Origin of the sequence: Cellulophaga sp. BC115SP (assembly GCF_009905545.1) — a bacterium.
GTDB lineage: Bacteria > Bacteroidota > Bacteroidia > Cytophagales > Spirosomataceae > Flectobacillus > Flectobacillus rivi.
In genome coordinates, this window is the sequence record NZ_JAAALB010000001.1 from 1 (window position 1) to 115,343 (window position 115,343).

The following is a 115,343-nucleotide window of genomic DNA, read 5'->3' on the forward strand; positions in this document are numbered from 1 at the left end:
TGGAGCTTGGTAACTACAAAACTCTTGCTTCCCTTTCTTTTTACCTAATTTGTCCCATTTTTTAGTAGGGTAGAGTAAATTTAAGCTTTTTTGCCTAATGCCTACGGCTTAAAGCCTAAAAATCCTAAAGCATATTAATGCAATTTTATTTTGCATTAATGTCTATAAACTCAATTGAGTAAGCTTTTCTAAATGGTGATAATCGATACCAAAATAGGCTTTGGTCTGTGCAATTTCTTGCAAAATTTCTTCTTGACGTTTTGGCTTAATTCCAGATTTAATACCTACAACCAAAACGTTTTTGGGCGTGTGTGCATCTGAGATAAATTCAAAAACTTTGGTTTTGTAACCAAAATATTCCAAAATCAATGCACGAATTCCATCTGTTACCATTTCGGCCTGTCGTTCGAGAAAGATGCCGTATTTAGTCAAAAACTTCAATTCATTTTGTGCTTTGTTTTTTTCTATTTCTCTTCTGATTTGTTTGTGGCAACAAGGTGCTACAACAATCAACTCGGCACTAGATTGTAATCCTTTATAAATGGCATCATCAGTAGCGGTATCACAAGCGTGTAAGGCTATCAACATACTGATGTCTTTTTGCTCATAGTCCAAAATGGTTCCTTGTGTAAAACTCAATCCTTCAAAACCTGCATTATGAGCAAATTGATTGCATAAATCAACCATATCCTGACGATATTCCACTCCCTGAACTTGAGTTTTTAAGCCTAAAGTACCGTGTAAATAATCGTACAAAGCAAAGGTCAAATACCCTTTTCCTGAACCCATATCTACCACTTTGTGTAAGTTTTCAATAGCTGAATCTTTAATCAAAGAGCTTAAAATCTCTACATAGTGATTGATTTGACGGTATTTATCTTGAGCATTTTTGAAAACATTACCTTGCTCATCCGTAATTTTCAAATCTACCAGATAGGCTTTTTCTTTTGGCTTTATCAATCTTTTCTTTTCTTTGTCATGCTCCAAAGATGGTTTTGCTATCACACTTGCCGTTTTTTGCTTGAGGATAACTTTTCCATTTTTCAGTGCCTCATATTGCCAATCAGACTCAGTACTCATGAGTGTTGCTACTTTAAACCCTTCTTCCAACCATTCGGCAATGGATTTATAGCCCTCCGCCAAATCGAAGTTTTTAACAATATTCTTGGTTTTATATCGAAAAGTAAACGCTAGTTTTTCAATGTTTTTAATTAAAACTAAACGTATATAAATGTTCTTCAAAGCAGGCTCATTGCCCTGATAATTGCCCAAAGAGACTTTTACCAAAGACTTTTGCTCAACTGCCTGTTGAGTTTGTTCACAAAATTGTGCTATCTGATTTTTCACTAGAATCGTCTTTAAACTTTCAAAGTGCAAAGATACAAAAATAGCCTCGGATTGAGGCTATTTTTGTACTTATCAAAGAAGCTGTTTGGTAAATGGTTATTTCTTCAACCATCCATTTGAATCCATCCAACTTTTCAAACGTTCAAACCATTTATCTGGAGTAGTTTTATTATTCAGACCAAATCCATGACCGCCTTTCGGATAAATATGCAGTTCAGCAGGGACTTTCTTTTCTACCAAAGCATCATAAAATCTCAAAGAGTTCTGCACAGGAACACCGCCATCGTCTTGCGCATGAACCAAAAAACACGGAGGTGTTTGTGGGGTCACTTGCAATTCATTGGAATACAAAGTAACCAAACTTTCTGATGGATTTTTGCCAATCAGTTGTTCCTGTGAACCTCTATGTCCAAAAGGTTTCATCGTGATTACAGGATATAATAATACAGCAAAATCAGGTCGTACATTGCTTTTATCTGCTAATTCGCCTACAGGTTGGGCAAAATGTGTTGCTGTTGTTGCTGCCAAATGTCCACCTGCCGAGAAGCCTAAAATACCCACACGATTGGGGTTAACACCAAAAGATTCAGCCTTCGAACGCACGAATCTCAATGCTTGCTGCGCATCCTGTAAAGGAGCAATTGTTCTGTCCACCTGTTTGGTTGAATCAGGAATACGGTATTTTAAAACAAAGGCGGTCACGCCGATTTTGTTTAACTCCTTTGCCACATCTGAACCTTCATGTGAGGCAGCCAAAATACGATATCCTCCGCCTGGAAATACAATAACAGCTGTTCCATTAGCCGTTTCTTTTGGCGCAGGATAGACAGTGATAGAAGGTATTGAAACCTCTGAAATCCTCAAAATACCGTTTGCATCAGTTGCTGAGCTTTCTGTGTTTTTGTGGGGTTTGGTATTAGGAACCTTTCCTTCATACAAAGGAAACTCCTGAGTTTGTGCTTGTGCCACTTGCATCATGGTCGCTAAACAAATAGAAAATAAAACTTTTTTGATCATAGGTAAATGGAAGTTATTGGTTAACGGATTATCAGCTATCTGAATAGACTCATAATCAAAACGATTCAATAAATAGAAGTGCAGGATGATTATTAATTAAATCTACCCTTACACTTCGGTTAAATAAATGTTTGAGGAAATAGCGGTAAGGTTAGTGAGTGCCTATACTCTGGCTTTCTTTCTATCTTTACCAGTATTTTAAACTAAATTTCATATAAAATCTACTCGTACTTTTTGCCCTCAGAAAAGAGAAGCTATTTTCTTTTTGAAGTAGTAATCAATGCAACTGCCGTTACGATAATTCCACCTGCGACAATCATTAAAGGATGTAACTCCTCTCCTGCCAATAACCATCCCAACAACATTGCTACCAACGGATTGACATAAGTATAGGTTGACACTAAAGTTGGCGGAGCCACCTTGATAAGCCAATTAAATACGTTAAAAGCTACAATTGAGCCAATGACAATCAAATATAATAAGGCAAAAATGGCCGTTGAGGTTACTTCTATTTGAGCAAAATGTTGAAAATCACCTAAAAAGAAGCTTATTATTAACGACAAACCTCCTCCAATCATCATTTGGATACCAGATACTTGCGGTGTTGAATAAGGCAATTTAGCTTTTTTGAGAATGACCATACTGGCATTAAAAGCGATCGTTGCGATTAACATCAATACTACTCCATATATATAGTATTGCTCGTAGCCTTTGAGAGCCAGCTTTTTTAAACTAATCAAAATACCCACCCCAACGATACCTAGTAGCGAACCCAGAATGACTTTGGGTTGTGGCTTTTCAATATTAGAAAACCATAGCATTAACACCAACACCACTGGGCCTAATGCTGAAAACAACGCCGCATAACTCGACGGAATCCATTTGCCTGCAATCGTAAAAAATCCATTTCCCACGGTAATCATTAGTGTACCTGTGAGTGTCATGGTGAGTAAGTGTTTTTTACTAGGCTTAGTATATTTTTTAGCGACTATCGCCCAAATAAATAGTATTGTTCCCGCACATACATTTCTGATTCCAGAGCCCATGACAGGCGGAAAACTTTGCACCATAAAACGAATTGCCAAGTAGGTAGAGCCCCAAACAAAATAAAGGATACCTAAACCTCCCCAAATTTTTAGCTGTTGATTTTGTTCTTTCATCTTGCGAAGTTGGTGATTTTTCTGGAAAGTTTGTGAATTCTTATGCTGGCTGTTTATATTTACTCAAATGAATTTTTTCAAGAACGCCAATTCACTAAAACATTCATTTGGTCATTACCTGCTAAATTGTATTTTTCAACAAACTACCTTTCGCATGAAAAAAATTTCACTATTGAGTATTTTATTGTTTCTAGTAAGTTTTACTTATTCGTCTCTTGCTCAAAAACTTCCGAGTATCTCCGAAAAAACCAAAGGTCTTAAGAAATATGAAGGCTTTTTACCTTTTTATTGGGATGAAGATGCAGGAAAAATCTGGTTACAAATCGACAAGTTCGATAAAGAATTTTTGTATTATTCTTCGTTGCCTGCTGGATTAGGTTCTAATGATATTGGCTTAGACCGTGGATTATTGGGCGATGAAAAAGTAGTATTTTTCCAAAAAATAGGTCGTAAAATTCTGCTTACGCAACCCAACTACAAGTATCGTGCGCTAACTAATGATGCTAACGAAAAACGTGCCGTGCAGCAATCATTTGCTTCATCAACAATTTGGGGATTCGTGGCAGAAGCAGAAGAAGATGGAAAAATTTTGGTTGACGCTACAGACTTTCTCATGAGCGATGTTACGGGTATTGCCGACCGTATAAAAGGAATGAAGCAAGGGAGTTATTCTCTTGACAAATCTCGTTCTGCGATGTATTTGACCAATACAAAAAACTTCCCTCTCAACTCTGAATTTGAAGTTACCATGACTTTTGTAGGTGGAGAAGATGCAGGAGAGTTTGTTCGCTCAGTTGCTCCAAGCCAAGAAGCATTGACATTGCGTGTGCACCATAGTTTTTTGCAATTGCCTGACTCAGACTACAAGCCAAGAGTATTTGATCCTCGCTCAAGCTTCAATGCTATTTCTTATTTCGATTATTCGACGCCTGTATCTGAGCCTATCGACAAGTATTATATCGTTCGTCATAGATTAAAGAAAAAAGACCCGAAAGCTAAAGTTTCAGAAGCGGTTGAACCAATCATTTATTATCTCGACAACGGTACTCCAGAACCCATTCGTTCTGCCTTGATGGAAGGTGCACAATGGTGGAATCAAGCGTATGAGGCGGCTGGTTACAAAAATGCCTTCCAAGTTAAATTATTACCAGACGATGCCGACCCAATGGATGCACGTTATAATGTCATCAACTGGGTTCACCGTAGCACTCGTGGCTGGTCTTATGGTGCTTCTATTATCGACCCACGTACAGGTGAAATTATCAAAGGTCACGTAACATTAGGCTCATTGCGTGTTCGTCAGGATTATTTGATTGCACAAGGTTTGTTATCTCCTTTTGAAAAGGGTGAAAAACTCGACCCTGAAAAAGACCCAATGCTCAAAATGGCATTGACTCGTTTGAAGCAATTAGCTGCGCATGAAGTAGGACATACCTTAGGTTTGATGCACAACTACTCGGCAAGTATCAACAACAGAGCTTCGGTAATGGATTATCCTCACCCAACAGTCAAACTCAATAGCAAAGGAGAAGTAGACCTTTCTGATGCTTATGCTTTGGGTATCGGTGATTGGGATAAATATTCTATTACGTTTGGGTACCAAGATTTTCCTCAAGGTACAGACGAAAAGACGGCTTTGAACAAAATTATTGATGAGGCAAATACGAAAGGATTATTGTTCTTGACAGATATTGACGCTCGTCCAGCAGGAAGCCATAGCCCTACGGCTCACCTTTGGGATAATGGTAAAAACCCAGTTGATGAATTAAACAATACCTTGGCTGTTCGTCAAAAAGCCTTGAGTTCTTTCGGAGAAAATACCATTCGTAAAGGCATGCCAATGTCTCATTTAGAAGATGTTTTGGTGCCAATTTACAATTACCACCGTTATCAAGTAGAGGCAGCTGCCAAAATTATTGGTTCAGTAGATTATCGCTATGCTTTGCGTGGTGACGGACAAAAGCCTAATACTTTGGTTAGTAAAGAAACACAACAAAAAGCGTTGGATGCCGTATTACAGACTCTTTCATCCGAAACCTTGACAATTCCTGAATCGATTATCCAATTGATTCCTGCACGTCCTGCTGGTTATTGGCCAAACCGTGAATTGTTCAAAAAACGTACTGGTCGTGCTTTTGATCCATTGGCAGCGGCAGAATCAGCAGCAGATTTTCCACTTCAATTCTTACTACAACCAGAACGTGCGAGTCGTATGGTCGAATACGAAGCAAGATATAGTAGTTTGGGATTGGAAGAAATGCTGACTCAATTAGTTGAAAAAACTTGGAAAGCGCCTAAAACCACAGGCTTGGCTCGTAAAGTACAGTTTCAAACCGAACAAATCGTATTAACGCATTTGTTGGCATTGAGTGTCAACGAAGCAGCTAATTATCAAGTTCGTGCGGTTTGTGGCAAAGCTATCAAAGATTTGAAAGCCTATATCGAGTCTCAGAAGAATACCAAAGAAAGTGACTATGCTGCGCATTTGGACTATGCTGTTGAAAGAATGAAAAATCCTTCGGCAGCAAAAGTAGCTACTCATAAAGAAATGGCTCCTGGCGCTCCAATTGGTTGTGATGAAGAATAAGGTTAATAAATACTGAGTATTAAACTAAAGTGCTGAATCAGTAATACTAATTCAGCACTTTTATATAAATTTTAGCTTAGTCTAGTAAAACGCATTTTAGATTATTAACTAGGCTATTTCCCTATAATTACCCAAGCCCTGACCGAAATGTTAGGGCTTTTTCTTTACCCAAATAATCATATTCAAAACTTATATTTTACCCATTGGCTCCGCTGAGTGCAGAAAATTCTCTTTTTGTTAATGATTGTTAATGCTGAGCCTTTCACTAAACCCTCAGACTTTTGACATATCAAAGAGACAAAATACAGCGTTAGAGAGCTAAATATCTCAAAATTAAAACAAGTAATAATCCATAATTTTTATAAAGCCATGACTCCAAACTTTGTTAACATTGCTAAACCTACAGTAGGTAAGCAGTCTTTCTTAAAACCTATTCTTACTTTCGTTTTAACTGGTGCATTAATAAGCACCTTGACTTCAGCTCAAGCACAACGTGGTCATGAAGATCGTCGTGATTCTGATTATCGCTACGACAAAAAAGATCGTGACAATCGTGGAAATGATAGACGTGACGATAACCGCCGAAACGACAATCGTCGCGATGAATATCGTAGAGATGAGTATCGTCGTGATGACCGTCGTGGACCAGACCGTGTAGTGGTAGTTGATCGTGCCCGTCCAAACTGGCAATATGCTAATATTCCTAGTCGCAATGCTCATTACAACGCATTGCCTACAGGTCATTTGAGTATTAACTTCGGTGGTATCCGATTTGCTTATCATCAAGGGGTATTTTACAAACCTTACAATTCAGAATACGTTGTTTGTCAAGCGCCAGTAGGGATTCGTGTCAATGTATTACCAAGAGATTACCGTAGAGTCGTAATCAGAAATGTTGACTATTACTACTATAATGGAACTTACTATCGTCCTTATGGCAATGAATACGCTACTGTGGCCCCTCCGATTGGTGCGTTGGTGGAGAGTATTCCTGGTGGATACGAAAAACTCATGATTAACGGTGAAACCTATTATGTAGTAGATGGCATTCAGTACAGAGCCGTTTTAAACCGTGGCGAAATCTGGTACGAAGTAATCAAAATCATGTAAGAATGATGCTGTAGGCTGTAAGCTTTAGGCAGTAGGCAAAAAGTTCTAAAGAACCGCAAACCTATTTTTGCAGAAAGCCCAAACACTCAAGTAATCGTGCAAAATACAATTAAGTGATGGTGAAATCAAAGTGTTGAAAATTGGAATCCTATATTTCATAATTCATCATTAATACTTTATATAACGAGGCAGTCTTTTAAGGCTGCCTTTTTTATTTATCTAAACCTTATTTTTTCAACAATCCAATAAGTAGTAAAATATTATGAAAAAATTTAACTATTCGATAAATTAGCGTTTATTCACTAAACATCGTTCATCAACTCCCTAAATAGTATTGATTATGGAAAGGTATGGTCAGATTCTAAATTTTGCGATGCCAATTTTTTTATTGTTGGTATTACTGGAAAAAACCTACGGTTGGTTCAAATACAAGGATACCTTCAAGCCCATGGATATGCTTTCGAGTTTGAGTTCGGGCTATACTAACATTATCAAAGATGTTCTGGGAATCAGTATTTCCATTATTACCTACGAATGGATGGTAAAACATTGGGCGATTTACCATTTAGAATCTACGTGGGCGATTTATATAACAGCTTTTATTGCCCTAGATTTTACAGGGTATTGGGGACATCGCCTGAGTCATCAGATCAATTTTCTGTGGAATCAACACCTGATTCATCATAGTAGCGAGGAGTTTAATTTGGCTTGTGCTCTACGTCAAAGTATCTCGACTTTTATCAATTTCTTTACTATTTTTTTACTACCTGCTGCGCTTTTGGGTGTGCCAAGTATTGTGATTGCCACAGTAGCGCCTTTGCATTTGTTTGCTCAATTTTGGTATCATACGACCTATATTAATCGCATGGGTTGGTTAGAATATATCTTGGTAACGCCTTCTCACCACCGAGTTCATCATTCTATTAATCCTGAATACATTGATAAAAACCATTCACAGATTTTTATTTTTTGGGACAAAATGTTTGGTACTTTTCAGGAAGAATTACCCTCTGTTCCATGCGTTTATGGCATTACTGTTCCTGTTCGGACTTGGAATCCCATCAAAATCAATTTTCATCATATCTGGATTTTGATACAAGATGCTTGGCATACCAAAAACTGGGTAGACAGAGCCAGAATTTGGTTTATGCCAACGGGCTGGCGTCCTGATGACGTAAAGGATAAATTTCCTTTGTCCAAAATTGAGGATGTTTATCATTTTCAAAAATACACCCCAGAGACCTCTCGTAAGTTGGTTACTTGGTCGTTTATCCAATTCTTTTTCACCTTTGCTTTAATTGTATATTTCTTTGGACATTTGGCACATATAGGCTCACCTTTGATTTTTGTGTACGGAGGTTTTATTTTTTTGAGCATATATTCTTACACCGAAATGATGGATTTGAATCCACATTCTTTTTGGTATGAATTGTTCAAAAATATTATCGGATTAGGGCTTATAGCCTATTTGGGAGATTGGTTTGGGATGAACCAATATTGGGTCGGAGTTGGATATTTTGTAGGTATTTATTTCGTATTATCTACCGTAATTACAGCTTACTTAGTATATTCAGAGAAAAAGGTTTTTCAGCAAAAAATCTACGCTAACTAGCTTTCAGATTTTGTCTATCAGCTTTCAGATAAAGAGACTTTACTCGAAAGCTGATAGACAATAACCTACTAAACATACATATATACTCCTTGAGAATATTGATGTTTAAAACGTTCAAAAGCCTCTTGCTCCAAACGTTCCTGATGGTCGGGATGAGCCACTTTAATTAACTCTTTAGCTCTTTCCACCAAATTCTTTCCGTATAAATAAGCAATACCAAATTCGGTAATAACATAATGTACGTGTGCACGGGTAGTCACTACGCCTGCACCCTCTTTCAAATGTGAGACAATTTTGGATTCTCCGTCCTTTGTACCTGCTGCCATAGCAATAATAGGTTTTCCTCCTTCTGATAAACCTGCTCCACGCATAAAATCCATCTGTCCACCCACGCCAGAATACATTCTGTAACCAATACTATCCGCGCAGATTTGTCCTGTAATATCAATTTCGATAGCGCTATTGATAGCCGTAACTTTAGGATTTTGACGAATAATGGCAGTATCATTTACATAATCAACTGGTAACATATTAATCAAAGGATTATCATCCACAAAATCATAGAGCTTTTGAGTACCACAAAGGAAAGTCGACACAATTTTTCCTTGATGTTTTTTCTTGAAACGACCTGTTATTACCCCTTTTTCAACTAAAGGAATAATGCCGTCTGAAAACATTTCGGTATGGATTCCTAAATCTTTATGATTTTCTAAAGCTGCCAATACAGCATTAGGAATACTCCCAATACCCATTTGAAGAGTTGCGCCATCCTCCACTAAAGACGCCACATTATTTCCAATTCTTTGCTCTATTTCCGACGGTGTTCCCCAAGTTACTTGATGTAGTGGTTGGTCAAATGGTACCAAATAATCAATTTTACTCACATGAATTTGACTATCGCCTAAGGTTCTAGGCATAAAGCGATTGACTTGCGCAATGACCACTTTAGCCGATTCGAGAGCAGCTAAAGTTGCGTCAAGAGATGTACCTAATGAACAAAATCCATTTTTATCAGGTGTTGAAACCGTGATAAGAGCTACATCTAAATTGATAATTTTTTGACGGAATAAACGAGGTATTTCAGACAAAAAAACGGGTATATAACTACCACGTCCTTCGGCAATAGCTTTACGAACATTTTTACCAATAAAGAAAGCGTTTGTATGAAAAATCCCTTCAAATTCTGGTCTCGTATAGGGTGCATCGCCTTCGGTATGTAAATGATATATTTCAACATTTTGGAGGTGATTGGCCAACTTCACCATTTCTTGAAGCAGATGTTGTGGCGCTCCTGCCACACTATGCACATAGACTTTATCACCAGATTTAATAACTTTGAGAGCATGTTCAGCAGATGTAATCGACATAAGTATGTAATTTTGAGGTTGGGATAGAAATTAATTTTGTGACGGCAAGTTGGAGGAATAGTTTGGTCTTCAGAATGACTTTAGTCATTTAAAATACCTTTTTCTATCAGCTAATTTTTGTACAATTCCGATATTTATTTTACCTAACAGCTTAATTTTGAACCTATTCGCTAATTTATTATCAATAAATAACCAAGAAACCGTAAATTTAACATGGAAACCAACTTCATGCCCCTACACATCACTCGTCTTTGGAAGAATATTGCTGGTCAAGGTTCAAGAAGAAAAAGGAATCGTTTTAGGGAAATGTATAAACTTCATTTGGGAGTCACTTCTGATGAATACTTCTACCAAATCATGCGTGGAGAAGTAAAAATTCCAGAACCCGATATTCAATATTGTGAAACTTTAATTCGAAATATTAAACAACAGCGATAGCCTATGAGATTCATTCTACTTCTATGTTTACTATTGGCTCAAAATGTGTTGGGGCAATCGTTAAAAAAAAGTTTGGATTCAACGATTTCTCATCATTTTGCAGGAAAAGAGGCGGGCGGTGCATTCATGATTATTGAAAACACTAAACTTCTTTATGAAAAAGGTTTTGGCTTCGCTGATATATCTCAAAAACTTGCCAATACTCCCTTCACGAATTTTAGATTAGCCTCAATGTCAAAACAGTTTACGGCTGCTGCCATTGTTTTATTAGAAAAAAAAGGATTGATAAGTTATGAGGATAAGCTCAGTAAATTTTTCCCTCAATTCGACGGAGTAGTTTCCAATCGCATCAAAATCAAACACTTACTTACTCATAGTTCGGGGGTATTAGATTACGAGAGCTTAATACCGCCTAATCGTCAGATACAAATTAAGGATGCGGATGTAGTAAGTTTAATAGCGACAGAAAATAAGCTCTACTTTGAGCCAGGTACAGAGTTTAGATATAGTAATTCTGGTTATTGTCTATTGGCACAAATTATCGAAGTGACCACTGGAATCCCTTTTGATTTATTTGTTACCGAAAATATTTTCAAACCTCTCAAGCTCAAAAATACCTATTACTATAATGTTCATTCCAAAATGCCTCTTCGTGCTTTAGGATATGCTCTCAACCCCAGCAATCAAGTAATTTTGGCAGACCAAAGTGTTACAAGCGCCACCAAGGGCGATGGCTGCATTTATACCAACTTAAAAGATTTTCAAGTTTGGAATGAATCTTTGGTTAATAATACTTTATTTAATTTGTTCGAAGAACTTCAAAAAGTTCAAGCAAACGCTCTACCCAATAGTCCTTTAAAGTATGGCTTGGGATGGTTTTTTACCCAGCAAGATAAAACTTGGGAGCTGTATCATTCAGGCAGTACCTCGGGTTTCAGTAATGGTGTACTATGGTTACCACAGAAAAAAATCTTAATGATATATCTAACCAATCTTGCTGATAATCATGTCATTGAGGAAAAAATCATACAAGTTCTTAAAACACATAAGATTTTAAACAACACTTTCGATTTTCGCAAAGCCCTGTCTCTTACCCGATAGAGCACTATTTCTGCAAAGCAAACTGGGAAGGTTGTACTTGCTTTAGTTTTTTAAATACCCGTCCAAAATAGGATACATTATTAAATCCGCTTTCAAAACAAGCATCGGCTACCGTACGCCCTTCATTGAGTAACTTACAAGCATAATTGACACGATATTCATTCACAAAATCAGTAAATGTCTGATTAAGGTTTTTCTTAAAATAATTACAAAAAGCAGGCACAGTCAAGTTGGCTAATTCAGCCACTTTTTGAATCTCGATTTCTGTAGTAAAATTTTCTTCTACAAACTGATAGATTTTGCGCAAACGAAGTTGATCACGCATACCAAAGTCATAGCGCGTTTCTCTTTTATTTAATAGCTCAAACTCTTTTGAATTAGACAAAAATTCCAACAGATTCAACAAATAAACCATCCGTTGAAAGGGCGGTATCTCTTTTATTTTAAGTAGTTCCTCTGAAACTATTTGCTTAGTTGCGCCATCAAATTTGATACCCTGTAAGCCTCGTTCTAATAGTTTCTTGATGCTTTTCATCTCGGGTTTATGTAAAAATCCATCTCCCAAAAAATCAGGCATAAACTGTATTACCACTTCTTCATGCTCACCAATAGCCCCAAATCCAAAGCCTCCATGGGGGACATTTGACCCAATTAACACCAAATCTCCTTCCTGATAATAACTTAAATGATTGCCCACATGGCGCCGACCGTTACCACCATATACACAAACAATCTCAATTTCGGGATGATAATGATAGTCCCATGCAAAATCTTCTGCTTTGACTCTTTGGTGTAATAATCTAAATGAGCTGCCTTCATCTGCTTGTATTCTTTCGTAGCCTGTCTTCATTGGTTTAGTATTAATTTTTACAGAAGTTCCATCTTTTATCTTTAAAACACTCATTACCAAAGCATAACGAAATAATTTTCTAGCAATGAAAGAATAATGAAAACTTCTAATAAAACCTGATTATTCATCATTTCTCAAAATTATATAGAAAAATATTAATACAGTACTAATAATGAGTAATAAAAGAGTAGTTATCCGCTAAAAATACAAGCTAAATTTGTACGTCATTAACCATTTATATAATTTATCTAAGAAAGCGGACTCACAGTCCGCTTTTATTTCTCAATCTAATAACACCCAATGGCTCACTGGCGACTCAAACTCTCCCTTTTTATTAATTACTTCTTATTTGCCATGCTACTCAACAGTGTGGGTACGGTGATATTGCAGGTACAATCTACCTACCATATTTCCGAATCCTCTGCTGGTATTTTAGAGGCCTTTAAGGATTTGAGTATCGCCATCATGTCATTTGTTATGGCTTCATTTATTGGTCGTTTAGGGTATAAAAAAGCCATGTTACTAGCATTGGGATTAGTCGCAGGAGCAAGTATTGCCATGCCCTTGATGAATACCTTTTGGATGACCAAGTTACTATTTGCCACTGTTGGTATTTCATTCGCTTTAATCAAGGTTTCAGTATATGCCACCATCGGTTTAGTAACCAAAGACGAAGGAGAGCATATTAGTTTTATGAACTTCATCGAATCATTTTTTATGATTGGAATCTTACTAGGCAACTTCATCTTTAGTCTTTTTATTGATGACACCAATCCTAGTTCAAGTTCATGGACCCAAGTATATTATTGGTTAGCAGGCTTAGCCATTATTGCTTTTTTGCTATTATACACCACTCCAGTTTCAGAAACTACCAATAATGATTCTCAAAGCGAAAGTAGTTCTTTTGGCGAAATGTTTCGTTTGGCAATTGTGCCAGTGGTGCTAGTATTCGTGGCAAGTGCATTTATCTATGTACTTATCGAGCAAAGTATTATGAGTTGGTTGCCAACTTTCAACAATAAAGTACTTCATTTACCTGCAACACTGAGTGTACAAATGGCAAGTATTCTCACAGCTTCAGCAGCCTTAGGTCGCTTTTTCGCAGGAATTTTATTACGAAAATTCCCTTGGTTATTCGTCTTAACTATATGTATAATCGCAGCTGGTAGTCTTGTTATTTTAGCATTACCGCTTGCACAAAATTTAGGAAATGAAGCCATTACGGGCTGGGGAAATGCCCCTTTAGTGGCATTTGTATTTCCACTCATTGGATTTTTAATAGCGCCTATCTATCCCGCAATCAACTCTATTATTCTAAGTACCTTACCACAAAAACAACATGGGCTTATGTCTGGCCTTATTGTTATTTTCTCAGCGCTTGGCGGTACAACTGGTTCATTTATTACTGGTCATATCTTCGAAGCTTTTGGAGGTCAGACAGCCTTTTATTTCTCATTGATTCCAATGGGAATTTTAGTAACACTTTTGTTTTTTTTCAAAAAAATACAATCTCGCTACCAAAGCAATCCCATTGACTTTGGCAAAGGTGGCGGTAGCCATTAACCATTTTTTATAAACAATACCTTTTAAAATGAATACGCACGCTGAGTATCTGGAGTTAAGTGCGTTCGAAGAGTTATTCGAAGACGTACAGCTGAGTGGGATTTTTCCCGATTCCAAAACATTTAACGATTGTGTGCCTCGGTTTGAAAAAGACCACATTCTGAATGCCTATCGAGAGCAAAAACTATTTTTACGATTTGATTTAAAAGAATTTATTGAGCATAATTTTATACTAACCACTCAAAAAGCAACTGAGTACACCAGTGATTCCGCAAAGCCTATCGAGCAACACATAGATGGGCTTTGGGCGGTTCTTACACGACAACCCGACCAAGTGGGCGGTTCTTTAATTCCATTACCTTATCCTTACATAGTCCCAGGTGGACGCTTTCAAGAAATTTACTACTGGGATTCCTATTTTACCATGTTAGGACTTTCAGTAAGTGGGCGATTTGACTTGATTGAGAATATGGTTGATAATTTCTCTTTTCTCATCAAGACATTAGGTCATATTCCAAACGGCAATCGAGCTTATTATATCAGTCGTTCGCAACCACCATTTTTCACCTTAATGGTTGAACTTCTTCAAGAAGATTCTAATCATGATTTGTACTTGAAATATCTATCGTCTATTGAAAAGGAATATAACTTCTGGATGAGTGGGTTTGACTCCTTGGAAAATGAGTGGCAAGCACATCGACGAGTTGTAAAAGGACCTAAAGGCGCTCTATTAAATCGTTATTATGATGATAGAGATACTCCACGACCTGAAGCATACAAGGAAGACATCGAAATTGCCCATGCTTCACTTAGAAAATCGTCCGAAGTGTACAGAGATCTCCGTGCCGCTGCCGAATCTGGATGGGATTTTAGTAGTCGTTGGTTAGCCGATGGAAAGCACTTGGAACAAATTATTACAACTCAAATTATTCCTATTGACTTAAATTGTTTGCTTTATCATATAGAAACGATTTTGGAACAATCCTATCAGAAGTTAGGAGATGTAGAGCAACAAGAAAAATATGCAATTCGAGCACAAAAGCGTAAAAATGCTATTTTGGAGTTATGCTGGAACCAAGAAAAACAACTCTTTTTTGATTACAATTTCTATCAACAAACACAAACACAAGTAGAATCTTTGGCAAGTGCATTTCCACTTTTCTTTAAAATAGCTACCAAAGATCAAGCCTCCGCCATGGCATTGAGTCTAGAAATAAAGTTCTTAAAAGATGGAGGGCTTGTTACAACGACACTACACACTGGACAACAATGGGATTCGCCAAATGGTTGGGCTCCGCTTCAGTGGATAGTCTACAAAGGACTTAAGTTGTACAAACACGATGCTCTGGCCTTAAAGATTCGAGAGTCTTGGCTAGAAACCAACCAAAAAGTATATACTCAAACAGGTAAAATGACCGAAAAGTATAATGTCGTCAATACTACTTTACACGGTGGTGGTGGCGAATATCCAAATCAGGATGGTTTTGGTTGGACCAACGGAGTATTCTTAAAACTTCTCAGTGACATTTAATACTCAAAAGCCTCGTTCTAATCACGAGGCTTTTGCTTTTTACCGTTTACAAAATTTTCAATAATAGAAAAGTTTATACTACGTTGGTTTAAGAGAAAGATAAATCTTTATAGCCAAAGATTTTTGAATCAACATTCTTGTAGTTGTAATCTGAAACCCTTTACAAAATCAAATACTTTTTGCTTGCTTCTTTGTGAAGAAAGTCACTATTTGCAAATTGGAAAAACTTTAAAACTTTAAAAATGAAAAAAGTACTATTTATTGGTGGCATTTTATTGCTATCTATAACCACATTCGCTCAAAAAAAGAAAGCTCCTAAAAAAGGTAATTCCAAAACCACTGTTGCAGTAGATTCAACCAATTTATTAAATGTTAATCCACTTAAGCCTAACCAATCACAGTCAGAGGATTATGTTACAGCAAGCTTAATTTCGAAGGATTTATCCTCGAATAAAAATGGGCAAAAGCAATATTACGACTCATATAAAATTACGTTACATGCTGGTGAAGAAATGATCATCGAGCACCAGTCTAGCGATTTTAGAGTTATGCTAGGGCTCAAAAGTCCTAGTAAATCGGTAAATACCGAGTTTAGTTATGATGCCAATCCTTTTAGTGGCAATAGTTTTAATAAATTTCATTTTACAGCTCCTACAACAGGCACCTATACCTTACTGGCAACATCGATGGACGCAGGTCAGGTAGGACGTTATTCGATTCGAAAAACTATTTATGCTCCAAATGCACTAGAATCGAAGGTAGATGCTACACTTTCTAAAAACTTTAAAGCTTTACTTGCTTCCAAAAAAGGGAAATTTAAAGATATTTTAGGAGAAAAAATCAAGGTAGCTCGTAAAGAGAAAGCAATGGATAAAGCTACAGGTCAAGATAAATATAATACCAAAGCTGAGCTTCTTTCGGGCAAAGCGGGAATCATCGTACTAGAGAATGAAGGTCAAAGCGTTAGCTATAAATCAGTGCTTCTGGAATCTGAAAATGAAGAAGATGTAAAAAATCAGTTTCAGCAATTGGTCAAGCAATTCCAGATTTTAACTAGAAGTTGGCTTGAACAACCTTCTACTGAACTAAGTTATAGTGCTTCTACTGACCAAGATATGGTTTCTTTAAACATTAGCTCAACAGAGGATAAAAAGAAAAAAAAGAAATTATATCAGCTAAATTTTAGCCTAAATTAGACTGTATCATACTTACTGATAAATAAAAAAGGTAGAAATTCTACCTTTTTTTTATTTATGGTAAATCCAAAATACATAAACAATCGTATATCTTTTAAACAAGAACTAATAATGATAAATACCATTTTGTTTTGGGCTTGGATTGCATGGAGTTTACCAATGAGTATATATAGAAGTCAATTTAGAAAGATAGTTTACCAAGACAATCATTGGAGTATCAATATTAAACCATACTTCCTGAAAGAACTAAAAGGGTTATTGGGTAATATATATCCTCATAATCCTGAGTATATTCAGAAAAGAAACTTTTACAGGTTCTACTTAATGATATATATCACTTTAGGAATATGCTATTTTTTGAGCAAAACCTAATAAATATAAACAAAAAAGCCCGACACTACGAGCATCGAGCTTTCTGAATTATAATCCTTACTTTGTTTATTTTTAGTACCTTATATAAAAAAAATTATATTCCTTGATAAATCAGTGATAGGGCTCATGAAAATGCTAGCTTTATCACTAGTTGCTATTATTTACGATGCAATATACTAAATAACTATGAAATAAAAATAATTCCCTATAAAATTTCTAGATACACTCTCCTTTATGATTTTTTTAATTATCATAGAAAAATCATGCTACATGCAGAATTATTAGTGAATTATGACAGATACCACTAACTTATACGACTAGTCTTACTCTTCAACACTCCATATCCTAAAGTTATAGTCAAAAAAGTATATTTATCGTTAATATTTATTTAATAGACATTAACAAGAAGCCTTGCGGATAAGTATAATTATCTATCTTCAATGAAGCTAGGCAATTGTATTTCTTCTAGGTAGTAATCACCATAGTTTGTATAGCAATAGTCGTGCTAAACTTTTTAGGGTCATTAAAAAACCGAGTCATCCAATAAATCAGGGCGACGTTGTTTGGTTCGTTCAATAGCCTGCTCAAAACGCCATTCAATAATTTTTGCTTCATGACCTGATAATAATATCTCAGGAATCTGATGTCCTTCAAATTCTGCCGGTCGAGTATATACAGGAGGAGCTAATAAGTTATCTTGAAATGAATCTGTAAGCGCCGAAGTTTCATCATTTAACACCCCAGGAATCAAACGAATAATGGCATCAGCACAAACGGCAGCAGCTAATTCGCCACCTGAAAGCACAAAATCTCCTATCGATATTTCTTTTGTCACAAACAAATCTCTAACACGTTGGTCAACACCCTTGTAATGCCCACATAGGAAAATTAAGTTACCTTTCAACGAAAGAGTATTGGCAATACGCTGATTAAAAGGCTCACCATCAGGAGTCATATAAATTACCTCATCGTAAGTTCTTTGGCTTTGTAAATGACGAATACATCTAGCTATTGGTTCGATACTTAACACCATACCTGCCCCACCCCCAAAAGCGTAATCATCTACTTGACGATGCTTACTTAATGAATAATCACGAAGGTCGTGCAATACCACTTCCACGTGCCCAGCCTCAGCACCTCTCTTGATGATGGAATGAGCAAAAAAGCTTTCCATTAATTTAGGTACAACCGAAATAATATCAATACGCATACTTAGTAAGAGTTTGGGTTAGTCATTCAAATACACATCCAACAAGCCTTCTGGCAGATTCACTTGCAATGTTTGTGCTTCTTTATCTGCGCCTAAAACGATTTCTGGATCCACAGGGATTAGCACTTCTTTATTTTGGTATGACATTACTAACAAATCTTGTGCTTGCATCGCATAAACTGTTTGCACAAGACCAAGAGGGCCAAGTTTCTCATCTATTACTTGAAAACCTATCACTTCATGATAATAGAATTGCTCACCATCTAGTTCTGGCAATACTTCCAAAGGCAAAAATGCTTGAAGATTCAACAACTCTTCTGCTTTTTCGAAAGTGTCACAATCTTCAAATTTTACAATAGCGCGGTTTCCTCTTAGCTGATAAGAGTCCATAAAGAAGGGTACTAATTCACCTCTTACTTCAAGAAATACGCTATCCATTTCCTCATAATCTTCAGGAAAGTCAACGTCTAACCACAGAATAACTTCTCCTTTTACCCCGTGAGTTTTGGTAATTTTACCTAATTCAAAACAATCTTCTTTAGTCATTGTAGTATTTTATAGTATGGCTAACTTATGCAAATTATGAGTTTGTATAAGGCCTTAAAATCAGTATAAACAAAAAAATGATACAAATCTAGAATAATAATAGATTTGTATCATTTAATATAGGTAATGTCTTTTGAGAATTACTCTGCAGACTCTTCAGCAGCTTCTTGAGATGCTTCTTCAGCAGCAGGAGCTTCTTCAACTACAGCGTTTTTCTTTGCAATAGCTTCAGCACGAGCAGCATTTACTTTAGCTTCATCAGCTAAACGAGCAGCTTTCTCAGCTTCTTTCTTAGAAAGTAATGAATCAGCTTTTCCAGAGATTTTAGAATCTTTAACATTCTTCCACTCACTGAATTTAGCGTCAGCAGTTTCTTGAGAAATAGCGCCTTTGTTAACACCTACTTGCAAATGTTTTTTCAACAATACGCCTTTGTATGACAAAATCGCACGAGCAGTATCAGTCGGCTGAGCACCGTTCAATACCCATTGCAAAGCTTTATCATCATTAAGATTGATGCTTGCAGGGTTTGTGTTTGGGTTGTATGTACCGATTTTTTCGATGAAACGACCATCACGAGGAGCTCTAGCATCTGCTACTACGATATCGAAAATCGCTAATTTTTTACGTCCACGACGTGCTAATCTAATTTTAACAGCCATTTTTTATTTACTTTTTAGTGAAGGAACCCGTCCCTCGGTTATGGTATTTGTAAATTGGAGTGCAAAGATAATCAAAATTACGCAGTTAGCAAGGTTCTTTGGGAAAAATCTCAAAAAAGTATTCAAAATTATATAAGATAATTCTATCAATAAAAAATTACCTCAAACAAAGACCTTTTTTGCCAAAACGTAGCAAAAAAACTACTCGAAGCAAGCTCCGAGTAGCCATAAGACCTAAAGTAAATCTATAAGCCGGATTCTGTCAGTCACAAAATGTCCAATTTTGCGCTGTCTTATCATTTATCTCGACGAATCGTCACCGATACGCTCTATCAACCTACCCACTGACATCGGGCGAGCAGCCCTTTTTCCAAACCCGAAAGTTTTTCTCGCCAGCCTATTTGGTCTTTCAACTCATGAGGTTTACCTCTGCCCCGTTTGTCACCAAACGGGCGGTAGGCTCTTACTCTACCTTTTCACCCTTACCCTTACAGGCGGTAATTTTCTGTGGCACTAGCTGTCACGTTTTCGTCGCCAAAACCGTGCCTTCCCGTTAGGAAGCATGACGCTCTTTGTTGTCCAGACTTTCCTCCCCTACATGAAGCAGAGGCGATAAGACGACTTACTTCGCCACAAAGGTAGCGAAATTTATGGATTGTTTGCAAAAAGCTTAAATCCATAAGCTCTTTGTCATACGAAATACTATAATCCGTCGACCTTTAAGTTTAACTTACCTTTAGCAAAAATTACTGCTACAATAGAGTTGGGTGTCAAATAAACCTTATCTGGATTCAAGTCGGTGATATTTCCATTTAAGCTGATTCCTTTGCTAACTTGTTTATTCAAATTTGCCTGAATCTGCTTCTTCATATCGTCCACTTGCCCACCTATCTGAAACGTCATGGCATTTTTCATTACTGAAGTAAACTTTCCTTGAAAAATCCAACTTGCGGTACGGTGCAATAGGTTTTTGGTTTCTAAATCATAGTCAAAATGATCTAGATATACCGACTTTGTCTCAGGACTGTAGGTGGGGATACCTTTGTAATATATATTGCCATTTACACTACCCTTTAGTCCCGCTTTGATTACTACTTTTTCATTGCTTCCATAAATATCCAAAGCAGTTACTCCCACGTTATATTTACCTTCCTTAAATGAAAAATTTTGTCCAACCAAGGTGTCAGCAGTAAGTCTTGCTGCTTCACTAAATGGAATTTCGGCAATGATTCCTACTTGGAAGTCTTCTGGGATTTGTTGTACAACCTTCAAGTCAGGAACTGAGGTTACTGGTTGAACTGTTGGTTTTGCTCCAGTTACAGTTTCTGTATACGCCTTAATCGCAATCGTTGATTTGATGCTATTCCCTGTAGTAACCAGTGGAGTCATTTGCAATTCTACTGGATTAATTTTCAACCATGTACGATACTTGTCTGAGAGCAAATATGGTTGCATAGAAGTATTCCAAGCTTGTACAACGTACTTCTTTATATCTACATTTTTGCGTACAGCATCGTCCAAAGCTTTTAGGATAGTTCCTTGTTTAGATGTCAACGCTTTTTCAACCAAAGAGGTAACATTGATGTCATATCCAGCAATTCTAATGGTTGGCTTTTTGACCCAATCATAACCCATCGGAAAACTCTGCACATTGGCTTCCCAATTAGGATTGATTGAGAATTTTGAACCAAATTTTACATTAAAGTCAAACTGTAACTCTTGTGCTGGCAGTTGCATACCCATCACTTTATATCCTACTTTTACCCAAACTTTGAGTGGCACCGTAAAATTAAAAGTCTCATTTTGAGCAGTTACGGTAATATCTTCTCGCTTCCAGACTTTACACATGAAATTATCATAATTGTTGTCGTCCATGCTATTGTCCTCAAACACCAAATCTTTTACATTGGTATTAATCTGACGAGATACATCTGCCATTGTAATCTCGAAAGGTATTCCTAAGGTAGATAGATAGCGTTCCACTTGTTTCCCTTTTACATTATAAGATTCAGTTGGTGCCGTTGGGTTTGCGGTACTAGCACCTGTATTATTTGAACTTGCGCAGCCTTGTAAAATTAGGGTTCCTAAAGCAAAGGCAGCAATCAATTTTTTCATTGTGAAATTAGGGTTAAATGAAAAATGTTTTTAATTATTACTTGATTTTCACTTTGGTTGCACCATAACCAAACTTTTCTTTTTGTGAATCTTCGAAATATTTGACGTTTTTGTGTCCAGAAAGTTTTTTATGTAATTCGTTTCTCAAAACGCCATTTCCTACACCATGAATAAAAATAATTTCGTCCATGCCATTAGCTATCGCAGCCTCAAATTGCTTTTCAAAAGTACTTAACTGCAATTCTAACATTTGTCTGTTTGACATAAATAAATAGTCATCCGTCAGCTCTTCGATATGCAAATCTACTACTTTAGCTGGCTTTGGAGGTATGACTAGCGTTGGTGTAGATGATGATTTTTCAAACATTTTCTCTACAATCTTTTCTGGTTCAATCTTTACTGGATTTACAGAATCCTCTATATCCAATTGAAACAAATGTGCTTCTTGATTTAGAATTGGAGCCTTTTGTTTATTCTTAAAAAATGTATTAATTCTAAACTTAATCGACTTTATGAGAGGCTGTTTCAACTGCATAAACGCAGGGCGATAATAAAACGCTTGGAAAGTAAATGTTCCCCAATTTTCGAATTCAGGTACTAAAACATGTTGTACTTTTTGCTGCGTTTTTGGTTTCAAAATACCTGAAGCCAAACCTCTATGATGAGGGTCAGTGCCTACCGATAGCATAAACGGCAAATCCCAATCGGTATTGTTGATGATGTACTGAGAAAGTTCACGGTCGTTGACAGGGACAAAGGCCATATAAACACCTTTGTTTGACAAGACGTCAGAAGTAGTTGGACCTACACGGTCATAAATAGAGCGTTGAGGCTCAAAAGTCGGTGTTGAAGCAACTGGTGCTTTGAATACCTTTTGCTCTAATTCCGAAATCACAACAGCTTCATTCCTTTTTACAGGAATACGAAAACCGTCTTCAATCTCTACTTCTACAATATTATTGGGTAAGACTTTAGTTATTATTCCTTCTTCACGTCCGTGTACAAGACGAACTCTATCACCTATATTCATTTTTAAATTGTTTTCGTTGGTTGAATGATAGCGCTGCTATCTATTTTTTATACAATATTACAGACAATTTGGGTAACGAAATGTTATTTTCTCTTAAATCCTATTTCTAAGATGTTGGTTCATTTTAAAAATAGATCGGATGAAAAATTACTCCTTTCTTCGTGCTAAACTCAAGTGTTGGCGCAGGAATTTTGATTTGGTCTACAAGAAATAAAAGGCTATTCAAAAATTTCGATTTTGTTTTAATATGACTCAAATTAAAGTCTAAAGCCAAGTAGTATTGACGGTAAGGGAAAAATCCATTTTGCTGACTCTTAGCTACCTCAGCATTGACCATATCTTGTATCCCATAACCTACAGCCAGATTGAGCCACTTGGGAAACTTGCTTGGTTTCGGCAAAAAACTACTGATATTTCCAGAAAACCAATAGGTTTGCCCATTGTAATCTTTGAGCCATTGTTCACTCATTGATTTGCCCAAAAGTTTAGGATTTTGACTTGCGAGACTGGTATTATGAAATGACCATTTGGGCTGTATTCGGGTTTCACCCCACAAATATTGTTGTCCAACATAAAGACTCGGACCAAGAATATTAGCAGTCATATCGCCCCATGAAAATCCATAGTCAGGCTGAGTGCCATCAAGTATTTCGATGGTTGTCATAAAAGTTAAACTAGAAATCCCAGCCCATAACGCTGCTTTTTGCGGAGATAAACCTGCCCACTTAAATGCTTGCGCATTAACTCTAGTCAAATGGTAATTGGTATAAAAATGTCCTAATTTATCAATCTGAAGCCATTCAGAATTATCATCAAAAAAGCGAAAACCCTGCGCTTTTTCTCCATACCAAGCCGAACTTAACCCTGCAATTGCTCCTGTATAAGCTATAGATTCAGCCAAAATTAAATTTCGTAATCTTTGATGATGCAGTGTATCCGACTGGGCGAAAAGTGGATAATATCCTATAAAGAAGGTTAAGAAAAAATATTTGAGAGAGCGAAAAACCATAGCTTCAACATTAATAATGCGCAAAGCTACAGGGATTTTTAGTTTTCTCCCAAATCGTAACACTTTATGTGTGGTAAACTTATATAAAAAGAAAAGGGGCTGAATCTTCAGCCCCTTTATATAAAAAGATGTTAATGACTAAGAATTAGATTCTGTTCAAAATCTCTTCGCCAATTGCATTTGTTCCTAAAATCATATCTTTAGGAGTATCTTTTGTAGCGATGTCACCTGTACGGAAACCAGCTTTCAACACTTGGTCTACAGCATTGATGATAACATTAGCTTCATCTTTCAAGCCAAAAGAAATATCCAACAACAAAGCTGCTGACAATACAGAAGCCATTGGATTAGCAATACCTTTACCAGCGATGTCGTGCGCAGAACCGTGGATTGGCTCATATACACCTGTACTGTCACCTACTGAAGCAGATGCCAACATACCCATCGAACCAGCGATTTGAGAAGCTTCGTCAGTCAAAATGTCACCAAACAAGTTACCTGTTACTACTACGTCAAACTGCTTTGGATCTTTGATTAACATCATTGCACATGAATCCACAAACTGGTGTGTTACTTCTACCTCTGGATATTCTGGCGCAATTGCTTGTACGGTTTCTCTCCACAAACGGCTAGATTCTAATACGTTTGCTTTATCAACTGACATCAATTTTTTACCACGAGTCATCGCAGCTTCAAATGCTTTACGAGCAATACGTTCTACTTCGTATTTGCTGTAAATCATCGTATCATAAGCTGAATTTCCGTCTTCGATACGCTCTCTTTTACCGAAATACACATCACCTGTTAACTCACGGAAGAACAAAATATCTGCTCCTTTTAAGATTTCAGGCTTGATGCTTGATGCTTCTAATAACTCATCAAACAATTTGATAGGGCGTAAGTTTGCGTACAAACCTAACTCTTTACGCATTTTCAACAATCCTTGCTCAGGACGAACTTTTGCATGTGGGTCGTTATCATATTTGATGTGTCCTACAGCACCAAAAAGGATAGCATCTGAAGCACGCATTTTCTCCAAAGTCTCAGCTGGAAGAGGTTCACCAGTAGCTTCGATAGCTACGTGACCGATAAGTGCTTCATCATAAGTAAATTCATGACCGAATTTCTCAGCGATTTTCTCTAAAACTTTTTTACCTACAGCGGTAACTTCTTGTCCGATGCCATCACCGGGAACGACTAAGATATGCTTTTTCATTTTATTTCTAAGGCAAGGAGTTGTTAGGCACTAGGCAAAAAGTCTAACCTAAACAAATCCTTTCAATTTATTTTTTTTATAAGCGAATACAACATTTTATCTAACTCTATACTCATGCTATCTATCTCAAAAAAAGCATTTTCTGTCAGATAGTTTAACCTTTTTGCAATTTCTATTTGGGTTTGTAGTTCATACAATGATCCTAAAGCCATGTGTAAAAACCTTTTATAATCAGCAGATGAAGATCGACCATAGCCCTCAGCAATATTACTTGGAATTGATACAGCGCATCGACGCATTTGGTTAGTCAACCCATACTGTTCTTCTTTTGGGAAAAAAGAAGTATGAGAGTAACATAGAGTAACGAGGTCAACCCCTTTTTGCCAGACTTTTAAGTCTCTATAGCTTTTTATAAATCCCATAATTTTAATTGTAGAACCTTGAGTTTGATACTGCTAATAACCTAATGCCTCTTTGCCTAAACCCTCTCCCCTAACTAAATAATATTCAACATCTTCTGAGTAGCTTTGATAGCTGATACCGTCTGATCTGAATCTAGTCCTCTGGTTTTAAAGTCTTTACCTTTATGATCCCAAGTAATAATGGTTTCGCAAAGGGCGTCGGTTTTACCACCAGGAGGAATACGTACTGCATAGTCGGTTAGATTAGGCAATGAAATCCCCTTAACACAGTAGATTTTCTTCAAGGCATTCATGAATGCATCGTATTGACCATCTCCTTGAGCACTTTCCTCATAAATTCTCTCACCTACTTGTACTTGTACAGTAGCAGAAGGTTTGAGGTTTTTAGAATGTGTCAAAACATAATTCACGACGACAACTTTTTCTTCAATGGTATTACTATCGAGTACGTCAGAAATAATGTATGGTAAATCTTCACGTGTTACCACTTCTTTTCTATCGCCTAATTCGATAATACGTTGAGTAATCAGCTTGAGGTCGGCATCCGCTAATTTGATTCCTAATTCTTGCAAATTTTTCTCAATATTAGCTTTACCTGACGTTTTCCCCAAAGCATATTTACGCTCACGACCAAAACGCTCTGGCATTAGGTCGTTGAAGTAAAGATTCTTCTTGTTATCACCGTCGGCATGAATACCCGCAGTTTGAGTAAACACGTTTTCACCTGTAATAGGCTTGTTGACAGGAATACGGAATCCAGAGAAAGTTTCGACTAATTTACTAATTGTATATAATGAACTTTCGTTGACAGAGGTTGTAGCCTCTTCTTTCATAAAGTCATTAATTACTGCAATGGCACTCGACAAAGGTGCATTTCCAGCACGTTCGCCCATCCCATTGACAGTCAAATGCAAGCCATGAGCTCCCGCTTTGATAGCTTCCATCACATTGGCGATACTCAAATCGTAGTCGTTATGTGCATGAAAGTCAAAATGCGTAGTTGAATAGCGTTTCACCAACAAATCGATATACTCGAAAGTTTCTCTTGGAGTTAGGACTCCTAAAGTGTCTGGCAAAAGAACTCTTTTGATGGGTTGTTTTGTCAAGAAATCAAGGTATTGTAAGACGTAGTCCTGAGAGTTACGCATACCATTACTCCAATCTTCGAGATAAACATTACAAGCAATACCTTTTGAACCAGCGAGTTCGATAACCTTTGCAATATCAGCAAAATGTTGCTCAGGTGTTTTTTTGAGTTGGTGGGTTAGGTGGTTAAGAGAGCCTTTAGTAAGTAAGTTCATTACCTTAGCTCCCGCTTCCAACATCCAATTGACTGATGTTTCGCCATCGACAAATGTCAATACTTCTACTTTATCGATAAATCCATTTTCGGAAGCCCATTCTGTAACTTTTTTTACAGCTTGAAATTCACCTTCGGACACTCTCGCAGAAGCAATCTCGATTCTATCAACTTTAACTTCTTGTAAAAGTAGTTGAGCGATTGTTAGTTTTTCGGGAGCGGAAAAAGATACACCACTGGTTTGTTCTCCGTCACGGAGAGTGGTGTCCATAATTTCGATATGTCTCATATTTTGCCATAGGCAATAGGCTGTAAGCTATAAGCTCAGGGTACATAAATAAACCCTTAGAGCTTACAGCCTACAGCCTACAGCATCTCTTAGTACAAACTCTTCTCTGCGAATGTTTTGATTTCTTCTTTCATTGATTGTAAATAATCGATGTCATCAAAACCATTCAACATATTATGTTTCTTGTATCCGTTGATAGCAAAGCTTTCGCTTTCTCCAGTTGCAGCAATAGAGATTGTTTGCGCTGGAAGATCCACTATGATTTCCGCCTTAGGATCAGCTTCGATAGCTTGGAAGATTTTGTCCAAAAATTCTGGGCTAACTTGTACTGGAAGGATACCGATATTTAAAGCATTACCTTTGAAAATATCTGCAAAAAAGCTAGAAACAACACAACGGAAACCATAGTCATAGATAGCCCAAGCAGCGTGTTCACGGCTAGAGCCTGACCCGAAGTTACGACCACCAACCAAGATTTTACCTGAGTAAGTTGGGTTGTTTAGTACAAAATCTTGCTTTGGAGTATCGTCTCCATTGTAGCGCCAGTCACGGAAAAGGTTATCTCCGAATCCTTCACGTTTTGTCGCCTTCAAAAAGCGAGCAGGAATAATTTGGTCCGTATCCACGTTCTCTAATGGCAATGGAACCGCTGTTGAAGTTAATATTTGAAATTTATCGTAAGCCATTTCTGATTGGCTTTGGGCTTTAAGCAATAGGCACTAAGCTATTATTTAAAACAAACACCAAAGCATTAAATATTTATACTAATTTTCGACTTAAATGGAATAACTTTTTCTTTATTACATTTATTTTTTGTGCAAGCTCATCAGCATAGTCTGGACTGATATACATTAAGTCTTTAGAAAGTTGAATAAGGTACTCAACCTCGTGAGAAGATCCTTGTGCAATTTGAAGAAATCGTCTAAAATCTGCATCAGTATCTCGCCCACATCCTTCACAAATATTAGTAGGAATAGAAAGTACTGCTCGTCGTATTTGTCCTGTTAATCCAAAAGACTCCTCTCTTGGAAAAGTTTTGGTTACATTATAAATTTCCAAAACTAAACCATGGGCTAACTGCCAAACATCGTATTTTCTAAAGTCTCTCATAATATTAAAGTGAAGGTGTAAACTAAAATGCTTATTGCCTATAGCTTAGAGCTTAAAGCTACAATTACATTAGCTCTCTAGGGTCAGTAACAACACCTGTAACTGCGGCAGCTGCTGCAACTAATGGCGAAGCCAATAGTGTGCGTGAACCTGGACCTTGACGACCTTCGAAGTTACGGTTTGAAGTACTTACCGCATATTTGCCAGCTGGGATTTTGTCATCGTTCATAGCCAAACATGCTGAACATCCTGGTTGACGCAACAAGAAACCTGCCTCTGTCAAGATGTCTAAGATACCTTCTTCTTTGATTTGTGCTTCTACAATGTGAGAACCTGGCACCAACCATGCAGTAATATTATCAGCTTTCTTACGTCCTTTTACGATTGAAGCAAATGCACGGAAGTCTTCGATACGACCGTTTGTACAGCTTCCTAAGAATACGTAGTCTACTTGTTTACCAATAATTTCCTCATTTTCAGCAAATCCCATATAGTTCAAAGACTTCTTGTAAGAAGCTTCTCCATCTTTTACTGCTGATGCAGTAGGGATTTTTTGTGTGATACCTGTACCCAAGCCAGGGTTTGTACCATACGTGATTTGAGGCTCGATTTGAGAAGCGTCGTATGTCAATTCATAATCGAATGTAGCACCTTCGTCTGTCTTCAATGTTTTCCAATAAGCCAAAGCATTTTCCCAAGCTTCGCCTTTTGGTGCCAACTCACGACCTTCTAAGTAATCGAATGTTGTTTGGTCAGGAGCAATCATACCACCACGAGCACCCATTTCGATAGAAAGGTTACACACAGTCATACGACCTTCCATTGACATATTTTCGAATACCTCACCAGCATACTCTACAAAATAACCTGTAGCACCTGATGCTGTAATTTGTGAGATAATGAATAAAGCAACGTCTTTTGGCGTAACACCTTTACCTAATGTACCGTTGATTGTAACGCGCATTTTCTTAGGCTTAGGCTGCATGATACATTGCGAAGAAAGTACCATCTCAACTTCAGATGTACCAATACCAAATGCAATAGCACCAAATGCACCGTGTGTTGAAGTGTGCGAGTCACCACAAACAATAGTCATACCTGGTAGAGTAATACCATTTTCTGGTCCTACTACGTGTACGATACCATTTTTAGGGTTTCCTAATCCCCAGTGAGAGATACCATATTTTGCAGAGTTTGTTTCCAATGCTTTCAACTGATTAGCAGAAAGTGGATCTTCAACTGGCAAATGTTGGTTGATCGTTGGAGTGTTATGGTCAGCAGTAGCGAATGTTCTTTCTGGATAAAGCACACCAATGCCTCTTGTCTCAAGACCCAAAAACGCTACAGGGCTAGTTACTTCGTGAATGAAGTGGCGGTCAATCAAAAATACGTCTGGACCATCTTCAATTTTGCGAACAACGTGTGCATCCCACACTTTGTCGAACAAGGTACTTGCTGAATTACTCATAAACTTTATTGTAAAAAAATAATATGTAACTAATAGAGAATAATCGGTAGGTCTTAGGTAGAAAAACGCATGATTTAGTCTATTTTCAAAATATAAATCAGGATAATTTTCTTCGAAAACTAAGAACCAATGGCAATTTAAAGAAAAAACCAAATAAGATTTGGGTATTCCTCTGAATCACACAACAAATTACCACAAAATAATCCAATAACTCATAACGCCATGAGTTCAAACTATAGCGATTTTAGACCAAATGTATCTATTTGACTAAAATTATTTATTTTAAGTGAAAATACTTACTGTGTTTTGTGTTGAGCTAAACACAGCTTCATCTCCATAAACTACTAATATTCAAACCAATGGATAAAAAAAATAGAAGCTCCTTGGGAGGAGCTTCTATCTTGAAATAAGATTAAAAACTGTATTTTAATTAATTTTACCAGTTATATATTTGTCAACCCAATTCGGATATTCTTCACATTCATCACTAAAAATAAAATCTCTCCCATTTATAACTTTAGCAAAAAAAGCAGCTTTTTCTCCGTCGCCTGAGTTATCAAATAAGTACGCTTCATCCGAAATTTTAATAGCTTCATGTAACAAGTTCATACATCGACTATATCGATCAATTATTTTCTCTCTAGTTACTGGATGTCCGCCTTTTTCTAAGTCCTCTCCCTCTGCTACACCTAATTTAGTGGAATAGTTTATTGCTAAGGCTTGTAAGTCCAATTTCTTTTAACTGCAATATCTCTCAGTTTACCAGCTTTCTTAATCTTTTGATTTTTACTTGTAACCGAAGAAAAATCAACATAGCAGTGACCGTCAAAAGGAATATTATCCTCAGTTGACGACAGTGGATGAATAGATTCCACTTCTTCAACGGTTAACGACAAAACTCCATGGGATTTAAAATTAGTAGTATAATGTTCATACGCGTCTTTGGCGCTAAACTTTTCGCCGTTATAAACAGATAATTTATCCTCATCTTTTTCTGTAGGATTAAAGGCGCCAGACGAAATAGTAAGAGTATTTTCAATAAAAGCCTGATTAGAAACGATATCATTCACTACAAATGATGGGTTAATTTGTCTATGTAATAAAGAATTATCTTTCATTCAAAGTAGAGTAAATTAGAGTATTTAGAGAATCCCATCCAGCTTTATCCTGAAGGGACATTTTCGCTTCTTTTTCATCAGAGTCATCTGAATCATTATAATAGAAAAACTCAATTGATAAAGAAGATAGATTTACGTCGACTACAATATTCCTAATATCTTTTTTCCATTCTAGCTGAATATTCCCATCAATCTTAGGGAAAATTGCAGGTAGTGATAATTTGTTATCAAAATAAGAATTAAACAGATTTTCAAACTTAGCCAATTGCTCTTTGTTTAATGCTTTTCCTCGTCCCTCAAACCAATTATTCTCTAATTTTGAAAGATTGTAGATACGGAGAGAAACATCAAGTGGATCTAATACATCTATCGATTCCACCTCAGTAATCATCTGAATTTTGTCGTCATTCGAATTGAATAGAGCTGTTGCTTTTAAAGAAATGTAAGTATTATTTTTATATTCGTTGAAGGCAATAAAAACATTATCTTTTATATGCTCTTTTAGAGGACATTTAATACTTCCAAAATCAGTTTCAATTTGGAATGTGCCATTTTTCTGATCAATTTCTGGAACTAAAGCATAAAGTTTCTGGCTGCCTAAGTATTCCGTCTTTTGTTCACTGAACAATAACAGCTTTTTTCTAGTAGCTTTATTTAGTATAGCTTTAGAACTTGATTTTGACTCATAATCATACCCAAAGTCTATAGACTCATCATCTAATAGATTTTTACCAATTTTATTAAAATAAGAAAGGAGTTTATAATCTTGCTCTTGAGATAATTCATTTTTATTTACAGATTCAACTATTGAAACAATTTTGTCTTTTGCCTTTTCAAAGTATGTAAAATTGTTTAAAGTTTCCAACGGTAAACTTGATGTCAATGAAAAAGCACTCGCAATAGCAAACTTCGCAATTGAACTACCCTCTTCAATTTCTACAAGCTTCAGATATACTCCATCAGAAAAACCTTTTGGCACGCGCTTCCTGTTAAGGTTTTCACTTAAATAAATTTCTTTTGCAACTTCAATAATTAAATCTTCAAGTGCAGAGAAGTCTTCAAGTATATTTACAGGTAAAGAATGGTCTTCAAATCGAGAACCAACCAGCCTAGGTGCTATAAATATTTTATCGTTCATTTTACTATTATAGTTAGCAAAGGTATTACTCACTTTTGATTTTTCTTATAGGGCGAGTTTATGTTTAGAGTTCTCGTTATTGCAGAAATATAAGAATTGATATTTAGTTCTGCATCCAAAAATAATACATTGTCTTTCACATATATATATTTTCTAGCCACTCGTGATTAGATACTTTTACGTTTAAACCATGACCCCTACAAAAATCTTTAAAGGAAGCTTCTTCTATTTCCCAATTAATCAAAGAGTTGAAGCCGAAACATTTATTCTCTCTTAGGGATTTTTCAATATCATCAGCATTCAAATAAACGCCTATATCAAATTCACTTCTAATACTTTCAGTAATAGTGCTTTTACCAGAACCATTTGGCCCTGCAAATACATATAATGTAGCCAATTATTTAAGTGTAAAGGTTCTAGATACTATTTTTTTTCTTGGACTAATTTCTTTAAGAATATTGGTAGTGCCATCAGGAAACTCTTCTACAATTTCATTACCTCTCAATACACAGACGGTCAATCCTTTGTCCTTTGATTCTTGGTAAGCATTAGCGAGACTCTTATTTGCTATTTCAAGAATTCCTTGAGTTGAATTTTGAAGTGCGCTTTCAACCTCTTCTAAACTCTTTGCATGGTGTGAAGGACGCTCACTATTATACTCTAGAATCTCAATAGTTGAGTTCGGACTTTCTTCATAAACTTTTTCAACAATTAATATCAAGTCACTCTTACCTCTTACAGGAAAAGAAATAACACCTCCTTCAGAAAAGTAAGGTTTTGTATAATACTTTCGGTAAGCCTCTATTTTTTGAGAAGTACTTTTTAATATATTGTGTAAACTCCTGCCTCGATTAACCCTTTTGTGTTGAATATTTCTATTACTTAGTTGTATGTTTTGTTTGGTGAGATGTTCCATACTCCTAGGTAAACGAACTATCCAGTTACCATCAGAGCGTCTCTTTATTATTTTTATATTTTCCATATCAATCCGCTTGTTTACAAATCATTATAAATATACAATTATCATACAGAAAACGAACAAATATCATTACAATTGTGAAACGAATCATCCTCATTATTAACCTAATACCCTCCCATATACTTTCTCAATACCCATTCAGTAGTAAACAATGCTATGATTAGGAAAAATACCCATTTAAGATTGATAAACTCCTTGAGATCTTCATTTGATTCAATTTTCTCTGGAGCTTTATGTGCTAAAATTTGTTTTTCGAGCTGTGCAAGCTGACTGGCTGGTAAAAACTTCCCTCCTGTTTGCGCTGATAATTGTCGTAACAAATCAAAATCCGCAGTAGTATTACTTAATTCTATTTGTAAATCCTTTACGATAAATTCACCTGTACTTTGCTCGTTTTTACCCAGCACACTTGCATTGGCTTTGTACTGGTACACGCCCGCAGGCAAGGCACTAATTTCAAACTTCGAGTTATCAGCAGATGGTGTATAGTTATATTTTCTGACACGACCCTTTTCATCTTTTAATTCGAGTGCTACAGGGATATTATACATTTTTTCATAAATACCATTGTATATCTCTGTTTCAAAAACAACTTTATCGCTTAACAAAAACTCGTTTGAAATGGGATAAACTCTCAATTTACGTTTATCGTCTTTAGCAGATAGAAATTGTACTACTTTCAAGAATATATCATCTATTAATTCTTGCTTTTCGGTCAAATCAAATTCCTCTAAACGCCAAGTCCAAATACCCTCTCCTGCAAAAATAGCAGATTTCTTCGGTCCTGTATTAATAGCGAATAATGGCTTCTGTGTTTGTAATGAACCTATTTTCTGATAAAGAATTACTTCCGAATTTGGCAATAAAGTAATGTCTCCAAAAGGTACCGAAACCTGTGGAAATTGTTTGATTAAGTCCAAAGACTCAGCTTCAAAATTGAGTGATTTAAAATTCCCGTTATAATATCCAGTCACTTTGTCGGTTTGACCTGCTTGAGAATTGATACGCATTACTTGATTCAACTGATTGAGATAAGTTGTTCCCGTTTGGTTTCCCAACACAAACAACGTTGGTATTCCTTTATCAAGTAATGGTTTATAGATATTTGAATATGAATTGAAATAATCAGGCAACTGATGTAAAATCAACACGTCATAATTTTTATTGGACAAATCTGGAAATGGATTTTCGGTCAAAATTTTGACATCTATTTCAAAATTTTCATTCTTATCCAACATACTTTTAATGGCCTTGATATCTGGATGTGGCGAAAGTGCCATCAACAAAACTTTCTCTTTTCCGTCAATCACCTCCACATAGACATCTTGTTGATTATTTTTGCTACTAAACTCGCCACCAAGTACATCTACCTGAACCACAAAGTGTTGTACTCCTTTTTGCGAAGCTAAAGTATTAAACGAAACAGTTTTAAGGTCATCCTTTTGCTGAAAATTAATGACTTGTTTCTCTAACGTTTTTCCACCTTGTTTTAGATAAACACTTACTGTTTTTCCCTGAAAACCATACGAGCTAATATCTGCCTGAATAGGAAATTTGTTTCCTAAATAGGCAATTTTATTGGCATAGATGGACTTTACAGCAATATCTTTTTTAGGAATAGTATCGCCTAGTCCAACAGTATGCACTGCAAACGTAAACTTTTCGCTACTAGGATTTATACCTTCATTGACAATACCATCTGTCAACAGCACTACATCTGAAAGATTATTTCCTTCTTGGGCATTTTTGATTCCAGAGAGTAAACTTGAAAGATTCGTACTTTTTTGATTAAACTGAATATCAGTTGCCTTTTCTGGATTTTGTCCATCCAACGTTGTCCATGAAATCTCAAAATCTTCTTCTTGCAATTTTTCTTTCAATGATTCCAATTGAGAAAGTACTCCACTCAAAATTTGCTTATTGGCAATTCCCATTGATTGCGAATTATCAATCGCTAGTACTAAAGTACGTTTTTGAACAGATTGGGTTATTTGGCGAATCAAGAAATTGAGTAGCAGCAAGCAAATTAAACTTACTCCAATAAAGCGAAAAGCCGCCAATAAACGATTGGTAGATTTGTTCCAAGGAGTTGGAGAAATTTGGTATAAAACAAATGCATAAATCGCCCCTGCTAGCAAGCAGAGCAAAATAAACCAAGGAGATGATTGAAATAAAAAGTCGAATTTCATAGAAACAAAGTACTAGGCAAAACTCACAATGTCCGTTAGCAAACAACGAGCCTCAGTCATTTGACCACATTTTTAAGAATAGGAAAAGTAACACGTCTATCAAGCAAACGACGTTCCACAATTGATATTTTACTCAAAATAACCTAAAAAGGAAGATTTTGCAAAGTTACAGCCCGACAAATGGTGATTTAGGGTAAGAATACTTTTAAAAAGTGTTAAAAACAAAAAAGCAATAGATATTCGAATTTGAAAACCTATTGCTTTTTATAGTAGGATTTGTGTATTTCCTACGTCAACATACCACCGTCAACTTGTAATACTTGACCAGTGATATAGCGAGACATATCTGAACCTAAGAATACGCAAGCGTCAGCCACTTCTTCAGCTTGACCTCCACGTTTCAAAGGAATTGATTTTTTCCATTCTTCGGTAGCCGCAGCATTCAATTCGCCAGTCATTTCGGTTTCGATGAAACCAGGAGCCACAGCATTTGAACGAATATTACGAGAACCTAATTCTAAAGCAACTGATTTTGTAAAGCCGATTATACCAGCTTTAGAGGCAGCATAGTTAGCCTGACCAGCATTACCACGCAAACCAACCACAGAAGTAAGGTTGATAATAGAACCAGACTTAGCTTTCATCATTGGTTTTGTAGCTGCTTTTGACAGGTTAAATACCGACTTCAAGTTTACTTGAATTACAGTATCCCACTGTTCTTCAGTCATACGCATCAACAAACCGTCCTTTGTGATACCAGCGTTGTTTACCAAAACATCGATTTTACCGAAGTCGGCAACAACTTGATTCATCAAGTCTTCTGCTTGTTGATAATCAGAAGCATCAGAACGATAACCTTTCGCTTTGATACCCAAAGCGGCCAATTCAGCTTCCAAAGCTTGTCCTTTTTCTACTGATGACAAATACGTAAAAGCTACTTGAGCTCCTTCTTGAGCAAAACGAGTAGCAATTGCTCGTCCGATACCTCTAGAAGCCCCAGTTACTAAAGCTACTTTATTTTCTAGTAAACCCATTGTTGTTGAATAATTTAATGAAAATGAATGCTTACCGACAAATGTCAGACTGCCAGACACATCCAAGTTTTTTGAATCCCAAAAATAGCAGAACCAAATAAGATGACAAAATAAATCAGGAGAATAAGGTGACTTTACCTATAGTAATTCGTTTACTTTTGAAGAGGTTTTTATTGTAAAATCTGTTAAAACATTTTATTTTTGAAGCTTCTGATACCGCCGTTCACTTCACTTAGCTATTGCATTCAACAATTCTCTTTTAAAACCGCACCAACATTTATTAAATATTTGCGGCATTTTCTTCGATGCACATAAAGTACCTTACATAAATCTTGTTATTAGGGATAATGGCATGAAATGTGTGCGATTTTATATTCATTAATCTAACAAACTCTTAATTTATACCTTGCTTTTGTATAAGACATTATTATGAAAACTTATTTTGTAACACAAAATTCACGATTTGATACTTACCCACTATCCAGATTTCTCTCAGCGATTATGGTCTTTTTTACCATGTCTACTGTGGCACAAAATAAAGATGGAGTCAAAAATGCTAACGCCCAAATGTGCTTCAGTAACAAATCTGGAGTTCCTCTCGTAAATTCAAAAGATTTGGATGGTAAAGACATTTTGGCATTTCCACTCGATAGGCTAAGAAGTAATGTCAGATATGGTTTTGTTGAAAACTATCGTCAAGGAATGGCGCGTATTAAAAAAGACCAAGTATGGGGTTTCTTAAATCTTTGTGGCGAAGAGGTTATTCCTTCTCAATACGAAGATGCTGAGCCTTTCAATGGTGGTAAGGCGCTTGTCAAAAAATTTAATTGGTTCTTTGTAGATAATAATGGTGTGGAGAGTGATGTTTTTGAAAATGTAGTTTCCGCAAAGGCATTATCCAATGGATTTAGCTTAGTTAAAATAGCAAGTGGTAAATATTCAATTATTGATAACTCTTTTGACAAAACGGGCACTTATCTTTCTCCATTTTATGACGATATGACGGTTATCAGTCCAACAAGTTTGGCGGTTAAATTGAACAACAAATGGGGTATCATGAAATTAGGAGATAAACAAGCTCCTATTCCTTCATTTGATTTGATTGCTCCTATTGGCAAAGAAGGATTGATGAAAGTGAAAATTGGAGATAAATTCGGAGTAGCCACAATTAATGGAGATATTATTCTAAAACCAGAATATGGTATTCTCACTGATGCAGATACACAGGGTTTTATCAAAGGTATTGAAGAAAATAAGCAACAGATTTTCAATACGCAAAATTTACAGGTGAGTAAACCTTTCAAAGCTATAAGTGATTTTGATTCGAGAGGATTGGCAATCGTTCAAGACGAGAATAATTTGTTAGGACTTATCAATAAGGATTTTGTACCTATTATTACTCCTCAATTTAACTCCATCGGAAGTTTAGGCGAATTTGACCTTATTCCTGTTAGCAAAATAGTGGAAGGCAAAGGAGTAAAATTTGGTTTTATCAATCTACAAGGCAAGGAAGTAATCCCGATGATGTACGAGTCCGTTGGAAAGATCAACAAGAAAGGTCTTTTGGTTGTAAAAGAAATTGTGAGTTGTAATCTAGATGCGAAAGGCAGTAAGATTGGCACTTGCAAGGCAGATAAAGTCATCGATATTAATGGAGGTATTATTGTACAACCTGTAACAAAATACCCTGATGCTGGAAAAATCAGTTATGCAGTTACAGATTCTATTATGCAAAATATGAATGTCATCAAGACATTTAGAACAGAGGATAAAGGCAAAAATGCAAAGGTTATCTTAGTAAGAGAAGACGATTTTAAGGTAATCACACCAGAGCCTTTTGAGAGTATTCAAACGACTGCCCAAGGACAAATTCTCTTCGTAAAACTAGATGGTTTATGGGGAACTTTAGACATTTCAGGTAAGTATATCACCAAATGTCAGTTCAAATCATTTGCACCCTCTAAAGAAGATTATTTCTTAGTGCAAAATGCAGAAGGAAAATTCGGATATGTAGACGCAAAAGGAAAAATCCAAGTAAATCCTGAATACCAGTCACTTGAACCATTTAGTAATGGACTAGCTGTAGCTTCAAAAGGCGTTAATCAAGTAGGTTTAATCAATAAGTTTAATGCAAAAGTAGCTCCTTGTATCTTCAGCACAGTAAGTTTAGATTCTGGAGGAAATTATGACCTAACAGATAGTAGTCAAAATAAATTTAAGCTCAATAAACAAGGCGACTGTTTGAGTAATTGCGCTAAGTTTGATGAGGTAAGAAGCAAAGTAAATAAAGAATAAATACTCTCTAAAAGGATTTGTATTTTCTTGGTTGTTTTACAAAATCGTGTTCCAGTAGTAGAGACGCAATGTTTTGCGTTTAAAGAAGTTGAGTGTTGAAAGATAATATCAAAAAAGGCGTTCGAAAAAATTATTTCGAACGCCTTTTTTGAGTACCTATAAAAATGCTACTATTGTTTAATTGCCAAACTTTAGGTGCAAAGCATTGTGTCTCCAGCTGCAAAGTGCAATAGTCACTCCATTGAAAACACTCATATCAATATCCATAAAAAAAGAGCTTGGTTTTCACCAAGCTCTTTTAACTATTTCGTTTATACTACTCTTCTGTAGCAGGAGCTGCGGCAGAAGTACGAGTCAGTGTTAATGAGTCTCCTTCTCCTGAGTAATCAGCCAAAATAACATCACCTTCAGCTAAATCACCTTTCAGAATTTCTTCAGCTACTGGATCCTCCAAATAACGTTGGATAGCACGATTCAATGGACGAGCACCATATTGTTGGTCATATCCCTTCTCAGCTAAGAAATCTTTCGCTTTTTCAGTCAACTCTACTGTATAACCCAATGCTGAAATTCTTGTAAACAATTTTTTCAACATCAAGTCGATAATCGAGTGGATATGTTCACGTTCAAGCGAGTTGAACACAATCACATCGTCCAAACGGTTTAAGAACTCTGGAGAGAACGCTTTTCTCAAAGCATTTTGGATAGTTCCTTTTACTGTTTCGTCTAAGCTATCAGCTTTAGATTTTGTTGAGAAACCAATACCTGTTCCAAAGTCTTTTAAATCACGAGCACCAATATTTGACGTCATGATGATGATTGTATTACGGAAGTCTACTCTGCGACCCAAACCATCTGTTAAGATACCATCATCCAATACTTGCAACAACAAGTTGAACACATCTGGATGAGCTTTTTCGATTTCATCTAATAATACAACTGCGTATGGCTTACGACGGATTTTCTCAGTCAATTGACCACCTTCTTCATAACCAACGTATCCTGGAGGCGCTCCGATTAGGCGCGATACACTGAATTTCTCCATGTACTCACTCATATCAATACGGATAAGAGCGTCTTCTTTGTCGAAAAGGTATCCAGCCAATACTTTAGCCAACTCAGTTTTACCAACACCTGTAGGGCCTAAGAAAATGAATGAACCAATTGGTTTTTTCGGATCTTTCAAACCTACACGAGTACGTTGAATCGCTTTCACCAACTTCACAATAGCTTGGTCTTGACCAATCACTTTACCCTTCAACTCCTCGTTCATATTCAACAATTTCTGACCTTCAGTAGCGGCAACACGACTTACTGGAATACCAGTCATTTGTGCAATTACCTCTGCTACACTCTCTTCAGCAACTGTGTAACGACGACGTTTTGTATCTTCTTCCCAGTCACGTTTAGCTTTATCCAATTGCTCTAACAAACGTTTTTCACGGTCGCGCAATTGAGCAGCCTCCTCGTATTTCTGAGATTTAACTACAGCGTTTTTCTCCTTCTTGATATTTTCGATAGCACCTTCCAATTGCACGATATCATCAGGAACTGTGATATTAGAGATATGTACGCGAGCACCTACTTCGTCTAATACATCGATTGCTTTGTCTGGCAAGAAACGGTCAGAAATATATCGTTCTGACAGCTTAACCGCTTGTTCAATAGCTTCTGGAGTATAAGTTACGTGGTGGTGATCCTCGTATTTATCCTTGATATTGTTCAAAATCTCGATAGTTTCTTCTACAGTTGTAGCATCTACCATTACTGTTTGGAAACGACGAGCCAAAGCACCGTCTTTCTCGATATATTGACGATATTCATCTAAAGTGGTTGCCCCGATAACTTGGATATCGCCACGAGCTAAAGCTGGCTTGAACATATTCGAAGCATCCAAAGAACCCGACGCACCACCAGCTCCTACAATCGTATGAAGCTCATCGATGAATAAGATTACATCTGGAGACTTTTCTAGTTCGTTCATTACCGCTTTCATACGTTCTTCGAACTGACCACGGTATTTTGTACCAGCCACTAAAGAAGCCAAATCGAGGGTTACCACACGCTTGCCAAAAAGTACACGAGATACTTTTTTCTGCACAATACGTAGTGCCAAACCTTCAGCGATAGCGGTTTTTCCTACCCCTGGCTCACCAATCAAAATTGGATTATTTTTCTTACGGCGAGACAAGATTTGAGCTACACGTTCAATTTCTTTTTCACGACCTACAATTGGGTCTAATTTTCCTGCTTCAGCAATTTTGGTAAGGTCACGACCGAAGTTGTCCAACACTGGAGTTTTAGATTTCTCTGCTCCTTTATTAGCCGTTGCACCACTACCCATGCCCGAGCCACTCGCAAAAGATCTTGCGTCATCATCGTTATCGTCTGTATCAGACGGTCCCGATTTGATATTTGGGTTAGATTGATATTCGACCATGTCCTTAATCATATCATAGTTAATTTGGAACTTCTCCAAAATTTGGCGAGCCAAGTTGTCCTCATCTCTGAGAATCGCCATCAACAGGTGCTCAGTTCCAACGAGATTCGTTTTAAATATACGTGCTTCTAGGTAAGTCACACGAAGGACTTTCTCTGCTTGACGAGACAAAGGGATATCCTGTTTGTTTTTAATGGTGTAATTAGAGCGAGCCACTCCTTGAGTAGCTTTTTCGATGGTAATACGTAGGTCTTCGAGATTTACCCCACACTTCTTGATTAATTCGAGTGCAATTCCTTCGCCTTCACGAATCATACCCAAAACGAGGTGTTCCGTGCCTATGTAATCATGTCCTAACCTGATCGCTTCTTCGCGGGCTAGAGAGATTACCTCCTTAACTCTGTTTGAAAATTTTGCCTCCATGCGAAAGAGTTTCTGTTTTTCTGGTTCATAGTTTAAAAGCAACGACAACTGAGACTTTCAAACTACCTAAATAACACTAAATTCGCCAAGTTTGTTCATTTGAGAGTTGATTGCTCAAGTATCTTTCTGGCTTGATTTCCCTGACAAAACAATAAGTCGAGGATTGATAAGTTTGGCTCAAAATCACTGCCAAAATTCTGCCGATACTCTACTGGCTCATAAATATTATTTTGGCTGTAAGACCTTTTCGGATGTATTTGCCCTCTGTAATCGTTTTGAGCTACTTTTTCGTATTCATTCGTAAATATAATATTTTTTTCGACTTTTAAAAGTTTAAGACAAATTGTCAGCAACTCCATATTTAAATCGAACAAAAAGTCAGGTTTCTTTTCAAATATTTTTGCAAAATAGTCTGCATAGTATTCAAAAAATGGTGCTTTTCCGTAAGCCGAATAAATAGCTCCCCAATGACGACGTACCCAGTCTTGATGATATTCTACTTTAATGTCTTTCACCAGAATTTTTGAGTTTCCATTCTGTACTGGAACAGAAAGTACATCAATTTTATTTGAAGCAAGTATTTTACAACGATTTCGGTAACTTTGCTTTTCGTAATGTTCGTAAGCCTCAATCTGAATAGTGTCGTGTTGCAATATGCAAGCAAAATACTCTAGGCTTGGCAGATAATGTAAATCAATAATCATTTATCTAAAATAATGAATTTGGGGTAATTTTTCAAATATTAAGCAACTTTTTGCCGATTTTTTAAGTTAAAAAATCTTTTTTCGCAGAATTTACCAATGTTTATTTGGAATTTGTTATTCTAAAATATTGAGTGTTTCGAATATTATTAAAATAAATACACTACCATAATTCAGTAGTAATCTGATTTTTATCAACTCTCTTATATGTTATTTTTTAGAATGCTTTCTAGGCTTCCTATGCCGCTTTTGTATGGTTTTTCGGATTTCCTATTTTTTGTAACCTACTACTTAATTAAGTATCGTAGAAAGGTAGTTCTAATAAATTTACAAAATTCTTTTCCAGAAAAAACAGCGAAAGAATACGATCTACTCGCCAAAGCTTTTTATCATAACTTGTGCGATGTGATTGTTGAGTCCCTAAAATTACTCACAATTTCGGTAAAAGACTTAGAGAAAATGGTAGAGATCAATGGACAAGAAGTGATTGATGAATGCTTGCGTAATAATGAGGTGATGCTAATTATGTCGAGCCATATCAATTGCTGGGAACTTGTACCGCCAAGAACAACGCAAACAGGCGTACTTATCGATGTGATTTACAAACCACTTTCAAGTCCGTTTTTTGACAAACTGATGTACACCATCCGTTCTCGTTTTAATATTACGCCCATTCCGATGAAGCAAACTTTTCGTGAAATGGTAAAAAAGAAAGGCCAACCTCGTATTGTAGGGATTATCTCAGACCAAGCTGCTGAAACACCTGATTTGGCTTATTGGACTACCTTTTTACACCAAGAAACTGATTTCTTTTTAGGTACCGAGAAAATGGCTCGTAGTTTCAACTATCCGATTCTTTATGGAGAAATGGTTCGTAAGCGTCGTGGAAGATATGTAATCAATTATTCGCTATTGGTAGAACGACCTTATGAGCAATATCAAATGGGTGAAATCACGGAAATATATGCAAGAACTTTGGAAAAATCTATTCAAGAAAACCCATCCGACTGGCTCTGGTCACATAGAAGGTTTAAGCATAAGAGAAGTAAATGAGGGGTAAGGCACTAGGCAAAGAGGGGATTGAACAATAACCTTGTTGCCTATCCCCTTTTTGCCTGATGCCTTTTTTTAATGATCCTCCACCTGCAATGAATCTGTAGTATCGATTCTTAATGAATCAGCTTTTACACCTTTTATATCCTGTGCATAGATTTTGGGCATTGGTGCTAGGTTGAGTTTTTGTAAGGCTACATTTAGATTCGAACAATCTATATTCTTCTTACTTTTTTCTAGCTGACAAGTTCTAGCGTATTCTTGGTAAAAGATTTTACTTAATTCAGCATCCTTTAGATGCTTTTCATAAAGTTCTGCTAGTTTAAAAATGGCTTTAGGGCGTTGGTAGGTATCTATGATATGTTTATACTCTTTTGCTGCCCAGTTATATTCTTTCAATCGAACGTTAGCGTCGGCAATGGCCATCCGATAATCTGAAATCTTTTCTGAAGTTCCAAGCTTAATTGCGGTAAACATACTTTGTGTTCCTTTGATAATCATATTTTGATCTGTTGTAGCGAGTAAAGCATATCCTAAGCCCGCACGAACCAATTCATTATCATCTCCCCTTTCTATCAGACGATTGAAGAGAAATATGGACTGAGCCAAACTATCCAAATAAAAATAGGAAGTTGCCAATAATCGCTGATACAAAACAGTAGAATCCCCTTTTGAAAGGGTGTACTTCAAATCCTTTCGTACTTGTTCATAATCGAAGTTCCGATAGGCATATCTAGCACGCAATTGTCGTAACTTGATTGAATTGCTATCTAGCCTCATCCCTTTTTTAATATATATAATTGCTTGCTCCTCGTGCATCTCATTGAGCAGAAGATTGGAAACATCTGCCAATGCATCGATATCAGAAGAATCTAATTTTACAGCTTTTTCAAGTAAAGAAATTCCTTCTTCAATTTTTCTTTGCTTTACCATATTTCTTGCCACTTCCTTCAAATAAAAATGATTCGTTGTATCAAGTGATGCCAATTTTTGGTAATACACTAAGGATTGAGAAGCATTTAATTCTCTGTCTGAAATGCCAGCCAAGCTCATCAAGAGTTCTTGAGATTCAGGATTTTTTTCCAATAGCTGTAAATAATACTTTTTGGCCTGAGGAAGATGTCCTAACTTTTGATGACAAAAAGCTAAAGTCATTAAATTATTTTGAGAAAGGGTATCTTCTTTAGCAGATAAAAACTGAATTGCTTTAGCATATTGACCTTTAGCAATCAAATCTTGCCAAGAATTGTATCCACTTTGACCAATAGTCAAGGTATGAAATAGAAGAATAAAAAGAGGGAGTAATAGGAGTCTCTTCATAGTAATTCGAAGGGTAATAAGGTTTATGATATTTACCCTTCGAATTTATAACTAAATTTTTAATTACAAAACTAAATAAATAGTTTTTTGTTCTTTTAGGGAAAAGGCAACAGGCACAAGGCAAAGAGTGTTTTTTTTTGTAACGGTAGATAACTATTTGACGAATACTCAGGTCTGAAAGCCGAAAGCTCAAAATTTAAGATTGTGCTTAGGCTTTCTGGTAACGGCTTTCGGCGGTGGGCTTTGGAAAAAAGTATGTTTGTGATTATTAAAAATATTTTAACACTCTTTGCCTTGTGCCTTTTGCTTAGTGCCTAAAACAGAAAAATTAGATTTTATTTTGCCCACTAACTTACCTCGCATTTACAGCTTTAATCAAACTAATGGTCTCTATTGCCTCTTTTACGTCGTGAACTCTTAGGATATTGGCTCCTTTCATCAAAGCGACAGCATTGAGCGCCGTTGTTCCGTTGAGCGCCTCAGAAGCCAAAATATCTAATTTTCGCCAAATCATAGATTTTCTTGAAACACCAACTAACATTGGCAAATTCATCACCTCGAAATCTGGTAAGTGATTGAGCAATTCATAATTTTGATCAAGGTTTTTGGCAAAACCAAAACCCAAATCTAAGATAATATCACGTTGGTTGAATGCTCTTAATTTGGCAACTTTTTGTTGTAAGTCATCCAAAACATCCAACACTAGATTATTATAATGCGTCAACTGCGTCATAGTTTCGATGGTTCCACGCATGTGCATAAGGATGTAGGGCACATCGCCAAAACTGGCTACGGTTTCGTACATTTTATCGTCCAACAAACCACCTGATACGTCGTTGACGATCACTGCTCCTGCTTCGACACAAGCTTTGGCGACATTCGACCGAAAAGTATCAATAGAAATTAATGCCTCTGGAAAATGTTTTAGGATAACTTCGGTGGCAGGTAAAACTCTTTTGATTTCTTCCTCCTCTGACACAGGCATTGCTCCTGGACGAGTAGAATGCCCTCCCAAATCCAGAAAAGTTGCTCCTGACGAGAGCATTTTTTCTGCCTGTTTTAGTATTTCCTCCACGGTATGCACACGGCTTCTTTCAAAAAAAGAGTCAGGAGTAATATTCAAAATCCCCATGACACGAGGTTGAGCAAGATCTATAAGTTTGCCACGGCAATTAATTAAAGTAGTCATACGCACATATAAAAGTTAATGGTGCAAAGATAAAAGCAAATCTAAACTTGGCACACAATGATATCCTTAAACTAGATTCTAGAACTGATTCAAAGAATATTATTAGAATTTTGAACTGAATGCGGTATTTTTGCAAAAACATTTCACATAGATAACCCATCTGTATCCAGCTAAGATTCAATAAATGGCAGATATTTAGCAACAGATTTTCCCAAAATGACAAAAACAGAATTTGAGTATCGTCAAATAATTACAATTTGTAGAGAGCTTTTCCAGAAAAAAAATAAAGATTATGGCACCTCTTGGCGTATTCTGCGTTTGCCTAGTCTGACAGACCAGATTTTTATTAAAGCACAACGTATTCGTTCTATTCAAGAAAAAGGTGTTCAGAAAATTGATGATGGTATTGAAGGTGAATTCATCGGCATCATCAACTATTGTATTATCGCGATGATTCAAAAGCAGTTGGATAATTCATCACAAATGGAGTTCTCTGAGCAAGAATTAGGTGATTTGTACGATGAACAAGTAACTAAAACCTTGAATTTGTTATTAAACAAAAATCACGATTATGGTGAGGCGTGGCGCGATATGCGTGTAAGCTCAATGACAGATTTAATTTTGATGAAAATCTTCAGAACGAAACAAATTGAAGATAATCAAGGTCAAACTTTAGTTTCAGAAGGCGTTGAAGCCAACTATCAAGATATGTTGAATTATGCTGTTTTTTGTCTTATTCAAATGGGTATGGCGCAACAGCAACAACAGCAACAGTAGTTTCTTTGAATTTGAAAATGTGAAGATTTGATAATTTGAAAGTGATTTTAATATTTCTACAAAACAAGACTATTAACGATCATCTATTTAAAACTCTATAATCTTCTCATTTTCATTTCCATTTTAACAGTTCATTAACAGTTTTATGTAATGAGCTGTCTTAATTTTGTTCTTTCATCTAGAAAATAATTGAAATGTATTTTGGTTGAATACTTGTATATTTAGCTATACTTTCAAAAATGGCATATTTTTGGTTGTTTTAAAGTTTTCTATCCAATCTAACATTTCACATTTTAGCCCTAATACATACAAGAATCCCCTTTTTATCTATCATGAAATTTCTCGCGCATTTTTCCCGAATCTTTGTTGGTATAATATTTATTTTCTCAGGACTCATCAAGCTCAACGACCCTATTGGTACCGAAATCAAGCTCGAAGAATACTTCGATGTATTCGCGACTGATTTTCCTTGGATGGCTGGCTTTTGGCATTTCTGGGTACCTTTTGCATTATATGTATCTATTTTCTTGTGTACACTAGAGTTGGTATTAGGCGTATGCTTACTGGTTCAGTACAAACTCAAAAGTGCCTCTTGGATATTGTTGGCCACAGTTGTTTTCTTTGGGTTTTTGACTTTTTATTCTGCTTATTTCAACAAAGTAACCGATTGTGGTTGTTTCGGAGAAGCCATCAAGTTAAAGCCTTGGACTTCATTTATCAAGGACATGGTTTTGATGTTTTTTATCCTAATTATATTGTGGCAACGTCATATTTTTGCTGACAAAAAAACAGGTTGGGTAGTAGCAGCCTCTTTAGTATTTTGTTTGGCACTAGGCACATACGCTGTCAATTATTTGCCTGTAAATGATGGACTTCCTTATGCTATTGGTGAGAATATCCAGAACAACATGAAGCCTGCCGAAGCTCCTAAATTTAAGTATATCATGGAGAAAGATGGCAAAGAGCAAGAATTTATGGAGTATCCAACAGATACAACTTGGAAATTCAAACAGATGATTCAGTTGAATGAGGATGCTGCCAAAGCCCGTATTACAGATTATAACCTTTACAGAACAGGTGATTCTATTGATTACAAAGCAGAAAGTTTTGTTGGAAAGAAGTTAATGATTGTGAGTCCATTTGTTGAAAAAGCGAATTTAGGACATATTGATAATATTAAGCAGTTGATTCAAGGACTCAAAGGATCTGATGTAACAGTTTGGTTTGTAACCGCTTCGACAGATGATGCTGCTCAAAATTTTATCAAGCAAAATCAGTTAAATGTTACAGTATTAAATGCTGATGTTAAAGTTTTAAAAACCATTGCTCGTGCCAACCCTGTAATCTGGTTGTTGCAGGATGGTACTGTAAAAGGCAAGTGGTCTAATAAGGCAACGCCTGATAAAGAAGAAGTTTTATCAAAATTGCAATAGCTTTTGCCAAAAGGCCATTCGATGTTAACCAATATGAAAAATATATTTTTAGTAGGAATGCCCTCTTCAGGGAAAAGCACCCTTGGAAGACAATTAGCCAAAGCCATAGGATATAAATTTGTAGATATGGATGAGTTGATTGAACGCCATGAAAATCAAACTATTCCTGAAATTTTTAAATGGAATGGTGAAAACCATTTTAGAGAAGTAGAAAGTAAAATCTTAAAACAGTTTTCTCCTAATCAAAAATTGGTCATTGCTACTGGCGGTGGAGTTCCATGTTTTTTTGATAATATGGATTTTATCAAAGCAAATGGTATCAGTGTTTTTCTCAATGTACAGCCTGAAGATTTATTCAAACGCATCAAACTATCTGATGCCAATAATCGACCTCTCATTAATAAGAGTAGTAATAATCAAGCTTTACTAGATGACATTAAAAAGCGTCATGAAACTCGCCTTCCCTTTTATATGAGAGCCGACATTAAAATAGACGGAAGCATAGAAGTACAGCAATTACTTTGGTTGTTGGATGAAATAAAGGAAAAACAATCATAAACGAAAAAAGGGTCTCCAGATTTACTGGAGCCCCTTTTTTAATGATTTTATTTCTTAGAAATACACCCCAAATGTCAACACGCCTCTGGTCCAGCTTTGGTTCATAATGGCTGTTGCATATAAAGACGAATCGTTCAACACATAAGGGTTATATGCTTGTTGTGTTTTACCATACAAGCCTGTCAAATCTACGTAGAATGTTCCTGTTTTGATACCAACACCTGCTGAATACACCATCATTGCACGGTTGACTGCATCGTTGTCAAAGTTTGAATTGTAAGGGTTTTGATAATAAGCAAAGCCTCCACGTGCTGCAAATAAGCCCATACGATATTCTCCACCCACTTTTATATTCAAGACATTTTTATACGTATTCTGAATCGACTTAGTGTAATAATCTAAATCTCCTTTGAAATAAGCATCGTTCATATTCGTACTTAATTTCATGCCTTTATAAGCTACATATTCAACATCTGCCGATAAAAAGCCCTTTTTACCAAAGAAATAGGCAACTCCTCCACTAGCTTTGAACGGAGTTCTCAACTCATAATTTGAACTCACTGGCTGAGTAGATAATTTAGGAATACGTGTGATATATGAAGTTCCTCCAGTGGTATTAATGCCATATCCCAGAGAAACTAATTTACTTCCTATCGTATTTCCTCCCGATAGTACATCTGAAGAAAGCTGAATACCTCCTGTTTTACTAGGATCTACATCTACATTTAAGGTCGATGAAGTAGTTTCATCTATCGAATACCAAGTTGGCGTAGTAATAGTAGCTCCAATACGGAAATTATTGGTAGGTTTAATAATCGTTCCAACCGTTAAGTTAATACCTTGTCCTGTTGTAGTTAGATACTTAGAAAACGCAAACGAACGAATGGCGTCATAGTTTACGATATTCTCACTAAAATCAGTTTGAGTTTCGTATCTAAAACTAGGTAATCCCAAAGAGAAACCAATATAGAACTTCTCATTGGCAGTTCCTCCATACCCAATCGTCCACTGGCTTGTTCGACCAGATGCTTGAAAATCATATCGCTGGTCGACTGACTTTCCTCCTTCTGCGCCAACAAATGGGTCAGAGCTAGTCCCATTTGGATTAATCAAAAATGACCAATAATACATATCTGATTGGTAATAAAAGTTAGGCGCATCATTAGTCAAACCATCTTTAAAGTCTTGTAAGCTTAAACCATTGTCTTTAATATCTCGGTTTGTAATCTCTCCAAAACTATCCATTAGTGAACTCTGAAGATTACGTCCTGCAAAACTCACCTTGTTGTATAATGAGCTTTGTCTATTATAAGAAATCGACCAACTACCTCTCCAGCTATCTTTATATCTTGGCTCTTGTCCACCAAATACAATCCCAATGTTGGCTATATTAAAATTATCGGTATTAGCGTTAGTTTTCTTGGTGTCGATATAACTACTAGCGTTTGAATTGATTTGGAAGGATGGTGAAATAGAAAATTCAGAGCGAGTATAAAAACCCAGACCAGCAGGGTTACTTGAATTGGAAGAGATATCTGCTCCCAAAGCCGAATGGTTACCACCTAATGCTTGAAATCGAGCAGAACCGCTTGGTGCTGTTTGTGAAAAGAGTCTCGACAGTGCATCATAATTATTATCTTGTGCAAAACTAGCGCTTATCGAACTCATAAGTAGAGACGCAAGTAATACTTTACGAATATCTTTCATGTTATTCTTACGGTTTAAAATCATATTCTTTACAATAAGGACAGTTCTAGAAGAATTACCCCTCATCATTCAGAGGTAGTCTAACGGACTTTGTTGCTAATTTAACGTAAAAAAGCCTCACAAAGTACAACTCTGCGAGGCTTCGAGTGTTAATCATTTGTTAATATTATCTTGGACCACGTGAACGACCTCCGCCGCCTCCGCCACCTGAGCTACCGCTTGATGAACTTCCACTTGAAGAATTGTTCCAAGTTGAATTGGTATTCGTATTGGTTGTTCTGCTATTATTGTTGTTGGAAGACCAATCCCAAGAATTGTTGCGACCGTTAGAATAGCTACTGTTAGCACTTCTTGAAGAGTTCGTAGTAGTACCCGAGTTGTAGTTAGCACTGCTACCATCTCTTCTCGGACGTGAATAATAGTCTGAGTTGGTATTTGAATAATCTGCATTGGTACGACTACCACGATTATAGGCTGCTCCTCTATTATTGTTGAAGTCCGAGTTATATGCCGAAGCTGCATAAGCTGGTCTTGAACGATACTTAGCTGGAGTCTCAGCGCCAATAACAGAACCTACATAGCTATTGTAGTTGTTATAATAGCCGCCGTAGTAACCTCCATAATAGCCACCGTAAGCTAACGATGAATATCCATAACCATAAGGATCATAAAAACCTCCATAGCCATAAGGACTGTATCCATAACCAAATGAGTTACCGTACATCCAACGACTACTTGACCAGCCCCAGTATGGATCATAGAAATTAGAATACAATGGGTCGTAGTATCCCATTGTTGAATAACCAAAAGGAGACCAACGACTATATCCAAGTCCGAATGAAATAGCTGGATTTGAATACCAGTTATTTAGACCATAATTGCCATATCCGTTGTTTAAACCATTAGCAAAACCATTGCTGTAGCCATTATTATAGCCAGCAGAATAATCGTCTTGGTTTTGATAAACAGAACGAGAGTTTAACCAATTCTGAGAATAATATTCATTGGTTCCCTGTGCCGAATTGTTAGTAGAACTACCATTGCGATATACTGGAGCTTGATAGGTTGATTCGTCATAACCTTGCTCATTGTATATGCGCCCACCCAAAGTAGTGGGTCTTACGTCACTTGTCGATGCGTACAAGTCGTCGTAAACTTCACCACTTGAGCTTTTTGAAACAATTGCTTGTTTGGAGGTATTACAACCCCAAACTAAACCTATCAACGCTATAGCTGAAAGGTGCTTTATTGAATGCTGAAGGCTCATAGCTGTTTGAATTTTAGATTGTAGGAGTATTGTCAATAAAACAAATAATTTATTAATATTTATCAGCAATCAGTGAATTTTGCTAGGTTTTCAAATTGTTGCCAGTATGCTATTAATAATGCATTGAATTGTCTTTTTCTAAGACAAACTGGACAGATTAACAACTTAGCAAAAATTTCTTGTAACAAACTTACTACAAAAACTTATCTTTGCAAGATAATTAACACAACATTAACAAAATTAAATCTTTAAATGTTCCAATTATCCAATACTTTGAAAATGAACTAAATAAGGCTTAGTTGAGGTTAGAGTTTTGTTATTTAGTAATAGTTATGGTACTACTTTTCAGCATACCATTACCATAGTCTCAAACCTAACCGAATGGATAACAAATACTTATTTTATATTCATTTTTGGTATTTAGACTATTAAAAGAACGTTTTCCCCCATTAGTTTTGTACATTTTTCGCCGATTTAGCGTTATTCTAATTTTATTTTAAGCTAATAGGCATTAACCAACCATAAAACAACCCATGAGCAAAGGCTTACCAAAACGTAGCGAAAATTATTCTGAGTGGTACAACGAACTTGTTAAGCGTGCCGATTTAGCCGAAAATTCTGCCGTTAGAGGCTGTATGGTAATCAAACCTTACGGTTATTCTATTTGGGAAAAAATGCAACGTGCTTTGGACGATATGTTCAAAGAAACAGGACATACAAATGCTTATTTCCCACTTTTTGTACCGAAAAGTTTATTTGAAGCTGAAGAAAAAAATGCAGAGGGTTTTGCTAAAGAATGTGCTGTAGTTACACACTATCGTTTGAAAAACGACCCTGAAAATAAAGGAAAATTAATTGTTGACCCCAATGCTCGCCTTGAAGAAGAGTTAGTGGTTCGCCCAACGTCTGAGGCTATTATTTGGAGTACCTATAAAAACTGGATTCAGTCATATCGTGACCTTCCACTTTTGATTAACCAATGGGCTAACGTTGTGCGTTGGGAAATGCGTACGCGTTTGTTTTTGCGTACTGCTGAGTTCTTGTGGCAAGAAGGTCACACTGCGCACGCTACTAAAGAGGAAGCAATTGCTGAAACTGAGCAAATGTTGGAAGTATATGCCACATTCGCCGAGGAATTTATGGCTGTACCAGTTATTCGTGGTAAAAAGACTGCCAACGAGCGTTTTGCAGGTGCGGATGATACTTACTGTATCGAAGCAATGATGCAAGATGGAAAAGCTCTTCAGGCAGGTACTTCTCACTTCTTGGGTCAAAACTTTGCAAAAGCTTTTGATGTAAAGTTCTCTAACAAAGAAAACCAACAAGATTATGTTTGGGGTACTTCGTGGGGGGTATCTACACGTTTGATGGGAGCATTGATTATGGCTCACTCTGATGATGAAGGCTTGGTATTGCCTCCAAAATTGGCACCAATTCAAGTGGTAATTGTTCCGATTTTTAAAGGTGCTGAACAATTAGAAGCTATTTCTGAAAAAGTATTACCTATCGTTAAAGCTTTGAAGAAATTAGGCATCTCAGTTAAATTTGACAATTCAGATAAACAATCTCCAGGCTTCAAATTTGCTGAATACGAATTGAAAGGTGTTCCAGTACGTTTGGCAATTGGTGCTCGTGACCTTGCCAACGGCACTGTTGAAATTGCTCGTCGTGATACAAAAGAGAAAAAGACGTATGAAATCGAAGGCGTAGTAGAGGTTATTCAAAATCTATTGGAAGAAATCCAAGAAAATATTTATAACCGTGCTCTGTCTTTCAGAACAGAAAATACCCTTGAAGTTGACTCATGGGATGAATTTGTAAAAACGTTGGATGAAAAACCAGGGTTTATATCTGCTCACTGGGATGGTTCTTCAGAAACAGAAGAAAAAATTAAAGAATTAACCAAAGCAACCATTCGTTGTATTCCTTTGGATGCGAAAGAAGAAGAAGGCAAATGTATTTACACAGGAAATCCTTCATCTCGTCGTGTAATCTTTGCAAGAGCTTACTAGGATTTAGTAAAATGCGATTATGCAACCAGTAATTATCTTCAGTTAAATTTTACTTGTAGAAACCCATTGATTTGCATCTAAAGCATTGATATTGAAGCTGTTTTAACTTTTAAAAAATATATTTTATTGATTAATTCTTCGTCTTACTTTTTGTCTTAATACAAAAAGTAACAAAAAAATCAAGAATTTATAAACTCGCTGCGCTCAAACAGTATAAATTCATTGCTGACGCAAGCAATTTTACGAAAGTTTAAACAGCTTCATTACCAAAAACATGAGTCATCCCTGATTTTTAGGATTGAGATTATTCTCCACGTTTTTATCAAAAAAGGCGTTCGAAAAACAATTTTCGAACGCCTTTTTTGATACTTCTATACTATGTTTAGCCTTAAGATGCAAAGCATTGCGTCTCTACGGCTAGAATACTAATTTAAACATAATTACTCATCCGCTCAATGAGAAATGATATCGTGCTATTGAATCTTCCTTTTACTGGTAAACTCTGATATAGTCAACTTCCATAGTTGCAGAAGTAAAGGCTGGATCAATCGTTCCACCTAGGTTCCCTCCCATGGCAATATTCATGATAAAGAAGAAGTCTTTATTAAATGGCAATGAACTATTATTGGCAAAAGTGTAAAATAATTTATCATCAACATAAAACTTAATGCTGCTTGCCGACCAATCCAAAGAATAGGTATGAAACTCTGTGGAAGCATTTGTAATAGTTGTACTTCCGCCATCAGCATTGCCACCTGAGTGATTTGGATGATGAACAGTTCCTAAGATAACATTAGGTTTGTTACCAACCATTTCCATGATATCTATTTCACCACAAGCAGGCCAACCTACTGTTTGAATATTTGACCCAAGCATCCAAAGAGCTGGCCAAGTACCACCACCAGCAGGCAGTTTGGCACGAATATCGACACGACCGTAGGTAAATGAATACTTATTGAGGGAAAGTAAACGAGCAGAGGTATAGTTTGAGCCTTGATAACTCTCTTTTTTAGCAGTAATTTTCAAAACACCACCTTGTACTACCGCATTATCTGCACGATTTGTGTAATATTGAACTTCATTGTTTCCCCAGCCATTATTATTGCCCAAATCATATCCCCATACTGCTGGGTTTGGAGCACCATCAGTATTAAATTCGTCAGACCAAACTAGTTTCTTTTCAGTGACTGGCGTCGTAGCTGACTTAGGTTTCAGTTTCATATACCACGCATTACCATCAGAGCCGATACTTCTGAGCGTCATGTTGTTTTCTGAAAGTGCTAAAATTTCATAACTGGTACCACCTGTTCCAAAATTTACGATTCCATTTCCTGGTACTTTAAACTGTACTCTTGTTGAGTTTGATGTGGTAGAAGCCGTAGTTGCTGGTGAAAAAGTTAGCGCTTTTGTTCCTCCTGTACTAATATCATAGCAACCATCTGGTCCTGAAACACCGTAGAATGAAGTAGCAGCTCCTATCAAAGATGATTGACCTTTATTATCAACATTCAAAGTAATTTGATTATTGGCAGTCTTGGCAAAAGTAATTTCATCATCATACAAACAAGCTGGTCTTTGGTTTGGATCGGCAGCATACCAACTTGGAGTAAAACCATCCGAAGGACCTACACCCACATGACCTATTGCCTCATTATCTGTAATCCAAACTTTCGAGCCTGAACCTGTCATTGCCGTTAGGATATTACTCGGTATTTCGAATGCTACGAACACTTTTACCTTTTTACTAAGTGTTGTCATTGCACCACCAGTCCCAATCGCATTTACTGAAACCACATATTCGTTAGTTCCAGGATTGGCATATTTGTAAGCGACCTTTCCCGAAGGAACCATCTGTGAATTACCATCGCCAAAGTCAATCTTGTAAGAAAGTGCTTGCCCTGCTTGTGCAGCGATATTAACACTTCCTGTTCCATTACCATTTGGATTATTAGCATCTACTCCAATCACATCAGCGACTACAGTCAAGTTGCTTGGAGTAATAATATCACCAAAACCAAATTCTGTTTGCTTACAGGCTGTTAGACCAAGTGCGCTTGCAAACAAAAGCGTTGTGATTGATTTTATTGTATATTTCATAAGAGTCAAAATCTAAACATGAATAAATAATTCTAGAAAATTAGTCTAATGAGTAATAGTGGAAATGATGTATTGCTCATGTCGCACTATTACTCAGACATATTCCTTTTTTACTCCATTTTATTGAAGAATAATATCATCAAACCAATAAGTAAAATTGGCTGACCCATCTCCCATTGTTCCCAAATCAAAAATCAGCACTATTTTTTGATATGACTGACTTGCATTGATGCCACTATAGTCGAAGGTTAGTTCTTCCCACGCATTAGCTTTGGTGGTGGTTACTTCTTTTTCAAAACTGACTGCTCCATTGGTTAGATTTTCCACTTTTAAAAGGACTTTAGCTCCTACTCGTGGAGAATACACCTTCATTTTAAAGGTTTTTTTAGCAGAAAAATCAATTGGCGATTCTAAAGTGATAAATGAACCTCCCCAAGTTTGTCCAGCGGATTTAACCATTTTACCTACCTTCAAGGAAGTATTAATACCTGTCTTTTGTGGATTGTCAACAACACTCGCATTTCCTCCATCAAAATTGACGAAATCGTATTTTAAGCTAGAAGATTCAAATGTCAACGGCACGGTCAGACTTTCAGCAGTGACTGGCTTGTACAAACGAATATCATCAAATAAGAAAGTGTAATTGGCTGAGCCATCACCCATTGTCCCTAAATCAAAAATAAGTACAACTTTATGGTATGACTTCGTGGTATTGATAGCACTAAAATCAAAACTTAGGTCTTCCCAAGCATTGGCTTTTGTGGTAGCTACTTCTTTTTCATAGCTAACACTTCCATCGGTAGCATTTTCAACCTTTAATAACACCTTCGCGCCCACTCTTGGAGAGAACACTTTCATAGCAAAGAATTTATTCACAGAAAAATCTATCGCGCTGCCTAAAGTAATCAAACTTCCACCCCAAGGCTGACCTGCAAATTTGATCATTCTACCCACTCTTGAAGAAGTATTGATACCACTTTTCTGAGGGTTATTGATAATGCTTACAGAACCTCCATCGAAGTTTGAGAAAGTATATTCTTGTCCAGCAGTTTCGAAATCCAACGGCAGCATCACAGGACTCACAATTGTTACATTTTGGGTAACCGTTGTGCTAGCAGCACCGCCACTCAACGCTACGACTTTGATAGTGAATGTACCAACAGAGTTGTAAGTATAGCTGATGGTTTGCCCTTCATTGAATGAAACAGGCACCTCATTTGCAGTTTCACCGAAATAGGCTTTGAAATTAGTTTCGTACAAACCTTTAGCTGTAACATTGACCTTTTTAGGATTAGTCGGATCAATGGTGGCAGTCATTTCGACGTTTTCTGGAGCTTTGAAAGATACCGTTAATGGTAAAGTCGTTTCGGTGCTTTTTCCTCCTACATTAAAGCCTTTCACTACAACACTATGATTGCCTTCAGGATATTTCCACTGAACTTTTCCACCAGGGTTGACTGTAGCTGGTGTAGCACCTGCTAAACCCGAAGCAACCGAAAAGTAGGCAACCCCTTCGCCGTTAGGTGTTATGGTTACCATACCCGTATTATCTTGGGTGATTTCAAATAAAGCCGAAAGCTTACTTGGGGCACTTGCTTTATCCACAAATGCAATATCATTATAGAGTTGGTCTTGACAAGATGGCAATACGAATACTGCCAATGCCAATCCAATGCTGGATGCTATATTTTTAAGATTCATGTTTTTCAAAGAAAAAATGGAGATTGAGATTAATAACCAGGGTTTTGTACAAGTCCAGAAACTTCTATTTCGACTTGAGGAATTGGGAAGATTTCATTTTTACCCACTTTAAAACCCGTCAATTTTGTAGCTGCCTGACCTGTTCTTACGAGGTCAAAAAAGCGGTCGCCCTCCATACCAAGTTCGAGACGGCGCTCTTTCCAGATAGCATCACGAAGACTTGTGCCAGTAGCAGACAAATTGTGGTTATTATCGCCAAATGCTCTTTGACGAACCTTATTTAGATATACCAAAGCCGTTGCATCATCTGGAGAAGCTTTGCGGTTTAATGCCTCTGCGTACATCAAATACACATCCGACAAGCGAATGATACGCTGATTATTCAAATAGTTCAATTCAATTTGTCCGCTCGACTCTCCTTTACGAGGAAGATATTTCTGATTATAAAGACCCGTATTTTTGTATGGTGCTACCTGATACGTAATATTCATACTTGGATTAGCAGTCTTATATGCCTCGATATCTAAACAAGTAACAGCCTTACGGGTATCGCCTGCTTCATAGGCATTCGCCAAATCTTGAGTAGGCAAATTAGTACTCCAACCAGCAGCATAAGGGCTATTGCCCGTCAATCCACGAATACCACATTGTTGCACAGCATAGTTACCTTGTCCACGAGTAGTACCACCCCAGTTGTAATAAGGTGAAGCATTAGAATATTGAATTTCAAATACAGCTTCAGAACCATTTTCGCCAGATTGCAAGAAGATATTTCCGAAATTATTGACCAAAGTATAAGGACCATCAACCACACTTTTGAGTACTGGTGCAGCGGCGTCAAACTTATTTTGATAGAGATATACCTTACCAAGAAGTGCTTGAGCTGCATATTTGGTAATGCGTCCATTCTTTGGGTCATTAGTTGGTAATACCGCAATAGCATTTGTCAAATCCTTTTCAATCTGAGCATAAATCTCGGCAGGTTTAGCTTGCTTGAGTGTTCTAGAATCAGCAATACCCAATTTTTTATCTACAAACAATGGAACATTACCAAACACTTTAACCAAAGTGAAGTAGTGATAGGCTCTCAAAAATGCCACCTCACCATACAATGCGTCTTTTCCAGTAAAGTTGACAGCTTCGCCTGATGGATTGGTATCTTTATATTGATAGAGATAATTAGCACGGTTTATTCCTTCATAAGCAGCCTTCCAGATTTCGGTTAAAGTTCCGTTTTGACTGTTTACCAAAAAGTCATCAATTTGTTGTAAGCTCAGTACGTCAGAGGCATTCTCACCTCCCGCAACCGCATTATCAGAGGCGATATCTCCAATAGGAACCACCTGATTTAGCCATTGAATTGGTGTGTAAACACTTACTCCCATACTTCTATAGTCGGTTTCAGATTTAAGGTAATCAGCATCTGTTACCTTGTAATCGTCCTTTGGACTGTAGTCAACCCATTGGGTACATCCTCCACAAAGTGCCCCAATGACCAAGAATGTATATATGTATTTTTTCGTATTCATAATCCAGTACCGAGTTATTGTTCTCAGTGTTTTTTAATAAGATTAAATTAAAATTTCAAGTCAAGTCCCACTGACCAAGTACGTGCCTGTGGATATACCCCACGGTCAACACCTGTATCCAAAATTCCTCCTGGGATTTCTGGGTCAAATCCTGAATATCGAGTAAATGTGTAAGCATTTTTCACTTGCGCATAAACACGAATCTTACTAAATACTTTGTTAGATACCCAACTTGTTGGCAAGGTGTATCCTACCTGAATGTTTTTGATTTTTACAAAAGAACCATCCTCCACGTATCTGTCTGACACACGGATATTGCTATTGGCATCTACAAAAGAAAAACGAGGGAATTTGGCATCATTTGTTGAGCCTTCACCTGTCCAACGACCCAAAATACTTCTATCCTTATTCGAGTAAATAGCATTTCTCTCGTAGGCACGATATACATCATTTCCAACAGAAGCGTAGGTAAACATGGTAAAATCAAAGTTTTTCAAACTTAAACTAAGGTTCCAACCCATCGTAAAATCAGGAAATGGATTACCAATTTCTGTTTTATCTAAGTCTGTAATCTTACCATCTTTGTTTACATCCACAAAACGGATATCTCCAGGCACTGCTCCTGTTTGAGTAGGTGCTTCACTGATTTGAGCAGCATTTTGGAATAAACCTGCTGTTTTATATCCATAGAAATACCCTGGCGCATAGCCTTGTTGGAAACGAGTAACGCTTTGAGATTGACCATTGAAATAATTTCCTCCTGGAATAATCGCAGTACCGTCTGAGTTAGTAGCAGTTACTAAGTTTTTAGCTGTGGTAAAAGTAATATTCGTGCTAAACTGCCCTTGTTTCGAGATGGGATAGGTAAAACCTAAGTTCAAATCAATACCATTACTTTTCGTAGAACCGATATTGGCTGTTGGAGGTGCGGCTGTTCCCAGATATAACGAAACAGATGGGGTAAACAAAAGACCATCCACAGATTTATCGAAATAATCAGCAGAAAGTGACCAATATTTGCCAAAACGAGTATCAAAACCTATGTTACTTTGAATCTGTTTTTCCCAGCGCAAAGTAGTATTGGCATAAGAACCAACCGTTGATCCACTCACAAAAGAATTTCCGAAGGTATATCCATTACTGTTGGCATCGCCAGCGTAGCTTGGTCCACCCGAAATAATTCCAACGTACTGAGGACTAACGTTTTCGTTACCAATTGTACCATAACTTCCTCTGATTTTGAGATAGTTAATAAAATCTACATTGAAAAAGTCTTCGCTAGAAACAACCCAACCCAATGAACCAGCATAGAAGTTGGCAAACTTATTATCGACACCAAATGCGTAAGAACCATCACGACGAGCAGAGAATGACACCAAATATTTGTCTTTCCAATCGTAGTTGACGCGTCCAAAATAGGAAAGGTTTTTACGGAAATATTGACTATTTCCCATCGTAATAGCATTTACATTATCGGCTGTATTGACACCAGTTGCGGCAGTAATATCAGCAAACTCCCATGAGTTAAATGGCACATCTTGACGAGAACCATTGGTTTCATCACCAGAAACTTTCGCTAAGGAAATACCTGCGACAGTTTCAAAATGGTGCTCATTTGGTAAGGTAAAATTATAGGTCCCGAAAGTTTCGAAAGTGTAAGTATTATCGGTACGTTTTGATTCATAGACGCTATTATGACGACCCGTTACGGTTGAACCATCGGCATTCATGGTGTTTTCAACGTTGAGTGGACCGTAGAAAGCCAAAGGAGTAAATGATTTGTAAGTATTATTCCAATTAGTATAGCCAAATCTAGAAGCGAGCGTTAGGTTTTTGATTACCTCATATTGCAACTCTAATTTTCCATACCATTTGTTACCATTGCTTTGGTTGTAGTTATTGTCAAGTTTTGTCAATGGGTTAAAAATCTCCGATAACAACAAATTACTAAATCCATATTTACCCACAGTGTTTGGAGCTGTATTCAACACAGGAACCGTTGGGTCAAAATTGAGTGCACTACCAATAATCGAGTTAAACGAGTTTTCCTGCACGCCAACACTTTGGATGTTTACAAAGCTGGTATTTGATAATAATTTAACTTTTTTACTAAGTTGAAAAGTCAAATTAGAAGTCAAATTTAAACGGTTGAAATTGGAGTTTTTTCCACCTCCTACAATACCATCTTGACCTGTATAACCTCCAGAAACAAAATACTGAACTTGCTCACTACCTCCACGAACCGTTACATTGTGCGACTGTAAAGCGGCTTCTTTAAAAATTTGCTTTTGCCAGTTTGTTCCAACACCTACACTTGATAAGTCTTTGAAAATCAAACCTCCACCTGCCAATGTACTCCCTTCGTTGAGGATAGCTGCATATTCTGTAGCATTAAGCACGCCAATGGTTTTCATCACTTGTTGAACACCATAGTTTGAACTTACCGAAACTTCAGCTTTCTGATTTTTCGCTCCGTTTTTGGTTGTAACTACAATTACCCCATTACCTCCTTTTACCCCATAAATTGCGGTAGTTGCAGCATCTTTCAATACGTTCATTGACTCAATATCTGCCGCATTAATAGCATTCAAATCATTTAATGTTTGCGGAACACCATCGATAATTACTACAGGGTCGGTACCCGAGAATGAAGGAATACCACGAATCAACACCGTTGGCTTTGAACCTGGAGAACCATTGGAAATAATCGTTACACCAGATGCACGACCTTGCAAAGCATCTTCAGGACGGACAGGACGAAGGCGCTCAATATCAGCACCTTTCACTGTGGCAATAGCCCCAGAAACATTTGTAACCTTTTGGGTACCATATCCAACCACCACTACTTCACCCAAATTTTGAGTATCGGGATTTAGGCTAATATTCACGGTAAATCTATTACCCACTACTACTTCAGCTTTGATATACCCTACTGAAGAAACCACCAAAACGGCCTTTTCATCAGGAACAGTCAAAGTGTAATTACCTTGTTCGTCAGATACAGTCCCTTGATTAGTTCCCTTTATAGCAATACTCACCCCAGGAATTCCATCACCTTTTTCGGCGTCGGTAATTTTTCCTTTGATGGTTTGAGCTACTGTTGTGGTTACTTTGTTTTCTAAAAAACCTCCTAACTCTGTACGTTTTAGCAGAATTTTTCGATCAACAACTTCGTATGATATTTTAAGAGGTTTCAAAAGACTTTCTAGCAACGTAGAAAGCTTTTCTTTCTTAGCTGAAATAGAGACTTTTCGCCCAGAAGCAATAAGCTGAGGGCTATACATGAATTTCACATGAGCTTCTTGCTCAAGTGTTTCCAACACTTTTTCAAAAGCCTGATTAGTAGAGACAATGCTCACTTTTTGGTCTAGTAAATCTTGAGCTTTTACATTCCCAGCATTGGCAATTGACATGCACAAAACTGAGACAATCATCTGCACGAAGGAGATTCGCATAATCTTGATTGGAATCTTAGTGAATTGTCGTTTTTTTGACATAATTTTGATTGGTTGGTTGAAAAACTGACATAAAGCATCCTGTCCATCAAAAATCTTGATGAAAAGCCTGAGAAACTTTCGGATGTACATGAATAAGTCGATGGTGTTGGTAGCACCGTCGGCTTTTTTATTTGAGCGAGATTTCAATTATCTCTCCACTCATAGGAGGTGATTTTGATTTATAGAAAAAAGGCATTTAGAGTAAATTTGAAATTGTAGATTGTTTTTTATTTTGTTGAAAAATGCTCCGAAAAATGTAAATAAAATGTTTAAATCATATTTCTTTGAGCTTAATGCTTATAGCCTAAAGCATCTTAATTACAAGCCTTTCCGTGAATGACTACTTTTCCATCTTGAACTTCGTAAGTAGCCTCAATTACAGAGCAAATCAATTTTAGCTTTTCAGGTAAAGGCTCGTCTCCCAAAGATGCTGTAAGTTCACACGCCGACATCAGTTGTTGATCATAGTCAATTTCTACATGGTAAGTTGATTCTAACATTTCGAATACTTCTGACAATGGTGTATGCTTAAACTCAAAGCTTTGGGTTTGGATACTTGGTAAGTCATGAATCATTTGTGCTGAAACATTTGCCTTTTGTAGAGCTAATTTTTCTCTGAGTAAAGTAATTTGTTGATTAGGTATTAAGGTAGCTTGGGCAGTTATCGCCTCTATTGCTTGAGGTTGCTGAGCGTCCTTTGCAGTATATACCCACACTTTACCTGTCTTTACAATTACCTTTACTTGTGTATCATTGGCAAATGCTTTAATAGTAAAACTCGTTCCGAGCACTTTGGTTATTAATTCGTTGGCATATACTAAAAAAGGTTGTTGAGGATTTTTAGCTACCTCAAAAAAAGCTTCTCCAGACAACACCACCGCACGCACAGAATCATCAAATTGAGAAGGGTAACTCAGTCTACTTTTGGGTTGCAAAATTACTGAACTGCCATCAGGTAACGTAATCACCATTGGTTCGGATGATTTATTGAACGTTTCAACCATATTGGATTTATTCACTATCGTTGCAACCGTTTTGGTATATAGCTCTGATGGTCTATTGCCCCAGTAATCATAGGCATACCAAGTAAGTCCCACAACGGCAATAATACTGGCAGCCCAACGGATTAACTTTGTGGTAGACCAAATTGGGCGAATGACAGGCTTGCTTTGCGCTTCTCGCTGATTGGCAGCGGCTACTATTTGCGCTACAGCATGATCTATCTCATCTTCAGAAATTTCCTCTTGAGCATTTTTTAGTGTGATTACAATTTTTTGAGCCTTCTCAATTACTTCTGATTTTTCTGGATTTTGCAATAACCAGTTTTTCCAGAACGCTGAAGAATCTGGCGTAGGCTTCAATACCCATTCCCGAAAGAATGCGTCCATTGCAAAATCATTGGCTGAAAAGTTTTTGTAATCGAACATAGAATATCTTGTATTTTTCGCACTTTGCTAGTAATAGCCTTTGCTCATACTCAGATACTCACTTTGAAAGTTATTTTTTTGAAATATTTTTTCTAAAAAATAAAAAACTATTGAAGTCTGACGTTAAAGTACAGATAATAAAGAAGATAGACTGCCAATTGCCAATTTTGTTTTAGATTATGAATCGCTCTTTGTAATAAATTAGAAACAGATTGCTTATTCATATCCATAATTTCAGCAATTTCTTCGATGCTTAGTGTTTCGTAGAATTTGAGAAAAATCACTTCTTGTTGTCTCTTAGGAAGGTTATTTAAGACACTTCTTACTTTTTGCTCATTTTCTGCAAAAAGCTCCAACGCAATAATGGTAGACTCTACATTGGTATTTTCCGAAAAGGGCGACTCTGTATCAAAATCATCTAAGACCCATTTCTTTTCTTGATTGAGCTTTTTGAATAGATTATGCTTTAGTGATTTTAATAAATAGATGGTCACAAAAGGTGAAGATTGTAGATTTTCACGCTGATCCCAGAGGTATAAAAATAAGTCCTGAATACAATCTTTGATGAGCTCTCTATCCTTTGTAAACTTCGTCGCATAGTTGTAAAGTACACGGTAATGCTCACTAGCTAACTGCCCTAGTGCTTCACTATCGCCACTTTTAAATGCCAGCCAAAGTTGTGTATTCCTTAGATTACTATCCATAGATTCCTCTTTACATCCCAGCGCAAAACTACCAGTAAATTGTATAATAACTGCAATTAGTGTTACTTTTTTAAAGAGCTTATCCTGCTTATAGAATTGAGTGATTTGTGATTTAGTGATTGAGCGATTATACTAAATTTTGTATTATTGTTGTAGAAACGCAACACTTTACTCCTTTAGAAGATTCATATTCAGCATTATACCATCAAAACATGAGTTATTCTTAATTGAGTGAGTTGAGATAGAGTGAATTATAAAAATTTGTATTCTAGCAGTAGAGACGCAATGATTGCGTCTTAAGCCAAGTCAGATATAGCGTAGTAGTACCAAAAAAGCGGTCAGAAAAATAATTTCTGACCGCTTTTTTGATGATATTAAGAGAATTATCTATTTCGGATTTCTGATGTTGGCTTTATCTCCTAGTTAGGATTTTTCGATAATACGTCTAAGAACTTACTTCACTGCCAAAACTCCTGTTTTATATATTTTTTCAAGAATATCTTCTCTAAAACTTCTTCCAATAGGCAATGAGCGATTGTTGACAATCAGGTCATTAGCCTCAATAGAAGTAACTTTATGAATAGCCACAATAAAAGATTTATGAATACGGGCAAAGTCATCTTCTGGTAGTATCTCCCCTATCCCATTCATGGTTTGATAAGTCACATAAGATTCGGTGGTCGTGTGAACGCGTATATAATCTTTCAAGCTTTCGATAAACAAAATTTCATTGAAATATACTTTTACAATACGTTTATCAACCTTAATAAACATCGCTTCGGGCTTACCCGCAGGCGCTTGTGGTTTAAAGGCATTTGCCTCGGTAACTAAGTCGATCTCTTCCGATTTTTGTTGAACTTTATTTACAGCTTTCACAAATCGCTGAAAAGGAATCGGCTTTACCAGATAATCAATCACATCTAATTCATAACTTTCTACTGCGTAATCGCGGTAAGCAGTTGTAATAATAACCTTTGGAGGGTTATGTAAGCTTCTTAGTAGTTCTAATCCATCCAAGGTTGGCATTTCTATATCCAAAAACAAAAGGTCAATGCCTCCTTTTTGGAGTAGATTAAATGCCTGAATGCCATTTTCACAACGCCCTACAAGCTCCAATCCCTCTACTCGCTGGATAAAAGTCTCAAGCACGTCAAGGGCTAATGGCTCATCATCTACAATTAGCGTTTTTAATTTCATATAAATCTAGTTTTGGGAAATATCTTCAAAACATCTACGGTACTGCATTAAGCTAAATGACCTAAAATTGCGTTTAAATCCAATTTCAAACTCATTACTTCTCTATTTAACAGACCGCGATTCATTTAATATAGTCGGCTCAAATGGCAACTCTAAACTGATAGAATATTCCTTGGCTGTTGGTAATATTTCTAACTTATAGTTGTTACCGTACAAAAGATCAAGACGGCGTTTTACATTTTTCAGTCCTAAGCCTTTATGTTTTTTTCGAGAAGACTGATTTTCAAAACGTGGATTTGTAACCCCAAAAACCAGCTTATCAGCATCTATATTCAGTAAGATTTTCAAATGAATTTCACCAGTCTCGTGTGAAGTGCCATGTTTAAACGCATTTTCAATAAATGGTAATAGCAACAAAGGAGGTATCTTCTTTTTATCTACCTCACCCACAATGTCAAATGCTAAGTGTAGGCGCTTTCCAAATCGCAGTCCTTCCAAATCCAAATAGTTTTTGATATGTTCCACTTCCTTCCGAAGTGTTGTTTCCAAACTATCAGACTCATACAACATATAGCTCATCAAGTCAGAAAGCTTCACAACAACCTCAGGCGCAAGATCTGATTTTTTCAAGGTCAATGAATATAAATTATTCAGGGTATTGAAAAAAAAGTGTGGTTGAATCTGCGATTTTAGGAACTCTAATTCGTTCTTAAGATTCTGTTTTTCAAGGTCTTTAATCCTTTCTTGATGCCCAATCCAATCTTTGGTCAACTTAATACCAGTAGTCATCCCAAATACCGAAATCATATCAAACATTCTTTTTACGGTTGGTTTTGGGTCAAACAAAATATCTGAACGGTAACCAACAGGGCAATAGTTGATATAAATCAAATGGTTAATCAATGTTTGAAAGCAGGCTACCGCCAACAAAGTAGAGCCTGTCAACAAGACCACATATTGAAGATATTTACCCTTCAATAAAAATTTTGGAATGAAATAATAGATATTACCGTATACAAGGGTCAGGTAAAAAGGAAATTTGACAGCAAACTCAAAAAAAGCTTCTGAATAGTCGTCCTTCAAAAAACCTAGATAAAGCGTATTGTACAAGCTAATTACTATCCAGAAAAGCGTATGATAAACAGCTCGTCTGGCCAGAACTTTCTTTAGCGGGATATCCTGTAAAATAACAGTGCGTGTATGATTGAGAGCGGCTGATGTTTCCAAAGTAATGTTTTAATATGTGTAAACAAGAATTTCTGATAAAATCCTGTATTTCAACTTCGTATAAAAATCCAATTCTATTTTGTCTGTATCCAAAATCTTACCTAAGGCTATTTCTTGGTAATCTTGTTTATCAAAATTAAGAATAATCCTTTGTGTAAAAAACGCCCTAGGTCAAAAAATAAAAGCTTTTTCGACAAACAACTCCGAAGGAATGATAAGTGCCTTGTGCGCTCAAAACGTCATTGGTCGAGTACTTATTCAAGCTTGGCGAATAAATTTAGCGGTTAGTCCTAATAATATGATTTTTGCAAGAAGTTTTTTGGTTACACTTCGTTTAACAAACTTGTTGAGGTTCTTCTGAACGTAGCGAATGGACTGGTGAGACATCCATTTTGTGAATCTCAACTTTGGTTAAAAGATTAAAATTAATTTGGTTAGGGGTTAGGGACTTAGCTTTGCTTTGTCCCTAATTTTATGCGCAATTTGCTTGTAGCATTCAGGTATTAGCTTGTGGGCGACGGTCATAATTTTCCTTAAAAACTTGCCGCTTTACGCATGCTAATTTCAAATCAAAAAATGAGTTAGTACGTTAGTTAACAATCGATTACTCCTCTACTCCAATTGCCATTCAACACAAATTTGAAACGTCTTTTAATAAGTTTTTAGAACTTTGCTTTTCCAAAAAATTAACCTCTTTCTTCCATCAACAAGAAAATTTTATCAGTATGTTAAAGCTTTTACAGCTAGGAAGCCTTTTGCTTTTTTCATCATGGGCATTGGCTCAAAATACCTTCACGCCACAACAACCTCGACAAAAAACCATCGCAAAGAGTATTGCTAAACCCTTAAAAATAGATGGTAAGCTCGATGAATCAGAATGGAGTGAAGCTCCCACCGTAAATCTTGAATTTGAAGTAGAGCCACATCAAGGACAAAAAGCCAAACAAAACACTTCTGTCAAGTTACTTTACAACAAGGATTTCTTGTATATCGCTGGTATTTGTCATGATTCTTTAGGAAAAAAGCTATTACGGGCACCTGATTTTCGTCGAGATTTTGAACCTCGCAATCACGATTCTTTTGGTATTACAATTGACGGTTTCAACGACAAGCGTAATGCCATGACCATGATTACTAACCCTTATGGTACGCAGCGTGACTTGCTTGCCTTCGACGACCGTCTTTATGATGTAGACTGGGATGGACTTTGGCGTGTACGTACCTCTCGCTCCGACTCTGGTTGGGTGGCCGAAATGGCCATTCCTTGGCAAACACTTCGTTATCCTAAAAATCAACAAACGCATTCGTGGGGAATTAACTTTTTCAGAAATCGTCGTTCGAGCAACTCCACGTATTCTTGGTCGCCATATCCGCGCTCTTTTTCGGTCAATCGCATGGAATACGCTGGGGTTTTGGATAGCCTATTGGCGCCTCCACCCTCTGTAACAAATATCCGAGCTATTCCCTATATGCTATATGCTTACGATAATTACAAAGGAACGGACTATGAAAAACAAGGTGGTTCTGGGACTTTTAAACCTGGTGGAGAAATCAAATGGGCGATTAATCCCAACACCGTTTTGGATTTAACTTTTAATACTGATTTTGCCCAAGCAGATGCCGATCGACAGGTTAATAATGTCACACGTTTCTCTGTTTTTTTCCCAGAAAGAAGACAGTTTTTTCTTGAAAATGCTTCTTTATTTGGCGTAGGCTTGTCACCCATTGAAGATTTGGCGGGTGGCGCTATGCGTATTCAACCATTTTTTAGTAGAAGAATAGGCTTAGATGCCAACGCACGTCCTGTCCCAATTGAAGTAGGTGCTAGAATGGTGTATCGCTCTGAAAAAAGGAATTTTGGTGCCATCGCCATTCGTCAGAACGATGGAGGAAGTATTGGTAATACCGATTTTTTTGTTGGAAGATTTTCTGAAAATATTGGCTCTCAAAACCGTATTGGAGCACTTTTTACCCTCAAAAATACCAACGATTATAACAACCTGACAGGTGCATTAGATGGCTTTTTCCGTCTGTCCAACGTACTTTCTTTGAGTTCGATGGCAATGTTTTCTAAAAACTCTAATGAATCAAATACTGGTTTAGCAGCGTATAATCAGTTGCATTATCGTAATAATCAGGTGGTGGCGTGGTACACGCAATCATACGTCAGCAAGGACTATAATCCTGAAATGGGCTTTGTGTCTAGAAACGATGTACTGAGCAATACCCCAGGATTTTATTTGACCGTTCGTAAACCGTGGTTGCCAAAATGGGTACGTAGCTTCGAGCCTGGCGTATTTATCGAATATTATCACAAAGCCTCCACAGGGCATTTGCAGGAGCGTCAACTTAATTTCAATCCTATTTGGGTCAATCTTCAATCTGGAGGGTTTGCGGGGATTTTTTATGCCAACTATTATCAGCGACTTGACGAATCTTTTGCTCCTTTGGACATCGAAATCAAACCTGCTGAATACAATTACAATCGCTACACACTTTATTTGGGTAGCGACCAATCGAAAAAGATTTCTTATTTCCTAAACCACGAACGAGGAGGATATTATGATGGAAGGTTGAACTATACCTCTTTTAGTTTGAGATTGGCGCCTTCGCCTCATTCGTCCTTTAATTTAGGTTTTGAAAACAATGATTTTAAAGAAGTGGGTATTCTCAAAGAATCTAAAAGCGTGCAGCTTTATAGCATAGAAGGACGTTTGGCGCTGAATCCACGTTTGCAATTGATTGGTTTTTATCAAAAAAATACCCAAAACAATCGAGATACTTTCAATGTTAGATTTTCGTGGGAATATCGCCCACTATCATACATTTATTTAGTATTCAACCAAAGAGGATTTACAGGCACCGATTTTACCAAACAGCAGGAACAACATTTGATTAGTAAAATATCTTATTTGAAGCAGTTTTAGGTAAAATTTTAGGGAGAAAAAGCTAATTTTTCTCCCTAAATATTAACTAGCAGTAAAGACTCTTTGGAAGTATAAAAAAGTTCTTATGCGTCCAGAAATCATCACACAACCCAGCGAGTCTGTTGTAGAAAACTTTCAAAATCAAACGCTCAGACCCATTCTCAAACAACAGAATGAGCTATTATTAGCCGTTTTTCGACAATATGTTTCGGTTAGAAAAGGTACTTTTTTCAAACTGTCAGAAACAGAACAACTAGAATATATTAGTCATGCAGTAAAAAGAGATATGAAATTCAAGCATTACCTTGAAGGTATTATTGCAGGTCATTTTACACTTGAAGAATATCGACTTTTTCTAGAAAATGAAGAAGAATTAACCAAGCGTCTTATCAATCTTTTGGTACAAAGATTACAATCTCAACTACGTTTGTTAACTAAGTAAATACCGAGCATTACGATCAAACCACCCACAATTTGTTCAGTTCTTAAAACCTCATCGAGTAAAAAATACGAAATAATAGCAGTTAATACAGGTTGAAGTAATAAGGTAGGCGACACTACTGCCGCAGGAATGTGCCCTAAAGCGTAGTTGATTGATAACCAGCCAATCAAGTGACATATCACTCCCATTCCGACAAAAGCCCACCATGTCTGGGTATCAAAATGGAGTAATTGCCAATCGCCAAACCAGCAGATTCCCCAAGAAAGTATCAAACAAGGAATGAGTGACCAAGCCATAAAATTGACGGTATCTATGCCTCCTCTGACTTTCTGCGTCACCAACATATATCCAGCATAAAATACAGCCGCCGTTATCGCCATTAAATGTCCAATGCCCACGCTTTGATTTTGTGCTAAATCCTTACCTGCTACAATAAAAATACCTAGCAAAGAAACTCCTAATCCAAACCAATAACGTCTTGAAAGGGATTGTTTGAAGAAAAACATAGCCCCCAAGCCCACAAAAACAGAGGCATTATTGGCTAATAAAGTAGACACTGAGGCAGATGTTTTGAGAATAGAGATATTCCAAAAAGACATATCGAGCACAAACAAAAGACCGCCCAGACCAATCCAACTCAGCGTTTTGGTAGAAGGTACTTTCACCCCCTTGATAAACCAAATAGGAAGCAGTCCTACAAAACAAAAAAAGTAGCGGTAAAAACCCGAAGTTAACGCTGGCGCATGAGCCACTTTGACAAATATTGCCGACCAGGCAATACAAAATACGCCCAATAATAGGCATAGATAAGCTTTAGTAAGTTGATTCAAGGTATTGATTAGTTTGTAAACAGAAGTTGTAATTTTTTCACTTCTCCAAAATTAAGTAAATTGCCGAAAATCCAATTAGCAATTTTTGTAAACAATTCATTATCATCAACTACTTTCCCCATGAGTCAATTAAGACCTTTAGAATTACGAAGCGATACTTTTACCAAGCCAACTCCAGCCATGCTCGAAGCCATGTTTAGCGCGGAAGTTGGCGATGATGTTTTTGAGGAAGATTATACCGTCAAAAAACTAGAATCCAAAGCTGCTGAAATGTTTGGTTATGAAGCTGGTTTGTTTTGTACATCGGGCACTATGACCAACCAAATTGCCATCAATGTCCACGTCAACCAAGGTGACGAGGTGATTTGTGATGCGCTCTCACACGTGTATCTGTACGAAGGCGGTGGTATTGCCTCCAACTCATCAGCATCTGTGAATTTGCTTCATGGCAATAGAGGACGAATCACGGCTGAGCAAATCATAGATGTGATTCAGCCTGACAATTTACATCACCCTATTTCTAGGTTAGTATCTTTAGAAAATACGGTAAACAAAGGTGGTGGTGCCTATTACGATATTCAAGAGATTGTTAAAATTAAGGAAGTTTGTAATGCCCACAATATGGCTCTTCACTTAGATGGGGCACGTATTTTTAATGCCTTGGTCGAAACGAAGGAATCTCCCAAGCAATATGGTGAACTGTTTGACTCTATGTCGATTTGCCTTTCAAAAGGGCTTGGTATTCCTGTAGGTTCTGTTTTATTGGGTACTAAAGACTTTATCAAGAAGGCTCGTCGTGTGCGTAAACGTTGGGGAGGCGGTTGGCGTCAAGCTGGTTATTTGGCGGCAGCTGGGATTTATGCTTTGGATAATCATGTCGACAGACTCACTGAAGACCATCAGCGTGCAAGAGGTATTGGTGCATTAATGTCTCAAAAAGCGGAAGTTCTTGAAGTGTTACCAGTAGATACTAATATTGTGATTTTCACTTTAGACAATGGTATTCTATCTTCTGACTATGTCAAAAAATTGGCTGATGTAGGTATCAAGGCAGCGACTTTTGGCAAGCATCAAGTCCGCTTTGTCACGCATTTAGATTTTACAGACCAAGATTTAGAAGAATTTTCGGTAAGAATAAAAAAGGATATTTTGTAGAAATTAATTTTCCACGCAATAGGCTTTAAGCTATACGCCTTAAGCTAAATAAAATTCAATAAGCAAAATCACCTTGTTTCCCTTTGTAAAAGCGCCGTAGGTGCGACAGACTTCAAAATAGTTTGATTGCTGTCGCACCTACGGCGCTAATGAATTGAACTGCCTTTGTTCCTTTTTTTAACAATAAGAATCCGTCATACAACAACACAATCCACTCATTTACAAACAGATACCATTCAATAAGATTCAAATAGTTTGGTTGGATATTTATACTTTTTTTAGGTATTTAAGACAATGTCTCTCATAAACCCTACAAAGTATAACCCCAAAAACTATGAAGAAACTAGCAAAAATTCTTGTATTACTTTTAACAGTAGTCCTGATTGGCATCGTCGGAATCCTCTCTTATGTATCCTTTGCTTTACCCGATGTAGGACCTCCCCCTGAAATAAGTATTAAACCCAACGCCGCTTCCATCGAAAATGGTCGATATTTGGCAAATCACGTGGCAGTTTGCATTGATTGTCATAGTACTAGGGATTATACCCTATTCGCTGCCCCTCCTATTGCAGGTACAGAAGGTAAAGGCGGAGAGACCTTCGATCATCGATTGGGCTTTCCTGGAAGTTATACTGCCAAAAATATCACCCCCTCAGGTATAGGAAATTGGACTGATGGTGAAATTTACAGAGCTATGACCACTGGTGTGAGTAAAGATGGGCATGCACTTTTTCCTATCATGCCATATCCATACTATGCTTCAATGGATCCACAAGATGCCAATGATATTATTGCCTATATCAGAACCTTAAAACCTCTGGACAATACTCCTCCTTCTTCTACTTCGGACTTTCCAATGAATTTTATCATTAATACTATTCCTCAAAAAGCAAAAGCTATGTCCAAACCTAGTGAAAATGATATTTTAAAATATGGCGAGTACTTGATTACAGTGGCTTCTTGCAGAGAATGTCATACAAAACCTGATGGTAAAGGAGGAAAAGTTCCAGAAATGGACTATGCTGGAGGTTTTGAGTTTCCAATGCCAGGATTTGGCAAGTTGGTTTCACCAAATATTACCCCAGACAACGAAACGGGTATAGGAAAATGGACCAAAGAAGCTTTTGTTGCAAGATTTAAAGCATACTCTGATAGCACCTATCAATCACAGAAAGTAGAGAAAGGACAATTTCAGACTATGATGCCTTGGACGATGTACAGTGGTATGAAGGTAAAAGATTTAGAGGCAATTTATACCTATCTTAAAAGTATAAAACCTGTAAAAAATAAGGTAGTAAAATTTACTTCAGAAATATAATGATACTGAGCGTTTTGTGATTGAGTGATGGGATATTATTCAAACAATTAATATTCAAGCACTCAATCACAATGCACTAACTCACTCAGTTTTTATAATGCACTTCTGGTAAATCTCTTAAAATTGATGCACTTTTTTCTGCTGAAATATCTCTTTGTGGGTTGGCTAACATTTCATAACCTACCATAAATTTCTTCACAGTTGCCGAGCGCAGCAAAGGTGGATAAAACACAAAATGCCAGTGCCACTCGTCGTGAGGCAAACCATCGGTTGGTGCTTGGTGAATACCCGCCGAATATGGAAATGATGTTTCGAAAAGATTATCATATTTCACGGTCAAACGCTTGTAAGCATTTGCCAAGGCATCACGCTCCTCAGAAGTCATATCGCTGATACGTGCCATTTTACGCTTTGGAATCAACATAGCTTCGAAAGGCCACACCGCCCAGAAAGGTACCAAAGCAACAAAATGCTCGTTTTCGAACAATACACGCTCTTTTTTCTCTAATTCTTTTTCCAAATAATCCGCCAAAAGCGAACGGTTGTGTTTTGCCCAATATTTAGCTTGTGCATTTTGTTTCTTTAACGGTTCGTCAGGAATACCACTTTGCGCCCAGATTTGTCCGTGTGGATGTGGATTTGAACATCCCATCACAAAGCCTTTATTTTCAAAGATTTGAACGTAATTGATAAAATCCTTTGCACCTAAAGTATTGTACTCGTCAACCCAAGCATCAACTACCGCACGAATTCCCTCTTCTGACATTTCTGGAACTGTAAGGTTGTGAGCAGGTGAAAAACAAATCACACGACCTACACCTCTTTCAGTTTTTGCCAAAAACAATTCGCCATCTTCGTACTTTTCGTCTGGCGTATCTTTTAGCAAAGCTGCAAAATCGTTGTCGAAAACGTACACTTGCTCATAATTTGGGTTTACTTCGCCATTGGCACGGGTATTTCCTGCACACAAATAGCAATCTGGATCATGTGCTGGACGTTCGTCATTCGCTAATTTTTCTACCTGACCCTGCCAAGGACGTTTGGCACGGTGTGGTGACACTAATACCCAACTTTCGGTAAGTGGGTTATATCTACGATGTGGATTTTCGTCGAAATTCATAAAGGATATAAGCTGTTAGCAAAAAGCTTTGAGCTTTTTTATTTTTTATCAAGTCGAAATTTTACTAATCGACAAGACTGATTTTAAACTAATTCTGTTCCGTTAGTGAGTGCTACTACATAATACACCAACTCACGGTTATACTCTTTTTGATAAGCCTCTGTCAATTGTGCAATAAGAACGTCTAATTGAGCTTTTTCGACAATATTAACAGTACAACCGCCAAAACCACCTCCCATCATTCGAGAGCCAATGACAGCAGGGTTATCTTTGGTTTGGTCTACCAAAAAGTCTAATTCTGGGCAACTTACTTCATAATCATGTTGTAAACCATGGTGGGTTTCATACATTTTCTGTCCAAAAGTTGCCAAATCATATTGCGATAACGCCTCACAAGCAACCTCCACACGCTCAATTTCTCCAATTACATATTTGGCACGACGATACACAACATCAGTCATTGAAGCCTGCACTTGAGCCAACATATCGAATGATACATCTCTCCAAGATTTAACCTCAGGAAAATGAGTTGCAATCAAACCTAAACCCTCTTCACACTCCAAACGACGAGTATTATATTCAGAATCTCCCAAAGAATGTTTTACACCTGTATTACACAAAACAACAGCATGTTCAGGCAAAGCAATAGGGAAATATTGGTAAGAAAGGTCACGACAATCCAAACGAATTACTGAGTCTTTTTTACCAAACATTGAAGCAAACTGGTCCATAATACCACAGTTTACACCAACGAAATTATTTTCAGCAGCCTTCGAAATTTGTACCATTTGCAAAGTCGACAAGCCTAATTCATAGATATAGTTGATTGCAAAAGAAAGACCCGTTTCGACAGCCGCTGATGAAGAAACTCCCGCTCCCAAAGGAATATCGCCTCCGAAAACCAAATTAAAACCACCAAATTGCTTACCTGCTTTTTGAAGCTCGTCTACCACTCCAATCAAATAATTACACCAAGAATACTCAGATGCGACAGGATTATCAACCGAAAAAACGGTGGCACTATCCAAATCGAAAGCAACTACATGGCATTCCTTGTCGGCACGTGGAGAGATAGAAAAGTAAATAGCTTTGTCGATACTGGCAGGCAATACATAGCCATCGTTGTAGTCGGTGTGCTCGCCAATGAGATTGATACGACCAGGAGCACGAACAGTAATAGTTGGTTCAGCCGAGAAAGTATCGACAAATTTTTTGATGATTGATTCCGGATACATGTTAATTTGTTTCAAAAAGATTGCATAAGGTAAGATGACATTTGGTTGGTACTTTTCGGTGATTTTCAAAAAGAAAAGTTCAAACCTTCTAAAAACAACACGCTTGTCACCGTAGGCCAAACAAGAGGAAAAGCCTTCAAAGCAAAGACTTTTTTATCAATTGGCACAATTGGATGTTCAAAGGAATCAATTTTTTGAGCAAAAAACTAACATAGCAGATTGGGTAAAGTCTCATTTTAACAAATCTTAAGTAAAATGGGCTGTAAAGGGTATAATCAAACATTTGCACAGATTTGCACAATTCAGGGAATCGTAATTCCTACTAAGACTATTGCAGGAATGTTTGTAATTTAGCAGTTCCATAAGCCAAGGCTTGGGACTTCCTGAAAAATATGCAAAAGACACAAGTTACTATCAAACATATAGCGCAAGCGTTGAATATTTCGATTTCGACGGTTTCACGCGCATTACAAAATCATCCACGAATTGGTTTGAGAACAAAAGAAAAAGTTTTTGAAATGGCACAAAAACTCAACTACGTCCCAAACCCCGCAGCGATTTTGCTCAAAAAGAATAAAACCTATACAATTGGCGTTGTTCTTCCTCACTTACAAGAAGAGTTTTTTTCACAAGCGATTACAGCCATTGAAGATGTTATTTCAGCAGAAAATTATAATGTAGTCGTTAGTCAATCTCGTGATAAATTAGAAAGAGAAAATAGAGCTATCAAATCCTTCATCAGTAGCCGTGTCGATGGCGTCATTGCATCTATTTCGGCCGAAACTACTCAGTATTACCAGTTTAGAGAATTAGAAAAATATGGTATCCCGATTGTATTTTTTGATCGTGCACCCAAAGATGTTGCTGTCAATAAAGTAAGAGGTAATATTGCCGATGCTGCTTTTGAAGTAATTGATTTTTTGGCAAAAAAAGGGATTAAAAAAGTAGCTATTCTGAATGGTCCTGCCAGTTTAGAAATCTCTGACGAACGCTTAATGGGTTATTGGGGAGCTATGAAAAAATTCAATCTTCCTATTATTCAAAACTATATCAAATCTACAGATTTGAGTAAAGAAGATACTACAAAAAAGATGATTGAGTTGTTGAATGGAGATGAATTGCCAGAGGCCGTTTTCTGCTTCAATGACTATGTAGCGCTATATGCCATGCAAGCTTGTAAACAAAAAGGTCTTGTTCCCAACAAAGATATCATGTTTGTAAGCTTTGCGAATCTTCCCATTACTACCTATCTCGACAATCCTCCGCTAGCTTCGGTAGAACAGTTTGCGTATCAAATGGGAGAAAAGGCAGCACAACTGCTGTTAAAAATTATCCATGCAGAAAAAGAAACGCTTGACCCTGAAGATATTGTAGTAAATACCAAGCTGATTATACACTAAATTTTGCTGTAGGCAATAAGCTGTAAGCACTAGGCAGAAAATCTTCTCAGCCATTGCTGGTCTTTTGACCAACAACACAAGCGTCAGATACTCGCCGACTATAAAGACGAGTATTTACTTTAGTAGAAATACTCAGCCATCGTTGGTCTTTTGACCAACAACACAAGCGTCAGATACTCGCCGACTATAAAGACGAGTATTTACTTTTCTCAGCCATCGTTGGTCTTTTGACCAACAACACAAGCGACAGAAACTCGCCGACTATAAAGACGAGTATTTACTTTAGTAGAAATACTATACTTCATGAGGGTAATTCCTGTTCTCAAATTTGATACTTGATTACGCACGTATTGTTGGTCAAAAGACCAACAAGGGCAAAGTTGGATATTTGTCGTGAGGAACAGATTATAGTTGTTTTAGCACAAACTGCGGAGGTCGCTGTTTGGATAACATCAGTAAAATGCCTTCGTATGTTAAGGTTTCCAAGAGTTTTTTAGCGCGGTATTCCGAAATATTGACCAACTTCGCATATTCTTTTGCCGACACTCTTTTATTTTTCTTCAAAAACGCCATCAAGTATTTTACATTTTGTTGTTCCAACAATTCACTTTCTACCGTTTTGTCAGTCTTATCTAAAATTTGAGACATTTCTTTAGAAACTGGAGTCGTTTGGTCGTTGGCGCGAACATAAACAGTCCGATTGCCTTTTTCGTCCAAAGCTTCGTGTGGTTTATCAGAACTCTCGTCAATTTCTATCACTAAGACTTTTTTTCTGTTTTCCCACATAAGAGCGCGATAACGAATATCGATAGAGGGAATGATCAAATGTTCGGCAGCCTCAGCCAACTTAGTCATTTCTTCCAACTCGGAGCACCCTTTTACGGTACGATCATCGTTAATGCCAATCAAAAGAGTACCTCCCGCAGTATTGGCAAATGCCGAAAGGGTACGTGCTATTTTAAAAGGACTATCTATTTTACTTTTAAACTCTAACTGAGAAGATTCTCTTTGAGTTAAATATTTGGTTAAGATTTCTGACATTTTATCAAATTAAACAAGCCATATTCTGCTGTTTACAGGGAGTTAACTTTTTCTAATCAATTTTGAAGTTGGAAAGCCCTTATTTTCTTAAGAGAAAAAAGACATTTCAATAATTTTATACAAAGATACATATTCACAAGGTCTATTAAGTCGAAATAGTAGGAAGCAAAGTAGTTTTTCAAATTTTCAGAAAAATAAGCTATCTTGTAAAGTCTTTTCCTTTTGAGCTAGTAATCATACACATCGATCGCTATCAGAGGGGCCTATAAAAAATCTTCTATTAAAGATTTTAGTTTAATCAAAAATAATAAATCATTTATAATATGAATTTACCTTGGGTAGAATCACCTTTTTTTAACGAAATCCTCAAAACCAAGACTCTCACCGAAGAAGAGAAACAACTAGCAACCGAATATCATAAGAATGGTTTTGTTGTATTAAGAAATGTTTTTCCAGAGGATGTAATCGATCAAGTAAAAGCCGATATGAATCAAAAAGGCTTTAACGAAGACTTCCCAGTAACTGTTTACCGAGATAAAACTCGTATTCAGGATCTTTGGCAATACTCAGATAGCACCAAGCAGGTTTCATCGAACGACACAATCATGAAAACCTTGGAAATGCTTTACGACCGTGAGCCAATACCGTTCCAAACACTCAACTTTAAGTTTGGGTCTCAACAAAGAGCGCACTCTGATACAATTCACTTTAGTTCGATTCCTGCACGTTATATGTGCGGAGTTTGGGTTGCATTGGAAGATGTTACTCCAGAAAACGGTGCTGTATTCTACTACAGTGGCTCGCACCGAATGCCAGAATACAACTTTGCGCACATCAAAGATGCGCCTGAAGATACAACATACAACGATTACGTTCAGTATGAAGACTTCATGCAGAGTATCATGAATGTTTCGGAGTTTGACAAGAAATTCTTCTATGCTAAAAAAGGAGATGCTTTAATTTGGTCTTCAAATATTATTCATGGAGGCTCAAAAGTAGAGGCAGAAGGTAGCACTCGTTATTCACAAGTAACTCACTATTACTTCAAAGATTGTATTTATTATACGCCGATGTTGTCAAATATGGTTACCAACGAGTTGTACTTACGTAATGGTTTCAAGAATATCAAAACTGGAGAAAGTGTTCAATCTAACTTCAATGGGCACGTGATCAATCCATTACAAACAGCAAATGACAAAGCCATTTTGAACAATCGATTGGATGATGTGAAAAAAATCTTAAAATTGATTAAATTAAAAGATAAGATTGTTAAAAAGTTATTCAAATAAAACAAAAAAGCCTCTTGAAACATTTTCAAGAGGCTTTTTTGTTGGTGGAGACGGAGAGATTCGAACACCGAAAAGTTACCACTAATACCGCTTATTTTAACGTATGGGGCATTTTTCTCGTTGACGTATAGAGAATTTCTACTGCCACTCAGCTTTTTTGTGATTATTAGCCTCTAATTACGACAGCATACTTATTTTTAATCAGTAGTACTTCTATTATCTTTTCTGCTATCCCTGAATCAAGATTCAATTTTTCAATTAAGTATTCAGCTATTTCCTTTTCACCTTCACCTAGTGTACCATCCGCGAGTAATAAATCAAATACTAAACAGAATAGAGTAGCTTTATTCTCGTCAGCAATTAATGGAGCACTGCTATCAATTAAGGCTTTTGAACCAACTTGTTTAAAAGCATCAATTACAGGTTTAAAAAGTGTTGGTACGAGTTGAGTTTTGTACGGATTGAACAAGGTTTTTAAAACGACCACTGATGAAATTTTTTCAATTTCAACGTCAGATACATTTCCTTCAGCACCTGCACAAGCATAAAGAATTGCTACCCATGCTTCTTGTTCTGATTTGGGAGTGTAAACAAACTTAGACTCACTAGATGCATTCTTGAAAAACTTATCAAAGATTCCCATTTAATTGTATGTTTATAGATGTTAAAAAATAATTTACGCTTTCAATTTTCACTTAGAAATAGAACTTTCCGAAGGTGTAGAAACAGAGTGATTCTGTTTTGCCTGTTTTTCGATTACCTGTTCTTGGAGCTCTATCATACGTTTCTGCATTTTAATTAGCTCATCTTTCTCTACTAATAAAAAACCAGTAGGTGGCTCATTTTGAGCTACAGGTTGAACCCCATCAACTAAATACCCAACTGTTGTATGAAGTGCTGTCGCTAAACTTACTAATTCATCATATTTTGGTTTGGATACTCCTTTTTCCCAATTAGAAATAGTCTGTTTAGATGTATTATGTATTTTTTGCGCCAACTCATCCTGTGTAAGTCCTAAATCAACTCTGCGCTTCTTTATACGAGATGCAAAATTTTCGTTCATGTCAATATTTTTTGTAAAACATCCTTGGATAAAGTAAAAATAAATTTTACTTTTACAAAGTAGTTTTTACTAACTAAAATCTAATGAGTAAATATAACAATTTATTAGAACCGAACATCATGGAAAATTTTGAAACTTATCAAGCGGGAACCACTGAAAATCATTTTTCAGTAGAATATTGGAGAGGAGAACTAAGTAATTTACTGTTAAACAATAACTTAGAAAGGAATCTCTTAAAAGGGCTTGAATCTATAGACCCATACTTTGGTACAAAAAAAGGTTTTTTTGACCTTCAGAATGCCAAGGCAAATAGAGCCTCTCTAGTAGTAACAAAGAGGGTTGTTGATACAATTAAATTGTACTTATCAAAACTTGAAGAAGACACCAGCACTCTTGAAGTAATTAAAGCTCGCTTAAACATCAAAATGTAACCCCCAATCACAATAATGAACAAAGCTACGTCTTTGCAAACTCCACGGACGATTCAGGAGTTTGCCAGAACCTTTATGGCCTTTTCGCAGGGGTCTGAGGTAAATATCAAACACCTAGGTGGTGGATTCTGGGAATGTGAATTTACTGTTTATCAACAATTTAACTACTGGAATTCGGTTAACGATTGGCCTTCGGAGCTGTACTCTCATGCCTTTTTCTCCGAAAAAATCTGGAACCCACAGTGTAATTCTTTTCAACGTATCCATACCATCGGCTTTAATTTCCAAATACAATGACTGTTACCTCACATACTACTAGCTATCAATTGTTGCGCCTTTATCTGGCGGGGGAGCTCTCGCCAGACGATTGCCCTGCGGCTATCGAGATTTGTAAAAACAAGTTGGACTTTCTGAACACTTGTATTGGCAGAACCCTAAAGGATAAGGCTTGGGGCATTAGTGGAGCAGACGAAGATTTGGAGATATGGTTGGACTATAAACAACGCTTCGAAAATATGCTTGAGCACTTAATGCAACTTTCTGAAACACAACAAGCCCCTATCTGAAAATGTCTTATATCACAGTAGAAGAGTACTATCAACATACAAACGGAGGTCTCGATATCATAGTAGAACTTTTCCCTGAAGCTGAAAAAGCTTCCAGGGAAAAGAACCATAAGTTTAGCATTAGAGACGAACGCACCCCAAGTGCTACTTTATATTTCAACGAAGGTCGTAAACATTATTATGTAAATGATTTTGGCGATAAGATGTATAGTCCTATCGACTTGGTAATGACTGAGCAAAATCTTGACTTTAGGGGTGCATGCAGATGGATAGAACAAACCTTCAATATAGCCTCTAAAACGCTGGGTGTGGCCACATCCAAACCCAGACCCGAATACCGTAAAACAGATGCTGAGGAAGAGGATCAAATCGGTAAACGCACATGGGTAGTTCAGGAAAAACCTTTATTGAGTCACCTCAAGATACTTTTCTCAAAGTATGTGTGGAGTTATTTGCAAAAGCAGGATTCCAAAAATGATGAGCAAGCCGACGATACTGCCTATCGTAACGCCATGGTACTACTTGAGCGTTATAATTTGTTTGTATTGGAGTCGTCGAGCCTTGTGGGGCGTGATAAGGAAACGGGCAAGAAGGTAGTGCATACTTTCTATTCTACGGAGTCCTATCCTATTTTTATGTACAATGAGGGTACATGGCAAAAGTTTTATGAACCGCTCAAAAGTGACCCTTCTCGTAGATTTGTAAGCTATGGCGACAAACCCCAAAACTATATGTTTGGGGAATCTCGTATTGCGAAAATGTACGCCAATGCGCAGCGCTATGCCAATGGTGAGGATGAAGATGATGTAAAGCTTCAGGATATTATTATGTGTAGTGGTGGTAGCGATGCCCTCAATGTGGCAGCGCTAGGGTTTGAGGTAGTGTGGTTCAACTCCGAAACCGTAAAGCCTTGGAATATCGATATCAAAAAGCTGAAGGGATGGGCTCACCGTGTGTACAATTTACCAGACATAGATGCCACTGGCAAATCAAAAGCTTTTGAGCTGGCCATGTATCATTTGGATATCCATACGATTTATTTACCCGATAGCCTACGTCATATCAAAACTGGCAAGTTTGACGATGAGAACCGCCCTAAATACTGCAAGGATGTACGAGATTACCTAAACCATTATGGAGCCAACGACTTCCGTAATCTTTTGAATGTATCCTATCCATTTAGGTTTTGGAACAAAGTAAAGGCTTTGGACTCGAAAGGTTTACCCAAAATTGTAGAGGGTAAAGAGGTCTATAAATACAGCGGTCGCCCCAAAGTATTATTAAACTTCTTGTACCGTAATGGCTTTGCTCAGATAGCCACCAGAGCTGGCGTGTTTCAGTATGTCAGAATCGACAAGAATATCGTCAAATCGGTAACGGTCGAAGAAATCAAGGAGTTTATTGATAATTTCTTGGAAAGCATTCACGCCGAACCTGAGCTGTTGGATGCCTTTATCCGCTCGAAAGATATTAGCGAATCTACTTTTAGTCGTCTACCCAAAATTACCTTGGAGTTTAAGGATCACGACCGCAATACCCAATTTATGTTCTTCAAAAATGAGGTTTGGCGAGTTACCAAAAACGATATCGAAGTTATCAAAGCCCAAAAAGCTGATAGATATGTCTGGGAAAATGAGGTAATAAAACCTTTGTGTTTTGACGAACATGGTAACGATTTGGAACTGGAGGTAAAACGTACTGAACCCTACTTTAAAATCCGTAAAGACGAAGAAGGAGACTTGGTAATCGACATTTTGCGAAACGATAACCCTTTCTTAAACTTCTTGATTAATACCTCAAGAATCTACTGGCGCAACGAGCTGGAGGATAATCTTGACCGCTCAGGCTTGGACAAAGAAGCCTATCGTAAAAAGCACCAATTCTCAATAGCTGGTCCATTATTAAAACCCGAACAGCAAAAGGAACAGATGCAGCACCTCATAGCCAAGCTTTGCGCTTACGGGTATTTTTTGCATCGTGAAAAGGATGATGCCAATACCTATTGTGTGTGGAGTTTGGATTATGTCATGCGTGATTCCGAAAAATCGCAGGGTGGTACTGGTAAATCTATTTTCGGTAAAAGCCTTATGCACCTGATGCAATACGAAACCCTCGATGGACGGGAAAAAGACCTAACTAAAAACCGACATATCTATGAAAATGTAACGGAGCATACCGATTACCTCTTGGTAGATGATGGTGCCAAGTACTTGGATTTCCCGTTTTTCTTCGCCCTTGTTACCACCTTTATGAAGGTAAACCCCAAGGGTACCAAGTCGTACAACTTGATGTTTAAGGATACGCCAAAGCTCCATATCTCAAGCAATTTTCCACCGATGGACTCAGACGATAGTACACTTCGTCGATTATGGTTTTTGGCGTTTTCGGATTACTACCACTACAACAGTACTGGCGAGTATAGGGAAGTCCGTAGACCTATAGATGAGTTTGGAAAAAGCCTTTTCCAGCATTTTAACCGTGACGAATGGAATGCCTTTATGAATATGGCAGCACAATGTATTCAGGCATTTATGGAGTATGGTAAAGTAGAGCCTCCTATGTCTGAAATCATGGCTAATACCTACCGAAACAAATTGGGGCCTAACTTCTTACAATGGGCTAATATGTACTTTCAGGAGGATAACGAAACGCTTAACTGCTATATACCAAGATATAAAATCTTTGAAACTTATAAAATGGAAGTAAGCAGTGATATCACAGCGGCCACCTTCAAAGACAAGCTAGTGATGTACTGTAGAATGAAAAATTGGACATTGAACCCACTCGATGCCAAACATATCCAGGAAGATAGAAGAATTAATATCAAGTGTGCTACCAGAGAGGTATATGATAATAAGATAAAGTCCTGGTCAACCATAGAATTGGCAAAACCGCAGTCAATAGAACATTTCTATATACAAACACCTGGTACCGATATTACAGGCCGAGGACTACCGGAGAAAAAGAGCTTACCATTCTAGTACAGTATGATTAGAATAAGTGGCCAAAGCTGAGGAGTCGAAATCTTGCCGGACAAAGCTCCACAGCATGGCCACCCTGATTAATAAGTATTAACCAAACCAAAGTTAAGAAAATGACACAAGACGAAAGAAAAAAACTCAGAGAGCATTACAATCTATTGCCAAACATCGAGGACGATATGGCAGACGTATTGATGGAAAACTTCGAAGAGATAGAAGAAGTAAGCCAGAAAAAAGTACAAAAGGTATTGGCTGAATTATGGGAACGTGGATATCAACTTTGTCCGATACTAGCCAATGACGAATAACCTACCTGCTAGAGTCAAGTTTCTTCAGAAGTACCTTGACGAGCTCCAGACCACTTCTTACCGAAAGTCTGTATTGTTGTTGATGCTAACCCAAGCTGAGGGCATTGTCAGAGAAATAAAGCAGGATTTGGGACATATACCACCAGAGCCGATCTATGAGCCAAAAACGCCAGAACACTTGGAGAAATATACTTTTAAGGCCAAAACCTGCTGTGGCAAAACTTTTCATACACCACAAAGCTGGGCGGGGCATTTGAACTCATCAAAACACCGTAAAAAAGATGAAGACAAAAAGAGATCTAATAGTAAGTAAATGGTGCTGGAGAGTAATTATACTATTGTCCATTCTGATTTGGGGCTCAATCATTTACTACCTATGGATATAACGGCAGCACAATTTAGACGTGGTACTTGGTGGAGAGACCAAAAAGGCCACCGAATATTTTTGCTGATAGGGATAGACTTCCTTGAGAGCGCCCAGGGGTTTTATGTAGACCTCTGGGAGTACGGCAAAGACCAGAGCAAATACATACCGTTTGAGATATTCAAAGCTCAAGTTGAGGATGAAGCCTTGATACACGTCAGTAAAGAAACCATCTATAAATCGTATTTAAACAGCTAGAAAATGAAAACATATATTGTTTGTAAAATGTCAAATGTAGGTCCTATGAGGACTGTCTTAAACAAGGAGCATGTAGACGAAACGATATTCTTTGAAAAAGTAAAGGAGGCATTATTAGATATTTTTGAAGGTAATGCTAATGAGGCAGAAAAAGCCTTTCCAAGTGTGAAGCAACACTTAGCCACTCGACCAGGGTTATTGGAGATTAATGAAGTCGGCTTTGAGATTGTAGACACCCCCCATCGTTTGAATAAAACCTCAGAATATCATGAAAGAGCAATTATTAATAAAATTTAAGCTACCGATGATTCAAAGCTTGGCTGTTGTAAATGCCATTGTGACCATGGGGTATAAGGCAACAGGAAATAAATTTTCAGTGAGCTTTAATGGCTCGAAAGGTTACTTGAATGATATCACTATTGGATGTGAAGGAACCCAAATAGCCGATAATAGAATCATGTATCAAGAACTACTAAATAAGGATGGGAGCCTCAAAAGTATTAATGTGAATGTCTTTTACTCTAATGAACATGGAGTTCGCATAAGCACTGGCAAAGATGAGCCTAGAGTCATAAGTGAATAACATTAGGCTAACCATTCCCCTACTACCCCTGCTGATAACCTCAGCAGGGGTATTTTTATGTAGGTGGTTAGGTATTTTATGCGATACACTACTCTAGTTAATCTACCATATAAATATTATACAAAAATACAATCCGCTTTTTAATACATTTCTCTCCGTCTTGAGTTGGCGTCCCCTTCTCTCTCTGACTCTCTTAGGGTTTATTCATAAAAATTGAGTATCCTTGTAACTTTGTAACCGTTTAATTTTAAAAACTTGTAACTTCCTGACTATCATTTATTTATATTAATATATTCTAATTATCTTTTATTCTAAAGTTTGTAGAAAAGTTACAAATAGTTTGTAACCAAATAAGAAAGAAAAAGGCTGATTACAACAAGTTACAAACTGGTTACAAATTTGGAAAAGTGGTTACAGCTATATAAATTGTGATAAAATCCTGATAATCAGTAGAGTTACACACGGTTACAAAAACACAGCGATTTTGCATTGAAACTCAACTCTACCCTAGGGATTCAAAATACCCGAAATGCCAATCGCATCCTCCGAATTTATTAGAAAAGTACAAAATCACAATTAATCAGATGCTCAAAACCAAAATAAGTATCAAGGAACCTCATGTAAGAAAGTTTGTGATAAGCCGCTATGGTGACGATACGTCTGTAATTGACCTGACTCGTAGAAGTTTCTTGGGAAAACTCACCGAGCTAGGCTGTCAGAAGATTGGTTATGTTCATAGCTTGCCCAGAACCGAACACGACGAAGGTACACTGGTAACACTACTACTACCCGACTCGCTCAAGAATCATTTTTTACACCCAGCCAAAGTATTATTATTTGTACAAGCTTTGGAATTTCATTTCAGAGAGATATTTTTGGCGCACTGTGAAGTTTTTGTGGAGCTTGGCGTAAGTGACTACAACGCCGTCGAAAACTTTATGGATAAGTATGCTATCGAAGACGATGGCAAAATTGCCGAACGTTTACGCCAAATGTGGCGCAATCACCAATCCTACCAGCGAAGAAAATTGGAAAAAAAGTTGGGGTAGTTTTCATTAGGTTTCAGACCTATTCAATGAATTAGGTATATTGTCATTTATAATCCACTAAATTAACTTACCAAAAAGCCCTCGTACATCATGTATGGGGGCTTTTTGGTGTTTGTAGATCCTCTATTTCTATCCTAACATTTTCGGTTTTTTGAACATAGATTTGAGCCATGAATGCACTTATTGGCACCAAGTCTATCAATGGCAAAAGTAATGCGTCTGGGCTCCGACAGCTCAGGCTTATTCTTGTTGATAGGGTTCGTGGAATCAAGGTAAACAAAGACTTATGGTGTATTCCCTTGGGAGGTATTGAAGTCACCAGTGCAAACGATGTTGTGAGCATTCCTTTTGTGAATGGGATGTACTCCGAACCATCCGAAACCAACGAACATGGGGAGGCTTTTAGAGGAACGATTGATATTGAAGTACCTCGTGATTCAACAGAACAGACAATAGCTATAAACTCATACAGAGGTAAAAAGCTCATAGCACTGATAAAAGACAAAAACGGCACGTGTAAAGTAATAGGTACCCTCAAACAGCCTTTAAAATTGGTAGGCATCAATAAAGAATCTACCAACACCTGGCAAGTGCAGTTTTCTACACTCACTCCAGCTCCATCGTATTATACAGATGGGATTTCTCTTTTTACTGTCAATTCTCAGTTTGTCACCTTATAAATTTTTATACACCTATGGCAATGGTAGTACGGGTAAAACCCGAATATAACGGCAAAATCGCTGTACAATCTAGCAACTCCTACAATGGGATTATCTTGAGTAATAATCTATCTCAAGAAACCCTTGTCCAAATCTACAATACCGAAGACGAGCTTCGGGACTTCTTATACACTACGTACACAACCGTTGGCGATTCGTATGCTCCTAGTCAGATCGATCCTTCCTTGATTCATGCCTATGCCTCGGAGGAAATCACTCATAATCCAGCTAAAACGGACTATCCTGCTAATACGGTAGGGAAAACCTTGAATGAAGTGAAATTTTCCACAGAAAATATTTCAACTCAGTTCAACAGAGCTAGTCTATTGCCAATTCATAATTATAATTTTGCAAGAGCGAGAAAAACAGCTACAAGTACGAATTTTATTAGAAATACAATTGCATCCTACATTGACAAGTATGGCAATGTTAGATACGTAAAGAAAAATCAACCTAGATTCACTTATGATCCAATAACTAGGGAGTGTCTAGGTTATTTAACAGAGGAATACAGAACTAATTTTATTCTAAATTCTACAGTTTTAATTGGTGAAAATACGTCACTTATTAATAAAGTAGTCGATCAACTAGCGCCAGACAAAACACTTTCTGCTGTATTAATTTCAAAAAAAACAAATACGAGTTCTAGTTTTGTGCCCGTATATGCTACTCTTCCTGAAGGTTTTTACGTACGTTCACTTTTTGTTAAGGCTGCTAATTCCAGTCAAGCAAATATTATTTTTGAAGGTGTTGGAGGTACTAACGGAGCAGGAGGTAACATAGCTTTTGATATTTTGACTAGAACATTTTCAGGCAATTTAAACTTTGCTGTTTCTTATGGCTTTGAAGAACATGCTAATGGTTGGCTAAGACCTTGGGTTTGTGTAGAAAAGTCATCAACCAAAATTCTAAAAAGTACTGTTTTTGTTGGAGGTTATGGATCTGATTCAAACTATGATAATGCCATGTATATATGGGGGTTACAAATTGAAAATGGAAAGACCTTAACTTCCTACATCCCTACTAATGGTTCAACTCAACAAAGAGACTCTGATATTCTATCAATAAAAAACTCTGAGTTTCCTAAAAATGCTCATACTGTAGTTGCGTTAGGAGTAACAAGGGGTGCTTGGGAAAGAACACAGAATGGTTACAATCGAGTAGTTGCTCATTCTCAAGCAACCTACATATCATACGATGTCAATACTAAAATATCAGCATATGATAGTATTACTAGTATATCCACACTTCCAGTAGAAATAAACTCAAGTTTTGCGTATTCAGCCTCTTTGATTAAAAGGAGAATTGTAGCGAACGGTGGAACCGTATATGCTACCAATAATCAGAATATGGATAGTGTGATAAATAATACCTCATCAGAAGATATTTATATTGGTTGTGGAGCCGGAGGTGCAAATAATTTGAATGGAACAATAAAGAGAATTATAATATATGCTAATGAGCTTCCAGATTTAGAATTACAAATTCTAACAAATAAAAACTCAATTGTAAAAGATACTGGCGAGGCTCTAGTATCAACCTCGGCTATAAACGATCTTGCTTTCTGGACATTTAATATGTTAAATCAAACTACATTAAAGCAAGAGTTTAGTATTGATGGCACAGGATCGAACATTACTAGAAATATACGTCGGCCATATCCATTTACATTTGAAATAATCGACAGCACTTCCTGTTCTATCATTTCTCAGCCGGCAACAATTTGTATTGAGAATACGGACAATTCTTTGACCTTTACGGCGCCCTTGGGTAAAACGCTCACCTACGCGATTACTCCAGTCTACGAAAACTAATCTTTGAGCTGGCCAATTGTGCCAGCTCTATACCTTTTAATTCAACACTTATTATGAAACGTGCCACCATCAACATTGCGGTACCTTACACAGTACCCGTAATTCCGACTTCCATGCGCTACTCACTCAAACGTGATATGTTTGAGAATGAGGGCGAAAAGTTTTGCGAAATTCAATTTGAAATCCTTTGCGAAAAGTACATCAAGATGGTCCCGAAGCTAAACCCTGAAACAGGTGCTCCAGTCTTAAAATCGGGTAAACCTGTATTGGAGGAATCCATTGCGAATTTTGCTACTCCAGTAAATTTCGATAACGGTTCTAAGGTAATTCCGTTTGCGCTGTATCTGCTTATTGAACAATACAGAGCCACCAAACAAGCCGAATTGTTAGAGGCTATCAATGAGGCTCTTCAGGGCTTTGGCTTCGAAGGAAGTTTGGCAGATTTCAGACTTTCGGTTACTGATGTCGAATAGTCCATTGATTGTAAAGTATCGTGAAGCTCCCACCGACAAATCAGATTGGTGGGAGCTTTATGAACCACTGGAGGAACACTTGAGCGATGGTACCAAACTCATTATCAATGCGGGTTATGTAACCGACTTTGCTAGTGTACCCAGATGTTTGTGGTCGGCATTTCCGCCCATCGGCAAATACAACCGAGCGGCTGTGGTACATGATTTTTTGTATGACCTTCAGTATCGACAAAAGGAAGTCGGCGAAAAAGCCGCTCGAAAGTTTGCGGACGAACAGTTCCTATTTTTGGCTAATCGGGTAGACCCCAAAAACACTTTGCGCCATTATATCATGTATTTGATGGTACGGTGGTTTGGTCGAAAGGCTTGGAGAGCATCTAAATTCTAACCTTTTGACTAAAGATTATTTGGCACAATTTCGCCCTGAAGAAAACTTAAAAGTACTACGTTTTACACCTATGTTACATTTAATCGGACAACCCCTAGCAATAGACACGTTTACTTATCTCCAATTTTTGCAATCTCACAAGGCTGGGCAGGTAACCGAAACTCGTCAGATCACCAAAGAGCCAGTCAAGATGTTTGCCTCTGCTCAAATCAATAATTATACACAACGAGAACTCGGATGGCTTGGCATACAGACTGCCGAGGGCAAAGATGGACTTGTGGCCATGATTACCATCAGAGGCGCCACACAGCGCTATTCGGATTGGTATCAGGATGGTACTGAGTGGGTGGCTCAACAGATAGATATCTGTAACGGAAATCCCTTGGTAAACTCAATGCTCTTGCGAATAGACAGTCCCGGTGGTGCGGTAAATGGTGCTCAAGGTTTGGCAGCAACCATTCGAACTTCGCCCAAACCAATCCTTGGTTGGGGTTCGAATATGGCAGCATCTGCGGCATGTTGGTATTTGTCACAATGTAAAGAATGCTATATCGAAAATGAGTTTACAGCCGTGGGTAGTATCGGTATTATGTCTATTTATCGTGATGTATCAGAAGCCAACGAAAAGGCTGGAGAGAAATATGCGATTATTCGTAGTAAAGGTTCAGAAGACAAAAACCCCTTGAACGGCTTGGAGTCTTTTGCGGGTGAAATGCAACAAAAGGCACTTCAACAAGAACAGCAATTGGTGGATAACGCTCGTAAGGTATTTTTAGGTGAAGTTCAAGCCAAACGTACAGGCCTAACCGAAGACCCAGGAGGTGGTATTTTCTACGGAAAAGAAGCCGTTAAGATGGGCTTCGTGGATGGGATTCTGCCATTTATGGATGCCCTTAAACGTGCCGATGTATTGGGTATTCAGTACAAACGTGGAGCATAGCAATTAACCAGGATATTTTCATTTTTAACTATTTTATACCTATGGATTTTCAATTCAAAAAACTTCGTGAGGCTATGGGCAAATTAGTAGGTAACCCAAACCTACATGAAAGCATGGCCAAGGATATCGAAAGTGCAATGACGGCTGACGAACAGACCGTTAAATCAATGTTGGAGGCCAACGGCTCTCAAGGAAATGCTCAAGCCTCTGCCACTACCGTAGAAGCTCACACAGGCAACGCCCCTCAAGGAACAGCTCCAACAACTCAAACGGTAGCGCCAGAAGCTCAAGCTTCAGCGAAACCAACCGAGCAAATGAGTTTGGAAACAATAGCACAGCAATTGGCAGCCCTACAAACTGAGGTAAAGAGCTTGAAAACAGAAAACCAAACTTTGAAAGCCGACAACAAAGAGCTGACAGAGTTTAGAACTGCCCAAAGTCCTCGTAATGTAGCCATCCAAACTGAAAACACTGGTGTACCTTCTACCAATCAAAGAGTAAGTCGTACAGCAGAAAAGGATGCGGCTCGTGTAGCCGAAATCAATCGTTTATCAGAGGCGTATCCTGAGCTAATGTCAGACATGGTCTAACATTAGTGGTATTCTGACAAGCAAGCCTTTTCAAAATAGTTTTTCACCTTTTATTCTTTATAAGCTTTATGGCTTCTTCATTTAAAATCAGTGATTTGCACGTTGAACTTCAACGCAATATCAAAGACTACACCACCATTTTCGGGCTTAAAATGTCTAATGGTTTCGACGAAAAACGTAACGGAGACTTTACGGTTATCCCGACCAAAGACAAAGTACCATTGGTTCGTGACACTGTTTCGCCAATCTTACAACCTGGGCGTACTGGATCTACCAATTTCACCAATGATGTTGTTTCGTTGAGTAGCCGTATTGGTGAAATCAAACCGTTTAAAGCCGATTTGAAACTGGACGAATTAACATTGTATGCTTGGTCAAAATCATATTTGGCAAACAAAAAACCAACCGATCCAACGGATATCTACTCTTTTGAGGCAATGAACTACTACATGGGTAGAATCTATGCTCGTTCAGGTGCCGATATGACCAATGCCTTATACAAGGGTGTGTACAATGCGGCTGGTGGCGTTGGTGGCGTAAACTTGTTCGATGGTTTAGGCTTTAAAGTGACCAAGGGAGTATTGACTGTAGGCAATGGCGGTATTGGCGATATTCCAGTAAGCAATATGGTAACGGCAGCGGCTACCATTACTCAAGCAAATATCTTGTCCGAAATCCAAAAGATTGTAGATGCTATTGTCAATTCTGAGGTACTTCAAGAGTATGTAGAAGAGAATGCGACTTATTACATGCCATTCAAGCACTTTGCGATGATGGTCAATGCGGTTGCGGCATTGCCAATTACGGCGGGTAACCAAGTGGTATTTAAGGATGGTAACAGTTGGAAGTTGGTATTATTGCCAAACACCACTATCAAATACCGTCCGATGTTCAATGGTACAGACAAGCACCTTTGGACTCCATCAGGTAACTTGTTTTATTTGGCTCCTGAAGGTGCGCCAGAAGACGTGGCATCGATGGAAGTCGAAAAGGCAGACCGTGCCATCAAGATTTTCTTGGACGGCGAAGGCGGCGTGGACTATGCCGATGGTCGCCTGATTGTGATGAACTCCAAATAATAAGAGGATCTAGGACGAAAGGCACCTCTTGAAAAGCGATTTTCTACACAGGGCTACCGAATGGGTAGCCCACAAATTCAATCCATACAATGAAACAAAAGCTTTTAATTTTTGCATTTAGTGTCATGGCTCTTGCCCTTGGCTTTGACTTTATGAGTACCGCCAATCCTATCGAGGGTCTTTTGGCGGTTGGGGCTGTTACGTCGGCTATGGCTCAAGCGAGTCCCGTAGGGCTGTCGCCGTCATGGCTTTTTTGTCTTTCGCTTACCACCGTCAAGCGTTCGCCCTGTAACAAGACCAATCCCGGTGGAAACAAAAAATGGTTGGCAGCTAGTTGCGAAGACTTTACCCGTGCATGGCCAGAAGAATCCGACGTGGATGCCAATGGGTATTTAACCGGAACGATTCCCCTCAAGCCAGGGAAGGCATTTGCAGAAATAGAGTTTACGGCAAACACTGCCAAAGCGGATTACGCTAAGGAAGGTGACGAGGGACACCAATCATACAAACACATGGCCGAAAGTAAGGTTTCGGGCTATGCCTCAGATCAATGGTTGGCTCTCCGTAAGTACCTAAATATGCGTTTTGTGTTGATTGCCAAACATGGAGACAACCAAATGGTAGTTTATGCGCACTCTGAAGATGGTTTTTCGATGAAAGAAACCCATACCACTGGGCTAAAAGGTAGCGACAAGCGTGAATTTACCCTCAAGATGGAAGTTGACGGCTTAAACCTTGCTCCTCCGATTTTGGGGCCAACTGTCAACGTACCTGTATTAGTATAGGTGTTTAACCTTTTAGCATTTTAAAAGATGGCTCTAAAAAAATATAAACTTGTCAACTTGCCCGAAAAGGGCAAGCTCAAGTTTGAAAGCAGTATCGGATCTATTGTTCTGGACCCTGAAGAAATGACCGACGAAGATGCTGAGCGTCTTATCAATACTAAGGATGAAAACATCCTACAGTATATTAAGGAAGCTTAGTAAATCGTTGTCTATTCGGGGTATCCCACCCTATTAACACTTTATCAAAATGAATATCAAGGAAATTGAAAAGGCAGTGGCAGATGTGTCCAAAGCCCAAAAAAGCTTGGAGAGTGTCTATGGAAAAGAGTTTGCGGTATCGTTGTTGGCATTGGCTCAGAACCAATTAAAGCAAACCAAACTGTATCTGGAATCGACCAAAGTATATGAAGGTATGAGCGATGAGGAAATCGAATCGCAAAAAGCTGAAGAAAAAAGGCTAGAACAAGAACAGCTTCAGGAAGAAATGAAGCAGCGTTTGGAAGCGATGCGACCAACTACAGTTCAAGAAGAGACACCAGCACAGGAAGAAACACCACCAGCACCAGAGGCTACAGCTCCTGAAGGAGACCCACCGACAGGTGAAAACCCAACACCTCCTGAAGCTCCAGCTACTCAAGCATAAAATCAAAACCTAATAGGCTATACGCTTGTTAGGTTTTTTTGTTTGTAAAAAACAGAAACCTTGTATATTTGCAACGCTAACATTATTTACATTTTCGAAATATCTCCAATCGGCAAGGTCTTGCCGATTGGCTTGCCGTTGTAAGTACGGTGATGGAGGTATTTCGGTACTAATGTTAGCAGAGACCAATCGGCTTTTTTATGATACCTGCTCCAGAACATTTCGATAGTTTAGAAGACCACCTAGAAAATAGTGGCGTTTCGGTATCTACACTACAAGAAGCCCTTATTTCCTATCTAGCCCAAAACGACTACGTTGTATCTGAGCACTTCCTAATTGACCCTACTACCGACCATCAAGCTGTATATTATCGCCAAGTCATAACCGAATTTTTAGAGGCTATCGGTGGCTCATGTGAGTAGGGACTTAGATTTTTCTATACTATGAATCTTGACACCGAAATCTTGCAGGCCGAATTGGCACTGAATCTCAAAAAAACTTTATTCAAGGCAAACCGCTGTACTCAGTCCGAAATAGACCAGGCTACGGACCATCTCAATACCTTGAGATTGGCAAAGCAAGGATATCCATCTGAACAGACCGCCCAAAACCAAATTACTCAAGCGGCCAAGCAAGCAGCTTTGGAGGTGCTTCCGTTGGTGGGTACGTCTTATCAGGAAACTCAAGCAGCTTTGTCCAAACAAGCCAAGCAGCTTAGTGACGAACAGGCTATAGCCAGTAACCAACTGGTAGCAGCTTACCAACAGGACCCAAAGCAAAATGTGTATGGCTTAATGCAAAATGCCTTGACTTTACGCAGACAGGTAGAGGACGTATGGGACAAAAAGAAATTCTTGGAGCGAAACGGGTATTTACCTCAAGAGCCTCAAGCACCTGTTCAAAGCAGCTCGGAGCACCTTGAGCGGTTTGAACTCCAACAAAAGCGTAAACAAATCAGAGACCAAATCCTTAAACTTGAAAAAAAGATAGCCGACCCCACCAAGCACGTGCGCTTTCATAAAGTAGAGCAAAAAATGATTGAATGGCAAAAGCAGCTTTTGATTTGTAGGGAGGAGTTGGAAAATTTGGTTATAATGAGTAATTAAGAAACGATCCTATGAAAAATAGATATCCAGTACTGATTTCAGTTATCATTTTCTCTATTACTTTATCGGTTTTTTTGTTCAATGAAAAACTGGATTTTCATCAAACATTCGATGCTACAAAATTCGGAACGGTAGTTTCCATGATAGGTATAATATTAAATAGTTTAACTCTATACTTCCTATTTGTTCAAATTAAGGAGATGGAGTTAGCTAGAAAATCTACGTCTAAGCCAATGCTTTTCATAGAGCAACTTAAACTCGGAATGTATAAACGGAACTATAACTTTTCCATTAAAAATGATGATGGAACAGAAATTGAGAAAAGTGTAATTATACCTATATTTCATACTGATATAATGAAATTACAACAAGGGAGAGTTTATGAGGCAGAAATATCAATTGATATAATAAACATTGGACTAGGGGCTGCTATCAAAATACAGGCCAATTGGAATTTTGATAAAGAAGCTATTCAGTCGCTCTCAAAAAAATACTATCCTGATCTATGGCAGCTTTCAACGGGATTTAGCGTAAATACATCTCTTTTAAATCCTAAATCAATATTTCAAATAGACCTCCCGGAGGCATACGTATACTTATTTAACAGAGAGATTGCCGAAAGTGAATCCATTTTATTGAGATATCCTTTAAAATTAGAATTGAATTACTCAGATATAACTGGAGATAAACATAACCAAATATTTGAACTAGAATTAAAAAGAACTCATTTTAAATGCTTTCTTGATTTCAAGCAAATTAATTAAATCTACCCTATGATTGAAAAACTAGAATGGCACGTTGAGCGTATCGCTTGGCGTGATATGATTCCTTACGAGCATAATCCTCGTAAGATGTCCGTAAAGACCAAACAGAAGCTTCGTGAAAGCTATGAGAAGTTTGGCGATGTCGAAATTCCCGTACTGGATTTCGATAATATGATTATTGCTGGTCACCAGCGTCACTCAGTAAAGATAGCCACTGGCTTCGGCGACGAGCTGGCAGACGTTCGTAAACCAAACCGAAAGCTCACCGAACAAGAGTATAAAGAATATAACATTATTTCGAATGCCCTGAAGGGTGATTTTGTTGGCGAAATGCTAGCGGAGCATTTTGCTGAAGTAGTGGAGCTGGAGGACTACGGTATCCAACTCGATGCCATCGCCAAGATTCACGAGAAAGAAGCAACTGTTGATTCAAAACCTGAACTTCCCATCGTGCAGAAAATGTCAGAAAAGTACACCGCTTTTGTGATTGTCTGTACCAACGAAATCGATGAAAACTTTTTGGCGGAACGTTTCGGTATTGATAGGATGAAATGCTATAAAAGCTCAAACGTTGGGGTAAGTCATGTGTTGGACGCTAAAAAAGTCATTGAGCTATGGAAGTAAAAGTGGTTATCCCCTCCCACAAACGCTGGGAACGTGTATTGACTCACAAGGCTGTGTCCAATACGATTTTGTGCGTAGAGGAATCTCAAAAAGAGCTCTATCAAGAACACCACCCCAACACCGAAATAGTTACCCATCCCGATTCGGTTAAGGGTTTGGCACTCAAACGAGACTGGATTATCAAACACTTTGGCAGCGTATTTATGCTTGATGATGATATAAAGGCCATGCGTAGAGTGTACAGTGAAAAGGGTGAGAAAATCAACGTAGCGCCTGAAACAGCTTACGATATTATTCAAATTACTGCCCAAGCTTGTCGAGAAGCTGGGTTCTATTTGTTTGGGTTTTCCAACGCTCCAAGCCCTATCGCCTTTGACCCGTTTAATCCGATACAGCTCAAAGGCTATTTTACGGGTTGTGCGCATGGCGTGTTAAGTGGCTCAAAACTTTGGTACAATCCTGATATCATCTGTAACGAAGATTATTGGATCTCCTGTCTCAATGCCTACTACCATCGTGGGGCATATAAGGATAACCGTTTTTATTTTGCCCAACAAGATACCTTTATCAATAGAGGTGGTTTGGCAGAATTTAGGAACATAGATGCCGAAAAAAAGGATTTCGAGTACTTACAGAGGGTTTTTGGAAAAGAAATAGTTACTTTAAGAAAAAGTCCTGGGAAAGGACATGAATATCAAAAGAGTTTAAAATTACCGTTCTAATAATTTATTACTAAAAATTGATTTATAATTTATGACACCAGAGGAGATGGCATCAATGGGGATTGCCCACATCAGAACAATTGAAATTCTACAAAGAAGAAAAGCTAATTTTGAGGAGTACCTATTACTTTATATTGATGATATGGAAGAAGACTCTGACCTTTTAGCTAGATGCAGAACCAAGCGAGAGAGACTATTAGCGTATGCGGTTATTGCTTTAAATAATAGAATCATGCACAAAGCAGACCCAACAGTGATGTATGATGTATTGACCGTTGAAGAACCTGAAACTTTTGAGGAATTTGAAGATTTAAAGGTTAGACTGAAACTAAAAGGATATGTAGAGGAAGACTATGAAGAAAATTCTAGTGTAGAAGAAAATCCAGAATAATATAATTTATCAAAGCGTATAAACCTCTTATTACTTGCCAAAATAACTGCCTCAGCCTGCCATATTAGCAGGCTTTTTTTTTCTGTAATCCGTTCTGTCGGGAGATTTTTACAGTACAATAAATCAAATAATTAACTGTAAAATCACACAACAATGAACACTCAGACGACGGAAATCAAAGACAAATCAAAGGTTCAAACTAACCTTGAGCGCTACATCCAAAACACTGGAAAAACTGAAGCGGAATACAAAGCCTGGGCCACACAGGTAGGACGCAAAATGCACATCAATACCCTCGATAAATTGATTTGCGCTACCATGAATATCTACTCCGTTTCGCACCTCTCCTACCTTACTACCGAAATCAGTGATTTAATGTCACAGGAACAATTAGCGGATTATTTGTTCGAACATTCTCAAAACCCTCTTGAAATTGCCCAGCTCTGGCAGTCTGCCAAAACTGAGGAAAATGCTTGGCTCGATAAAAACAGCGTTATGAACGAGTATTTAAAACCATTTCCAAAAACTGATTTCGAACGTTGGGGCGACAAAAATTGGTTAACCGATGTATCAAAGTCATGGTTCAATAAAGAAGGTTTAAATCTCGATGTTCAAATCCAAGAAATGAACCATCTGTACGAGTTTGAAATCACCATCGATGATGTATTGGAGTTTGTCAGAACCTATCGTCGTAACGCCTACAGCTCACCAGCGGCACAGAAAGTTAGAGCCCTAGAAAATCGCTTTAAAGAACTCACATCCTTTGCGCTAAAAGACTACTACGCAGAACACCTGATTAAAGCCAACACTTTCACACAAACCAACCAAACCGAAGACGTACCATTTTAAGACCAAAGCCCCTCGACTGAGGGGCTTTTTTATTGCCCATGAGCCTAATTCAAGACGTTCCTAAAGAACTCAAGGAGTTTGCGGAAATACTCGACAAGATTGCCTACCGTCACAGTAGCTACAACGAAGTTTTCAGTGATTTTTTAGATTTTACCATAGCCTGTTTTCTCACCACTGGCGACAAAGAACTGGCTAACCGCTTACAAAAGAAATACGGTGCAGAATATAAACTATTCAAAGAGCTACTTCAGGCCTATATGTCCTGCCAATATGGTTGTATTCATTCTGATACGGACTGGTACGATACCCTGGGCATCATTTATGAAACCATAGCGAGCCGATGGAAGTCCTCAGCAATGGGGCAATTCTTTACACCACCCTCTATTGTGGATTTAATGGTAATGTTCGAACAAACCCATTCCAAAGGGCAAGGAAAAAAAGTACTGGATCCATGTTGTGGCTCAGGAAGGATGCTGATTGCTTCACACGCTAAAGCTCCAGGGAATTTTCAATTCGGTGCAGACATCGACCCTATTTGTACTAAAATGTCGGCAATCAATATGCTAGTACATGGTTGTGTGGGTGAAGTTTCGTGTATGGATTCTATTGCCTACGAATGGCGCTTCGGCTACAAAATCAATACCTACCTCAACAGCATAGGGCATCCAACCTTGATAAAAATTGAAAAATTCGAGGATAGTTACTTTTATGTAAAACCAACTAAAGCCCAAACCAAGGCAGCACCTAGAGGCGAATTTGTACCAGCGAAAACCGAAGCGAAGGTTTTGAACAATGGGCAAATGAGCCTTTTCTAAACCCCTGAAAATCAGCATTTTATTTTAAAAATAAATGGCAAAACGCTTTTTATATCCGTTCTGTCGGGAGAAATTTACATCAGTTAAAACAATATAATTAACTGATAATCAATACAATAATGAACAAAAAAGACAGTAAGACGTACGACTTCCAGAAGCTAATGAAGCGAGCTTGGAAACTATTTAGAGATGGGCTAATCAGCTTTTCGCTCTCCTTAAAAGTAAGTTGGCAAATCGCCAAAAATCTACTTACCGAATCTCAAGTTTACAAATCAATGAAAGGAGGTAGAAAATGATGAAGCGTAGAGATTTCGAAAAAATGTCACCAGCAGAGCAAAAGCAATTCTTGGAGCTTGTAGGTAATTATCAAGTAAAAGTAACCAAGCGCAAATCAGAGCAGAAACGTACCAGCGATTTGCCACTTTTTAAAAAGGACGAACAAACAACACTATTCTAAAATCAAAAAGCCCAAGGGACGAGCTTGGGCTTTTAATTACTGTAAAATACATTACAATAATGAACAGCTCAAATTTAAACCAAAAAGCTAGAAATATCAAAATTTCTAGGCGATATGTACGAAGCCGTTGGAAAGAAACTAGAGTGCCCAAGATTGTGATATCGGGCGAATATCTCAGAGAGGCAGGCTTCAAAATCGGCGAAACAGTCAACATTTCATTTGAAAAATTAGAGGGTGGTCATGCCCTAATTAAGATTGCAACAGTATGAGTCAACATAAAATAACAACCAAGAAAGGCTATGAGGGCAGTGAGGTAATATCTGCCCTCCAAAAATGTATAAGAAGAGGTTTGGAACGTGAAGCACTATTCTGGGCAGTGGAGCTCTACGATAGCGGTTACGGCGAATGGTGCTTTAAGCGTCTTCGGATAATGTCAAGCGAAGATATAGGACTCGCCGAACCTCATATATCTTCAGAGATTTGGGCTTTATACGAAATGTATCGCGAACAAGCTAAAAAGAAAGACGATAAGAACGAACCCCAAAGGCTGTTCCTAACCCATGCGGTAATCAAGCTCTGTCGAGCCAAAAAGAGTAGATTGATAGATTGGGCATTGATTTGGGCATGGCTCACACATCCCTTCAGAAGAATCCAAGTCCCAGACGTCGCCCTGGACAAACACACCGAACGAGGCAGAAGATTAGGGCGAGGCTTCGGTCACTTCTTCGAAGAAGGTACTCAACTAAAACCCCACGAACCCCAGCTATGCGAAGAAGCCTATCGAGACTTAGCAAAGGATGCCATTGAGAGTAAAGGTGGTGGGTTAAAATTATTTTGAAAAATCTGAACTTTGTGTTAGACTACAAGTGTTACAAAACTGACCTCTAAAAAAGGTTTTGTCAAGATTGGCTAATTACTTTGCCAATCTTGATTTTAGATAACTTATCCAACAACTAAAAATGGATAGATTTAGTTTTTATGATCACCAAATTGATTTAATTGCCACCAGCAGCGACAAATTCTCTAAGATTAATGTTGCAATACAGAAAGTTCTGACAGAGATTAGTCAAGATAAAATTGCTGATTTTTTTGATGTTTACCCCTCGAACGATTACTCAAATTCTTTCTTTTCTACAGTAGCCTCTGAGGTGAGATATGTAAACTTACCACTTTTTCAGACCAAGTTTGGGTATCCGTATCAGATACAAATACCAGTCAAAATAATTAGCGGTGAAACGTTTCAAGCGTGCTTCAGATTGAGTGAGGGCAATGAGCAAATTTTTTCAATACCAATTCAGAATTTGAATTTAATTTTATTAGGCTTCCATCAAACCCTAATCAATTCTAAAGTAGATTATGGAGAATTTCAATGTAAGGATAGGGAAGTGAACTTTAACATCGACATTATGAAGGTTAATGTTAAATGGTTTAGAGATGTTAGAGACCCGAATCTTTTGATAATAAGTAGCATCAATTTTGAATTCTAGAATTATCCTTTTCAAGTGAAAAAGTCCGTCATACATTTATGGCGGACTTTTTTATTACACCTATGGAAGAACTTCAGAAAAAAGAACAGAGCCTGGCTAAAACTCAAGATAAGCTAGACAAGTACAAAGATTACCTATTAGGTAGAGGCAAGCTCTCTCCTTCGGAGCAAACCATGCTCGAAAAATACCGTAAGGCCTTTAGTTGGCGTTGTAAAGGCTTTTCACCTCAACACGTAAAACAGATGCTCATGCAAGATGAGGGTACTCAGTATGCCCAAGCGGCTAGAATCCTTCAAGAAGCAACGGAACTCTATGGACGTGTTGAGGAAATAGACAAAGAAGGCACCAAGCGTATTTTGGTGGAAAATCTCTATATCGCTATGAGTCTTGCCATCAAAGAACGCGACGCCCATGCGGTAATTGCTTCGGTAAAAGAAATCGGTAAACTATCCAATGTTTACACAGATCAACCACAGCTCAACCCAGCCGATTTGATGCCAAAACGCCAAATTGTGTTCAATCGAGTAACGGTAAACAACAACTATCAATCTACACCAGAAGAAAATGCAGACACAATCGAACTTGAGTAATACGTCCGAAATCCTGCTAAATAACAAACAAGCGGACTTTCTGGAAGCCTTTCTCAACAACCTTGCAGACACACCCGACCCAAAAGACCCACGAGGTTGGGGTTTCACTGGTGGCTGGCGTGCCACCGCTCAATGCGGTCGTGGATTTGGAAAAAGCCATCTACTCTGTCATATTATTGCCTTATCTGCCAGTGAGCTACCAGGCGCACGAGCTGGTTTAGTTGGGTTAACCCTGCGTCAAGTTTCTGATATCATCCTGAGTCAATCGGCAGAAGTATTCAAGGCTTGGGGATACGAAGAGTACAATTCAAAGACAGGTACTGGTTGCTACACCGTCAATCAACGTCCTCCAGAGCATTGGCAAAAAGCCAAATATCCTCTTCGAAAATATGATAACTGTATTTGTTTTGCCAATGGATATACTGTCGATTTTTTATCTGTAGGGCAAATTCAAGCCAAAAGAGGTACAAGCCTTGACCAGTTATTTATTGATGAATCAGCTACCATCAAAGAGGAAATCTTTAATAAAATCTTACGTCCAACAGTAAGGGCAAACAAATACGCATACCAAGATACAAGACCAGGAAGAAAAGGTTTTAACCATCCACTTCACTGGGCAATTATTGATTTTACTTCTGCTCCATGGCTCGCCGAAGGAAGATGGATTTATAAAACTGAAGATTTGGCTCAACAAAAACCGCATAAGTATCACTATATGCAGGGTTCAGCGTATGACAATCTCATGTTTTTACCAGGGAATTACATCGAAGACCAAAGAGAGGTTTTGGATCCACTCAGTTTTGATGTGGAGATTTTGAATAAAAGAAGAACCAAAAACCCAAACTCTTTTTATTCCGCCTTTTCGGACAGACACGTTTACATGGACTATGAAAGGCTCGATTATGACCCCAATAGACCTCTGGAAATTAGCTGGGACTTTAACGCTAAATTTACTTCAGTCTCTATTTGGCAAGATTTCGGCAATGAATTTAAGTGTATTGATGTGCTTTGGGTAAAGGAAGCTCCAGACGGACTCTTAGTAAACAAGCTTACTCAAGACCTAATTACGAGGTACAAAAATCACAATAATAAGCGGGTTGTTTTATATGGTGATAATGGCGGCTCTAAAAAAGATGCTAATAGAAAGCCCTATTTTGAGGATATAAAAACGGCCTTTCGTAAGGATAAATGGGTGATATTTGATGAGGTACAAACAGGGTACCCACCCTACAACATACGCTATAAGCTAGTTAATGAGATACTCAAGGGTACTATAGCAAAGGTACCTACTATCCTTATTAATGGCTGGTCTGCTAAAGCTATGGTTATGTCTTTACAAGATGCGCCAATTGTTGGAGACAACTTTGAGAAAGATAAAAGCTCTGAAAAGAAAGACATTCCTCAAGAGTTCGCCACACACTTAAGCGATACATTCGATTATATTATGTTTAGAAAGTTCTCAAAATATCTTTCTTATATCAGCGCCAAAGCCAGACCCTTCCTATTCAAGAAGGCAAGCTAAATTTTTTGGCGTTACCCAGTTACAGGTTTCATATATTCCCAAAAATCTTTTTGGCGCACGCCATTTTGTCCCTGTGCGAGCATGGAATTGTGAAAAGAGTAGAATTTTTAGCCCCATACACGGGGCTAACCTTCTGACTATCAAGCTTATCACCCTTTTGTAGAGTAGAATTCCGCTCAAATCCTCCCCTATTTCGCCCCTAAAAGTTTTGTCCTATGATTTTTTTGATTCAAATCCCAACTTTGAATCATCAAAACGGCATTAGTATGTATTTCAAAGATGCTTATCACCAGTACCAAATGGCTGGAAAAGGCTCAGGCTTCCCAGACACTTTCGATTTGATTTATACCAAAGTCGATGGAACATTTGGAGAAAAGAAGGGCTGTAGTAGAAGACCCTCAAATCCAAACCCTGAGAGTAAAAGAGATTTAAGCTCTATCAAACATGAAAACCGTGTAGCAGGGAAATTGTATTTGTGGCATCCCACTGACGGAAAATTCGAAATTCATGCCTGTGGCATTATAGCCTTCAATGGCGAGTTTATTGACCATCGTTTTTAGTTGTACACCTATGATAAATTCAGTCGGGAAAGCTTACTTTGGCGCCCATGAAACAAAAGCTTCTGTCAATGTTGGAACTCGTTCGGATTCCAACGTTGGCAATGGCTCAACTCAAGTAAAGAAAAACGTTAAGGTTGGCGAGAAAAGCTATCAGATATTTCCCTGGGGAATGAACAACAAAAAGCCCAATGAAATGATGGACTTGCTTGCCTCAAATAGCGACTTAATAAACCTACTGGAAGCTAGAAAGGACTTTCTTTTTGGTGCAGGTATTGGAGTTTTCGAGCAAACTTTTGATAAGGGAACGGAGATTTTAACCCCGATTGAGACGGAGAAATATAAAAAACTCCATGACTTTATCCAGAAAAACGACCTAAGCGAGTTCAACGAATCGGCTGGATGCCATATAGTAGATACGGCAAACCTATTTACTAATGTGAGCATTGAAAAGGATAAAGTCCCGTTAATCACTGCCATTGACCCGCTTTTGTGTCGGGCAGACAAGGAACTCAAATTGGGAGCTGTCCAAAATTATCTGATTAGTGGTGAATGGGCTAGTAATTCACAAAAGGATATTATCGTTACGCCTTCCCTCAAGTTGGATACTGACTTGAGCAAACAAGGTGAGTATATCATGCACGTGAAGCGAACACAGACGGGACAATTTTATTACAGCTATGCGACTTGGTGGCCAGTCCAAAAAGCCATTTCCATTGCGAATCGTCTTTGGGATTTTCATATCAATGGACTCGATACCCAGTACAATGCTGCCAATATCGTTCGTGTTGCTAGTGAGTACTTTAGCAAGTTCGGTGCTGAATATGAAGGTGGTGAAGATGCCTTCAGAGAGGAGTTTTGGGAAAATGTAGATTCGCTTTTAAGTGGAGAACAAGGCTCAAATCGAATGCTTGCCGATGAATGTGCCGTGGGTCCCGATGGAAAGTTAACCCCGTACATCGAGATTGTTCCCGTAGAACGTGGCATCAAAGGTGACGAATATCTGAAGCTGTATGAGATTGTGATGTTAGCGATTTCTAACGCCTCATCAATACTCTCCAACATTGCAGGGGTTTCCAATGGTAAGGTAATGGGTGGCTCAGGCTCTGAACTTCGTGTTTCGGCTGAGTTCCAACAACAGTACCGAACCCCACGTGAACGTCAAATGATTCTTCGAGTGCTCAACCGCAAAATCAAACCTGTGTTGGAATTACCCAACAATGTAGTTTTTGCTTATAAAAATATCATTCTGCAAACCTTGGACGTAAACCCAACAGGAACGCAGAAAACCACCTCAAACGCCTCTTAATATGGTAGCGCAAATTATTTGGATTGTATTAAGAATTATAATCCTTACGGTCATTTGGATAGGAACACGAGTACAGGTAAAACGTGGTGACATTTCCGTAATCAATGCGGCTGGTGTTATTATGGGTACTTGCGTCTACTTTGGAATTGACCTTATCTTATTATTATTTGGTGGGTTCTTCGATAAACTATTCTAATCATGCTAATCAAATCCACACAGGAAATGAGGGCATTTTTAGGAAGAGCCATTTCCTCTGATTTCACCTTTGATTCTTTAAAACCTTACCTTGAGCTGGCGCAACAAGATTACTTGGTCAAAGCTTTGGGAGCTGAATACTGGGCAATTTTAGAAGCACAAGCCCTCAACAGTGAGGTAAACAACCCAATATTACCGCTTGTCAGCAGAGCTTTGGCATTTTATGCCTATCACAAGTATTTGCCCTATTCCATCGGCTTGGATAGCGACAACGGTTTACAAGAAACCGAATCCGATAGCACCAAACCTTTGCGAATTGGAGTACTTGAAAAACGCCAGCGAGAAACGATTGAAAACGCCTCTAATGCACTGGAATCAGTTTTACTGGAGCTATTCAAGAATAAGACCACCTACCAAGCTTTTTGGGCTACTCCCTACGGCATATCGCTCAAAAGTGTTTGGTTTCCAACCGCCACCCATCTTACTGATGTTTTGCCCTTGGTAGGTGGTTCGTATAGGATGTTCGTTAGTATCAACCGCTACTTTGTTTGGGCTGAGGTATCCAAGGTTTTACCAGTAATTGGGATGGCTACTTTAACACAAATCAAACAAGCGCATATCAACAACGCCACCGATGAGGTACTGGTCAATGCTTGTCGATTACTCAAGCAGTATATAGCTTGGGCAGCGTATGAAGAAGCCTTACTTTTTTTGAATGTGGTACAGCTCGGCAATGGGTCTTTGAGAGTCTTGAGTGAGTTTGATGGTATCAACAACACCAAAGCACCAGATGAGAAACTTTGGGCAGAATACAAACGGGGTATTCAAAACCGAACCGATGGGGCGTACAATGATTTGATAGGCTTTTTATCGAAGAATGTGGCAACCTTCAGCGATTTTGCTAATCAAGCAGCGTACAAGCCAGAACGTGGGCGACTACCCGACAACAGCAAGTATAAATCAATTTTTAGGATGAAATAGTAAATTTTTCTACACCATGTTTAAAAAACTTATTGCCCTGTTCTCCCTAGTTTTATTATTAAATCTCAATGGCTTTGCCTCTGTTTTTGACCTGTATTTTCCTCGATTGATTCAAGCTGAAGGATATTACTTTGTCATGGTTCAATATGATAAAGGAGGCGCCACCAAGTTTGGAATTACCTACGCCGTGTACAAAAATTGGTGTAATCGTACCACACTAATTCTTATCAGTTGCGATAAAGACAAAAACGGCAAACTGGAGGTGAATGATTTACGGATAACGACCCTGCTCGATGTCAAGCCAATTTATCTTACTAGATACTGGGAATTCCATCGGCTAAGTGAAGTCCATAACCAAGGAATAGCCGAAATCATAGGCGATATGATAATCAACTGCGGGACTGGTCGAAACCATGTACATGTCAAGACTATCCAAAAACATCTTGGTTTAAAGGCAGACGGTATCATTGGAACCAAAACCCTCGAAGCCATCAACAAGGCTAATCCTTCAAAGCTTTATAAGTTCATTTACCAGTATCGATCCAATTATTACAAAAAGATAGGGGTAGGTACTCAACGAAAGTTTTTAAAAGGCTGGTTAAACCGAATTTCTACACTAAAAAACGCTCATACCGATGAAAATTACATTGCTCTTTAGCGCCTTTATTTTTTGCGCTTTTACCTTTTTCGGTTCGTTAAATGATACCGTAAAAAGCACTAATCCTCACAAAGATTCTGTCCAAAAAATTACCCAAATCGCTACGATTCGTAAGACTATCGACAGTATCGATTCTCATTCTGAAGGGCTTTGCGATACCTGCGTGGCAGCATACAAAACGGTGATTATCGAGAACCGTTTGTTGGCCAAGCGTATTTCGGAGCAAAACTATGAAATGAGTAAACTCATTGAGCAAAACGATGCCATACTCAACCGCAAGCGGATAGCTAGGCGTTAGGGCTCAAACTGTTCCATCTTTTAATCCTATTGCTTGTATGCTCAATCAAAATTTGGGTGTTATCGAGAGACTTACTTCTCCTACCCCGTCCATTTTCAAAACCATCCGAAACATTTCCCTGGTATTGGCTGCAATCGGTGCGAGTATCGCCCAACTTCAGGCGCAAATGGAGCTTCCTGACTGGTTACTTTTAGCGGGTGACAAATCCGTTTGGATTAGCGGTTTACTCACTGCCTTGGTTTCACAGCTCACGGTGGACTACACTACCAAAGCCATTGTGGATGCCACCACAGAAAAAGCCGAAAAGGGGTATTTGAGATGAAATGGCTCGAATCACTGTGGATCTCCCAAACGACAGCGAGGCTGTTTGGCTTTGGGAACTCTGTAAAAAACTGGGCTATCAAATACAAGCTGTTCATTTTGGCAACGATTATCCTATTGATAATCATCCTAAACAGATGGCAACGTGTGAAAACGACTCAAGTTCAGACCTTACAGCAAACAGCCAAACAGCACCGCAATCAAGCAGAGCAGGCGCACCAAAAGGCTACTTCAGCCGAAAAGAAACTCGAAGATTTATCAAAGACAAAGCAAAACGATGAAGCTCAATTTAAGCGTAAAAGTGATTTTATTGATAGGATGTCTGGCGACAACCTGCAAAGCGCAATCGACTCAGCGTACAACTACCGATAGTCTTCGTCAGCTCCTTCCAAAAGGGTATTATGTCTTGACCGAACAAGGTGCCAAAGATGCCCTCAAAGCCAAAATGGAGGCTGATTTCCTCAAGAAACAAGTACTTATTCGAGATTCGGTTATTGCCCTAAAAGACACCATCATTAGCTACCAGAAAGTTGAAATAGCCGAAAGAGTTAATGTGGATATCCTTCAACAACAAGCCCTCAATAAGTCCAAAACCAAAGCGGTCTTAAAAACCATAGAGATTTGGGCATATCGAGCGGTAATAGTTCTCAAAATTGTAGGTTTATGGTAAAGGTTCAATTCAACGCATGGGAATTTGATATGCCCGAACGCTGGGAGGAATGTTCTCTTGAGCAAATCGCCAAACTCTCTCCATTGATTCACTGGAAAATAGAAGACATCTCAGAAACGGAACAGGAATATGCTGTTTTTATCCTCTTGGGTTGTAGTCCACAGTTTTGGAACGAACTAACCTTGGAAATCCAGCAATACCAAGCTTTGGTAAAAATTGCTCGTTTTGCTTTTGAGCAAAAGATAGTAGAAAGACCTTTTGCCGAATTCAAACACCAGGGAATTACCTACTTTGTTTTTGAAGAAAGCTTTGCTAATTCTGATGCGGTGGACGTTGCTTGGGCAAATATGCAGTATTTAGCTTTTGCCAATCCTGATGAACCTAATCTCGATGCGCTCGACGAATTACTGGCAACCTTGTGCCGTCCTGCTCGTAACGATCTCCACGAGTTCCAACAATCCAAGGACTGGGACGGCGATATCAGAGAACCATACAACGGTCAACGGGTAAAAGCTCGTGCTAAGGAATTTAAAAGCCTTGATATCGGAATCAAAATCGCTTTACTCCAATATTTCGAATCTCAAAATACCCTGTTTTTAGAATCCTATGCCAATATGATGGGTGACGATGGGCGTGCGCCTCGCTACGAAAACGGGATGGGATGGGTTACCATGCTCATGTCAGTAGCCGAAAAAGGTACTTTTGGCAATTTCGAGGCGGTTTGTCACCAAAATGTACACCTCGTATGGACCAAATGCCTTGATGATACCCTTGAGGTAAAAGAACAAGAACGTTTAATGGAAGCCCAAAGACTCAAATCATGATATCAAACTTTTCCCAAATGTTAGCCTTTTTAGAGGCTCAAGCAAAATCCACTACTGGCATAGTGGATTTTCGTCATGTAGGCTCAGCCGAATTTATCATTGAGCGTATTCAGAAGTATTACACCAGCAATTACAAGGAAGGCGCCTGTCTCTTTTTGGATACTTCAGAAGGAGTATTGCAACCTATCGAATACGATATCATGAATATTTCCTTTGTTCTGGGTGTAACTGTGCTCATGAAACCAAACTCCAACGACCCCGTAGAACAAGATGCTATTTGGAGCGAAACGCTCGATGCAAGCATTCGTTTCTTTTCGAAACTCAAGGAGCAAGAAGCTATTGTAGAAAATTCGGAATGGTTTGAGTGTGGAATCATAGAAAACAAACTGCATCAGGTTTCTAAAATCACCAACTCCAACGCGATGGGCTGGCGTAACGAAATCATTTTTACCTACAACATCGACAAGATTTTTAATCATTGTAATTGTAACTAATATGGATTCACTTGCTACTGGAATCAGTCACCTGCCTTTATGCTTTAGCAGAAATAAGCTTACCTATCATGTGGATGCCTTCGACCCATTGGTGACCCTGAGAGCTGGTTTACTGACCTATATCGAAATTCATACCCCAAAGGCTTACCAATCTGCCGAATTTGTCAAGCTTGCTGAGCGTGTGGCAAGCGAACGCCCCATGCAAATTTTGTCGGGTGCGCCTTTTTATTATGGGACTGATTTTGAGATTGATTCTATTTTGGATGGGTTATTGTCTTATTGCCCACCCAAATACAACCAAAACCAAATCATGGTTTGCGCCTCAATGACGATACCTTTTAAAGTCAAAAGCGCTATCAAAAATAATACTGGGGTACTGGGTACTGTTTCTACTTCAGATACGCTTTTTGCCATCAAAGCAGGTTTAAGCGCCGATCAATACCCTGGTTGGAAAGATAATTTTTTCACCAACTATTTTGACCAAAATAAACCCTTTTTAACATTTCATCCCAGGGAAAAAACTATCGACCGAGAACAACCGGAATTCTTATACTGGCTTTGTAATCTGCTCCCAAAACCCAGTAAAGTCAATGTTCGGGTAGAGGTCACTTTTTCGGATGGCAGCACTACCGTTCTCACACCTCAATTTTTGGTAAATCCTACACAATACACCGTTTACTGTATCCCTGTGGGATTTGTAACCTTGGGGCTTGATTTGCTCGAAACTGACACCAAAAAAGTAGTGGATTATCAAGTATGGTTAAGCAATGATGTCAACCAGCGCTTGACAGAAATACGAACTTATACCCTCGAAACCCAGTATTTTCCTAATACGAGGTATGTCATTTTTGTTAATTCTTTAGGAGGTTATGATACTATCCGAACCACTGGAACGGGACTAGGGAGCCTCAAGGTCAACCGTACCAAGGGCGAAAAAGTACTCGAAAGCAATTATCAGGCTTCGAGTGCTGAGGTATTTGTAACTGAAATCACGGGCAAAAAAGTACTCAATCTAAATACTGGCTATTTTGATGGCGACCAAACCGCCTATCTTAACGAGCTAATGTTTGCCAAAGAAATCTATTTGGTGTCAAACGATGGCTTTATTCCTGTTACACTTAATAGCGATGCTTATGATTATACCCAAGATAATGAGGATTTGGCAGGACGTACTTTTGAATTTGAATTTGCCAAAACCGAGAATGCTTTTTCGGACTTACCTACAGCTCCCCAACAAACTACCCGTGAGCTGGTATGGATTCCGTCAAATCCGTATTGTATCTATGACCCCGAAACGGGTCTGACTACAGGCTTTCAGGCAGCCTCACAATTGGTTTTGGCGTATAAAGACACGGGCGAAAAGGTAAAAGGTGTGCCTCCAAAAGATAATTTCCCAGGCACTGAAGGGTACTTTGCTCCTGCCCTTTCTTCGGCTTGTAGCGCTGGCAATGCTCCCTTTAAAAACACTGTAATTGCTCAAAAAGGCACTTATACCCGTAACAATTGTATCAACAGTTACGGCGATTACGCCACCATAACTGTACCAGCTAATACCTTTGGCGGACAGTCTCAAGAAGAAGCAGACAACCGAGCCAAAGCAAGATGGGCATTTCTCAATACTCAGGAATACGCTAATCTATATGCTTCGTGTCTTGCGGCGCCAGAATTTTATACCATGAATCCACAACCACCAGTCAATCAGTTCAATTACCGCTATGTAACCAAACCTAGTACCATGAACTGTCAAATTAACGGTGGACTTGGTGCAGCTTCGGGCAATAATGCTGATTTGGTATTTGGTAACCACTGGGCGATTCAGAACAATACCAATCCAAATTCCAAGGTGTATCCTGTGGGTAAAAATGATATTTTACTCCCGTGTGGTGAGTCTTATATGTTGACTATTTATGGCTGGGATAAATCGGTAAGAGTGAAGATATATGCAAACGGAACGTCTTTGGCGACCAAAACTATTACTCCAGCTGAATTCCAAGCAGGTGAAGGTGCATATATCTATCAAATTTCAGTGGCTATTCCCTCTCAAGCGAAAGTTTTTGTCTTGTTCGAAACCCTATGAAACTACTCATAAAAATTGCTGGACAAACGGTAGACGTTTCTCCAGATACAGCCATCAACCTTGTGCGAAAAAGTCCGGTGTTTCAGCGAGATGAAATTATTGGAGATTATGCCGAGGAAATCAACCTACCTTTTACCTTACAAAACGATAGGATTTTGGGGTATTTTAGGCATCCACAGTCAGCAACGGCTATCCAACGAATGTACTGTGAGCAATATGTAAATACCAATATGCTTACTCGTGGCTATGTGTTACCGATAGAAGCGATTGATAATTATCGACTGGCTTACACTTCTGGGCTTGCAGATGCTTTTGGCAATATCAGAACCAAAAGTTTAAGAAGTATCGACTTTGGAAGCATTGCTTTACCGACCAATTACAACAATACCCTAACCAATACCTATCAAAATGGTGGTTTTGTATTTCCCTGCATTTGGTCACCCGAATTTTACCAAAATCCCCCTGAAGGGTTCAACGGAAAAATCAATGACTATAGCAATGGCTATACCACCGGGCCAAAAGTACCCATGTTTTTTGTCAGGTATATTCTTGAACAAATAGCCTCACTTACTGGCTTTATTTTTAGTTTCGATACACCCGAAATCAACCATTGGATTATCTACAATACGCAAAGCTTGGATTCTTTAGGAGCGATTTTACCGCAAAATCATTTACCTGATTTAACAGTAGGGCAATTCTTATTGGAGTTTGCCAAGCTCACCAATTCGGCGCTGTTCTTTGATGTACCTAATCGTACGCTCCAGTTCAAAACCCGAAAAAGTATTTATCAATCTGAATGTACTTTGGACTGGAGCAAAAAGGCAAGCCCCATCAAAGGTAAAATTCCATTTGGATCATCTGGTTTGGAGTTACTGTTTACCGAGGATTCAAACGATGGAGTCACAAAACTTATGCCTCTTGAAAGCTACCTAAGTACAGGAGCCAACGAGGATATTACCAAAATCGAAACCGTTTGGAGTACCCTCCCTACGGTTAACGGTCTCCCTTATACCCTCCAGCAAGGCATCACTGTAGGGCAAAACGACAAAACATTTAGTCCAAGGATTTTACAATGGAGTGGATTACAAAACGGGATTCCCCTGGCAAAAGCAGAAACCAATTCTCTTGAGCTTTTTTGGAATACTACTAATGGGCTATTCAATCGCTATTATCAGGAAGAAGAATGGCTCAATCAAAACACCTTTATCATACCTCCAGTAACCTTGTACATAACCGAAAGTGATTTGGCACAGTGGACACCCGACCAAAAGGTCCATATCAACGGAGTAAATTATTTATTTGACCAAATCGAGTGTCCTTTACACAACCTCTCTCAAGGCTGTATTGGCACTGCTTACCGTGTTTATTGATGGAAGAATTAGAAAAACTTTTCGAAACAGAGCTAAACGAAATACAAGATGCTGCCGTCTTGTATTTCCAACGGTTTATCAAAGAACGAGGATTAGTGCTTACCAATGAGCTACACGAACAGTTCAAAAAATCGGTTATTGTTGTGGCAAGTGAGCTGTACGCTGAGGTAAAAATCAGTTTCCATCATTACGGAAGATTTTTGGATCTAAAAACTATGCAGTTCAGAGGGGGCAAACCCGACCCTGAAGGAGCGCTTATTGAAGGGTTAAAAAAGTTTATCGCTTTTAAAGGCTTATCAGATTTTAATGGAATACCTGGGTACTACGGCGCCAAACGAATGCCTATCACAAGCGTAGCTATCAACCGCCTAGCCTATGCAATGGCATACAATCGTGTAAACCGAGGAACAGTAAGACGTCGTGGCGACGGCTGGTACAACAAAGGAAGGTCAATGTTTGTAAGGGATGTTAGAAGAAGGATGCAGAGCTCAATTGCGGAGTTAATTACCTCAGAGATTGCAAAGAAAATGGAAATGACATAAAATTTAATAAGCATAGATTTAAAGAATAGGTATAGAAAAATTTAATGACATTCTGCACTGAAGACAGAATGAGTTCCTAGTTCCCTGAGAACCTGAAACATATCCATGTGCTTTGTATCTATCTGTTAAAGAAGTAAACTTTACTAAATCTTGAACATCCGTTGTAGAGACCCTCTGTCCAAATTTTTCAACGAAACCTACAGTTTGGTCGAGAGGTAATAGAGCATTGTAGTAATATATTCCATTAGGTTTCTTTTGAACCTCTAGTATTCCATATGTGATAGCCAATTTCTGATATACATATATATCACATGGATAATAAAAAATGGAGTTATATGCCGAATTCACATCACCATTTATATGCTTATTATTTTTGGTGATGTTGCTAAAAGTCATTTCTTCTAAAACTTGAAATGTAAGTGGGGACTCAATTCGTCCGCATGTGTTGCAATAACAACTTGTAATAGTTTGATTCATGTTGAAATGATTTAATAATGATTATATTTTAAAAACCAAATTTTTACACAAAAAAGTTCCTTAAGAATGAATAAATTTTCAAATTATTGATTAATTCATTAGAAGAAGGTCGATGTTTGTGAGGGATGTTTGGAGAAGGATGCAGGGAGCTATTGCGGAAATCATTTTGAAGCAAATGAGTAAAGTCCTAACTTTATGAATACAAAGATGAAAAATGGAACAATTTATTGAATCATACAGCAATAGAGATATTTCTCTACTAGTTTGGACTTTAATTATTGGTGGAGCATTTTTGATATTCACCTATTTTAAAACACCGGAAATTATAATCTCAGTTTGGAAAGCATTTACGCCTTTAGTAGGGTTTTTACTATTATTTATGCTTTATTATTTAGCATTAATTCTTTTTCTATTTAAAACAGGTTTCTGGAATTATTCATTATTAAAGGACACTGTATATTGGTTTATAGGTGCTGGATTCACTTTATTTCTTGATGTAAATAATATTAAATCAATTGAAGATATAAAGCATAAAATCCTTGAAGATATTAAATTGGTTGCGATATTTGAATTGTATCTTTCTACTTATACATTTAGCCTTGGGATTGAATTATTACTCCTTCCTTTCATCACAAGTCTCGTACTATTACACGAGATAGTTAAAAGAAAGTTTGGTGAATTTCACCAAACCAGTGTGAGATTAGAAAAAATATTATCATTAATCGGATTTGTACTTGGTATTTACATCATTGCTCTATCAATTAAATATGGTGATTTTTTCACGCTAAGTAACTTAAAAACCCTAGTGCTTC

The 115,343-nt window shown here is 37.9% G+C and carries 112 protein-coding genes and 1 other RNA gene (1 of these 113 running past the window's edge); 68 read left to right on the forward strand and 45 right to left on the reverse strand.

Going from position 1 to position 115,343, the window contains the following annotated elements:
- Positions 1–162: 162 nt before the first annotated feature.
- The 3 genes from GVN22_RS00005 to GVN22_RS00015 form a co-directional block, all read right to left on the reverse strand.
- Entirely contained in the window at positions 163–1,347 is a 1,185-nt protein-coding gene (locus GVN22_RS00005; protein WP_205690733.1) for an SAM-dependent methyltransferase, read from the reverse strand.
- A gap of 96 nt (positions 1,348–1,443) precedes the next feature.
- A complete protein-coding gene (locus GVN22_RS00010; protein ID WP_166549020.1) occupies positions 1,444–2,364 on the reverse strand; it encodes an alpha/beta hydrolase in 921 nt (306 codons plus the stop codon).
- A 254-nt stretch (positions 2,365–2,618) separates the two neighbouring features.
- Positions 2,619–3,524 (reverse strand): EamA family transporter, encoded by a 906-nt coding sequence (locus GVN22_RS00015; protein WP_166549021.1) that lies wholly within the window; start codon positions 3,522–3,524, stop codon positions 2,619–2,621.
- Between the two features lie 154 nt (positions 3,525–3,678).
- Here GVN22_RS00015 and GVN22_RS00020 point away from each other — a divergent pair, with 154 nt between their 5' ends.
- The 3 genes from GVN22_RS00020 to GVN22_RS00030 all read left to right on the forward strand — a co-directional run bounded on the left by GVN22_RS00020 (position 3,679) and on the right by GVN22_RS00030 (position 8,833).
- A complete protein-coding gene (locus GVN22_RS00020; protein ID WP_166549022.1) occupies positions 3,679–6,111 on the forward strand; it encodes a zinc-dependent metalloprotease in 2,433 nt (810 codons plus the stop codon).
- 369 nt (positions 6,112–6,480) lie between these two features.
- A complete protein-coding gene (locus GVN22_RS00025) occupies positions 6,481–7,221 on the forward strand; it encodes a DUF6515 family protein (protein WP_166549023.1) in 741 nt (246 codons plus the stop codon).
- 340 nt (positions 7,222–7,561) lie between these two features.
- On the forward strand, positions 7,562–8,833 hold the full coding sequence (locus GVN22_RS00030) for a sterol desaturase family protein (protein WP_166549024.1): 1,272 nt from the start codon (positions 7,562–7,564) through the stop codon (positions 8,831–8,833).
- Between the two features lie 68 nt (positions 8,834–8,901).
- Here the strand turns inward: GVN22_RS00030 and GVN22_RS00035 are convergent, their stop codons facing one another.
- A complete protein-coding gene (locus tag GVN22_RS00035) occupies positions 8,902–10,200 on the reverse strand; it encodes an acetyl-CoA hydrolase/transferase family protein (protein ID WP_166549025.1) in 1,299 nt (432 codons plus the stop codon).
- A 213-nt stretch (positions 10,201–10,413) separates the two neighbouring features.
- Here GVN22_RS00035 and GVN22_RS00040 point away from each other — a divergent pair, with 213 nt between their 5' ends.
- Both GVN22_RS00040 and GVN22_RS00045 read left to right on the forward strand, forming a co-directional pair.
- On the forward strand, positions 10,414–10,638 hold the full coding sequence (locus GVN22_RS00040; RefSeq protein ID WP_166549026.1) for a hypothetical protein: 225 nt from the start codon (positions 10,414–10,416) through the stop codon (positions 10,636–10,638).
- Between the two features lie 3 nt (positions 10,639–10,641).
- Positions 10,642–11,739, forward strand: a complete 1,098-nt coding sequence (locus GVN22_RS00045) for a serine hydrolase (RefSeq protein WP_166549027.1) — start codon at positions 10,642–10,644, stop codon at positions 11,737–11,739.
- 4 nt (positions 11,740–11,743) lie between these two features.
- On the opposite strand, the gene GVN22_RS00050 is transcribed toward GVN22_RS00045, so the two are convergent.
- Positions 11,744–12,589, reverse strand: a complete 846-nt coding sequence (locus tag GVN22_RS00050) for an AraC family transcriptional regulator (RefSeq protein ID WP_166549028.1) — start codon at positions 12,587–12,589, stop codon at positions 11,744–11,746.
- A gap of 300 nt (positions 12,590–12,889) precedes the next feature.
- On the opposite strand from GVN22_RS00050, the gene GVN22_RS00055 reads away from it, so the two are divergent.
- The 3 genes from GVN22_RS00055 to GVN22_RS00065 all read left to right on the forward strand — a co-directional run bounded on the left by GVN22_RS00055 (position 12,890) and on the right by GVN22_RS00065 (position 16,879).
- On the forward strand, positions 12,890–14,152 hold the full coding sequence (locus GVN22_RS00055) for a sugar MFS transporter (protein ID WP_166549029.1): 1,263 nt from the start codon (positions 12,890–12,892) through the stop codon (positions 14,150–14,152).
- Between the two features lie 28 nt (positions 14,153–14,180).
- Entirely contained in the window at positions 14,181–15,683 is a 1,503-nt protein-coding gene (gene treF / locus GVN22_RS00060; RefSeq protein WP_166549030.1) for an alpha,alpha-trehalase TreF, read from the forward strand.
- 242 nt (positions 15,684–15,925) lie between these two features.
- Positions 15,926–16,879, forward strand: coding sequence for a hypothetical protein (locus GVN22_RS00065; protein ID WP_166549031.1), 954 nt, complete (start codon positions 15,926–15,928; stop codon positions 16,877–16,879).
- Between the two features lie 895 nt (positions 16,880–17,774).
- Here the strand turns inward: GVN22_RS00065 and trmD are convergent.
- The 20 genes from trmD to fabG all read right to left on the reverse strand — a co-directional run bounded on the left by trmD (position 17,775) and on the right by fabG (position 36,086).
- Positions 17,775–18,461 (reverse strand): tRNA (guanosine(37)-N1)-methyltransferase TrmD, encoded by a 687-nt coding sequence (trmD, locus tag GVN22_RS00070; RefSeq protein WP_166549032.1) that lies wholly within the window; start codon positions 18,459–18,461, stop codon positions 17,775–17,777.
- 18 nt (positions 18,462–18,479) lie between these two features.
- Positions 18,480–19,007 (reverse strand): ribosome maturation factor RimM, encoded by a 528-nt coding sequence (rimM, locus tag GVN22_RS00075; protein ID WP_166549033.1) that lies wholly within the window; start codon positions 19,005–19,007, stop codon positions 18,480–18,482.
- A gap of 140 nt (positions 19,008–19,147) precedes the next feature.
- Positions 19,148–19,669: a 30S ribosomal protein S16 gene (locus GVN22_RS00080; protein WP_166549034.1), complete on the reverse strand. Its 522-nt coding sequence runs from the start codon at positions 19,667–19,669 to the stop codon at positions 19,148–19,150.
- A gap of 232 nt (positions 19,670–19,901) precedes the next feature.
- Positions 19,902–20,298, reverse strand: an RNA gene (rnpB, locus tag GVN22_RS00085) — RNase P RNA component class A.
- Between the two features lie 73 nt (positions 20,299–20,371).
- The gene (locus GVN22_RS00090; protein WP_166549035.1) at positions 20,372–21,784 is read right to left on the reverse strand and encodes a DUF4403 family protein; all 1,413 of its coding nucleotides are present in this window, start codon (positions 21,782–21,784) and stop codon (positions 20,372–20,374) included.
- A 37-nt stretch (positions 21,785–21,821) separates the two neighbouring features.
- Positions 21,822–22,814 carry a DUF2027 domain-containing protein gene (locus tag GVN22_RS00095; protein ID WP_166549036.1) on the reverse strand — a complete coding sequence of 331 codons (993 nt, stop codon included), beginning with the start codon at positions 22,812–22,814 and terminating at the stop codon, positions 21,822–21,824.
- Between the two features lie 124 nt (positions 22,815–22,938).
- On the reverse strand, positions 22,939–23,715 hold the full coding sequence (locus GVN22_RS00100) for a DUF2279 domain-containing protein (RefSeq protein ID WP_166549037.1): 777 nt from the start codon (positions 23,713–23,715) through the stop codon (positions 22,939–22,941).
- A gap of 253 nt (positions 23,716–23,968) precedes the next feature.
- Entirely contained in the window at positions 23,969–25,039 is a 1,071-nt protein-coding gene (gene leuB, locus GVN22_RS00105) for a 3-isopropylmalate dehydrogenase (protein WP_166549038.1), read from the reverse strand.
- Positions 25,040–25,101: 62 nt separating this feature from the next.
- Positions 25,102–25,461 (reverse strand): four helix bundle protein, encoded by a 360-nt coding sequence (locus tag GVN22_RS00110; protein WP_205690734.1) that lies wholly within the window; start codon positions 25,459–25,461, stop codon positions 25,102–25,104.
- Positions 25,462–25,535: 74 nt separating this feature from the next.
- Positions 25,536–27,050, reverse strand: a complete 1,515-nt coding sequence (locus tag GVN22_RS00115) for an alpha-isopropylmalate synthase regulatory domain-containing protein (RefSeq protein WP_240915537.1) — start codon at positions 27,048–27,050, stop codon at positions 25,536–25,538.
- An 89-nt stretch (positions 27,051–27,139) separates the two neighbouring features.
- Positions 27,140–27,736 (reverse strand): 3-isopropylmalate dehydratase small subunit, encoded by a 597-nt coding sequence (gene leuD, locus GVN22_RS00120; RefSeq protein WP_166549039.1) that lies wholly within the window; start codon positions 27,734–27,736, stop codon positions 27,140–27,142.
- 73 nt (positions 27,737–27,809) lie between these two features.
- Positions 27,810–28,160: a four helix bundle protein gene (locus GVN22_RS00125; protein ID WP_166549040.1), complete on the reverse strand. Its 351-nt coding sequence runs from the start codon at positions 28,158–28,160 to the stop codon at positions 27,810–27,812.
- 64 nt (positions 28,161–28,224) lie between these two features.
- Positions 28,225–29,628, reverse strand: a complete 1,404-nt coding sequence (leuC, locus tag GVN22_RS00130) for a 3-isopropylmalate dehydratase large subunit (protein ID WP_166549041.1) — start codon at positions 29,626–29,628, stop codon at positions 28,225–28,227.
- A 426-nt stretch (positions 29,629–30,054) separates the two neighbouring features.
- On the reverse strand, positions 30,055–30,360 hold the full coding sequence (locus tag GVN22_RS00135) for a hypothetical protein (protein WP_166549042.1): 306 nt from the start codon (positions 30,358–30,360) through the stop codon (positions 30,055–30,057).
- Entirely contained in the window at positions 30,342–30,746 is a 405-nt protein-coding gene (locus GVN22_RS00140) for a hypothetical protein (RefSeq protein ID WP_166549043.1), read from the reverse strand. Before GVN22_RS00140 ends, GVN22_RS00135 begins: the two co-directional genes overlap by 19 nt.
- On the reverse strand, positions 30,736–31,884 hold the full coding sequence (locus tag GVN22_RS00145) for a hypothetical protein (protein WP_166549044.1): 1,149 nt from the start codon (positions 31,882–31,884) through the stop codon (positions 30,736–30,738). Before GVN22_RS00145 ends, GVN22_RS00140 begins: the two co-directional genes overlap by 11 nt.
- A 136-nt stretch (positions 31,885–32,020) precedes the next feature.
- Entirely contained in the window at positions 32,021–32,281 is a 261-nt protein-coding gene (locus GVN22_RS00150; RefSeq protein WP_166549045.1) for a hypothetical protein, read from the reverse strand.
- Positions 32,282–32,866 (reverse strand): hypothetical protein, encoded by a 585-nt coding sequence (locus GVN22_RS00155; RefSeq protein WP_166549046.1) that lies wholly within the window; start codon positions 32,864–32,866, stop codon positions 32,282–32,284.
- Positions 32,867–32,967: 101 nt separating this feature from the next.
- Positions 32,968–35,052, reverse strand: a complete 2,085-nt coding sequence (locus GVN22_RS00160) for a vWA domain-containing protein (RefSeq protein WP_166549047.1) — start codon at positions 35,050–35,052, stop codon at positions 32,968–32,970.
- 287 nt (positions 35,053–35,339) lie between these two features.
- Positions 35,340–36,086 (reverse strand): 3-oxoacyl-[acyl-carrier-protein] reductase, encoded by a 747-nt coding sequence (fabG, locus tag GVN22_RS00165; protein WP_166549048.1) that lies wholly within the window; start codon positions 36,084–36,086, stop codon positions 35,340–35,342.
- Positions 36,087–36,515: 429 nt separating this feature from the next.
- On the opposite strand from fabG, the gene GVN22_RS00170 reads away from it, so the two are divergent.
- The gene (locus GVN22_RS00170; RefSeq protein ID WP_166549049.1) at positions 36,516–38,381 is read left to right on the forward strand and encodes a WG repeat-containing protein; all 1,866 of its coding nucleotides are present in this window, start codon (positions 36,516–36,518) and stop codon (positions 38,379–38,381) included.
- 316 nt (positions 38,382–38,697) lie between these two features.
- Here GVN22_RS00170 and GVN22_RS00175 read toward each other — a convergent pair whose 3' ends face one another.
- Both GVN22_RS00175 and GVN22_RS00180 read right to left on the reverse strand, forming a co-directional pair.
- Positions 38,698–41,244 (reverse strand): ATP-dependent Clp protease ATP-binding subunit, encoded by a 2,547-nt coding sequence (locus tag GVN22_RS00175; protein WP_166549050.1) that lies wholly within the window; start codon positions 41,242–41,244, stop codon positions 38,698–38,700.
- A 95-nt stretch (positions 41,245–41,339) separates the two neighbouring features.
- A complete protein-coding gene (locus tag GVN22_RS00180) occupies positions 41,340–41,948 on the reverse strand; it encodes a WbqC family protein (RefSeq protein WP_166549051.1) in 609 nt (202 codons plus the stop codon).
- A 204-nt stretch (positions 41,949–42,152) separates the two neighbouring features.
- On the opposite strand from GVN22_RS00180, the gene GVN22_RS00185 reads away from it, so the two are divergent.
- Positions 42,153–42,998: a lysophospholipid acyltransferase family protein gene (locus GVN22_RS00185; protein WP_166549052.1), complete on the forward strand. Its 846-nt coding sequence runs from the start codon at positions 42,153–42,155 to the stop codon at positions 42,996–42,998.
- A 75-nt stretch (positions 42,999–43,073) separates the two neighbouring features.
- On the opposite strand, the gene GVN22_RS00190 is transcribed toward GVN22_RS00185, so the two are convergent.
- Positions 43,074–44,318, reverse strand: coding sequence for a lipopolysaccharide assembly protein LapB (locus tag GVN22_RS00190; protein WP_166549053.1), 1,245 nt, complete (start codon positions 44,316–44,318; stop codon positions 43,074–43,076).
- Positions 44,319–44,670: 352 nt separating this feature from the next.
- On the reverse strand, positions 44,671–45,507 hold the full coding sequence (gene folP, locus GVN22_RS00195) for a dihydropteroate synthase (protein WP_166549054.1): 837 nt from the start codon (positions 45,505–45,507) through the stop codon (positions 44,671–44,673).
- A 216-nt stretch (positions 45,508–45,723) separates the two neighbouring features.
- Between folP and GVN22_RS00200 the strand changes: the two genes are divergently transcribed.
- The 3 genes from GVN22_RS00200 (at position 45,724) to GVN22_RS00210 (ending at position 48,275) form a co-directional block, all read left to right on the forward strand.
- Positions 45,724–46,284 (forward strand): DUF1599 domain-containing protein, encoded by a 561-nt coding sequence (locus tag GVN22_RS00200; RefSeq protein WP_166549055.1) that lies wholly within the window; start codon positions 45,724–45,726, stop codon positions 46,282–46,284.
- A gap of 332 nt (positions 46,285–46,616) precedes the next feature.
- Entirely contained in the window at positions 46,617–47,717 is a 1,101-nt protein-coding gene (locus tag GVN22_RS00205; protein ID WP_166549056.1) for a BT_3928 family protein, read from the forward strand.
- Positions 47,718–47,750: 33 nt separating this feature from the next.
- A complete protein-coding gene (locus tag GVN22_RS00210) occupies positions 47,751–48,275 on the forward strand; it encodes a shikimate kinase (protein WP_166549057.1) in 525 nt (174 codons plus the stop codon).
- A gap of 54 nt (positions 48,276–48,329) precedes the next feature.
- Here GVN22_RS00210 and GVN22_RS00215 read toward each other — a convergent pair whose 3' ends face one another.
- Together GVN22_RS00215 and GVN22_RS00220 are read right to left on the reverse strand one after the other, a co-directional pair.
- Positions 48,330–49,982 carry a hypothetical protein gene (locus GVN22_RS00215; protein ID WP_166549058.1) on the reverse strand — a complete coding sequence of 551 codons (1,653 nt, stop codon included), beginning with the start codon at positions 49,980–49,982 and terminating at the stop codon, positions 48,330–48,332.
- 166 nt (positions 49,983–50,148) lie between these two features.
- Positions 50,149–51,249: a hypothetical protein gene (locus tag GVN22_RS00220; RefSeq protein ID WP_166549059.1), complete on the reverse strand. Its 1,101-nt coding sequence runs from the start codon at positions 51,247–51,249 to the stop codon at positions 50,149–50,151.
- A 533-nt stretch (positions 51,250–51,782) separates the two neighbouring features.
- Here GVN22_RS00220 and proS point away from each other — a divergent pair.
- Positions 51,783–53,261, forward strand: coding sequence for a proline--tRNA ligase (proS, locus tag GVN22_RS00225; protein ID WP_166549060.1), 1,479 nt, complete (start codon positions 51,783–51,785; stop codon positions 53,259–53,261).
- A gap of 489 nt (positions 53,262–53,750) precedes the next feature.
- Here the strand turns inward: proS and GVN22_RS00230 are convergent, their stop codons facing one another.
- From GVN22_RS00230 to GVN22_RS00265, 8 genes are all read right to left on the reverse strand, one after another.
- The gene (locus GVN22_RS00230; protein WP_166549061.1) at positions 53,751–55,358 is read right to left on the reverse strand and encodes a family 16 glycosylhydrolase; all 1,608 of its coding nucleotides are present in this window, start codon (positions 55,356–55,358) and stop codon (positions 53,751–53,753) included.
- Positions 55,359–55,478: 120 nt separating this feature from the next.
- Positions 55,479–57,059, reverse strand: coding sequence for a PKD domain-containing protein (locus tag GVN22_RS00235; protein ID WP_166549062.1), 1,581 nt, complete (start codon positions 57,057–57,059; stop codon positions 55,479–55,481).
- A 29-nt stretch (positions 57,060–57,088) separates the two neighbouring features.
- Positions 57,089–58,588 carry a RagB/SusD family nutrient uptake outer membrane protein gene (locus tag GVN22_RS00240; RefSeq protein ID WP_166549063.1) on the reverse strand — a complete coding sequence of 500 codons (1,500 nt, stop codon included), beginning with the start codon at positions 58,586–58,588 and terminating at the stop codon, positions 57,089–57,091.
- A gap of 47 nt (positions 58,589–58,635) precedes the next feature.
- On the reverse strand, positions 58,636–62,085 hold the full coding sequence (locus GVN22_RS00245; protein ID WP_205690735.1) for a TonB-dependent receptor: 3,450 nt from the start codon (positions 62,083–62,085) through the stop codon (positions 58,636–58,638).
- Between the two features lie 314 nt (positions 62,086–62,399).
- Positions 62,400–63,512: a FecR family protein gene (locus GVN22_RS00250; RefSeq protein ID WP_166549064.1), complete on the reverse strand. Its 1,113-nt coding sequence runs from the start codon at positions 63,510–63,512 to the stop codon at positions 62,400–62,402.
- A gap of 107 nt (positions 63,513–63,619) precedes the next feature.
- Positions 63,620–64,216, reverse strand: a complete 597-nt coding sequence (locus tag GVN22_RS00255) for an RNA polymerase sigma factor (RefSeq protein ID WP_166549065.1) — start codon at positions 64,214–64,216, stop codon at positions 63,620–63,622.
- A gap of 453 nt (positions 64,217–64,669) precedes the next feature.
- Positions 64,670–65,413 carry a LytTR family DNA-binding domain-containing protein gene (locus tag GVN22_RS00260; protein WP_166549066.1) on the reverse strand — a complete coding sequence of 248 codons (744 nt, stop codon included), beginning with the start codon at positions 65,411–65,413 and terminating at the stop codon, positions 64,670–64,672.
- Between the two features lie 102 nt (positions 65,414–65,515).
- Positions 65,516–66,640 (reverse strand): sensor histidine kinase, encoded by a 1,125-nt coding sequence (locus GVN22_RS00265; protein ID WP_166549067.1) that lies wholly within the window; start codon positions 66,638–66,640, stop codon positions 65,516–65,518.
- Positions 66,641–67,365: 725 nt separating this feature from the next.
- On the opposite strand from GVN22_RS00265, the gene GVN22_RS00270 reads away from it, so the two are divergent.
- Together GVN22_RS00270 and GVN22_RS00275 are read left to right on the forward strand one after the other, a co-directional pair.
- Entirely contained in the window at positions 67,366–69,567 is a 2,202-nt protein-coding gene (locus tag GVN22_RS00270) for a carbohydrate binding family 9 domain-containing protein (protein WP_166549068.1), read from the forward strand.
- Between the two features lie 85 nt (positions 69,568–69,652).
- Complete coding sequence (locus tag GVN22_RS00275) at positions 69,653–70,009, forward strand: glyoxalase (protein ID WP_166549069.1); 357 nt, start codon at positions 69,653–69,655, stop codon at positions 70,007–70,009.
- Here the strand turns inward: GVN22_RS00275 and GVN22_RS00280 are convergent.
- Positions 69,985–70,839 carry a DMT family transporter gene (locus tag GVN22_RS00280; protein WP_166549070.1) on the reverse strand — a complete coding sequence of 285 codons (855 nt, stop codon included), beginning with the start codon at positions 70,837–70,839 and terminating at the stop codon, positions 69,985–69,987. The genes GVN22_RS00275 and GVN22_RS00280 overlap by 25 nt on opposite strands.
- 120 nt (positions 70,840–70,959) lie before the next feature.
- Between GVN22_RS00280 and GVN22_RS00285 the strand changes: the two genes are divergently transcribed.
- Together GVN22_RS00285 and GVN22_RS00290 are read left to right on the forward strand one after the other, a co-directional pair.
- Positions 70,960–71,994, forward strand: a complete 1,035-nt coding sequence (locus GVN22_RS00285) for a low specificity L-threonine aldolase (RefSeq protein WP_166549071.1) — start codon at positions 70,960–70,962, stop codon at positions 71,992–71,994.
- Between the two features lie 334 nt (positions 71,995–72,328).
- Positions 72,329–73,312, forward strand: coding sequence for a cytochrome c (locus GVN22_RS00290; protein ID WP_166549072.1), 984 nt, complete (start codon positions 72,329–72,331; stop codon positions 73,310–73,312).
- A gap of 85 nt (positions 73,313–73,397) precedes the next feature.
- Here GVN22_RS00290 and GVN22_RS00295 read toward each other — a convergent pair whose 3' ends face one another.
- Positions 73,398–74,432, reverse strand: coding sequence for a UDP-glucose--hexose-1-phosphate uridylyltransferase (locus GVN22_RS00295; protein ID WP_205690736.1), 1,035 nt, complete (start codon positions 74,430–74,432; stop codon positions 73,398–73,400).
- 83 nt (positions 74,433–74,515) lie between these two features.
- The gene (galK, locus tag GVN22_RS00300; protein ID WP_166549073.1) at positions 74,516–75,667 is read right to left on the reverse strand and encodes a galactokinase; all 1,152 of its coding nucleotides are present in this window, start codon (positions 75,665–75,667) and stop codon (positions 74,516–74,518) included.
- Positions 75,668–76,059: 392 nt separating this feature from the next.
- Here galK and GVN22_RS00305 point away from each other — a divergent pair, with 392 nt between their 5' ends.
- Complete coding sequence (locus tag GVN22_RS00305; RefSeq protein WP_166549074.1) at positions 76,060–77,067, forward strand: LacI family DNA-binding transcriptional regulator; 1,008 nt, start codon at positions 76,060–76,062, stop codon at positions 77,065–77,067.
- Between the two features lie 405 nt (positions 77,068–77,472).
- Here the strand turns inward: GVN22_RS00305 and GVN22_RS00310 are convergent, their stop codons facing one another.
- Positions 77,473–78,108, reverse strand: coding sequence for a helix-turn-helix domain-containing protein (locus GVN22_RS00310; RefSeq protein ID WP_166549075.1), 636 nt, complete (start codon positions 78,106–78,108; stop codon positions 77,473–77,475).
- A gap of 323 nt (positions 78,109–78,431) precedes the next feature.
- On the opposite strand from GVN22_RS00310, the gene GVN22_RS00315 reads away from it, so the two are divergent.
- Entirely contained in the window at positions 78,432–79,397 is a 966-nt protein-coding gene (locus GVN22_RS00315; RefSeq protein ID WP_166549076.1) for a phytanoyl-CoA dioxygenase family protein, read from the forward strand.
- A gap of 166 nt (positions 79,398–79,563) precedes the next feature.
- On the opposite strand, the gene GVN22_RS00320 is transcribed toward GVN22_RS00315, so the two are convergent.
- Both GVN22_RS00320 and GVN22_RS00325 read right to left on the reverse strand, forming a co-directional pair.
- Positions 79,564–80,040 (reverse strand): tellurite resistance TerB family protein, encoded by a 477-nt coding sequence (locus tag GVN22_RS00320; RefSeq protein WP_166549077.1) that lies wholly within the window; start codon positions 80,038–80,040, stop codon positions 79,564–79,566.
- Between the two features lie 48 nt (positions 80,041–80,088).
- On the reverse strand, positions 80,089–80,460 hold the full coding sequence (locus GVN22_RS00325; RefSeq protein ID WP_166549078.1) for a helix-turn-helix domain-containing protein: 372 nt from the start codon (positions 80,458–80,460) through the stop codon (positions 80,089–80,091).
- Between the two features lie 119 nt (positions 80,461–80,579).
- Here GVN22_RS00325 and GVN22_RS00330 point away from each other — a divergent pair, with 119 nt between their 5' ends.
- The 48 genes from GVN22_RS00330 to GVN22_RS00565 all read left to right on the forward strand — a co-directional run.
- Positions 80,580–80,891 (forward strand): hypothetical protein, encoded by a 312-nt coding sequence (locus GVN22_RS00330; protein ID WP_166549079.1) that lies wholly within the window; start codon positions 80,580–80,582, stop codon positions 80,889–80,891.
- 15 nt (positions 80,892–80,906) lie between these two features.
- Entirely contained in the window at positions 80,907–81,188 is a 282-nt protein-coding gene (locus GVN22_RS00335) for a hypothetical protein (RefSeq protein ID WP_166549080.1), read from the forward strand.
- Positions 81,185–81,457, forward strand: a complete 273-nt coding sequence (locus GVN22_RS00340) for a hypothetical protein (RefSeq protein WP_166549081.1) — start codon at positions 81,185–81,187, stop codon at positions 81,455–81,457. Before GVN22_RS00335 ends, GVN22_RS00340 begins: the two co-directional genes overlap by 4 nt.
- A gap of 2 nt (positions 81,458–81,459) precedes the next feature.
- Complete coding sequence (locus GVN22_RS00345) at positions 81,460–84,438, forward strand: primase-helicase family protein (RefSeq protein ID WP_166549082.1); 2,979 nt, start codon at positions 81,460–81,462, stop codon at positions 84,436–84,438.
- 113 nt (positions 84,439–84,551) lie between these two features.
- Positions 84,552–84,746 carry a hypothetical protein gene (locus tag GVN22_RS00350; RefSeq protein ID WP_166549083.1) on the forward strand — a complete coding sequence of 65 codons (195 nt, stop codon included), beginning with the start codon at positions 84,552–84,554 and terminating at the stop codon, positions 84,744–84,746.
- On the forward strand, positions 84,736–85,059 hold the full coding sequence (locus tag GVN22_RS00355; RefSeq protein WP_166549084.1) for a hypothetical protein: 324 nt from the start codon (positions 84,736–84,738) through the stop codon (positions 85,057–85,059). Before GVN22_RS00350 ends, GVN22_RS00355 begins: the two co-directional genes overlap by 11 nt.
- A gap of 312 nt (positions 85,060–85,371) precedes the next feature.
- On the forward strand, positions 85,372–85,665 hold the full coding sequence (locus tag GVN22_RS00360; protein ID WP_166549085.1) for a hypothetical protein: 294 nt from the start codon (positions 85,372–85,374) through the stop codon (positions 85,663–85,665).
- On the forward strand, positions 85,637–85,951 hold the full coding sequence (locus GVN22_RS00365) for a hypothetical protein (protein ID WP_166549086.1): 315 nt from the start codon (positions 85,637–85,639) through the stop codon (positions 85,949–85,951). Before GVN22_RS00360 ends, GVN22_RS00365 begins: the two co-directional genes overlap by 29 nt.
- Positions 85,952–86,535: 584 nt before the next feature.
- Entirely contained in the window at positions 86,536–87,000 is a 465-nt protein-coding gene (locus GVN22_RS00370; protein ID WP_166549087.1) for a hypothetical protein, read from the forward strand.
- 170 nt (positions 87,001–87,170) lie between these two features.
- On the forward strand, positions 87,171–87,680 hold the full coding sequence (locus GVN22_RS00375; RefSeq protein ID WP_166549088.1) for a hypothetical protein: 510 nt from the start codon (positions 87,171–87,173) through the stop codon (positions 87,678–87,680).
- 14 nt (positions 87,681–87,694) lie between these two features.
- Complete coding sequence (locus GVN22_RS00380) at positions 87,695–89,533, forward strand: hypothetical protein (protein ID WP_166549089.1); 1,839 nt, start codon at positions 87,695–87,697, stop codon at positions 89,531–89,533.
- Positions 89,534–89,586: 53 nt separating this feature from the next.
- Positions 89,587–90,006: a hypothetical protein gene (locus GVN22_RS00385; protein WP_166549090.1), complete on the forward strand. Its 420-nt coding sequence runs from the start codon at positions 89,587–89,589 to the stop codon at positions 90,004–90,006.
- Complete coding sequence (locus tag GVN22_RS00390; RefSeq protein ID WP_166549091.1) at positions 89,996–90,394, forward strand: DUF1353 domain-containing protein; 399 nt, start codon at positions 89,996–89,998, stop codon at positions 90,392–90,394. Before GVN22_RS00385 ends, GVN22_RS00390 begins: the two co-directional genes overlap by 11 nt.
- A gap of 70 nt (positions 90,395–90,464) precedes the next feature.
- On the forward strand, positions 90,465–91,334 hold the full coding sequence (locus GVN22_RS00395) for a S49 family peptidase (protein WP_166549092.1): 870 nt from the start codon (positions 90,465–90,467) through the stop codon (positions 91,332–91,334).
- Between the two features lie 41 nt (positions 91,335–91,375).
- On the forward strand, positions 91,376–91,924 hold the full coding sequence (locus GVN22_RS00400; RefSeq protein WP_166549093.1) for a hypothetical protein: 549 nt from the start codon (positions 91,376–91,378) through the stop codon (positions 91,922–91,924).
- Positions 91,925–91,992: 68 nt separating this feature from the next.
- Positions 91,993–93,003 (forward strand): hypothetical protein, encoded by a 1,011-nt coding sequence (locus GVN22_RS00405; protein ID WP_166549094.1) that lies wholly within the window; start codon positions 91,993–91,995, stop codon positions 93,001–93,003.
- Between the two features lie 89 nt (positions 93,004–93,092).
- Positions 93,093–93,788 (forward strand): hypothetical protein, encoded by a 696-nt coding sequence (locus GVN22_RS00410; RefSeq protein ID WP_166549095.1) that lies wholly within the window; start codon positions 93,093–93,095, stop codon positions 93,786–93,788.
- Positions 93,789–93,815: 27 nt separating this feature from the next.
- Positions 93,816–93,986 carry a hypothetical protein gene (locus GVN22_RS00415; protein WP_166549096.1) on the forward strand — a complete coding sequence of 57 codons (171 nt, stop codon included), beginning with the start codon at positions 93,816–93,818 and terminating at the stop codon, positions 93,984–93,986.
- Positions 93,987–94,035: 49 nt separating this feature from the next.
- On the forward strand, positions 94,036–94,431 hold the full coding sequence (locus GVN22_RS00420) for a hypothetical protein (RefSeq protein WP_166549097.1): 396 nt from the start codon (positions 94,036–94,038) through the stop codon (positions 94,429–94,431).
- Positions 94,432–94,631: 200 nt separating this feature from the next.
- Entirely contained in the window at positions 94,632–94,853 is a 222-nt protein-coding gene (locus tag GVN22_RS00425; protein WP_166549098.1) for a hypothetical protein, read from the forward strand.
- 21 nt (positions 94,854–94,874) lie between these two features.
- Positions 94,875–95,537, forward strand: coding sequence for a hypothetical protein (locus tag GVN22_RS00430; RefSeq protein WP_166549099.1), 663 nt, complete (start codon positions 94,875–94,877; stop codon positions 95,535–95,537).
- Positions 95,538–95,548: 11 nt separating this feature from the next.
- On the forward strand, positions 95,549–96,301 hold the full coding sequence (locus GVN22_RS00435) for a hypothetical protein (RefSeq protein WP_166549100.1): 753 nt from the start codon (positions 95,549–95,551) through the stop codon (positions 96,299–96,301).
- Between the two features lie 9 nt (positions 96,302–96,310).
- The gene (locus tag GVN22_RS00440) at positions 96,311–96,925 is read left to right on the forward strand and encodes a hypothetical protein (protein WP_166549101.1); all 615 of its coding nucleotides are present in this window, start codon (positions 96,311–96,313) and stop codon (positions 96,923–96,925) included.
- Positions 96,916–97,647 carry a hypothetical protein gene (locus GVN22_RS00445; RefSeq protein WP_166549102.1) on the forward strand — a complete coding sequence of 244 codons (732 nt, stop codon included), beginning with the start codon at positions 96,916–96,918 and terminating at the stop codon, positions 97,645–97,647. The genes GVN22_RS00440 and GVN22_RS00445 overlap by 10 nt, the downstream gene beginning before the upstream one ends.
- Before the next feature lie 31 nt (positions 97,648–97,678).
- The gene (locus tag GVN22_RS00450) at positions 97,679–98,038 is read left to right on the forward strand and encodes a hypothetical protein (protein WP_166549103.1); all 360 of its coding nucleotides are present in this window, start codon (positions 97,679–97,681) and stop codon (positions 98,036–98,038) included.
- 153 nt (positions 98,039–98,191) lie between these two features.
- The gene (locus GVN22_RS00455; protein ID WP_166549104.1) at positions 98,192–98,887 is read left to right on the forward strand and encodes a hypothetical protein; all 696 of its coding nucleotides are present in this window, start codon (positions 98,192–98,194) and stop codon (positions 98,885–98,887) included.
- Between the two features lie 38 nt (positions 98,888–98,925).
- Positions 98,926–99,702: an N-6 DNA methylase gene (locus GVN22_RS00460; protein WP_166549105.1), complete on the forward strand. Its 777-nt coding sequence runs from the start codon at positions 98,926–98,928 to the stop codon at positions 99,700–99,702.
- A 292-nt stretch (positions 99,703–99,994) separates the two neighbouring features.
- Complete coding sequence (locus GVN22_RS00465; protein WP_166549106.1) at positions 99,995–100,159, forward strand: hypothetical protein; 165 nt, start codon at positions 99,995–99,997, stop codon at positions 100,157–100,159.
- Positions 100,160–100,218: 59 nt separating this feature from the next.
- Positions 100,219–100,428, forward strand: coding sequence for a type I toxin-antitoxin system SymE family toxin (locus GVN22_RS00470; RefSeq protein ID WP_166549107.1), 210 nt, complete (start codon positions 100,219–100,221; stop codon positions 100,426–100,428).
- On the forward strand, positions 100,425–100,997 hold the full coding sequence (locus tag GVN22_RS00475) for a hypothetical protein (protein ID WP_166549108.1): 573 nt from the start codon (positions 100,425–100,427) through the stop codon (positions 100,995–100,997). The genes GVN22_RS00470 and GVN22_RS00475 overlap by 4 nt, the downstream gene beginning before the upstream one ends.
- A 121-nt stretch (positions 100,998–101,118) precedes the next feature.
- Entirely contained in the window at positions 101,119–101,646 is a 528-nt protein-coding gene (locus GVN22_RS00480) for a hypothetical protein (RefSeq protein WP_166549109.1), read from the forward strand.
- A 62-nt stretch (positions 101,647–101,708) separates the two neighbouring features.
- A complete protein-coding gene (locus tag GVN22_RS00485) occupies positions 101,709–102,236 on the forward strand; it encodes a hypothetical protein (protein ID WP_166549110.1) in 528 nt (175 codons plus the stop codon).
- Positions 102,211–103,758 carry a hypothetical protein gene (locus GVN22_RS00490; protein WP_205690737.1) on the forward strand — a complete coding sequence of 516 codons (1,548 nt, stop codon included), beginning with the start codon at positions 102,211–102,213 and terminating at the stop codon, positions 103,756–103,758. Before GVN22_RS00485 ends, GVN22_RS00490 begins: the two co-directional genes overlap by 26 nt.
- Positions 103,759–103,973: 215 nt before the next feature.
- Positions 103,974–104,318: a hypothetical protein gene (locus GVN22_RS00495; protein WP_166549111.1), complete on the forward strand. Its 345-nt coding sequence runs from the start codon at positions 103,974–103,976 to the stop codon at positions 104,316–104,318.
- A gap of 10 nt (positions 104,319–104,328) precedes the next feature.
- Positions 104,329–105,624 (forward strand): hypothetical protein, encoded by a 1,296-nt coding sequence (locus GVN22_RS00500; RefSeq protein ID WP_166549112.1) that lies wholly within the window; start codon positions 104,329–104,331, stop codon positions 105,622–105,624.
- Position 105,625: 1 nt separating this feature from the next.
- Entirely contained in the window at positions 105,626–105,820 is a 195-nt protein-coding gene (locus GVN22_RS00505) for a hypothetical protein (protein ID WP_166549113.1), read from the forward strand.
- Positions 105,821–105,822: 2 nt separating this feature from the next.
- Positions 105,823–106,800: a DUF6712 family protein gene (locus tag GVN22_RS00510; protein WP_166549114.1), complete on the forward strand. Its 978-nt coding sequence runs from the start codon at positions 105,823–105,825 to the stop codon at positions 106,798–106,800.
- A gap of 16 nt (positions 106,801–106,816) precedes the next feature.
- Positions 106,817–107,458, forward strand: a complete 642-nt coding sequence (locus GVN22_RS00515; RefSeq protein ID WP_166549115.1) for a glycoside hydrolase family 108 protein — start codon at positions 106,817–106,819, stop codon at positions 107,456–107,458.
- Positions 107,436–107,756 carry a hypothetical protein gene (locus GVN22_RS00520; RefSeq protein ID WP_166549116.1) on the forward strand — a complete coding sequence of 107 codons (321 nt, stop codon included), beginning with the start codon at positions 107,436–107,438 and terminating at the stop codon, positions 107,754–107,756. The genes GVN22_RS00515 and GVN22_RS00520 overlap by 23 nt, the downstream gene beginning before the upstream one ends.
- A 37-nt stretch (positions 107,757–107,793) precedes the next feature.
- A complete protein-coding gene (locus GVN22_RS00525) occupies positions 107,794–108,078 on the forward strand; it encodes a hypothetical protein (protein WP_166549117.1) in 285 nt (94 codons plus the stop codon).
- A 1-nt stretch (position 108,079) separates the two neighbouring features.
- Positions 108,080–108,358: a hypothetical protein gene (locus tag GVN22_RS00530; protein ID WP_166549118.1), complete on the forward strand. Its 279-nt coding sequence runs from the start codon at positions 108,080–108,082 to the stop codon at positions 108,356–108,358.
- Positions 108,355–108,747, forward strand: coding sequence for a hypothetical protein (locus tag GVN22_RS00535; protein WP_166549119.1), 393 nt, complete (start codon positions 108,355–108,357; stop codon positions 108,745–108,747). The genes GVN22_RS00530 and GVN22_RS00535 overlap by 4 nt, the downstream gene beginning before the upstream one ends.
- Positions 108,741–109,571, forward strand: coding sequence for a hypothetical protein (locus GVN22_RS00540; RefSeq protein ID WP_166549120.1), 831 nt, complete (start codon positions 108,741–108,743; stop codon positions 109,569–109,571). Before GVN22_RS00535 ends, GVN22_RS00540 begins: the two co-directional genes overlap by 7 nt.
- A 17-nt stretch (positions 109,572–109,588) precedes the next feature.
- The gene (locus GVN22_RS00545) at positions 109,589–110,065 is read left to right on the forward strand and encodes a hypothetical protein (RefSeq protein ID WP_166549121.1); all 477 of its coding nucleotides are present in this window, start codon (positions 109,589–109,591) and stop codon (positions 110,063–110,065) included.
- Position 110,066: 1 nt separating this feature from the next.
- Positions 110,067–112,142 (forward strand): DUF5977 domain-containing protein, encoded by a 2,076-nt coding sequence (locus GVN22_RS00550; protein WP_166549122.1) that lies wholly within the window; start codon positions 110,067–110,069, stop codon positions 112,140–112,142.
- Positions 112,139–113,512 carry a hypothetical protein gene (locus GVN22_RS00555; protein WP_166549123.1) on the forward strand — a complete coding sequence of 458 codons (1,374 nt, stop codon included), beginning with the start codon at positions 112,139–112,141 and terminating at the stop codon, positions 113,510–113,512. The genes GVN22_RS00550 and GVN22_RS00555 overlap by 4 nt, the downstream gene beginning before the upstream one ends.
- On the forward strand, positions 113,512–114,054 hold the full coding sequence (locus tag GVN22_RS00560) for a hypothetical protein (RefSeq protein WP_166549124.1): 543 nt from the start codon (positions 113,512–113,514) through the stop codon (positions 114,052–114,054). Before GVN22_RS00555 ends, GVN22_RS00560 begins: the two co-directional genes overlap by 1 nt.
- 691 nt (positions 114,055–114,745) lie before the next feature.
- Positions 114,746–115,343, forward strand: the 5' portion of a protein-coding gene (locus GVN22_RS00565) for a hypothetical protein (RefSeq protein ID WP_166549125.1). Its footprint extends 272 nt past the window's final position; the window shows 598 of its 870 coding nt (coding positions 1–598); its start codon is at positions 114,746–114,748; its stop codon lies off the right edge, out of view.

Bases quoted from the DNA above. Each gene is read 5' to 3' on its own strand.
- GVN22_RS00010 (WP_166549020.1), bottom strand. From the start codon at position 2,364: ATGATCAAAAAAGTTTTATTTTCTATTTGTTTAGCGACCATGATGCAA.
- GVN22_RS00015 (WP_166549021.1), bottom strand. From the start codon at position 3,524: ATGAAAGAACAAAATCAACAGCTAAAAATTTGGGGAGGTTTAGGTATC.
- GVN22_RS00020 (WP_166549022.1), top strand. From the start codon at position 3,679: ATGAAAAAAATTTCACTATTGAGTATTTTATTGTTTCTAGTAAGTTTT.
- GVN22_RS00025 (WP_166549023.1), top strand. From the start codon at position 6,481: ATGACTCCAAACTTTGTTAACATTGCTAAACCTACAGTAGGTAAGCAG.
- GVN22_RS00030 (WP_166549024.1), top strand. From the start codon at position 7,562: ATGGAAAGGTATGGTCAGATTCTAAATTTTGCGATGCCAATTTTTTTA.
- GVN22_RS00035 (WP_166549025.1), bottom strand. From the start codon at position 10,200: ATGTCGATTACATCTGCTGAACATGCTCTCAAAGTTATTAAATCTGGT.
- GVN22_RS00040 (WP_166549026.1), top strand. From the start codon at position 10,414: ATGGAAACCAACTTCATGCCCCTACACATCACTCGTCTTTGGAAGAAT.
- GVN22_RS00045 (WP_166549027.1), top strand. From the start codon at position 10,642: ATGAGATTCATTCTACTTCTATGTTTACTATTGGCTCAAAATGTGTTG.
- GVN22_RS00050 (WP_166549028.1), bottom strand. From the start codon at position 12,589: ATGAAGACAGGCTACGAAAGAATACAAGCAGATGAAGGCAGCTCATTT.
- GVN22_RS00055 (WP_166549029.1), top strand. From the start codon at position 12,890: ATGGCTCACTGGCGACTCAAACTCTCCCTTTTTATTAATTACTTCTTA.
- treF (WP_166549030.1), top strand. From the start codon at position 14,181: ATGAATACGCACGCTGAGTATCTGGAGTTAAGTGCGTTCGAAGAGTTA.
- GVN22_RS00065 (WP_166549031.1), top strand. From the start codon at position 15,926: ATGAAAAAAGTACTATTTATTGGTGGCATTTTATTGCTATCTATAACC.
- trmD (WP_166549032.1), bottom strand. From the start codon at position 18,461: ATGCGTATTGATATTATTTCGGTTGTACCTAAATTAATGGAAAGCTTT.
- rimM (WP_166549033.1), bottom strand. From the start codon at position 19,007: ATGACTAAAGAAGATTGTTTTGAATTAGGTAAAATTACCAAAACTCAC.
- GVN22_RS00080 (WP_166549034.1), bottom strand. From the start codon at position 19,669: ATGGCTGTTAAAATTAGATTAGCACGTCGTGGACGTAAAAAATTAGCG.
- GVN22_RS00090 (WP_166549035.1), bottom strand. From the start codon at position 21,784: ATGAAAAAATTGATTGCTGCCTTTGCTTTAGGAACCCTAATTTTACAA.
- GVN22_RS00095 (WP_166549036.1), bottom strand. From the start codon at position 22,814: ATGAATATAGGTGATAGAGTTCGTCTTGTACACGGACGTGAAGAAGGA.
- leuB (WP_166549038.1), bottom strand. From the start codon at position 25,039: ATGAAAAAGCATATCTTAGTCGTTCCCGGTGATGGCATCGGACAAGAA.
- GVN22_RS00110 (WP_205690734.1), bottom strand. From the start codon at position 25,461: ATGGGATTTATAAAAAGCTATAGAGACTTAAAAGTCTGGCAAAAAGGG.
- GVN22_RS00115 (WP_240915537.1), bottom strand. From the start codon at position 27,050: ATGAGACATATCGAAATTATGGACACCACTCTCCGTGACGGAGAACAA.
- leuD (WP_166549039.1), bottom strand. From the start codon at position 27,736: ATGGCTTACGATAAATTTCAAATATTAACTTCAACAGCGGTTCCATTG.
- GVN22_RS00125 (WP_166549040.1), bottom strand. From the start codon at position 28,160: ATGAGAGACTTTAGAAAATACGATGTTTGGCAGTTAGCCCATGGTTTA.
- leuC (WP_166549041.1), bottom strand. From the start codon at position 29,628: ATGAGTAATTCAGCAAGTACCTTGTTCGACAAAGTGTGGGATGCACAC.
- GVN22_RS00140 (WP_166549043.1), bottom strand. From the start codon at position 30,746: ATGAAAGATAATTCTTTATTACATAGACAAATTAACCCATCATTTGTA.
- GVN22_RS00145 (WP_166549044.1), bottom strand. From the start codon at position 31,884: ATGAACGATAAAATATTTATAGCACCTAGGCTGGTTGGTTCTCGATTT.
- GVN22_RS00155 (WP_166549046.1), bottom strand. From the start codon at position 32,866: ATGGAAAATATAAAAATAATAAAGAGACGCTCTGATGGTAACTGGATA.
- GVN22_RS00160 (WP_166549047.1), bottom strand. From the start codon at position 35,052: ATGAAATTCGACTTTTTATTTCAATCATCTCCTTGGTTTATTTTGCTC.
- fabG (WP_166549048.1), bottom strand. From the start codon at position 36,086: ATGGGTTTACTAGAAAATAAAGTAGCTTTAGTAACTGGGGCTTCTAGA.
- GVN22_RS00170 (WP_166549049.1), top strand. From the start codon at position 36,516: ATGAAAACTTATTTTGTAACACAAAATTCACGATTTGATACTTACCCA.
- GVN22_RS00175 (WP_166549050.1), bottom strand. From the start codon at position 41,244: ATGGAGGCAAAATTTTCAAACAGAGTTAAGGAGGTAATCTCTCTAGCC.
- GVN22_RS00180 (WP_166549051.1), bottom strand. From the start codon at position 41,948: ATGATTATTGATTTACATTATCTGCCAAGCCTAGAGTATTTTGCTTGC.
- GVN22_RS00185 (WP_166549052.1), top strand. From the start codon at position 42,153: ATGTTATTTTTTAGAATGCTTTCTAGGCTTCCTATGCCGCTTTTGTAT.
- GVN22_RS00190 (WP_166549053.1), bottom strand. From the start codon at position 44,318: ATGAAGAGACTCCTATTACTCCCTCTTTTTATTCTTCTATTTCATACC.
- folP (WP_166549054.1), bottom strand. From the start codon at position 45,507: ATGACTACTTTAATTAATTGCCGTGGCAAACTTATAGATCTTGCTCAA.
- GVN22_RS00200 (WP_166549055.1), top strand. From the start codon at position 45,724: ATGACAAAAACAGAATTTGAGTATCGTCAAATAATTACAATTTGTAGA.
- GVN22_RS00205 (WP_166549056.1), top strand. From the start codon at position 46,617: ATGAAATTTCTCGCGCATTTTTCCCGAATCTTTGTTGGTATAATATTT.
- GVN22_RS00210 (WP_166549057.1), top strand. From the start codon at position 47,751: ATGAAAAATATATTTTTAGTAGGAATGCCCTCTTCAGGGAAAAGCACC.
- GVN22_RS00215 (WP_166549058.1), bottom strand. From the start codon at position 49,982: ATGAAAGATATTCGTAAAGTATTACTTGCGTCTCTACTTATGAGTTCG.
- GVN22_RS00220 (WP_166549059.1), bottom strand. From the start codon at position 51,249: ATGAGCCTTCAGCATTCAATAAAGCACCTTTCAGCTATAGCGTTGATA.
- proS (WP_166549060.1), top strand. From the start codon at position 51,783: ATGAGCAAAGGCTTACCAAAACGTAGCGAAAATTATTCTGAGTGGTAC.
- GVN22_RS00230 (WP_166549061.1), bottom strand. From the start codon at position 55,358: ATGAAATATACAATAAAATCAATCACAACGCTTTTGTTTGCAAGCGCA.
- GVN22_RS00235 (WP_166549062.1), bottom strand. From the start codon at position 57,059: ATGAATCTTAAAAATATAGCATCCAGCATTGGATTGGCATTGGCAGTA.
- GVN22_RS00240 (WP_166549063.1), bottom strand. From the start codon at position 58,588: ATGAATACGAAAAAATACATATATACATTCTTGGTCATTGGGGCACTT.
- GVN22_RS00245 (WP_205690735.1), bottom strand. From the start codon at position 62,085: ATGTCAAAAAAACGACAATTCACTAAGATTCCAATCAAGATTATGCGA.
- GVN22_RS00250 (WP_166549064.1), bottom strand. From the start codon at position 63,512: ATGTTCGATTACAAAAACTTTTCAGCCAATGATTTTGCAATGGACGCA.
- GVN22_RS00255 (WP_166549065.1), bottom strand. From the start codon at position 64,216: ATGGATAGTAATCTAAGGAATACACAACTTTGGCTGGCATTTAAAAGT.
- GVN22_RS00260 (WP_166549066.1), bottom strand. From the start codon at position 65,413: ATGAAATTAAAAACGCTAATTGTAGATGATGAGCCATTAGCCCTTGAC.
- GVN22_RS00270 (WP_166549068.1), top strand. From the start codon at position 67,366: ATGTTAAAGCTTTTACAGCTAGGAAGCCTTTTGCTTTTTTCATCATGG.
- GVN22_RS00275 (WP_166549069.1), top strand. From the start codon at position 69,653: ATGCGTCCAGAAATCATCACACAACCCAGCGAGTCTGTTGTAGAAAAC.
- GVN22_RS00285 (WP_166549071.1), top strand. From the start codon at position 70,960: ATGAGTCAATTAAGACCTTTAGAATTACGAAGCGATACTTTTACCAAG.
- GVN22_RS00290 (WP_166549072.1), top strand. From the start codon at position 72,329: ATGAAGAAACTAGCAAAAATTCTTGTATTACTTTTAACAGTAGTCCTG.
- GVN22_RS00295 (WP_205690736.1), bottom strand. From the start codon at position 74,432: ATGAATTTCGACGAAAATCCACATCGTAGATATAACCCACTTACCGAA.
- galK (WP_166549073.1), bottom strand. From the start codon at position 75,667: ATGTATCCGGAATCAATCATCAAAAAATTTGTCGATACTTTCTCGGCT.
- GVN22_RS00305 (WP_166549074.1), top strand. From the start codon at position 76,060: ATGCAAAAGACACAAGTTACTATCAAACATATAGCGCAAGCGTTGAAT.
- GVN22_RS00310 (WP_166549075.1), bottom strand. From the start codon at position 78,108: ATGTCAGAAATCTTAACCAAATATTTAACTCAAAGAGAATCTTCTCAG.
- GVN22_RS00315 (WP_166549076.1), top strand. From the start codon at position 78,432: ATGAATTTACCTTGGGTAGAATCACCTTTTTTTAACGAAATCCTCAAA.
- GVN22_RS00320 (WP_166549077.1), bottom strand. From the start codon at position 80,040: ATGGGAATCTTTGATAAGTTTTTCAAGAATGCATCTAGTGAGTCTAAG.
- GVN22_RS00325 (WP_166549078.1), bottom strand. From the start codon at position 80,460: ATGAACGAAAATTTTGCATCTCGTATAAAGAAGCGCAGAGTTGATTTA.
- GVN22_RS00330 (WP_166549079.1), top strand. From the start codon at position 80,580: ATGGAAAATTTTGAAACTTATCAAGCGGGAACCACTGAAAATCATTTT.
- GVN22_RS00335 (WP_166549080.1), top strand. From the start codon at position 80,907: ATGAACAAAGCTACGTCTTTGCAAACTCCACGGACGATTCAGGAGTTT.
- GVN22_RS00340 (WP_166549081.1), top strand. From the start codon at position 81,185: ATGACTGTTACCTCACATACTACTAGCTATCAATTGTTGCGCCTTTAT.
- GVN22_RS00345 (WP_166549082.1), top strand. From the start codon at position 81,460: ATGTCTTATATCACAGTAGAAGAGTACTATCAACATACAAACGGAGGT.
- GVN22_RS00350 (WP_166549083.1), top strand. From the start codon at position 84,552: ATGACACAAGACGAAAGAAAAAAACTCAGAGAGCATTACAATCTATTG.
- GVN22_RS00355 (WP_166549084.1), top strand. From the start codon at position 84,736: ATGACGAATAACCTACCTGCTAGAGTCAAGTTTCTTCAGAAGTACCTT.
- GVN22_RS00360 (WP_166549085.1), top strand. From the start codon at position 85,372: ATGAAAACATATATTGTTTGTAAAATGTCAAATGTAGGTCCTATGAGG.
- GVN22_RS00365 (WP_166549086.1), top strand. From the start codon at position 85,637: ATGAAAGAGCAATTATTAATAAAATTTAAGCTACCGATGATTCAAAGC.
- GVN22_RS00370 (WP_166549087.1), top strand. From the start codon at position 86,536: ATGCTCAAAACCAAAATAAGTATCAAGGAACCTCATGTAAGAAAGTTT.
- GVN22_RS00375 (WP_166549088.1), top strand. From the start codon at position 87,171: ATGAATGCACTTATTGGCACCAAGTCTATCAATGGCAAAAGTAATGCG.
- GVN22_RS00380 (WP_166549089.1), top strand. From the start codon at position 87,695: ATGGCAATGGTAGTACGGGTAAAACCCGAATATAACGGCAAAATCGCT.
- GVN22_RS00385 (WP_166549090.1), top strand. From the start codon at position 89,587: ATGAAACGTGCCACCATCAACATTGCGGTACCTTACACAGTACCCGTA.
- GVN22_RS00390 (WP_166549091.1), top strand. From the start codon at position 89,996: ATGTCGAATAGTCCATTGATTGTAAAGTATCGTGAAGCTCCCACCGAC.
- GVN22_RS00395 (WP_166549092.1), top strand. From the start codon at position 90,465: ATGTTACATTTAATCGGACAACCCCTAGCAATAGACACGTTTACTTAT.
- GVN22_RS00400 (WP_166549093.1), top strand. From the start codon at position 91,376: ATGGATTTTCAATTCAAAAAACTTCGTGAGGCTATGGGCAAATTAGTA.
- GVN22_RS00405 (WP_166549094.1), top strand. From the start codon at position 91,993: ATGGCTTCTTCATTTAAAATCAGTGATTTGCACGTTGAACTTCAACGC.
- GVN22_RS00410 (WP_166549095.1), top strand. From the start codon at position 93,093: ATGAAACAAAAGCTTTTAATTTTTGCATTTAGTGTCATGGCTCTTGCC.
- GVN22_RS00415 (WP_166549096.1), top strand. From the start codon at position 93,816: ATGGCTCTAAAAAAATATAAACTTGTCAACTTGCCCGAAAAGGGCAAG.
- GVN22_RS00420 (WP_166549097.1), top strand. From the start codon at position 94,036: ATGAATATCAAGGAAATTGAAAAGGCAGTGGCAGATGTGTCCAAAGCC.
- GVN22_RS00425 (WP_166549098.1), top strand. From the start codon at position 94,632: ATGATACCTGCTCCAGAACATTTCGATAGTTTAGAAGACCACCTAGAA.
- GVN22_RS00430 (WP_166549099.1), top strand. From the start codon at position 94,875: ATGAATCTTGACACCGAAATCTTGCAGGCCGAATTGGCACTGAATCTC.
- GVN22_RS00435 (WP_166549100.1), top strand. From the start codon at position 95,549: ATGAAAAATAGATATCCAGTACTGATTTCAGTTATCATTTTCTCTATT.
- GVN22_RS00440 (WP_166549101.1), top strand. From the start codon at position 96,311: ATGATTGAAAAACTAGAATGGCACGTTGAGCGTATCGCTTGGCGTGAT.
- GVN22_RS00445 (WP_166549102.1), top strand. From the start codon at position 96,916: ATGGAAGTAAAAGTGGTTATCCCCTCCCACAAACGCTGGGAACGTGTA.
- GVN22_RS00450 (WP_166549103.1), top strand. From the start codon at position 97,679: ATGACACCAGAGGAGATGGCATCAATGGGGATTGCCCACATCAGAACA.
- GVN22_RS00455 (WP_166549104.1), top strand. From the start codon at position 98,192: ATGAACACTCAGACGACGGAAATCAAAGACAAATCAAAGGTTCAAACT.
- GVN22_RS00460 (WP_166549105.1), top strand. From the start codon at position 98,926: ATGAGCCTAATTCAAGACGTTCCTAAAGAACTCAAGGAGTTTGCGGAA.
- GVN22_RS00465 (WP_166549106.1), top strand. From the start codon at position 99,995: ATGATGAAGCGTAGAGATTTCGAAAAAATGTCACCAGCAGAGCAAAAG.
- GVN22_RS00470 (WP_166549107.1), top strand. From the start codon at position 100,219: ATGAACAGCTCAAATTTAAACCAAAAAGCTAGAAATATCAAAATTTCT.
- GVN22_RS00475 (WP_166549108.1), top strand. From the start codon at position 100,425: ATGAGTCAACATAAAATAACAACCAAGAAAGGCTATGAGGGCAGTGAG.
- GVN22_RS00480 (WP_166549109.1), top strand. From the start codon at position 101,119: ATGGATAGATTTAGTTTTTATGATCACCAAATTGATTTAATTGCCACC.
- GVN22_RS00485 (WP_166549110.1), top strand. From the start codon at position 101,709: ATGGAAGAACTTCAGAAAAAAGAACAGAGCCTGGCTAAAACTCAAGAT.
- GVN22_RS00490 (WP_205690737.1), top strand. From the start codon at position 102,211: ATGCAGACACAATCGAACTTGAGTAATACGTCCGAAATCCTGCTAAAT.
- GVN22_RS00495 (WP_166549111.1), top strand. From the start codon at position 103,974: ATGATTTTTTTGATTCAAATCCCAACTTTGAATCATCAAAACGGCATT.
- GVN22_RS00500 (WP_166549112.1), top strand. From the start codon at position 104,329: ATGATAAATTCAGTCGGGAAAGCTTACTTTGGCGCCCATGAAACAAAA.
- GVN22_RS00505 (WP_166549113.1), top strand. From the start codon at position 105,626: ATGGTAGCGCAAATTATTTGGATTGTATTAAGAATTATAATCCTTACG.
- GVN22_RS00510 (WP_166549114.1), top strand. From the start codon at position 105,823: ATGCTAATCAAATCCACACAGGAAATGAGGGCATTTTTAGGAAGAGCC.
- GVN22_RS00515 (WP_166549115.1), top strand. From the start codon at position 106,817: ATGTTTAAAAAACTTATTGCCCTGTTCTCCCTAGTTTTATTATTAAAT.
- GVN22_RS00520 (WP_166549116.1), top strand. From the start codon at position 107,436: ATGAAAATTACATTGCTCTTTAGCGCCTTTATTTTTTGCGCTTTTACC.
- GVN22_RS00525 (WP_166549117.1), top strand. From the start codon at position 107,794: ATGCTCAATCAAAATTTGGGTGTTATCGAGAGACTTACTTCTCCTACC.
- GVN22_RS00530 (WP_166549118.1), top strand. From the start codon at position 108,080: ATGGCTCGAATCACTGTGGATCTCCCAAACGACAGCGAGGCTGTTTGG.
- GVN22_RS00535 (WP_166549119.1), top strand. From the start codon at position 108,355: ATGAAGCTCAATTTAAGCGTAAAAGTGATTTTATTGATAGGATGTCTG.
- GVN22_RS00540 (WP_166549120.1), top strand. From the start codon at position 108,741: ATGGTAAAGGTTCAATTCAACGCATGGGAATTTGATATGCCCGAACGC.
- GVN22_RS00545 (WP_166549121.1), top strand. From the start codon at position 109,589: ATGTTAGCCTTTTTAGAGGCTCAAGCAAAATCCACTACTGGCATAGTG.
- GVN22_RS00550 (WP_166549122.1), top strand. From the start codon at position 110,067: ATGGATTCACTTGCTACTGGAATCAGTCACCTGCCTTTATGCTTTAGC.
- GVN22_RS00555 (WP_166549123.1), top strand. From the start codon at position 112,139: ATGAAACTACTCATAAAAATTGCTGGACAAACGGTAGACGTTTCTCCA.
- GVN22_RS00560 (WP_166549124.1), top strand. From the start codon at position 113,512: ATGGAAGAATTAGAAAAACTTTTCGAAACAGAGCTAAACGAAATACAA.